The sequence below is a fragment of the Ruegeria sp. D6 genome (assembly GCF_056534365.1).
Window position 1 is genome coordinate 1 of record NZ_JBQFPH010000004.1, and the last position, 111,471, is coordinate 111,471.

Sequence of the window (111,471 nt, forward strand, 5' to 3'; positions counted from 1 at the left end):
GGCGACGGGCCCAAATTCCGATACATGGAATCGGCGCAGCCGATTCCATGTATCGGGTGCGGGAGTATTCGCCCACCCGCAGTGCTTAGACCTGACGGACGGCCCCTTTTGCGGCACTGGTCGTCAATTTGGCATAGGCTTTTAGCGCGGTGGACACTTTACGCTTACGTGGTGCAACGGGCTGCCAGCCCTTCTCGTCCTGCTCTTCGCGCCGCGCGGCCAGGTCTTCGTCGGAGACCGCCAGATGGATGCTGCGGTTGGGAATGTCGATTTCGATCGTGTCGCCGGTTTTCACCAAACCGATCTCACCACCTTCCGCTGCTTCGGGCGAGACGTGGCCGATTGATAAGCCCGAGGTGCCACCCGAGAAACGACCGTCAGTCAGCAGCGCGCAGGCTTTGCCCAGCCCCTTGGATTTCAGATACGAAGTCGGATACAGCATTTCCTGCATTCCCGGCCCACCACGCGGGCCTTCGTAGCGGATCACCACCACGTCACCTTCCTTGACCTTGCCGGTCAGGATGTCATTGACAGCCTGGTCCTGGCTTTCGCAGACATAAGCTGAGCCCGTGAATTTCAGGATGTTCTCATCCACACCCGCAGTTTTCACGATACAGCCGTCGCGCGCGATATTGCCGAACAATACTGCCAGACCGCCATCCTGGCTGAATGCGTGCTCTTTCGAGCGGATCACGCCGCCTTCGCGGTCAGTGTCCAGCTCCTTGTAGCGGTTCGACTGGCTGAAGGCTTGTGTAGTACGCACGCCGCCGGGCGCCGCTTTGAACAGGTCCTGAGCCTTCGGGTTGTTGGCGACTTTGATGTCCCAGTTGGCAATTGCTTCGCCCATGGTGCCCGAATGCACTGTATGGCAATCCTCATGCAGCAAGCCTGCGCGGTTGAGTTCACCGAGGATCGAGAAGATGCCACCAGCGCGGTGGACGTCTTCCATGTGCACGTTTTCGATGTTGGGCGCGACTTTGCACAAACAGGGCACTTGGCGGCTCAGGCGGTCCATGTCGGACATGGTGAAATGCACTTCACCTTCGTGCGCGATGGCCAGCAAATGAAGCACCGTATTGGTCGATCCACCCATTGCGATATCCAAGCTCATGGCATTTTCGAACGCGTCGAACGTGGCGATTTCACGCGGCAGGAAGCCTTTCTCGTCCAGATCATAGTGGCGCTTGGTGATCTCGACGATGCGGCGACCAGCTTCCAAGAACAACTCTTTACGGTCGGCATGTGTGGCCAGGGTCGAGCCATTGCCCGGCAGCGCCAGACCCAGTGCCTCGGCCAGACAATTCATCGAGTTCGCGGTGAACATGCCCGAGCATGAACCACAGGTTGGACAGGCGTTTTCTTCAATGTGTTGCACCTGCTCATCGGTAAATCGATCATCCGCTGCGGCAACCATGGCGTCGACAAGGTCGATCTTCTTGGCGTCCAGATCGGCGATGTCGATCTTGCCCGCCTCCATAGGTCCACCCGAGACAAAGATCGCAGGGATGTTCAGACGCATGGCCGCCATCAACATGCCGGGCGTGATCTTGTCGCAGTTCGAGATACAGACCATAGCGTCCGCGCAGTGGGCGTTAACCATGTATTCAACAGAATCCGCAATCACCTCACGCGAGGGCAGCGAATACAGCATCCCGTCATGGCCCATGGCGATGCCGTCATCGACCGCAATGGTGTTGAACTCTTTGGCGACACCGCCAGCGGCCTCAACCTCACGCGCAACCATCTGTCCCAGGTCCTTCAGGTGGACGTGACCGGGTACAAACTGGGTGAACGAGTTGACGATGGCGATGATCGGTTTGCCGAAATCGTCGTCTCCCATACCGGTGGCGCGCCACAGGCCGCGAGCACCGGCCATGTTGCGGCCATGGGTGGAGGTTCTGGATCGGTACATTGGCATGATGCTGTATCCCTATTGCCCAAACTGCGATATTCGGTGTGTACGTTATAGCGCACGTATCATATGTACGTTATAACGCACAAGACAAATCGCAGGGCGCGGCTATGGAATCGGACGAACTAACGCTGAAACTAAGGGATGTGCGGGCGGCATCCGGGCTGAGCCTGTCAAAAGTCGCGGAACTCACCGGGGTCAGCAAAGCTATGCTGGGCCAGATCGAGCGTGGCGAATCAAGCCCGACCATCGCGACCCTGTGGAAGATCGCGAAGGGTTTCCAGCTCCCGCTGAGTGCTTTGATTGGTACTGCTGCAATGCGTGACACGACAGATGCCGATGTGTTCAGTACCGTGAGATTTCCAGGAAGCATCGAAGTCAAGATTGTCTTTCCCTTTGATCCCGCATTGGGGGCCGAAACATTTCATGTCGAGTTGTCACCCAATCAAAGCCACGAATCTCCGGCCCATGCAGCAGGCGTAACCGAAGAGGTTTTTGTTCTGAGCGGAGCTTTGGACGTGCTGCGAAATGGAAACTGGGTTCCGCTGCAATCCGGTCAAGGATTGCGATTTTCTGCGGATGTGCCGCATGGATACCGCGCTGGTGATCAGGGAGCTGCTTTTCTAAATATGCACCACTATTCGCAACCAGCGGAAGTTTCAGAATAGGAAAGCCCCATACAATGACCGCACTACTGGACAGTTTGACCGTCGTCGATGCCATCGGCTCATTCGGGGCTTTGATCGTTGTTGCGGCATATTTTGCGACCCAGATGCGAGTGATGAACTCGGAGGATCTGGCCTTTCCGCTGGTGAATCTTATCGGTTCGGTGCTGATCGTGTTCTCACTGCTGCAGAACTTCAATCTTGCGTCCATGCTGATCGAAGGCTTCTGGATCATCATCAGCGTTATTGGGATCATCCAGTATTATCGCCTGCGTCGTTTGCGATAAATCCAGTGTGGTCGGGACGCTAGCGCTATCCAGCCTTGAACCTGCATCCTGCCAAGTATAGGGAAAACCCAAGCTCGCTTAGGGGAGGCATAGATGCAGGACGATCCAAAAACCCTCGTTTCTACCGAATGGCTTGCCGCACATCTCAAGGATCCGGATCTAAGGATTCTGGATGGGTCGTGGTACCTGCCGCAGCAAGCGCGAGACGCCAAGGCAGAGTATGACTCTGCCCACATCCCTGGTGCGCGGTTCTTTGATATTGATGAGATATCCGACCATCGTTCCGACTTGCCGCATATGGCACCTCCGGTCGAGAAGTTCATGTCGCGCCTGCGCGCGATGGGCGTTGGCGATGGCCATCAGGTCGTGGTCTATGACGGTGCGGGGCTGATGTCGGCGGCGCGGGTCTGGTGGTTGTTCCGTCTGATGGGACAGGACAATATTGCCGTTCTGGATGGTGGACTGCCAAAATGGCAGTCCGAAGGGCGCGAGATCGAAGACCTGCCCCCCATTATTCGCGACCGTCACATGACGGTGCGGGTTCAGAACCACCTTGTCCGCGATGTGACGCAAGTTTCATCAGCCGCGAAGCTTGCGGATCACGAGATCATCGATGCCCGCTCGGCGGCCCGTTTCGTCGGGACCGAAGCAGAACCGCGCGAGGGGTTGCGCTCGGGTCATATCCCAGGCTCGCGCAACGTGCCTTTTGGAATGCTGTTGAACAAGAATGGCACGATGAAGTCGCCCGAAGACTGCCGCGCGGTTTTCGAAGATGCCGGCGTCGACTTATCGAAACCCGCGATCACATCCTGTGGCTCTGGTGTGACTGCCGCAATTCTCAGCCTTGCATTGGAACGCATGGGCAAGAAAGACCACGCGCTATATGACGGCTCCTGGGCTGAATGGGGTGCCTTCCCAACCCTGCCCGTCGCAACCGGAGAGAACTGATGTTCGAGAACCTTAAACCGCAGCCAGCAGACAAGATTCTGGCATTGATGCAGATGTACCGCGACGACCCACGTGATCACAAGATCGATCTGGGCGTTGGCGTCTACAAGAATGCCGAGGGGGTCACTCCGGTGATGCGCGCGGTGAAAGCAGCTGAAAAGCGTATTCTCGAAGAGCAGGAGAGCAAGGCTTATACCGGTCTGGCTGGTGATCCAGCCTTTGCGGACGCGATGATCGACTTGATCCTCGGAAATTCTGTCCCGCGTGGCAACATTGCAGCCGTAGCCACCCCCGGTGGTACCGGAGCCTGTCGTCAGGCGTTTGAGATGATCCGTATGGCCAACCCCACCGCGCGTGTTTTCGTGTCGAACCCCACATGGCCAAACCATTTGTCGATCCTGAACTATCTGGGGATCGAGACAGTCCAATACCGTTATTTCGACGGAGAATCGCGTGGCGTCGATTTCGACGGTATGATCGAGGACCTGAAAACTGCCAATGCAGGCGACGTGGTTCTTCTGCACGGCTGTTGCCACAACCCAACGGGTGCCAACTTAAATATGGTGCAATGGCAAGAGGTCGTGAACCTGATCAACGCGCGTGGCCTCGTCGCAATGATCGACATCGCCTATCAGGGCTTTGGCGACGGTCTGGAAGAAGATGCGCAGGCAACCCGTCTGGTCGCATCGTCAGTGAAGCGCTGCCTGATCGCGGCGTCTTGTTCGAAGAACTTCGGCGTCTACCGTGAACGCACCGGCCTGCTGATGGCGATCAGTGACGATCCGGCACAGACTGCACTGAACCAGTCTACGCTGGCATTTCTGAACCGCCAGAACTACTCATTCCCGCCTGATCACGGCGCGCGGGTGGTGACGACGATCCTGAATGACGATGCTCTGCGGGCAGATTGGGCGACCGAATTGGAAGATGTCCGCCTTTCCATGCTGGGCCTGCGTCAGCAACTGGCTGATGAGCTGCAGAGCCTTAGTGGATCGGATCGATTTGGATTTATCGCCCAGCATCGCGGCATGTTCTCGCGACTGGGGGCCGCGCCAGAACTGGTTGAAAAGCTGCGTGCCGATCACGGCATTTACATGGTCGGTGACAGCCGTCTGAACATCGCTGGTTTGAACGCCAATACTGTGCCCATTTTGGCGCAGGCGATTGTCGATGTCGGCGTCTGAGCGATATCTTTGAATGAAGGAAAACCCGGGCGCGAACGCCCGGGTTTTTTTGTTTTACTTGGTTGGCTATTAGCCCTTGGAGAATTCCGGATACGCTTCCATACCCAGTTCAGCCATGTCGAGGCCGTTGATCTCGTCCTCTTCGCTAACACGGATACCTACGGTGGCCTTCAGGATCGACCAAAGGATAAGAGCAGCACCAAAGGTGAAGACACCATAAGCAATGATCCCGGTCAGCTGAGTGATCAGGCTGGCTTCGCCATAGAAGATCACGGCGATGGTGCCCCAGATGCCAGCGAACAGGTGGACCGGGATGGCGCCGACTACGTCGTCGATCTTGAACTTGTCCAGCATCGGAACCGCGAAGACCACGATGATACCGCCCACAGCACCGATCCACAGAGCGCCGAACAGGGTTGGGGCCAGCGGCTCAGCAGTGATCGACACCAGTCCCGCCAGCGCGCCGTTCAGCACCATGGTCAGGTCGGGCTTTTTGTACAGCAGCTGTGTCATGATAAGGGCGGCAACGGCTCCGGATGCAGCAGCCATGTTAGTGTTGGCAAAGATGCGCGATACGTCCGAGACATCTCCTACAGTGCCCATCGCCAGCTGCGAACCACCGTTGAAGCCGAACCAACCCAGCCACAGGATAAAGGTACCCAGAGTGGCCAGAGCCAGGTTCGAACCAGGCATCGGGTGCACTTTACCGTCCTTGTACTTACCGATGCGCGGCCCAAGGATGAGGGCACCTGCCAGAGCCGCCCAGCCACCGACCGAGTGCACGATGGTCGAACCAGCGAAGTCCGAGAAGCCTGCTTCGGACAGCCAACCACCACCCCACTGCCACGAGCCCGAGATCGGGTACATGATGCCGGTTAGGACAACAACGAAGGCAAGGAAGGGCCACAATTTGATCCGTTCAGCCACCGCACCGGACACGATCGAGGCGGTCGCTGCGACAAAGACAAGTTGGAAGAAGAAATCCGAACCGATTGAGGCGTAGTCAAGCGCCGCAGCATCTGCACCGACACCCACTGGGTCAAGCACGGTGGTCGAGAAGAACGGGCCCAGCCAGCCAGAAATGGTCCAGCCATCACCGGGGTACATCAGGTTGAAGCCGATCAGCCAGTACATGATCGCGGCGATTGAAAACAGCGCGATGTTTTTGGTCATCTGCATCGCGACGTTCTTTGAGCGCACCAGCCCGCCTTCGAGCATGGCAAAGCCTGCAGCCATGAAGAACACCAGGAAACCGCCCATCAGGAACAGCAGCGTGGTGAAGATATATTGGGTGTGTTGCGCGGGCTCTCCGGTAGCGGCCTCTTGCGCAAGACCCATCTGCGGCAGTGCGACGATCGCAGCGGCAGGGATGAGAGATTTCATCAGGTTCATTGTTAGTCCTCGAGTGATTGTGAGTAAGCGCGCTTAAAGCGCCTCTTCGTTGGTTTCCCCGGTCCGCACGCGCAGGGCTTGCTCGACATCGAGGACGAAAATCTTGCCGTCACCGATCTTGCCGGTCTTGGCGGTTGTGGTGATGGTTTCGACGATCTGGTCGGCCATGGTGGCGGGCACCACGATCTCAAGCTTGATCTTGGGAACGAAATTCACGGCGTATTCGGCACCGCGATAAATCTCGGTGTGACCCGATTGCGAGCCAAACCCTTTGATCTCAGTCACCATCATGCCGCGCACGCCTGCATTGGTCAGTGCTTCGCGCACCTCCTCAAGCTTGAACGGTTTGATTGTCGCAATGATCAGTTTCACGTCTTTCCCCTCTACTACTCCGGGCGGCCCGGCATTTTGCACCTGCAGAAAAATGCGCGACAGAGGTTCAGATGGAACGTTTTCGGAGGGTAAATGAGGGTAAAAAATCAGCAATTATGCACAATTTTTGCACAAAACACGCTATTTGGTGAAAATATAGGCAAACTTGTGAGGGGAAATACGGGTATTTCACACCTCTACATGGCCGTTCCGGCGGGGTATGGTGCCCCAAAAGCATAACCGGGCAGAGTTTGAGCATGACTGAGTCCAACCGTCGCAAATCGCGCCTTGTCGCGGATAAAAGGTACCCGTCCAAAGGCCGAAAGCCTGCGGCGACCAAGCGGGCAGCAAAACCTGCTGGTAAGAAGTCGACGGCCCGAAAAGCCGCTCCGCGCAAAACGGCGCGGAAGAAAACGCGGCGCAGTTCTGGTGGGAAGGGCGGTGGCATTTTCCGCCGGCTGTTCCGCTGGCTCTGGCGCATAATTTGGGGGATCACTTGGAGGGTCGGCGCAGTGGCGGGGTTGCTGTTGGCGCTGGCGGTGGGTGTTGTTTACACCTCATTGCCGGATGTCGATGCCCTGCTTGATGGGCGGGCACGTGGTTCGGTGACCTTGCTGGATCGCGACGGCAAGGTCTTTGCCTGGCGCGGCGATCAGTTTGGCGGCGTGATTACGGCGGATACAGTTTCGCCGCATCTCAAGAACGCCGTGATTGCAACCGAGGATAAACGGTTCTACCGCCATTTCGGCGTCAGCCCGCGCGGTGTCGCCAGCGCGGTACGCATCAACCTGAGCGAAGGACGTGGACCGCTGTCTGGTCACGGTGGTTCAACGATCACCCAGCAAACCGCGAAACTTCTATGCCTGGGTGTGCCTTATGAGCCCAGCGAATGGGAGTCTGAGGCTGCATATGAAGCCGATTGCCGTCAGGGTTCGCTATGGCGCAAGGCGAAAGAGGCAGTTTATGCCATTGCGATGGAGGTCAAATACTCCAAGGATGAAATTCTGACGATCTATCTGAACCGCGCCTTCCTCGGTGCGGGAGCCCGCGGCTTCGAGGCCGCCAGCCAGCGGTATTTTGGTATTTCGGCAGCCGAAGTGTCTCCGGCCGAGGCGGCAATGCTGGCAGGTCTATTGGTGGCCCCGACACGCTATGCGCCAACGAACAACCTGCAACGTTCACAAGATCGGGCACGTTTGGTGGTTGGGCTAATGGAGACTCAGGGCTATCTGAGCAGCGCGCAGGCCAGCGAGGCCCGCAGCCGTCCGGCGCAGTTGTCCGAGGCCGCTGCCGCGCGTGCTGGTGGTTACTTTGCCGATTGGGTCATGGCCAGCGGGCCTGAGTTTTTCACACGTAACACAACCGAGGACGTGGTGATCCGAACCACACTGGATCAGCGCATTCAAACGTCGGCGGAAGAGGCGCTTAAATTCATCTTCCAGGAGAAAGTGCGCGAAGGGTCCAAAGCGCAGGCCGCTATTGTGGTGATGTCAGCGGATGGCGCGGTTCGAGGTATGGTCGGTGGGCGCAAGACTCGTGTTTCGGGGGCGTTCAACCGGGCTACGCAGGCTCTGCGTCAAACGGGTTCGTCGTTCAAACCGTTTGTCTATGCGACGGCCTTGGAGTTGGGATATTCACCGCTGGACACGGTGATGGATGAACCAACGTGCTGGAACATCGCAGGTTCAGGTCAGTGGTGTCCGAAGAACTACACCAATAAGTTCTATGGCCGGGTGACATTAGCAGATGCGTTGAAGAACTCGTTGAATATTCCCGCAGTCAAAGTGGCGGATATCTCGGGGCTGGATAACGTGCGCACGGTTGCCAGTGGTTTTGGCCTTTCAAGCGATCTGGCCGAGGGCCTCGCGCTGGCGCTCGGCGCATCGGAAAGCACGCTGATAGAGATGACGGGCGCTTACGCCGGTATCCTGAACGGCGGTTCAGCGGTGGAACCCTATGGTCTGACCGAGTTGAAGCTGCTTGGTGAGACCGATCCAGTTATGATCACGACAACCGGTATCGGTGAACGCGTCATCAACGACAAGGCCGCCAAACAACTGACCTGGATGATGGAGCGTGTGGTCTCTGAAGGTACGGGTGGGCGCGCGAAGCTGCCGGGCTGGCAGGTGGCGGGCAAGACCGGCACGACCCAGGCCGCGCGGGATGCCTGGTTTATCGGATTTACCGCGGACTACGTTACGGGCGTTTGGATGGGGTATGATGATAATACGCCGTTGTCAGGTGTCACGGGTGGAGGCTTGCCGGCGGAGATATGGAAAGAGACCATGCTGCGCGTGACAGAAGGGATGACGCCCACGCCGTTGCCCATGCTGGCGCCGGACCCACCGGTCAGAACCGCGCAGCCGCAGCAACAGCGCCGTAAGAATCAAACCGGTTTGGACCGTGCGATCAACAACCTACTGAACAACATCTTCGGAAACTGACCAACAAAAAAAAGGCGGTGCGCTGGGCACCGCCTTTGATGTCTGAATGATCGTAAGATCAGACGCTTTCGTCTAGCGCTGCCAGAATTGCATCACCCATTTCGCTGGTCGAAACCGGCTCAACCCCTTCTTCAGCCAGCAGGTCAGCCGTGCGAACGCCGTCGGCCAGAACCTTCTCGATCGCGGTTTCCAGACGATCCGCTTCGTCGCCCTGGTCAAAGCTGTAGCGCAGTGCCATGGCGAAGCTGAGGATACACGCAATTGGGTTGGCCTTGCCTTGACCTGTAATGTCCGGGGCCGAGCCATGAACGGGTTCATACATGGCCTTAGGGCGGCCATTCGCCATCGGTGCGCCCAGCGAGGCAGACGGTAGCATGCCCAAAGACCCGGTCAGCATCGCTGCGCAATCGGATAGTACATCTCCAAACAGGTTGTCGGTGACGATCACGTCAAACTGTTTGGGCGCGCGCACAAGCTGCATCGCGCCGTTGTCTGCATACATGTGTGACAGCTCGACCTCGGGGTATTCCTGTCCGACACGTGTCACGACCTCGCGCCAAAGAATACCCGATTCCATCACATTGGCTTTTTCCATCGAGCACAGTTTCTTGTTCCGGCGCATCGCCAACTCAAACGCGGAACGTGCGGCGCGTTCGATCTCGGATTCGGTGTAGCGCTGGGTGTTGATGCCAACGCGCTCATTGCCTTCTTCAAAGATGCCGCGCGGTTCACCGAAATACACGCCAGATGTCAGCTCGCGCACAATCATGATGTCGAGGCCAGCGACCACATCCTTCTTCAGCGACGAGAAATCCGCCAGAGCGTCGAAGCACTGAGCTGGGCGCAGGTTGGAATACAGGTCCATTTCCTTGCGCAAACGCAGCAGTCCGCGTTCGGGTTTCAGGCTGAAATCCAGATCGTCATACTTAGGGCCGCCAACAGCCCCCAGCAGCACGGCGTCGACGTCTTGTGCCTTGGCCATGGTCTCATCCGATAGGGGCTTCCCGTGCGCATCATAGGCAGCGCCGCCGACCAGATCCTCGCTCACGTCAAATTGAAGACCGCGATTGGCGCCGAACCAATCGATGATTTTGCGCACTTCGGCCATAACTTCCGGGCCAATTCCGTCTCCGGGCAGGATGAGGAGCGAGGGGTTGGACATCGACAGTCTCCTTGCGTTTTGTCGCACAGGCCCTAGCGTTTGCGGCGCATCGGGTCAATGAGACGAACCCATCAAATCACGAGGAAACCACATGCTGACACCCGGAAATCCGGCCCCATCGCTAAAAATCGAAACAGTAAGCCATGGCACCTTTGATCTTGAGCGCGACACTGGCGAAAACGGAACGCTGGTGATTCAGTATCGCGGTCTGCATTGCCCGATCTGCGTTCGCCAAATGGGTGAGGTCGAGGCTGCGCTGGATGAATTCGCCGAGCTGGGGATTGAGGTGATCATGATCACCACGGATACCGGCGAACGTGCGGCCGAGACGGTTGAGAAGGCCGGAGTGTCGAAGCTGCGCGTAGGATACGGCCTGTCCATGGCCGACGCGCGGGATGTCTGGGGCCTGAACATCTCGGTGGCTCGTGAAGGTAGTGCCGAGCCAGCGTTGTTCGCTGAGCCAGGACATTTCTATATCAAACCTGATCAGACCCTCTATTACGTCTGGCAGCAGACAACGCCTTTTGCGCGGCCGCCGATGTCGGACATCGTCGGCGGTTTGAAATTCACCTTGGCCAATAACTATCCTGCGCGCGGCACCTATACCGGCGCGCTGTAGGCGGTTTTAAAGCCGGGCCTTCAACCCGTCGGCCAGTAAATCCCAGACTCTGCGAATGCGCGGGGTCTGTCGCATCGCCTGAGGGGCAGCCAGCCAGACCGGCAGCACCGGTATCTCGACATCAATATCTAGCACTTCGACCAGAGGATCGGACTGCGCGATGCTGAGTTGGCTGAAGCCCACCCCACACCCTGCGCGGATCAATTCCCAATAGGCAGTCTGGTTGTCGCATCGCGTGGCAAAGCTGTCCCGGCTGGCAGGCCAGCCCTTGTTCCGCATAGCGGTGATAATGTCTTCATTGGTGTCAAATCCCACAAGGTCGTGCTGCATCAGCTCTGTCGGCGTTGTTGGTCGCCCCGCACGATCCAGATAGCTTTGGGCGGCGCAGAAACATAACGGCACCTCGCCGATATGCTTTGCCACGATGTCGACCTGTTCGGGCCGATACATGCGCACGGCAATATCGGCCTCGCGGAACAGCAAGTTTTCGCTGGCATCCGAGGCGACCAGATCAAGCTGAATCGCCGGTTCTGCCTCACGGATTGCGGCAAGTATCGGCGGCAACAGGTGATGCGATACAAATACCGAAGCGGTGATCCTGACCGACCCTTCCAGCTGTTGCGCCTGACCCGCTGCCGTCAGCCCCAGGGCATTGACTGCGCTGTACATCTGCTGCGCCATTGGCAGCACTTGCTGCCCCACCTCGCTGAGCGTCAGTCCACGCGCGTGACGATCAAACAGCGAGACCCCCAATTCTTCTTCCAGCGCATGCACCTGACGACCAAGCGTCGGCTGGCTGCGACCCAGTTGCTTTGCGGCTGCGGATAGTGAGCCGGTTTCGGCAACCGCCAGAAAGCTTTGAACTAAGGACCAGTCGGATAGTTGGAGTGTTTTAGCCATTCAAAAACGAATACATAATCTGCGATTTTTCGCAATTTCCAAAACATCGTGAATGAATAGATTGATCCGGAACGGAGGGATCAATGCCACAAACGGTACTTATTCTCGGGGCCACCGGTCGATTTGGACGCAACGCTGCAAGAGCCTTTTCGGATGCGGGATGGATTGTGCAAAAGTTTGATCGACGCAGGGAGGAATTGCGCACGGCGGTACATGGAGTAGACGTCATCGTGAACGCCTGGAACCCGCTTTACCCCGACTGGGCGGAGCAGGTGCCAGAGTTGCATCGTCAGGTAATCGCCGCTGCATCAGAGCGTGACTTGACGGTCATTGTCCCGGGGAACGTTTATGTTTTCGGTGCGGATACGCCCGGCCCCTGGTCGACCAGGACACCGCATCTTGCGCGAAATCCGTTGGGACGCATTCGGATCGAGATGGAAGAGGCTTATCGTGCCTCGTCGGTTCGGACCATCATGTTGCGGGCAGGTGATTTCATAGACACCACGGCCTCTGGCAATTGGTTCGATCAGATTCTCATCAAACACTTGCGGCGCGGGCGCTTTGTGTATCCCGGCAATCCGGATATCGCGCATGCTTGGGCCTCTCTGCCCGATTTAACTCGCGCTGCTGTGGAGTTGGCAGAAATGCGCAGCCTGCTACCGCGTTTCTGCGATGTCCCCTATGCTGGATACACCTTGACCGGCAATGAAATGGCATTGGCGCTTTCGCAGGTTGTGGGGCGTGAGCTTACCCTTAAACAGATGGCGTGGTGGCCCCTGCAACTGGCCCGCCCGTTCTGGCGGATGGCACCGCATTTGCTTGAGATGAGGTATCTATGGAATACTTCTCACCGGCTGGACGGACGCCTCTTTGATGCTCTGCTACCGGAATTTGCGCAGACCGACCTAAATGATGCGTTGACGAACGCCGTGTCTGAACCTGTGCAATATGAAACCCGCCAGCGACTCGGCACAGTCATACGGTCATGATCGAAGCCTATTCGTCGAACAGATCGACCCAGACAAGCCGGTGACGGCTTGCGGCGACGGCCGCGTCACGGGATGTGGGCTCCGGCCAGTAAATGCCCGCATCGTGCACACGCCAATCCGCCGAAGGTAGGACATAATCAACTCTCATCTCGCCAACGCCCTTCCACAAAACTGTTGAAGTTGACCCCGCAGGGTCAACAGGCATCGGATCCTGCAGATGCGGATTGGCCAGAAGATCACGGATTGCCGATTTGCGACCCTCGCCTTTGTAAGGATCCTGGTTCGCATCACCTGCGATGACAAAACGGCCTGTAGGTTTCTCACCCAGATCACCGTTCAGCAAAAGCGACCAGAGCCGAATTTCATCCCGGTTGCGCAGTCCGTTCCGATCTTCAGGTCCATCAAAGACAGGCGGGCTGGCGTGAAACGTCATCAGGTTTAGGCGACCACTCGGGGTGTCGACCGGAACGACCCAATGCGATGTAGAAGACAGCCGCTGAACAGCCTGCGCTTGTGGTGATGGGAAGGGCTCTCCATCCTCGGCTGGCAGCTGGGCATCCGGCAAGTCGCGCCACCGCATCTGGGTGAATGACCGCACTTGATCAGTAGCGATAGGATAGCGGGACAGCACTGCCAGCCCATTCTGGCCGGTGAACCGCCCCCAGCCTTGTGCATCGCCCGGGCCGCCCGTCTCGCCGTCCCCATCCAGATCCAACGCGGTTTCGATCCCGGAATTGGGTTGCTCGGCGTAACTGTATCGATAATCCAAGCCGTTGCATTTCAGCGCCTCGACCAGCGCAGCAAGGGCAAGCCCGTCTAAATCCCAATCGATGCCTTGCAGCGCGACGATATCGGGACGGGTTGTCATCAGCACCTCGATCACCGCAGCGACCTGAGGGTCGTTCCGCCGAATATCACGCAGCAACAGGCCGGGACCTTCGCGACTGAGTTCTGTATTGAAACTTGCGATGCGCAATGTCTCTGCCTGTGCCGTAAACGGCAACAGCAACAGAACCAGCAGTCGGATCATGCGATCTGAGTTGACTCGGAGGTTGAGTATGCGCGGCGCTTCTCAACGATCAGGCCGGCAATGCGTAGTGTCGCCATGCCTCGCATGATCATGCTGGCAGGCAGGAATGCCCATGCGCAAAGGGTCCAGATCAATGTCTGCGGATTGCTGAGCGCGATCGGCGTGATGAAAGCAGCCATCAGTTTGATCAGGGCGGGAATCAGGAAAGGCAGCAAAGCCCCAATCGCGATGTTGAGCCGCCCGTCACGCTGCAGACGGGTGACCACATCACCACCCTTGGTTGGGTCAAACAGGGGCAGATTGGTCCAGACGTTGAACGCGCCGTTGCCTGTTGGCCATCCCCGAAGCTTCACTGCATAGGCAAAGCTGGCGATGGTAACCAAGGCCGCGACATAAGCGACGCTGGCGGAGATACGCACCAAATCTACGAGGGGCTGGCTGGCGTCGGCGGGCAGCATCAAAACCACAAGACGAACGGGGGAGTAGGGGAAATCCACCACATTCGCGACCATCAGGCCAACTGAATAAAACAGGCCAGTAAGTTCCGAGGGGGCATAGGCGTTTTTGCAGATCAGCGTCAGGAAGGTAACCATCGACATCAAACCGACAAAGCGCAGCCTGTTCACAGGTGGTGCGTCACGAAATTCGATAAAGCTTGGAAAGGCCGAGTTGTATTCCGAGAAAGTCAGGATAAACGCAAGGATCGCCAGAAAGACGACAATCTCAGTCCCATTCGACGTCGATGTAGGCAGGTACAACGCAGGGGTAAGCACCATAAGTGCTACCAATAATCCACGTATCGCCGCCCCCGTTGTGCGTGCAATCACAATCCGAACCCTTTTCCAAACCGGCGTAGTCGATTCTGTGCCGACTTATCGTCCAACTTGTGCTCACCGCTCGTTCGTTGGCGGCTACCTCATGGGTGCCAACTTTGCCGATAAGCGGTATTTCGCTCAAGCCAATGAGCAAATAACACGCAATTTCGGGCAAAATGATGGCGCAACTGGTGCGGGATTGCATCAATTTCGACGCAAATCCGACGTGTATCTCAAATTGATACCTATATGTTGTGGTGCACTGGGTTTTTGCCCCAAGAATGCGAACAGGGCCGCGCTTGCGACCCTGTTAGGTTGAGTATCAACAGATTCGTCCCCAGAATCATACCCAGGGGCGGGCCTGACTCGCATGATCTTCGAACTTGTCGATGTGATGGTCTTTTTCCATCGTCAGGCCAATATCGTCCAGACCGTTCAGCAGGCAGTGCTTGCGGTGTGGGTCAATGTCGAACTCGATGACCATACCATCCGAAGTGGTAATCTGCTGATCTTCCAGATGCACGGTCATGCGGGCGTTTTCACCCTTGTGCGCGTCATCCATAAGAATCGCGTGATGCTCTTCTTCGACTACGATTGGCAGGATGCCATTCTTGAAGCAGTTGTTGAAAAAGATGTCGGCGAAGCTGGTCGAGATCACCACCTTGATACCGAAATCCTTGATCGCCCATGGCGCATGTTCCCGCGACGAGCCGCAACCGAAATTGTCGCCAGCCACCAGAATCTCGGTGTTGCGATAAGCGGGTTTGTTCAGAACGAAATCTTCGTTCTCGCCGCCATGATCGTGATAGCGCATCTCATCAAACAGCACGACACCCAGGCCAGAGCGTTTGATGGTTTTCAGGTGCACTTTGGGAATGATCATATCGGTGTCGATATTGATCAGTGGCATTGGGGCGGCCACCCCGTGGACTTTTTCGAACTTTTCCATTTCTACACTCCTGCGGGGTAGGGCCGCGCCCGTACTCCGCGTTTAAGCTTCTTTCGCTTCTGTTGTTTCGTCCTTGGGTGCGTTTTTGACGAAGAACGCCATGAAGACCAATCCGAACCCGTTGAACAGCATCTCAATGCCCAGGAAGATCCCCAGTATACTCAGCAGAGCAGTCGGTTCCTTGCCCACATAGGTCCAGATGATGCCGGCGAGGATGATCGACAAGATGCCCGAGATCATCGTGGGCCAGAAAAACTGCGTTCCTTTCATCTGGAACGACAGAATGACCCGCGCGATGCCGCCTGCCATAAACAGGATCAGCATCACAGTTGCCAGCGTCAGCGTGCCCTGCAGCGGGTGATCCAGAAAGGACCAGCCCAGAAACAGCATGACCGCACCCATGATGAGTGACAGGATCTTGTTGCCAGTGCCTTCAACCGTGAAGCCACCAACGATCTGCATTCCGCCCGCAATCAATAGCAACACACCAGTTACTACTGTTACGGCAACGGACGCCACGACCGGTGCGCCCAATACGAACACCCCGAATGCTATGGACAAAAGTCCAAGCAGTAGCCATTTGACCCAATCACTCATGTTAGTCTCTCCATCAAATATCTAGATATGAGAGACTCTTACATCAATTCACGGACGTCTGTCAGCCGTCCTGTGATTGCCGCAGCGGCAGCCATTGCGGGGCTCAGCAGATGGGTACGCCCACCGCGACCCTGACGGCCTTCGAAGTTGCGGTTCGAAGTCGCGGCACAGCGCTCGCCCGGTTGCAGCTGGTCGGGGTTCATCGCCAGACACATTGAACAGCCCGCGAGACGCCACTCGAAACCGGCATCTTTGAAGATCTCGGCCAAACCTTCTTCTTCGGCCTGTGCACGCACCAAGCCCGAGCCTGGTACGACCATGGCGCGCATGCCGTCCTTGATCTTCTTGCCCTTCAGGATTTCCGCCGCAGCGCGCAGGTCTTCGATCCGACCGTTGGTGCAAGAACCGATGAAAACAGTGTCGATTTCAACATCGCTCAGCTTTTGACCGGCTTCCAAGCCCATATACTCGATCGAACGGCGGGCCGCGTCGACTTTACCGCCTTCGAAATCTTCGGGATGCGGTACGGATGCGGTGATCGGCAGCACATCTTCGGGACTGGTGCCCCAAGTGACGACCGGCGCGATATCTTCACCACGCAGCGTGATGACTTTATCGAAATGCGCATCTTCGTCGGTGTAAAGCGTCTTCCACCAGTCCATCGCGGCTTCCCACTGCGCGCCTTTGGGGGCATGCGGGCGGCCTTTGACATATTCAAAGGTGGTCTCATCCGGCGCGATCAGGCCAGCGCGGGCGCCGCCTTCGATGGCCATGTTACAGACGGTCATGCGCCCTTCCATCGAAAGATCGCGGATCGCTTCGCCGCAATACTCGATGACATAACCTGTACCGCCAGCAGTACCGGTCTCGCCGATCACAGCCAGAGTGATATCTTTGGCGGTCACACCCGGCTGCAGTTTGCCGGTGATTTCGACCTTCATATTCTTGGACTTCTTCTGGATCAGAGTCTGGGTGGCCAGAACGTGTTCAACCTCGGATGTGCCGATGCCGTGCGCCAGAGCGCCGAATGCACCATGAGTCGCCGTGTGGCTGTCGCCGCAAACAACGGTCATGCCGGGCAGGGTCCAGCCCTGTTCGGGGCCGACGATATGCACAATGCCCTGACGGACGTCGTGCACAGGGTAATAGTGAATGCCGAAATCTTTGGCGTTCTTGTCCAGTGCCTCGACCTGAATGCGTGATTCCGGGTTTTCGATACCATTCACACGGTCCGGCGTGGTCGGAACGTTGTGATCCGGCACGGCGATGGTTTTTTCTGGCGCGCGCACCTTGCGGCCCGCCATGCGCAGGCCTTCGAATGCCTGTGGGCTGGTCACTTCGTGCACCAGATGGCGGTCGATATACAGCAGGCAGGTGCCATCATCGGCCTCGTGGGCGACATGGGCATCCCAGATCTTGTCATAGAGTGTTTTGGGGGACATCGGTCCTCTCCCGTATGTAATGAGAAATAGCTGGCGAGTTGGCTTAGGCCGCCGATAGGCGGGCCAAGACCGTGCGGGCAGCCCCAAAGAACCGTTCACGCAGACGCGCGCGATCTTCCAGATTCTGTTCTTGGGCCACATTGAGTCTCATACGCACCAGATATAACGGGCATACGTGTCAATCAAGGTTCAATCCCAACCGTCTCACTGCGGGCTTGCATCATCCAGCATCGCTGTCCAAGCTGACCTGCAGGAGAGGTGAATGAACCAGGATTTACTACCGGAGACGCTCTCGGAGCTTTACGCCAACATGACGGCGGCGTTTTCCTCGCAAATTGAAGGTCTGGTCGAGTTGATCGTCACCCCAGGATGGCGGCAGTATCAACTCATCATCATCCTGTTTCTCTGGGCAATCTCATTCTTGCTGAAACTGCTGACGCAGGGCCGATGGGAAACCTGGGCGAGGGCTCGGGTGGGATGGCCGAAATGGCGTCTGCGGATATTGATACAACTGATGCGCCGTCTGACGTTGGTCTATTTTGTGTTGCTGTCTGGTGGGCTTTATCTGGTGATGCAACAGGTCACATGGCCGTCGCGGAGCTATATACTTGGTGTCTTCGCAACGCTGGCTGTTGCATGGCTGGCCATCGCGTTGGTTTCGCGATTGGTGAGAAACCGAACGCTGCGACAAATATTTAAATGGTCTATGTGGGTCTATGCCACGCTGATTGCTTTGAACCTGACGGATGATGTAGCCGGTTTCCTGGATGGCGTCGCCATTTCAATCGGTGATCTTCATATCTCGGCGCTGGGCATCATCAAGGCTGTACTGCTGATTGGCGTCCTGCTGACTTTGGCGCGTGTCGGCACACGCGCGGCTGAGCGCGGCCTAACGAACAATCAAGACATAACACCATCGATGCAGGTTCTTCTGGCCAAGGGTATTCAGGTGCTGCTCTACGGGGCGGTGTTCATGGCGGCGATCCGCACCCTCGGGTTTGATCTGACTGGCATAGCGTTGCTGTCCGGGGCCATTGGCGTCGGGATCGGGTTTGGCCTGCAAAAGGTGGTCTCGAATCTGATCTCGGGCATCATCATCCTGATGGACCGGTCGATAAAGCCCGGAGACGTGATATCACTGGGGGATACATTCGGTTGGATCAACGCGCTGGGCGCGCGCTATGTCTCGGTGGTTACGCGGGATGGCCGGGAATACCTGATTCCGAACGAAGATCTGATTACCAATCAGGTGGTGAACTGGTCGCATTCCGACCGTTTCGTGCGGTTGGATCTTGATTTCGGCACCAGCTACGACGACGACCCGCACAAAGTCCGCGCGACAGCGATCCGTGCCGTCAAGACGGTTGGTCGAGTGCTGAGTGGAGGCAAACATGAACCTGTCTGCCATATCACTGGTTTCGGTGACAGCAGCGTGGACTATGTGTTGCGCTTCTGGATCAGTGATCCGAACAAGGGTCTGACAAACATTCGGGGCAATGTCTTCCTGGCGCTGTGGGATGCGTTCAAGGTCGAAGACATCTCGCTTCCGTTCCCGCAGCGTGAAATCCGCGTATTGGGCGGCCCGGAGGCCGACGCCGAGGTGCAACATCTCGCCAAAGAGTGACTGGATGTGGGGCGCAGCGTCGGCCCTTTCATTGAAATGTTGCAATCCCCTTGTTACCTTATTAGTACCCCGGCGCCGGGGTTTGGCGGCGCGCAGCAAAGGAGGACTATGTCCTGTCTCTACATACACAGGCGGGTTTGCCCGCCGATGATGGGGCCGGTGTAATGGCCCACTCTCAGTCAATCAGCGACAAGCTGCTTGAACGTATCCTTTCCTCACTTTCCGATGACAAGGCCGAAGACGTCGTGCAGATCAACCTGCAAGGTAAGTCTTCTGTTGCGGATCACATGGTGATTGCCTCGGGTCGGTCGACCCGTCAGGTCTCGGCCATGGCGGAAAAGCTGACGGATCGCATCAAGCAGGAATTCGGTTTCACCTCGAAGGTCGAAGGCAAGGATGCCGGCGACTGGGTGCTGATCGATACGGGCGACGTGGTCGTTCATATCTTCCGCCCCGAAGTGCGTGAATTCTATCAGCTGGAAAAGATGTGGCTGCCTCAGGGCGGCAGCGCCTCGGCGAATTGAGGCGCCATCCCGGCCTGTATTGAGGGGCCGGAGGCGAGAGAGACATGCGTATCAGCATCGTTGCGGTTGGGCGATTGCGCGCCGGACCGGAGAAATCCCTGCTTGACGACTACCTGACCCGATTTGACAGGACCGGCCGCGCGCTGGGCCTTGGTCCTGCGAAGGTGATCGAGGTCGAAGACAAGAAAAACGCAGGCATGGGGGCCGAGGCGGCCCTGCTGCGCAAGGCGCTGCCCAAGGGTGTGGTGATCTGTACGCTAGATGAGCGCGGACGGGTGTTGTCCTCGCCTGATTTTGCAAAAAAGCTGGGTGGATGGCGCGACGCGGGCCGACAGGATCTGGCGCTGATCATCGGCGGAGCGGACGGAATAGACCCTAATCTGCGGGCGGAGGCTGATTTTTCCCTATCCTTTGGGTCAATGGTCTGGCCCCATATGTTGGTCCGTGTGATGCTGGCCGAGCAACTTTACCGGGCCGCGACCATCCTTTCAGGCGGCCCTTATCACCGGGTCTGACATGGCGCAGCTATTGATCGTCTACCACTCGCGCACCGGCGGCACCCGGCAAATGGCTGAAGCCGCAGCCGAAGCAGCGCGGGATGAAGCGAACACCATCCTGAAAACCGCCGATCAGGCCGGTCCGAACGACTTGCTGGCCTCCGATGGCTATATCTTCTGCGCGCCCGAGAACCTGGCCGCGATCTCTGGGCTGATGAAAGAGTTCTTTGACCGCTGCTATTATCCGGTGCTGGGTCAGATCGAAGGTCGACCATATGCGCAGATGGTCTGCGCCGGATCAGATGGTGAGAATGCCGCGCGACAGATGGCACGGATCGCAACGGGGTGGCGGTTGAAAGAGGTGCAACCGCCCCTGATCATCTGCACTCATGCGCAAACACCCAAGGCGATCTTGGCCGAAAAGATCATTCCCGAAGAACAACTTGAAAACTGTCGTGAGGTTGGAGCGGCCTTGGCCGCAGGTCTCAGCCTCGGGGTGTTCTGAGGGTCAGTTCAGATCGACCACGGTCGTGTCTTCGCTCCAACCACCGACATTGTCGCGCGCCTGAATTTGCACCTGCGTGGTCCCGTCCGGGAGAACCACCCCGCCAAGTGACCGTGTAAAGGGCTGCTCATCGACATGAGGGTGATGCAGCACACGCATCCCCAGCTCGTTCCCCTGCATATCCAGAACACGCCAGCCGTCGGCATAGTCATCCCATCCGGTGTCGGAGTGGCGGATCGTGACGTCGAACCGCCAGGTATCCCCATTTGATTGGGCTGAAACCTGTTCGACCGTCGGAGGGTCGGCGAATGCGGGGCTGGCCAGTAAGGCGCTGAGAATCAGATATCGCATGGGGTCAAACTATGCTCTCGCGCATGGCATTGCGATCACGACTCTGTGTTTGGTGGCGCAGTCATGATTACGGTGCGTGAATGCGAGGCGAATTCGCGACGATAGAGCACACCGAATGTGACGATTGAGCTTAGGAACAAGGCTACCGGTCCAAGTATCCATGCAATTGAAGCCAACGCAAAATATGTCGCCCGCAACGCGCGATTGAAACTACGAGCCGCCGTGATGCAGATATCAGCGGATTGTGTGGCGCGTGGATAGGCCTGTGGATCATCGGGATCATTTGGAACAGCGGCCATCAGGATTGCGCAATACCCAAACAGGCGATGCGACCAGACAAATTTCAGAAAAGCGTTCGACAGAAAAAGCAGAATAATCAGTATCTTGATTTCCCAAACCATGGCAGGCGCACGGCCGATGGCAAGATCTTCAGCAACCCCAGCAAGGCGTTCGGTATTGCCAAGCAATGCCAAGCCGCCGCCTATTGCAATCATGATTGTCGAAGCGAAGAACGTGCTGCCCTGACGCATGGCCGAGATCACTTGTGCATCGAACACACGCGGCTGGCGCGTCACCATTTCACGCATCCAGACCTTGCGAAAATCATCCATCATCAATGAAACCGATGGTTTCTGAGAGGACGGATTTTCGATCCTCCACCCAATCCCCAGCCATGTCGCGAACAATAGCAAAACGGCTGCATAGTCCAGCGAGGAAAACAGTAATGTGCGGTCGATCCAGGTCATGCCGCGACACTATTGTTGGATTCGGCAACTTGCCAGTCGATAAAATTGGTAATATAATTTTACCAAATGGAGGATCAGCGATGGAAATGCCCAAGCCAAATCCGGATGTCTTAGCACGCAAGCAGGCATTGGTTGCGCGACTACAGCAAGTGCTGCCGAAGGATGCTGTTATCCATGAAGAGGCCGAGACCAGGGCTTATGAATGTGATGCGCTGACCGCCTATAAATGCCCGCCAATGCTGGCTGTACTGCCTTCGACCACGCAGCAGGTTTCAGATGTCTTGCGCATTTGCCATGAACTGGGTGTGCCGGTTGTACCGCGCGGCGCGGGCACGTCATTGGCGGGTGGTGCCCTGCCGACGGCAGATTGTGTGATTCTAGGCGTTGCACGGATGAACGAAGTTCTGGAAATCGATTACGACAACAGGTTTATCAAGGTGCAATCCGGCCGAACCAACCTGAGTGTAACCGGTGCCGTTGAAGAAGAGGATTTCTTTTACGCCCCCGATCCCTCATCCCAGCTTGCCTGCGCCATTGCCGGAAATATCGCGATGAATTCGGGCGGGGCGCATTGCCTGAAATACGGGGTGACGACCAACAATCTGATGGGTGTGACTATGGTCATGATGGATGGCAGCGTGGTCGAAATTGGAGGTGCTTATCTGGATGCAGGCGGGTTGGACCTGTTGGGTGTTATCTGCGGATCCGAAGGGCAATTGGGTGTCGTAACTGAAGCAACGTTGCGCATCCTGCGCAAACCTGAGGGCGCGCGGCCCGTTCTGATGGGCTTTGACGATAATGAAGTGGCCGGTCAATGCGTCTCTGACATAATCAAATCGGGCATATTGCCTGTCGCGATCGAGTTCATGGACCGCCTTTGTATTCGAGCCTGCGAGAATTTCGCCCAAGCGGGTTATCCTGATTGCGAGGCGTTGCTGATCGTCGAAGTTGAAGGATCAGAGGCAGAGATCGATAGCCAGTTGTCGAAGATTATCGAGATCGCCAAGCGGCATAATCCGGTTGAGCTGCGAGAAAGCCAATCGGCTGATGAAAGCGCCCGTATCTGGCTGGGGCGGAAATCGGCCTTTGGCGCGATGGGGCAAATCAACGATTATATGTGTCTGGATGGGACGATCCCGGTCTCATCGCTACCCTTCGTCCTGCGCCGGATCGGGGAGCTGAGCAAAGACTATGGCCTGCCAGTCGGCAATGTGTTCCATGCCGGTGACGGCAACATGCACCCCTTGATCCTGTTTGACGCCAACAAACCCGGCGATCTTGAGAAATGTGAAGCGTTCGGGGCGGACATCCTGAAGCTTTGCGTTGATGCGGGAGGCTGCCTGACTGGTGAGCATGGGGTCGGCATCGAAAAGCGTGATCTGATGACACACCAATATGAACCACAGGATCTTGAGGCGCAGATGGCGGTGAAAGATGTGTTTGATCCGAATTGGCTGTTGAACCCAGCCAAGGTGTTTCCGCTAAAGGCGTCTGCCACGCGCAGGATGGCCGCGGAATAGATGAGCCTTCCCCATCAATACCCAGAGTATATTCGAAAAGATGAAGTGCCATGACACCTGAAACCGAGGCTGAACTTGCGGACATCGTTGCCGGCCTGGATGGCCCAGTGCATATTGCCGGAGGCGGCACACGCGGCCTTGATGGGCCCGAGCCTGTGCTGAACCTATCGGGACTGCACGGAATCACACAGTATGAGCCGGGCGCATTGACTCTGGTCGCACATGCCGGGACTCCAGTGACTGAGATCGAGGCGGCTTTGGAGGCCGAGGGTCAGCAACTGGCGTTCGAACCGATGGATCATCGCGGTTTGCTGGGCACCACGGGGGAACCGACAATCGGCGGTGTTGTCGCGGCCAACATCTCGGGGCCGCGTCGAATTCAGGCGGGCGCGTGCCGGGATTTCCTGTTGGGCGTACGTTATGTCGACGGGTTGGGGCAGGTGATCAAGAATGGCGGGCGGGTGATGAAGAACGTCACCGGTTACGATCTGGTCAAGCTCATGGCGGGTTCCTGGGGCACGCTAGGGGTGCTGTCAGAGGTCTCGCTGAAAGTGCTGCCTAGACCTGAGATCGAGACCACTCTGGCAGTCGGGGCCGCTGATGTAGGAACCGCAGTTGATCTCATGTCCACTGCCCTGAAATCCCCCTTCGAGGTGAGCAGCGCAGCCTATGATCCACTGGATGGGCAGGCGCTGTTGCGGATCGAAGGATTTGCCGACTCTGTTGCCTATCGGGTAGGTCGATTGCGCGAAATCCTTGGGGGCGAATGCACCGAGTTAGAGAATTCGAGGAACCGCTGGGTCGATCTGCGTGATCTGCGTGCGTTTCAGGATCTGGAAGGTGATGTCTGGCGCTTATCGGTGAAACCCGGCGATGCAGCCAGCCTTGCAGAACGGATCGACGCGGATCGAACCCTATTTGACTGGGGCGGGGGCTTGATCTGGGTATTGGTGCCAAAGGGCACCGATCTGCGTGCACGACTGGGTCACTTTGAAGGACATGCAACGCTGGTACGTGCAGAGGCTGACACCATCGTTGAATTTGGGCGGTTCCAACCAGAGAGCACGCAGATTCGGGCTCTAACAAAGGCAATTCGGAAGAGATTTGACCCTCGGAACGTGTTCAATCCGGGTCTGATGGGGTAGGCGATGCAGACGAAATTTACCGAAAAGCAGTTGCAAGACCCAGCGATTCAGCGATCCAACGAGATACTCCGAAATTGTGTTCACTGTGGTTTCTGTACAGCAACCTGCCCGACTTATCAGGTGCTAGGCGATGAGTTAGACAGCCCACGCGGGCGCATCTATCTGATCAAGGACATGTTGGAGAATGAGCGTGTTCCGGACGAAAAGACTGTCAAGCATATCGATCGCTGCCTATCCTGCCTCGCCTGCATGACCACGTGCCCCTCGGGCGTGCATTACATGCACCTCGTGGACCACGCACGGGAATATATCGAAGACAACTACAAGCGCCCGTTCTCGGATCAGGCTCTGCGCTGGATATTGGCCAGAATTCTGCCCTATCCGACACGCTTTCGCTGGGCTCTGATCGGGGCAAAGCTGGGTCGTCCGTTCCGGTTTCTGATGCCGGATGCCCGGCTGAAGGCGATGCTGGACATGGCGCCGAGATATATTCCGCCAGTTAGTCGCAATGATGACCCTCAGAGCTTTGCAGCAAAAGGCGCTAAGAAAAAACGCGTAGCCCTGATGACGGGCTGTGCGCAAAAAGCGCTCAACACTGACATCAACGACGCGACGATTCGCCTGCTGACCCGATTGGGCTGCGAGGTCGTTGTCGCCGAAGGTGCCAGCTGTTGTGGCGCGTTGACCCATCACATGGGTAAAACCGGTGAAAGCCATGCGTCTGCTGCAGCCAATATCCGGGCCTGGACACGCGAAATGGATGGTGATGGTCTGGACGCGATCGTGATCAACACCTCGGGGTGTGGGACCACGGTCAAAGATTATGGGCACATGTTCCGCAGTGATCCGCTGGCGGCGGATGCGGGGCGTGTATCCGCCCTGGCGATGGATATCAGTGAGCTTTTGGTGCAGCTGGAGATGCCGGACAGCGACAAGAAAGAACTGGTTGTTGCCTACCACGCGGCGTGTTCATTGCAGCATGGGCAAAAGGTTACCTCTTATCCCAAGAACCTGCTGAAATCTGCTGGATTCACAGTGTTAGAGCCTAAAGATAGTCATTTGTGCTGTGGCAGTGCAGGAACCTACAACCTGATGCAGCCTGAGATTTCGGGTCAGTTGAAACAACGAAAAGTGCGCACGCTTGAGGCCAGGAATCCTGATGTTATCGCGGCAGGTAACATCGGATGCATGATGCAGATCGGCTCTGGGACTGACACGCCCGTTGTCCACACAGTCGAGCTGCTGGACTGGGCCACCGGAGGGCCGGAACCGCGCGCATTGCGCGACGGCATGGCTGGGGTACCCCAACTGCGCTGATCGATTGCTGCACCCGCGCATCAGGTCCGGTTGAATTTCATCCAAGTGGCAATTGCCCTATTTTCGCCGCACCAACGGCATACGAATCTTGGTCGGACCCCATGACCGGAGACCCGCGTGCGCAACTGGATCACGGCTATTGTCTTCAGCTTGCTGCCCTTGGCAGGACAGGCGCAGGATACTGGGCTTAGGAGCCTGGAAACCACCGATGCTGGGCGCGAGTGGATGGCGGTTGGTCGGCTGGATATCGACGGCACCGGGTTTTGTACCGGATCGCTGATATCTCCGACTCTGGTACTGACGGCTGCGCATTGTCTGTACGACAAGACCACTAAACAGCGAATTAATCCGGCCCGGATCGAGTTTCTTGCCGGTTGGCGCCTTGGTTCCGCCTCGGCTTATCGCCCGGCGCGTCGAACAGTGGTTCACCCCGACTATGTTTATGAAGGCAATGTTTCTGCAACGCGGGTGCGTCATGATATTGCGCTGATCGAGCTGTGGCAGCCGATCCGCAACACCTCGGTCATTCCTTTCGAAACCGGACGTCGTCCTGCCCGCGGTCAAGAGGTGGGGGTTGTCTCGTACGCGCATGACCGCGCCGAAGCGCCAGCACTGCAGGAAGTCTGTTCCGTCATTGGGCGACAGGCTGGAATTCTGGTTATGTCCTGCAACGTGGATTTCGGGGCATCCGGTGCGCCGATCTTTTCGTTTGACGGCGAGCGGCCACGCATTGTGTCGGTGGTTGCAGCGAAGGCCGAATTGCAGGGTCAACGCGTTGCGCTGGGCACCGCCTTGGATGAATCGCTGGAATTGTTGCGGGCCGAGCTTTCGCAGGGGCGGGGTATGAACGCCACATTGGACAACAACACCAAAAACCTCGGAGCAAAGTTCATTAAGCCATGATGCGTGTTTTTCTAAGTATCACCTTGCTTGTTTCTATTCTCGTAACTGCCGCGCAGGCCCAGACCAGCGGCAAGCGCCGACTGACGGATCGCGATGATCTGTATGGGTGGGAGGCGGTCGGACGTCTGGATATCGGCGATCAGGGCTTTTGCACCGGTACTTTGATCGCAAAGGACATTGTGCTGACAGCGGCGCATTGCGCTGTGAGCAAGGCCACCGGAAAACCCTATGCCCCCGGTGAATTGACCTTTCGCGCCGGTTTGAGCGACGGTCAGGCGCTTGCGGATCGCAAGGTCATCCAGATTGCGACCCATCCCGATTTTGTTGCCAATGCGCCGGTATCGGCGTCACGTGTTCGAATTGATGTGGCTCTAATGCGGCTGGAACAGCCGATTCCCTATTCGATTGCTGATCCGTTCGCGTTGCACAGCGGTCGCGTCAGCGACAGCGAAATCAGCGTCGCCTCGTATGGTCGCGGTCGGGCCGAGGCGATCACGCGCCAACGCTCTTGCCGCATCCTGCAACGCGGGCAGGGGCTGATCAGCTTTGATTGCGATATTACATTCGGCTCGTCGGGCTCCGCTATTTTAGCAAAAAAAGGCCCGCGTTGGCAGATCCTGTCGGTTGTTTCGGCGGGCGCATCGGATGGTCAACGCAAGATCGGCTACGGGATGGAGCTGTCGGGGATTGTCTCGGAACTCAAGGCGATTTTACGTCGCGAAGCGCCCCGACCAACGGCAACAATCCGCAGATTGCAGCCGGGTTCAGCCAAGTCCAGTTCGGGTGCTAAATTCCTCAGCGCGGGCGGGTCTTGAACCCGGTCCTTTTACTTCCCATCTGAGTTCTACCGGATCGCCAAAGCTGGGGTCCGGCATAAATCACCGCCCGTCCATTTCGGAGGGCAATTTAGTGAATCGCTCAAAGATGAGGATACGACATGCGTACATTTGACTTCGCACCACTTCACCGCGCAACCATCGGTTTCGACCAGATTGCAGACATGATGGACCGGGTTTTGACCAATGACGTGGCTCAGCCCAGCTATCCCCCTTACAACATCGAAAAGACCGATGCTGATACCTACCGCATTTCGGTCGCTGTTGCCGGGTTTTCCGAGGCCGATCTGTCGGTTGAGGTAAAGGAAAATTCTCTGGTGGTTTCCGGCAAGAAAGCTTCGGACGAAAAAGAGCGCAGCTACCTGCACCGTGGCATCGCCACCCGCGCGTTCGAGCGCCGCTTTGCTCTGGCCGACCACGTTCGCGTTACCGGCGCGAGCCATGAGAACGGCATGCTGAACATCGATCTGAAGCGCGAAGTGCCAGAAGCCCTGAAGCCGCGCCGGATCGAAATTTCGTCTGGCAAGGCCATTGAAAAGGACGTGGTTGACGCCAAAGCCGTGAACTGAGGCCGTTGATCACTTAGCGACAGTCCCGCCTCTCTGGATTGTCGCACCACACGCCCCGCGTTCCTCCAGGCGCGGGGCGAAGTTGTATCCATCGCAACACGGACATGGTGGGCAACACGTTTTCACGAAAATCTGGCAATAGTTTAGGTCGTCAGGCTAGTCTCTTCTGGAACACTTCAATGAACTGAATTTTGTTCACTGCCTACAGAGGGAGACGAAATAGATGCGAATGAAATCCGTTTTTGCCGCTATAGTCTGTGCCGTTGTTGCATCGACCACACTGACCGCGACATCAACCCGTGCCAATGATACAGGAGCGCTTATCGCTGGGGTCGCGTTGGGTGTGCTGGGAGCGTCGATCGCCAAACACCATCACAAGCACGGATCAAAATACCAGAAGCACCCGCACGTTTCGCCCGAGGAGAATGCGATCGGGCTTTGTATGCATCGGACCCACACCGCCATGAGCAATCAAGGCTACTATGCCGTCGATTTTGAGCGGACGCTTTCCTATACGACAAATTCTGATGGCATCGATCTGATTGATTTGGAGGTCGCGCGCTCAAAGGACAGCAATGATGCTCGGAGCCACATAAAAGCCCATTGCGCTATTCAAGATGATGCTGTGGTCAATTTCCGGTATTCGAACTACTGAGCTTACCCATCGGCAGCTTCAACTTAAGAAATCCAAGAGCTTCTATTTTCCCTTCTGAAAACCAGCGGGCAATGTGTCTCGGCCTTGTCTCTGCGTCTATCTTTTTAGCGTCGAGTTTGTCACAGTCTTGGTGATTTGGAGACCCAAGGGGATGTAAATTGCCATAACATTCCCTATGTCATTGGATGATAAAAAGAATAGGGATAGCAGATGTCGAACCAGCAATTCGAAGCATTGATTCAAGAGACGCAACAGAAAGTCCGCGAAAGCCAGTCGCAGATTGAAGGCTTGACCTCACGGATCGAAGCGGCGCGTGCCAAGATCGGAACCGCAGAGGCAGATATCGACATTGAAAATGCCACTTTGGAAGATGTGCACGCCCATACCGAGGTGATGAACGCCAACATCGCTGAGCTGATCATGGGGCTCGACGACGTGACCAACGCGTTTTCCAAGGATTTCGACGAAATGCGTTCGAAAACCGGGTGGGAGTCGTTTGTCGGCATCTTCGCCAAGGCCAAATCCGAGTCCATGCGGCAGGAACGCATGCGCACCGCCAATATCGACGACAAGCTACAGGACCTGATCGCTAAATCGGATGTGATCGTCAAACTGCTTGAAGGGCAGTTGGCCGTGCTGGAAGAACAGCGCGTCAAGGTCGAGGACAACCTGACCGTCACGCTGGACGACCGCGAGGCGACCGTGGCCGAACTGGAGGCTTTGCGGGCAGAGATTCAGGGCATGGACCCGGCGATCATCACGCTGGAAAACAAGATCAGCGTCGAACAGGATGCCGCCGCGCGGACTCAGTTGGAAACCGAACTGGCTGACCTGAATAAGCAATACAACGCCAAGGTTCAGGAAGAGCAGGTCAAGCTGGCCAAATCCCAGACGCTGGAACGCTATATCGAAAAGGGTAAAACCTGGGTCGATTCACTCCAGAACCAGGCGGCGACGCAGATGGTGCTGATCAACAAGCTGCAGACAGATACGCAACAGCGCGTGGTGCTGTATGATGCCCTGACCAAATCGCTGAAAACCGCGCAGCAGCAGGACGTGGCCCACCGCATCAACGAGATTGGCGTACAGACGGACCAAGAGGCGCAGACGGCGATGGCCGCTATCGGCACCGCGACCAACCAGAAAATGGCCGACATGCTTGAGGCGCATGAGGACCACATGGTCTTCGCCCGCGACGTGCTGGAGAAAAAAGCCAAGGCCGATGAGCGTTTTGCCCGCCGGTTCGCCTCGATTGTCGAGAAGCATGATAAGAATTTGTATGGGGGTTGAGGAAAGGGTCGGGAGTTACCATGAAAACAACGACTCTTTTGCTTGCGACGGTCCTGTTTCTGACGGTGCTAACATGCCTGGTAATAGGTTCCGTGACTTATCAATCTGCAGGTTCCCCCAACTGGCAACTTGTTCAGATAGTTTCGGCTATTGGGTTGGGACTGCCGATATTCGCATGGCTTTGGGTTAGGATGTTCAACGTATTCTTCCCGCTACTTCTTTGGGTATCTTGGAAATACTTCTGCCTGATCGAATGGGCCTTCGGAATTCGAATTGGGGCTTGGTTCGGCAAGCAACTCATTGGCGATCCAATGATCCAAGGTAACGAAAGAGGATTCTGGCCTTTTTTGCATCGAGAAGTAGCGGGACCATTTGAGCCAAAAGAATCGCATGACTGACCCCACCCAAGACCATGTCGGCCTGACCGACACTTTCGCCTCACGCCGCTATTTCCGCAAATTCGAGGTGATCACCGTCCACCTCCTGCGCGTGGCCGCGACGATGGAGGCTGAGGGTGAGATCAGCAAGCAAGAGGTGCGGATCGTGTCACGCTACCTCTCGGGGCTGCTCTACACCTTCCGGGCGCTCAGTATGAAATACCTGCTGGTCGGGCGCGATACGGGGCGGTTCTTTGGCAGCCTCGCCATGGACAAGCGCGATAGCGGGTTTCCGGTGGCGGCTGAGCTGCTGACCATGGCCAATGACGCGCAGCAGGCGCAGGTGCATCTGGCGAATATGCCGTCCGAGGATGACCTAAAAACTGACATGGTGCGTACGATCATTGGCGATCAGGAAATCCCCACCAAGCTGCAATTCGCGCTGTCACAAAGGCTCTACTATGAGGAATTGCTGAAAGGTCAGCTGTTCTGGGCCCGCAACGATCCCGAGTGCCACTGGATCGGGAATGAGGGCGAACGGCGGAAGTTCATGATCCACTGGGCGGTCTATGACAGCCAGATCAACCTGCCAGTGATCTACCTGATGCAACTGGAGGACAGCGGCAAAACCGCCCTTCCCAAAGACCAACGCCGCTGGCCCGAAGTGCAGGCGCATCTGATGGCGCAGTCTCTGGGCGGGTTGAAACTGGTGACCATAGCCAAAGGGTTCGATCAGGATTTCGACGACCTGCACCCCAAACACCTGCGCCGCATTCATGTGGGGCCAATGTATTCCTCAGCCTATACCGAACAATCCGGCCCCCTGCGGCAGGTGCTGGAGGATGCGCAATCTCCGCAAGGTCAGGACTGGGCGCTGGCCTGGACCACGGAAGAGCTGGAAAGCGAAGATGTGATCGAAGAGCGGGCCGGATGGTTCTCGACCGTCGAACGCGAGGTTTTTGCCTTGGATCCGTTCGGAGGGCAGGGGGCCGAAACCGGTGCCACGCGCACCCAGCGATCGATCATCCTGCCCCAGCGTCCGTTTCAGGTGCTAGCAGAACGCAACCCTCCGGGCTTTGCCGATGTGCGCAAGTTCGTGGTCAGCAAGGCCGGACAGGTGTTGAGGTATTAGTTTCGCCTTCGGCGAGAGTATTTTTGAAAAAGATGAAGCAAGGGCGGTTTTTGAGATGAGTTTGACGTCAGATCAGATGGAATTGCGCGAGGCGGATATTCGCAAGCATTACCCGGCAGCGACCGCCTTGCTGAATGGGTTCGAACACGCGCCGCGGATTGCCAAGGCGGTGGAGACGTCGACGGAACGGTCGCCGGGGGTGTCGACCGGACGGAGGTTTCGGTCCACCACGCCGGGTTTGGTGACACGGCGCACAGTGCGCGCAGACGGGGTGCATTTGGTCGAACGGATCGAGGCCTCGGATGATGGCGATGCGCTGGTCTCGCCACCACAGGCCACAACGCAGCAGGCAATCCGCCGTGCGGTTGCCATCGCTCTGGCGGTGAGCGAGGCCTACGCCGAACAGACACCGTTGGCAGACTTGAAACGCGCGAACCTTGCGGGCGATTTGCCCGCCGCGCGAAAGACCGAATTCTCGGAACTGCTGACTGCCGAGGCGCTGATCACCTCGCACACCTTCGGCAATGCGCTGGCGTACTTGATGTCCTCGCATCTGGGAGAGACCACTGTCGATATCGGTGAGATCGAAGAGGTCCTGACCGACAACGGCCAACTCGCCTTGCACGGCGCGCTGTGGGAGTTGGACCAGACCCTTGCCAAACACGCCCCCGATGATGCCCACCTGATCGCGGCCACCAGCGCCTATGCCGAGCAACTGTTGGAAAAGGTAGCTCTACGCGCCCAGTCCGCAGGCCATCTGGCACCGTTCCAGAGTGCCGCTTGGCATATCGAGGCAGATGATCTGACCATCCGGGGCTTCGAACCGGCATCAAAGGCCAAATCCACCACCCTGACCATGACGTTCAAGAAACCGAACGAGGTGGTCGGCAACCATATCGCCAAATATCAGGCCATGAAGCTGGCCAAGATGGTGATGGCCTATGATTTCGACCGCCGCCTGAACCCGTTTGCGGAACTTGGCGGGTTCATCTTTACCTTCATGGGCGACGGCAAACCGGGCACCGGCAAAACCACCCTGATCCAGATGATGGCCGGGTTGATCAACGACTATTGCCAGAACGCGGGCTATCCGTTCCGCTATCAGAACCTGAGTACCGACAATATCGACAGCTATCAGGGCAAGTCCGGCCAGAACGCCAAGGCGTTTATCAATACGATCATCGACCCCTCGGTCATCGGGTTCGGCACCATCGACGATATCGACCAACTGGCAGGCAAGCGCGGCGACCGGCAGTCCTCGGCTGGGCAACTGGAAATCACCGCCGTGCTGATGGAGAGCTTTGCGGGGGCCAACACCGTCGTGCGCGGCAACTGCACCTTTGGCATGTTCTCGAACTACCCCGAGAATGTGGACGACGCCCTGCGCCAGCGGGCAGGCGCGCGGTTCCTGGTGGACGGGCCGCAAACGCGCGAGGATTACATCGACATCCTGCACCTGCTGATGGGCCGCAACCACGACATTCCGCTGGGCGAACACGAAGCCTATGCCGCGCAGGAGATCAAAAAGGCCGTCGCCGCCAGTTTCGAAGGCCATTCCCGCCCTCGTGAGGACGCCTTGCTGCAGGTCTACGACCGGGTCTCTGGCGATATCGGCCAGATGGACACCATCGCCAAACTGGGCACCTACCTCAAGGCGATTCAGCAAGCGGATGAGCGGTTTACCGGTCGTGCGATCAAGAACATCACCGACGCGGTCAAGGTCCGCGCGATGGATTTCGAACTGCCCGACGAATGGATGGAAAACCCCGACCTGTTCCTGTTCCGCGACTACGACACCAAGAAGGCCATGATCGAGGACCTGCGCCAGCCGATCACGGTTGAGATGGTGATGCAGGAAATCAACCGCTACGCCGACAGCGAGTTCCGCTATGCCGACAAGAGCGACGAGGTCGCCATCGAGAACGCGGTGCGTGAGATGGGTCGGATGGAGGAGGCTAAGCGGCGGTATCTGGAGGGGAAGGGGTGAATTATTTGATCGCTATAGGTCTGCCTCTTCTACTGAGCACTGTGGTTGCTATTCCAATAGGGTTCCGAGCCTATCGAACATCTCGTGCGGCTAAAGAAAGCGGAAAGAAATGTTTTCTTCCTTTCTTCGTATATGGCGCGGTTTGCGCTGTTCTGGCAATTCTTACCAGCTACACTTTGATGGATTTTTTTGTCGACCGATTTGCCGTGGACGTTGGCAACGCAAATCCCGCAGATGTAATGGTCTATTTTCAGCTACAGTTCTGGTTGATTGCAGTACCCCTTGGTTTCGCGATCATTTTTGCATTTGCAAAAGGACTGCGAGCATGAGTTTCGAATTCTTGGAGCACAGGTTTCTGTTTGAGAGTGATATCGCGGCGCAGCCGCGACGCGCCCGACCCGGCCCCCAGGGCGGGCGCGTTCCGCACCCACCCTCAGGCCGGGCGCATCGCTACCGTTGCGCGGGAAGGCAATTGTTATGATCCGCCTCATCGAAAAAGGCCTGATGTTCGGCAATCTCATCCACATCTCCAGCCCGGCTCTGGTCGAGCGGTATAACCGCGCGCTGCAGCATCTGACGGGCAAGACTACGGCGTTAACGGATTTCCATGTCGATATCTCGGGCTATTCGCCAGAGGTGGGGATTGAGCTGGAGGATGAGCTCTACCTCAACCCCAACGGGGTAAACCGGCAGTTCATCCTGCTGACGACCGAGCAGAAACGCGCGCCTTTGCTGAGCGTCAAATTCTCGACCTCGCGCGATATCCTGCGCGAATTCATCGATATGAACGAGGCGCAACTGTTTGCCTTGACCGCCGCCGATGCGGTGGCCGGAGAGCTGGTGAACTCGGTCATCAAACTCAGCACGCCGCGCGACCTGTTGAACCTGAGCAAGATCGAGATCGAGGCCGACACCGCAGGCGGCACCCTACGCAAGGCCCAGCAGCTAGCGGGCATGGTCGAACGTTTCAAAACCGAAGAGGATGCATGGTTCGACGATGTGCTGATCGCCAAGATGATCGAAACGGCCAAGGAAACCGGCGACGTCACTCGCAATCCCGTTCGCCTGCGCCACACCGCATTCGAGCAGCGTAATTTCTGGACGGCACACTTTGGCGGGCTCTACCTGTTCCCGGATATGGATCACCCGGCGGCGATTTGCATGGGCGAAAAGCCTGACGATATGCCGATCAAATATGTCTTTGGCCCGTCGCAGCGGAACCAGATCGCAAAGTTTCTGGACTACAACGATCTGGTTGAACCGATTGTCAAAGCGCGCGGCGTGGATGCTGCTGCGATACTGCAGCAGAAAATGGACTTTCTGACCATTGCTGCCGCAGCAGATGCCGATGTCGATCTGACCGGGTTGGATCGCAGCGATATGCGCCGCCTCGCCCGCAACCACTCGGACCGGCTGCCCGAAGCCTATCACGGCCTCGCGCAACTGTTGCGCTGGGCGACGGATGGCGGGCGCTGGCCACGCATCACCTCGGATCATCCCGCTTATTTCTACACATTGCGCGCAGCCGATACGCCGAACCGCGATCTGGTGAATATGCTGTTGACCGAATTGGCTCCGCTGGATCCGCGGCAGATGTTCATCTGCCACAAGGAATTGTTTTATAGTACTTACAGGACCTGGCCCGAGACCAAGAAAGCCTATGTTGCCGACTTCCTTGCCCGCGAGTATCAGGTGGACAAGGCTGGTGCGCGGGCGGCTCTATTTGGTCATGAACCGGATATGACCGGCAATGACCGGGTCAGCGAAACAGTGATCGCACGGGTCGGCCCTTGGGGCGCGGTCAGGAGAGATTAAGATGTTCGGAGCGATGCGCCTGTTTCTGATCCTGCTGGTGATCCAGACGATTGCCTATTTCGCGCTGTCCTTTTATTCGCGAGGAGTTAGGCGGCGAAAGTTGGAGACGTGGTGGGACGAAAAGGGCAAAACCGGTAACAAAGAAGCGTTTGTTGCGCGTGGTTTGCACGTCTACGACAACTCATTCCGGCGCAAACTGATTTTGGGTGTCTATATTGTACCTTGGGTGGCGATTGGCGCGCTGATCTACATCGTGAATTACATGTGAGGGTTAAGGCATGGCCTATGTGAAATGGGCGTTCATTATCATCTTCTGGGGCACGATCGCCGTGATCTTGCAGTATTCCCTACCGCAGCACGATGTGGTGCGGATCGTCAACACCTATGAGGAACGTCAGGACCTGACGGACTGGACGCGAATCTTCTGGTCCGAGCCTGAAGATCAATCCACCAGCCTGTCAAACCGCGATGTACAGTTCATTCAGGCCGTACGCGCCAACGGGAAGCCGATTGTCTATCGCAACGAAGACACCGGTTGGGGCTGGCCGCCTTATTTCAAGTTCGACACTGCGAACCTTTACACCGAGGCCAACGATGCCAAGTCGACCAAAGATAACCCCGATTGGGTGGTCGTAACGCACTACGGCTGGCGGAATGAATTCATGTCGATTTTTCCCAACGCAATTTTCATCCGGCATGTCGAGGGGCCGGATGTCCGCATCATCCCGTGGTTCAATATTGTTTTCCTGACTGTGTTTGCTGCGCTGGTTTGGGCCATCTGGGTTCGATGGCGGCGGTTTCGGCAAAAGAAGATCGATCCTGTTTTGGAGAACATGGAAGATGGTCTTTACGCCGCTGGTGATGCAATAGATGAAAAGCGCAAGGGCTTTCGCCGCTGGCTGGACAGTTGGAAATCCAAGTAAAACCGTACACCAAAAGGCGCACGCTGTGGTCTGACTGCTCATCTCACGATGAACTCAGCATGAAGCGCCCCGGCAGCCTTGATGGTTTTCAGGATGTCGATCATATCGCGTGGCGACACGCCCAAGGCGTTCAACCCGGCGACCACTTCGGACAAGGTGGTAGCCTCGGGGATTTCTGCAAGCCCCGTTCCTTCTTTCTCTTCGATCCCAGCGTAGGTGCGCGGAACAACGACTGTTTCGCCTCGCGCAAACGGATTTGGCTGAACAGCAATCGGGGCTTCCTCGACTGTGAGGGTCAAGTTGCCCTGCGATACCGCCACGCGTGAAATCCTGACGTCCCGACCCATGACAATTGTGCCCGATCTTTGATCCACCACGACGCGGGCTTTGCTTTCGGGTTCGACCAGAATGTTTTCAATACGTCCAATGGCATGCGCGGTTGATACGGCCCGCGTCGCCTCAATGCTCAACTCCACAGTGCCGGAATCGCGCATGAGTGCGACCGCTCGGTTGAATTCCTTATTGATGGCGGCCTCTATGCGGCTTGCAGTCGTGAAATCCGGTTCTCTCAACGCCAGTCTGAATTGAGTCAAATCAGCAAGCTGGAAATCGATCTCGCGCTCCACACGCGCGCCCGAGGGTATGACGCCCGATGTCGGCACCCCGCTTACAACCGACGCTGCTTCGCCTTCAACCGCAGCGCCTCCGGCTAGCACTGTCCCTTGCGCCACGGCATAAATCTGACCATCTGCTGCATTCAGGGGTGTCATGATCAATGTCCCCCCAAGAAGTCCTTTGGAATCTCCGATGGCAGAGACGGTGACGTCAATCTGACCGCCGACGCGCGCGAAGGGTGGTAGGGTGGCGGTGACCAATACGGCGGCGACGTTTTTGGGGCGAAAATCTTCGCCATTCACGTTTACGCCCAGCCGTTCGAGAATGTTGGACATAATCTCTTCGGTGAACGGAGAATTGCGCAAGCCGTCACCGGTGCCATTCAGGCCAACCACAAGGCCGTAGCCAACCAGATCATTGCCGCGGACCCCGTCGAAATCCACCAGATCTTTCAGGCGTATAGCCCCGGCATTGGCAATGCACGGTAAGACTATCAAAAGGAATGCGAGTATCTTCATCTCAGGAAATTCACCAGTGACAGGTTGGCGTTGCGAACGGTCACGGAATACAGACTCTCCAGTTGGAACTGCACGGTTTGCAACTGTGCCGCAGTCTCATAGGGATCTGCAGCGATCAACGCATTGCGCGCATGCTCAGCGCTGGTCTTTGCGGCGGCGTTGCGCGTTGCGGCTTGCTCCACACGCGCCTCAGCCGCGCCGACCTGGGCGCGCAAATTGACCGTCGCATCCTGTGTATTGGCCAGCTCAACACCAAGCTGCGTGAACATTGCGGTTCGTAGATCAGGCGTCCATCCAAGCGCATCATTTGTGGCCAGAGCCGCAACCGCAACATCGCGCAAAGCGTCCTTGAGCGCGGGGTCTGTCGCAATGATCGGAAGCGTGATCCGCTCGTTCTCGGAAATCTGCATCGGAGCCAAGGTGCCCGTACCACCTTGATATATCACCGCATCAAATCCGGCGGGGTCGTTGAACCAATCCTCAGCGGCCTGTTGGATATCTGTTAGGGAGGTCAGCCCTATCAATTCGGCCTGCAGCGCTGTCAATAATGTTTCAGCGGAGGGCAGAGGTGAGACGTCAGTCGACGTTCCGGAATACAGGCTGCGCCCTCCCGCCCGCGTATTCAGGGCTGAGATCATTGTGTCGAGCTCATTTCGTGCCTGAACCGATGCTTGTTCATGTGTCACGGTCTGGTTCGCCGTGCCGAATGATAGCAGCGACGCTGACATCTCGGCGACCGAGCCGCTTAGCGTTGTCAGGCTCAATTGCATTGCGTCCGTGAATAGCCGCGCCTCGGCGGTGGCGATGGAAAGCGCGTCCAACCGTTCCAGGCTGCGATCTAGATCCAGTAGGTGCGAGTAATCACCACCCAGACGGCCCGAGACATCCTGCACCTTGCCGGTGGACATCTCATACGACAGTGTTTCGATTTGTGATTTGATCTCGGCGCTGCGAGTTCTGAGGGTAAGGCCGCGGGCCAGATCCCCGATCGAATTCAGTGTCATGTTCATAACCTCAACAGGGTATCCATCAGTTCATCCACGACAGCGACGATGCGTGCGTTTGCGGCATAGGCTTGCTCGATCTGCATCAAGCGCTGCAGTTCCGCGTCACTGTCAACACCTTGCTCCGCGACGACTTTTTGCATCTCCAGCTGCGCGTTTGCTGCAAAACTGCTGCGCTGGTCAGCTGTGTGTGCGTTTGCCCCGGCTTTGGAAAGCAACGCCTCGGCGATCTCCGCCGCGCGCATCGTGCCTGTCCCAAACCCCACGCTGGGGGCCGGGCGCGAGTCGGTCAGAACGGCCCCAAAAGCTTGCAACTGGCTGGCATCACCCGGCGCACCGGGGGTCAATGCCCCCAGACCCGCGCGTAATCTCCAGCTGTCACCCCCTGCATCCGGGTCGACCACAACATTTAGTGAGATGCGCGACGCAAGACCGGTTTCAGAAACCGGATCAAAGCGGCTGCCGTCATCCGTGAAGACGCCCGGATCGGTCGCGGCAGCGGTCGGGTCCAACCCGGTGGTTTCAAACCGCTCGATCAGGTCGCGGGCGACGGCGTCCAGATCGGCTTGCGCTTCGACGGTCAGTTCGTCGCGGACCGAGAACTGGGCCATCAATGCGCCGCCTCGGATTTGGGCGAACTCTCCGCTCACGCGAACGGGTCGGCCGTTGATCTCAAGCCCGGACAGCAACCCGTTGCCAACGGTCATATGCGGCATGGTATCGCCTGTGGTCGAGAACGAAAACTCGGCCGCGGTTCCTTCCAGCAGGATCAACCCGCCATCGGAATAAAGGGAAATCTGATCATTATCGCGCGCGATCGCGTTGACAGGCACCAACTCGTTGACTTGATCGACCAGAATCTGACGATGATCCAACAGCGCGCCAATATCACCGCCCGAATTGCGGACAGCGGGGATACGAGCATTCAGTTTCTCGATGTCTTTCAGAGTCTGATTCAGCGTATCGACCTGTTTGCCTATCGTGCGATCCGCATCGGATCGCATTTGCCGCACCCCTTCGGACGCTGTATTGAGCGCTGTGCTCAATGTACCGCCTGCACGGGCGGCCTGATCCAACCGTTGGGCTGAGCCGGGCAGGCTTGCAGCTGTAATCAGGCTGCTTTCGAATTGGGCCAGTCTGGCCGAGATCGAAGTGGCATCGTCGGCTGCCCCCAACAGTTTCTCGTAACCTGAATGAAATTGCGCCACGGTTTTGGCTGCCATCAGGTCTGCATCGGTCGCACGGCGGTTTGCGATCAGTACCGGATCCTGGTGCCGAGTGATACCAACGACACGAACGCCATTACCGGAAACTGTGCTGGTCGCCAATTCAAGCGATCTGCGGGCATATCCTGGGGTCAACGCGTTGGCGATGTTTCCTGAAACCACCGCCGCACCACGGCTGGCTGCGCTCAGCCCGCCCAGAGCGTTGTTCAGTGCTGTCGACATATTCATCGGACGCATCCCTTTCGTTGATCAATCATCAGATCAGCGTTTGATATTGGTGGTTTCCTGCAGCATCTCATCCACAGTCTGAATGACCTTGGCGCTTGAGGAATAGGCCCGCTGGGTCTGGATCATTGAGGTCAACTCGGTGGCGACATCGGTGGTCGATTCCTCGCGTGCAAAAGAAACAAGATCTCCTGTCGGACCTTCACCCGCGTTCCATAAGAAAAAGGTGCCGCTGTCGCGCGAGGGGGCATAGGTCTGACTGTCCAACGCCGTCAGACCGTTTGGATTCGGCACATCGGCCAGTGGAATCTGGAACATCCGGCGGCTGACCCCAGTATCATAGAAAGCATAGACATAGCCGTTCTCATCAACCTGTACGCTTGTCATCGTGCCAACGGCCGAACCATCGCGTGTGATCGAAACCGGAGCAAAGGTATCGGAAAGCTGTGTAATGCCGTCCGCATCGCCGATCTGGCCGATGTTGATCTCCATCGGTCCGCCGGCGACGTTGACGACAACGCTGCCGTTTGCCGGGTCATAGGCACCGCCGGTCACGGCGGTGACGCTGGCTAGTGTTCCACCGGCTGTACGGCTATCGGTGAAGGTCAGGGTATATTCTCCGATGACAGCGCCGCCCGAGGCCGAATCGCGCAAGGTCATGGTCCATTCATTGCTGCTGCCGGTTGCAGGAACGGTGGGGACCAATTCGATATCGACGCTTTCAGACTTGCCCAAATTGTCAAAATACTCGACCGACAAGGGCTGCGTGTCACCCGGAGCACCAGCGTCGGTCGCTGTTGCAGGCAGGTTCATCCGCAGGTTCATGGATGTTGTGGGGGCGCCCGAAAGCTGATTGACGCTTAGCTGAATGGGTTCCAGAGCGGCGGGCGTATCCCTCGGGACGCTGGGGATCGAGCCATCTGGATTGGCACGCCAGCCAAGAAGTACAAGGCCGGATTGTGTGACCAGATACCCCTCCTCATTGGTGCGGAATGAGCCTGTCGTGGTCAGCAGCATCTCATTTGAACCTGACGCGATCTGCGAACTGGGACGGACAGGCAGCATGCCTCTACCGCGCACGGCCAGATCGGTTGAATTGTTGGTGGTTACCAACGATCCGCGCTGATCTATCAGGCGTTGGCTGGTGGTTCTGACCCCGCCTGCCGAATAGCTGCCGCCCTGACCAGACGTGACCATGGAGTGAAAGTCGGTCTCGACCCTTTTATAGCCAAATGTCGATGAATTGGCGATGTTGTCGGAGATCGTGGCCAGCCTGTTGGCGTTGGCCTTCAACGCTGCCACACCGGCATTCAGCGAAGAGGATATGGTCATCGGTACGCCCTTTCGTTGCGTCATTCGTTGATGCAACACGTACCGCACTGGCCCTTAACAGCCGGCTAACAGCTAAAATGCTGTCTATCCTTTACCCCTTAAGGGTTGCGTAAAAAGATGATCTCAATCCGATTATTGCGTATCGCCATGGGGTTTTTATCCGAAAGCTCTCGGTCCGCGTGCCCAGTCACGCGGTCCAACCGCTGTGGCTGGATGCCTTTGTTCTGCAGCAGTTGGCGGGTGCTTTGCGCCCGCGCGGTCGACAGATCCCAGACCGGGTTATTCGCCAACACGACGGGCGCAGACCGCACATGCCCTTCTACCGCGATTGCGTTTGTCACCAGATCAGAAGACCGCGCTACCAAAAGTGCCAGCGCGCGCATCATTTGGGTTGGCGTGTCTGTCCCCGATTCGAACAACGGTTGATCCTCAGTGGCGAACAGCTCGACCACCAGCCCTTCGTCGGTGACGCGGGTCACGATGTGCTTGCGCATCTTATCGGACACAAGGCTTTCCCCAGCGCGCCCCAACAACTGCGCCTCGAGCGACGAGAAATCTTCGAACGCACCCTTACCGCCGCCTTTCGCATCCACGCCGGTTGATCCGCGCGCCTGTTTCGCCTCGGTGGGGTTCCGATTGCTGGCACCTGATCCATCCATAACCATGGTTTTTTCCGAAAACATGTTGTCACCGCCGAAGGCACCATCGCCACCGCCCGAGACCGGATTGACCGGAATCGTGGGCGAAAAATAATCCGCCAGACCCTTGCGTTGCGTCTCGGTCGTTGCATTCAGCAGCCACATCAACATGAAGAACGCCATCATGGCAGTGACAAAGTCCGCATACGCGACCTTCCACGCACCACCGTGGTGAGCATCGCCACCCGATACACGTTTCTTCTTGATGATGATTGGCGCCGCATTGGATTGCGCACCCATCTCCACCACCTTCTATTCACCCGCTTACTGGCCTAGCAGGGCAGGTGTTAAGGTGGTCCTAACACTTAAAACTGTTCTGAATTCTAAGACTGCGACACCGGGTTTACACCAGCGCGCCTTAAAATCAGAGATAATCGATTAAAGCTGTTTTCGATACCATCGGGATCGGCCTTCGCAAAAAAGCTATCTAGCTCTTCGTGGAATCGGACGGCGCGATCCAACAAAGGATCTGTTCCTTCGGCATAGAGACCGGCTTTGATCATCACCTCAGATTGCTCATAACTGCCGACCAGCTTGCGGGTTTCTGTAATCAACTGGTTCTCATCTGCGGTCGCCGCACCTGGTAGGCTGCGTGATACGGATCGGCTGAGGTCAATCGCTGGGAAGCGCCCGCGTTCGGCGATGTCCCGGCTCAGCACGACATGTCCGTCCAAGACGCCGCGCAGAATGTCCGCAATGGGTTCGTCCATGTCAGAACCAGCGACAAGTACACTGAAGACTGCGGTGATGTCACCTTGATCGGCAGTTCCGGGACCCGCGCGTTCGCACAGGTTTGCAATCAGCGGCGTGACCGATGGCGGGTAGCCACGTAGCGATGGGGCCTCACCCATTGCGGCGGCAATCTCGCGGTGCGCTTCGGCAAAGCGGGTAACTGAATCGGCCAGAAACAGAACGTTTAACCCTTGATCCCGCAGGTATTCCGCCACCGACATGGCCGACCATGCGCACCGTCTGCGTATCAGGGCCGATTGATCCGAGGTTGCGGCCACGACGACCGATCGTTTCAGACCTTCGGCACCCAGGGCGTTCTCGACAAACTCATTCACTTCGCGCCCGCGTTCGCCCACTAATGTAACGACCACCGCATCCGCCTGGACGGAGCGGGCAAGCGTCGCCAGAAGTGTCGATTTGCCAACGCCTGAACCAGCGAACAGGCCGATTCGCTGACCCTGGACAATGGGCAGCATCGTGTTGAGGATGGCCAACCCGGTTTCCATACGACCACCCAGCGGCTTGCGCGATACCGCGGTTGGCGGGGCCTGTATAAGGTCACGTTCAAGCGTGCCAGGCAGTAGGGGCTTGCCGTCCAGAGGTTTGCCAAACGGATCGATCACCCGCCCAAGCCAATGCATTCCGGGCGCAAAGGCAGGCATCTGGTCGAGAGAGACCTGATCCCCCAGGCTTACGCCATCGGGTGCGGAGGCTGGCAGCATATGGATCGCGCCTGATTCGACATGCAGGACCTCGCCCGGCAGGTCCGGGCCTTTTTGTCGGCGCAGCGTCAGATGATCCCCGATCCGGGCTTGGGTGGTCAGACCATCGATTTCAACCACGCCGCGCGCAACACCGGTCACACGCCCGATATGGTGTACCGCCGACATCCTATCGAATTCGCATTTCAGACGCATCGGATCGAGATCGGCCATCGCAGGTCCTCCAAATAGATTTGTTGAAAACGGTTTCTAAAGGAATCGGGGTTAAGCCTTGATTGAAATTGATCGAGGGAGAAGCCCCGATGTTCAATGACCTGAACGTCTTTAAGACTGCGTACGCAATGGCAACCCATGCCGGACAACGGCAAGCGGTTGTCGCGCGCAACATGGCCAATGCGGATACGCCGGGATACAAGCCCCGCGATATTGAAGCCTTCCAGACAGCGTTTGAAAACACGAGCCGAGAGGTCGCGATGACCGCGACTCGGACGGGTCATCTGAATGGTGATGTGCGCGCTCAGCCTTGGGCTGAATTCACGGTCGCGGCTTCGAGCGATCCGAATGGCAATGGTGTTTCATTGGAAGAAGAGATGCTGAAAGCTGTCGAGGTCAAGCGACAACATGACCGGGCATTAGCGATCTACAAGTCTTCAATCGGTGTGCTGCGCACGAGTCTGGGCCGGGCATAGGGGGTTTCACGATGAGCGATTTTTCCTACTCGTTGGACGCGTCGGCTAGCGCACTGCGTGCGCAAGCAGCGCGGTTGCGTCATGTGTCCGAGAACATCTCGAACGCCGATACGCCCGGATACCGGCGTAAGACAGTCCCGTTTGAGACAGTCGAACGGGACGGAATAGAGATGGTCCAGGCGGGGCGCGTCAAACTCGATCGTCGCGACTTGAGCCGAATTTATGATCCTGGCCACCCTATGGCTGATGAGACTGGCCATTACAGAGGATCAAACGTCGATCTGATGATCGAAATAGCAGACGCCCGAGAGGCGCAGCGCAGCTATGAAGCCAACCTCAAGATGTTCGACCAGACCCGGCAGATGTCATCAAGTCTGATGGATCTACTCCGAAAATAAAGGAATACCAGAATGGATGTTCGCTCACTTACCGCCGCACAGAATTATACGGGTGCGCGCCCAGCAACGCAGGCCGCCCCCGAACATCAGGGGACAGCGCAAGGGCTGCGATCCTCGTTTCAGGATTTCGTGGCGACGCTGAAACAAAGCGAGCAAGTCACGCAATCTTCGATGGTTGGGCAGGCCGACCCGCACGCTTTGGTTCAGGCACTGGCGCAGACTGAGTTGGCAGTGGAAACGGCTGTGATTGTTCGGAACAAAGTCGTTGAAGCCTATCAGGAAATCTTGCGGATGCCGGTCTGAACGATGCTGAGCGAAGGTCTGTTCTACGACATCGTGCGCCAGGCGCTTTGGGTTGCAGTCATCACGTCGGTTCCGATCCTGGCGGTGGCGCTGATCTCGGGCCTTACAGTTGGTTTGTTTCAGGCCTTGACCTCGGTTCAGGAGATGACCCTGACCTTCGTGCCTAAGCTGATTGCAATCGTGGTCGTGTTCTGGATGTCGATGGGCTTCATGACCCAGACCCTTGTTACGTTTTTTACCGGGACATTGGTCCCGCTTATTGCCGGAGGTCGCTAATGGACACCGCTTATGTCACCTTGTCCCGCCAATCCGGTCTCATGGATGAGATGCGAATGGTGGCCAACAATATCGCCAATGCCAACACGACCGGGTATCGTCAGCAGGGGCTGGTGTTCTCCGAATTCGTCCGGGATATGCCGGGCAATCCTTCACTATCGCTCAGCCGTGCGCAGGTTCGAAACACTTCTCTGCAACAAGGTGTGCTGACCGAGACAGGCGGGTCCTTCGACTTTGCCATCGAAGGGGACGGGTTCTTTATGATCGAAACGCCCGCAGGGAACCGCCTGACGCGTTCCGGCAGTTTCTCACCCAATGCTGAGGGCGATCTGGTGACGATGGACGGGCACCGGGTTCTGGACAGCAATGGCGCGCCGGTCTTTGTCCCGCCCGACGCCGCAACGATCGATGTTGGCAGCGACGGCACGATGAGCGTCGATGGACAACTTCTGAGCCAGATCGGTGTCTACAACGTCGCCGATCCCGAAAACCTGGTGCGCGAAGGAAGCACACATTTTCGTGCAGGCGGGCAGGTGGAACCGGTGGGCGAGCCGGTCGTGCTGCATCGGTTCCTCGAAGGATCGAATGTCAATGCCATTGGTCAGGTGACCCGGATGATTGAAATTCAGCGGGCCTACGAGCTCGGGCAGAGTTTTCTTGAGGCCGAAGACGAACGGGTTCGCGGGGCGCTTAAGGCATTGATGCGCTGATTACCGGAAGGAGAATACGACATGCGAGCATTGAAGATCGCGGCTACGGGCATGACCGCACAGCAGATGCGGGTTGAGACAATTTCAAACAACCTCGCGAATATGAATACAACCGGCTACAACACCCGCCGGGCCGAGTTTGCCGATCTGCACTATCAACAGATGGTGCGCGCCGGGGCGGTCAATGCCTCGGATGGAACGGTCCTTCCGACAGGTATACAGCTGGGGTTGGGCGTGCGCCCTGCCGCCGTCACCGTACAGCTGCAACAGGGTGGGCTCTCGGCAACGGGCAGTGATCTGGATATCGCCATCGAAGGGCGAGGTTACCTTGAAGTCACCATGCCGAATGGCCAATCCGCCTTTACCCGAGACGGAAGCCTGAAACGTTCGGCCGAAGGTCTGATCGTAACTTCTGATGGCTTTGCCGTTGCCCCTGAAATTACCATTCCAGACGATGCCAGATCGATCTCGATCAATGCGGCGGGTGAGGTCTATGCCTATTTCGATGATACGGCCGAGGGGCAGTTGCTGGGCGAGTTTACGCTGGCCAGCTTCTCGAACGCCAAGGGTCTTGAGGCCATTGGTAGCAACCTCTTCAAGGAAACCGAAGCCTCGGGCGCTCCGGTTGTCGGCACCCCGGGCGAAGATGGGCTGGGCACATTGCGGCAGGGCTATCTTGAGGACAGCTCAGTCGATGCGGTGCGCGAGGTCACGGAACTGATCGAAGCGCAGCGTGGCTATGAAATGAACGCCAAAGTTATTTCCGCCGTCGACCAGATGATGGGCGCGACCACGCAGGTGCGGTGATGCGTCTGTTAACCCTCATACTATGCCTGACGCCGATGCCAAGCTTGGCCGAGATCGTTGTGCCGACCCGCACGATCCGCGCCAAAGAGGTCATTGTCTCATCCGACCTCGAAGTCAAAACCTCTGAGGTCAATGGGGCGGTTCGTAGGCCAGAGGATCTTATCGGTCAGGAGGCACGTGTTGCGCTTTATCCAGATCAGCCAATCCGCCCTGCCGATGTCGGTCCGCCTGCGATCGTGGACCGAAACGATCTGGTGACGCTGGTGTTCGATCACGTCGCGCTATCGATCACTGCCGAAGGCCGCGCGTTGGGGCGGGGCGCAGCAGGCGAGCGTATCCGTGTCATGAATCTGGCGTCTCGCACAACAGTGACGGGCGTAATCCGTCCCGATGGACAAGTTGAGGTTAAATGATGCCGAGCCTTTCGAAACCCCTGCTATTTGTCGTTCTGAGTGTTGCGGCGTGTGGACGATTGGACCACCTTGGCAAGCCGCCCAGCCTGACACCAAACACGGAATCGCCTGAGCATGTTGCGATGCTGTGGCCCGGACTACCTTTGCACAGCCAGCCTCAGCGAACCGTTGATCAGTCATCTTTGTGGAGTGGCGGTCAGCATTCCTTGCTTGGTGATCAACGGGCGATGAAAAAAGGGGATATTCTGACAGTCGTGATCGAGCTGGATGAAAAGGCGGAAATATCCAACGACACCAACCGGTCGCGGGCTGGGTCAGAAAGTCTTGCGGTGCCGGAACTCTTCGGCCTTCCTCAGCGCGCAGGTGAACGACTACCTGAAGGGGCCTCACTTGATGATGCCGTTTCAATTGACTCGGCTTCGGTCAGCAAAGGCAAGGGATCGGTCAAACGCAAAGAAAAATTGACCTTGCGCGTGGCGGCAACGGTCGTCGACGTGTTGCCAAACGGTGTGCTTTCGATTTCTGGATCGCAAGAACTGCGGGTGAATTTCGAACTTCGGGAACTGCTGGTCTCGGGCTATGTCCGCCCCGAAGATATCTCGCGCCAGAATGAAATCACTTATGACAAGATCGCGTCAGCGCGGGTGTCTTATGGTGGCCGCGGGCAGATCACGGATGTGCAGCAACCACGCTATGGACAACAGATACTTGATACCTTGCTACCTTTCTGAGGGCCGCGCTGATGGGAAAACTACTACCGATCGTTTTTCTGGTTTTCGGCCTGGCTGCCGGTGCGGGCGCCCGGATCCTATTGTCCCCTTCCGGGGAAGCTGAAGATCTTGCGGAGGCTGGGCAAAAACCCAATGAAGACAAGAAAAACAAAACTAAGCCCGGCAAAGATGATCAATCAGAAACACATGAGTATCTGAAACTCACCAAACAGTTCGTGGTCCCCGTGGTTTCCGAGGACGAGATATCGGCGCTCGTCACCATGTCCCTCAGCCTTGAGGTGAGGCCGGGGATTGCCGAAGCGTTTTATGAGATCGAGCCAAAATTAAGGGACCGGTTTCTGCAAGTTCTGTTTGACCACGCCAATATCGGCGGGTTCGACGGCGCATTCACGCGGTCAGACAACCTGACGGCATTGCGCAATGCGTTGCTGGAGGTTGCGAGAAAGGATCTGGGCGAAGATGTCTCGCAAGTTCTGATCATGAGTGTCAGCCGACAGGATACCTGAACGGGTTCCGGTTACGATTCGTGAGCCTTAGATTGTCGCACGCGTCGCTTGTGTTCTTGCAGGCGGCGCGACAGATCGGCAACGGCCAGTTTGCGCCCAAATGCCCCACGCAATTCTTCCATTGCCGCAAGCTTTTGTGATCGCAGGCGCGCCAACTCGGTGTTCAGGTTGCGCCGTGTCAAAGATTCCCAGCCGTGCCACAACAGGTCTGCGCCGGTGACCTGATAGCCATCCGACTGTGAACTCGTCGATTTTACTTCGGCTAATTGAGAATCCAGACGCGTCAATTGCTGAAGCAACTGGGCTTCGCGCTGCAACAAAGGGTGCAATTTTTGGTGTTCCCGTTGATAAACAGCTTCGGCGACGGTCAAAAGGTTGTCCATGCGATCTTGCGTCATCCGACCTGGCCCTTCGCTCGTTTGCGCATGGCTTCGGCAAACCGAATAGCTGCTGCAACGGGTCGGTAGTATTCTTCGGTAATTTCCTGTCCGATCCCGACGGTCGCGTGCAATGCGCGTGCTGTTGGTGGATCGGAATGAATAGGAATGCCTGCGTCTCCGGCCGTGGCCCTGATTGTTGCCGCGATTTCATCTACCCCTTTGGCGACGCAAACCGGAGCGCTGCCACTTGCTCGCGACCATTTCAGCGCAACCGCATAATGCGTCGGGTTGACGATCACCACATCGGCCTTGGGCACATCCGCCATCATCTGCTTGGTTGCTATGTCCTGCGCGCGTTGGCGAAGCTGCTGTTTGACGTGCGGATCACCCTCGGAATCCTTGGTTTCATCCTGAATTTCTTTGCGTGACATTCTGTTTTTGCGAAGGTGTTCGGCATGTTGCCACAGATAGTCTATCACGCCGATCGCCAGCGCGATCATTATGACGATAAACAGAAATTGGCTGAGTAAGTTCATCATCAACAGAATTGAGGATCTCGGGGCGGCTGCACTGGCTGTCAGAATCTCGGGCAGGTGGGCGTGTAAAAATAGGGTCAGGCATGTTCCATAGATCAACAATTTAACAAAGCTCTTGGCGAATTCGAACAACCCGCCCCGGCCAAACTTGTTCTTTGCGTTTGAGACGATCGAGATGCGTGAACCGCGTAGTTTCAGCTTTTCCGGCGCGAAGATCAGTGCGCGCTGGGCGATCAGGCTGAGCAACACCGCGACTGCCGGAACGATAAACAACGCGGCGATTGGTGCCATAGTTGATCTCAGAATCCCGGCGACGGTGGATGTCGCGGGTCCGACGGTCAGCAAGATTGCGAATTGATCTGATTGGTCGATCAAGACCACGAACAGAGTCCCCAGATGCTCTGCCGTGAATTGACCCGTGAGCAAAAATGCGACGAGCAGTCCCATGTATGCAGCCACCACCGACAGATCATTGGACTTCGCCACCTCGCCTTTTTTGCGGGCTTTTTCCAGCTTTTGCGGGGTCGCCTCAAATGACTTATCACTGTCGTCGTCTGATGTGCTCATCTCAGCCCTCCCAGAGGATTTTGGAGAAAGGTAAACAAAGCGTCAGACCAGGTTGCCAGGATCAATGGTGCCCCGGCGAAAAGCAGGAAAAGGCCTGCGAAAGTGATTGCTGGGGCACCGACAAAAGCGACCATGAGCTGCGGCATGGCGCGGTTAATTACGCCCAGTGCGAGGTTGTAGATCAGCGATGCGATGACAAAGGGCGTCGCCAGCGCAAAGGCCAGTCCAAAGCTGCGGACGACTTGCGCAACGCCCCATTGCGACAGATCAGGCGCAGTTGGAAGCGCGCCCATCGGAAACAGCATATAGCTGTGGATCATGAACTGCGCTGCACGGATATGAAGGCCAAGCAATACCGCCAGCGCCAAGCCGGCCAGCGTCAGCAGATACCCCATCGCCGGGACAGGTTCTGCGGCCGCTCCGCCCAGGATCTGAGACAAGGATGTCGCTTGCGCCGCGATTGAACCTGCAGTTTGTAATGCAAGGACAAAAAGGCGCAACCCGATGCCGAGCATAAGACCGATCAAGACTTCGATGGTGATTAATCCAATCATTTTGTGAAAGCCCGGCATAACACCCGATGCGGGTATGGCGGGAATGACAATCATTGTGAAAGCAACTGCCACGCCCAGTTTGACCCGCACAGGGACGCTGCGTTCACCAAAGGCCGGTAGCAGCGAAACCAATGCGGACACACGAAGAAATACGGCGAACAGATGCCACAGGTTTTGCCCCAGATGTGGCAAAAGCTCTGACGGGACTGAGATCACGCGGGCACCGTTCCGACCAAGGCGGGGCGCGCCTCAAGCCCGATCTCTTCAAAAGACAGGACGGGGTTGGCGACGCCGCGCGCGTGCATAATGGTCCTGAGCAATCTGCGTCGGCGGGTCGTGGTTACGACCGCCGGGAACAACCCGTGATCTGCTGATTTTGCGACGCTATCGACAACCCCATCGGCCAGCTTATTGAACAGGTTGGGCGGTAGTGCCACGTCGATACCTGCGTTCGCGGCGTCGATCTGGTAGGTGGCAAATGTGTCCTCCCATTCCGGCGCGAGTTGGATCAGAGGGATCGAGCCGTCCTCGCGCTTCATGTCGGCAACCAGTTGAAAGCCCAGCCGCTGGCGGACCAGTTCGCAGATCCCTTCGGGCTGGGTGGTGGTCAATCGTGCTTCAGCCACGCTTTCAAGGATCAGCGCCATGTTCCGGATCGAGACCCGTTCGTCTAGCAACAGCCGCAGAACAGCATGCAGTGTGTCGATCGGCACCTTGTCTGGGATCAATTCGTCCAGCATTTTGCGGTTGGCTTCAGCTCGGGTCGGATCGCTAAGCCGCGTCATCTCGGACAGCAGGCGGCGAAGGGATTTCAGGGTCAAAAGGCGCGAGAAATTCTGTTTGATGATCTCAAGCAGATGGGTCGCCAGAATTTCAGGAGGGGTGACGATGGTGGCCCCATTCAGTGCGGCGACCTCCTGGTCCTTGGGCAATATCCAGCGCGCCGGGGCACCGTAGACGGGTTCGATCACATCGGTGCCATCAGGTAGAAAGTCGTGCCCGTCCTGTACCAGTGCGAGCACAAGTTCAGAATTCAGAACACCACGCGCCTGTTCGACCCCTTGTACTTTGATCACATAAGTTCCGGTCGGAAGATCGGCGCGGTCAGTCAATCGAATTTCGGGCAGGATAAGCCCAAAGCTTGAGGCGACATAGGTCCGCATGTTGGCGATCCGCGCGTCAAGGCCGGTACCGGGATTCAGCACCATGCTGACCAGATCGGGGGCGAATTCTAAGTGAACGTCGTCGAGGTCAAGGATATCACCGATGGCCTGTGAAACCGGAGTGTCAGACTCGGCCTCGGGCGTCTGTGCCTCTGCCTCGCTGGCGTTGCGTTTTCTGAGGCCTGAATAAGCCGCATAGCCCAGTACCCCGGCCCCAAGAATGAACGGTAAGAACGGCAATCCAGGCACCAGGGCGAACAGCACCATCAGAACCGCTACGGTGCCCAACGCCGCCGGGTGGCGTCCAAGCTGCGAGAAGATCGCATTGTCGGTTGCACCCTGCGTACCGCCACGCGCCAACAGCAAGGCGGACGCAATCGAGATTATCACTGCTGGTATCTGCGACACCAACCCGTCCCCAACGGTCAGGATTGCATAGGTTTCGAAGGCGGACGATACCGGCATCCCATGCACGATGACCCCCATGACCAATCCCATCACGAGGTTGAGAAGTGTGATCAGCAACCCGGCAATCGCATCGCCTTTGACGAATTTCGACGCGCCGTCGAGCGAACCAAAAAAGGTGGTTTCCTGCTGCTCGCGCTCGCGCCGTTCTTTGGCTTGCTGGTGATCGATGGCTCCAGCCGACATATCACTGTCGATGGCCAACTGTTTGCCTGGCATCCCGTCCAGCGCGAACCGGGCACCCACTTCGGCCATGCGGGCCGCACCCTTTGTGATGACCATGAAGTTCACGATCAGCAGAACGCCAAACACCACAAGGCCCAGAAAGATGCTGCCGCCCATGACAAACTGGGCGAAACCTTCGATCACGTCACCAGCGGCGTTGGTGCCGGTGTGCCCCTGACCGATGATCAGCTTGGTTGAGGACACGTTCAGCGACAAGCGCAACATCAGTGAGGCCAGCAGGATCGTCGGGAAGGATGAGAAATCCAGTGGCCGTTCGATGAACAGCGTCAATGTGAAGATCAGTATCGCCAGCGCAAAGGATGCCGCCAGCCCCACGTCCAGTACCCAGGCTGGCATGGGCAGGATCATCATCACGATGACCGCCATCAGCGCCAGCGCCAGCAATATGGTCGGGGAGAACAAGGTGCGGGGATCGATACGGGGCACTATCTGCTCCTAATTGAAGGCGATAAAGGCGGTGGCTGTAGAGGTTTCGGGAACCAGTGAACCCAGCGCGTTCTGGCCGACCGGATGAGCGTTCAGCGGGATGAGTGGGCTGGCAGATGCGGTGAATGGATCGCGTTCGTGGGCTGTGCCCGAGCCATCCAGCTGCGCCAGGACCGTCTGAAAACGGTCAGAATATGAGGCCGCGAGGTGCTGCGTGCGCGAGTGGTAAGCCCCGGCAGCGGCGGGCCATGATCCAAGTTCCGCATAAAGCTGGGCCAGAAACCGTGCTGCATAGGTTGCGTTTTCATCCGGATCGAACATCGCGTCGATCGAGCGAAAAGCCTTACCATGCCAACGATAATTGATCTGAAAGCAACCGACATCAAAGCTGCGTACACCGGATTTGAAGATGTCGAACACGTAAGACTTTGCCTCAACCTCGGAGGCAAACCAATATCCCTGTCCTTCACGATTGATGGTCCAGGGCCAGGGTTCCAGTACCCCGTCCAGCGTGCGGCCTGTTTCAATGCGGGCAATTGCCTTTAGGACATCGAGCGGAACGCCCTCGGCCAGCGCAGCCCGTTGCGCTGCGCGATCACAAAGAGCTGCCGTTGTTGCCGCGTCTGCGGCCTGCGCCAAAAACATAAGCGCCGCAATCAGGAGGTTTTGAATTGGCATTCTGCCGGTCCGGGATTCTGATCAGTCCGGGCCAAGCTATCCAGTTACCTGTTTACAGAGAGTTAGCGTGCCTTAGTTTCGATCAATCTTTCGACCGAAGACCACGCTGGTGTTGGTGCGCGACACGCCAGGGATGCGCGCAAGTTCGTCGACCAGAATATCAAGATCATCGATCCGTGGCGCTTCGGCGGAAAGCAGCAGGTCAAATTCGCCATTGATTGACAAACACAGTTTGACCTCGGGATAAGCTTCAAGCCGCTTGATGATCCGTGTGGTTTCTTTCTGCTGCACTTCAAGCAGAACGATGATCTGAACGCGTGGCGTATCTTCGGTTTCGCGCAAGACAACCGAGTACCCTACTATAACGCCTCGCTCCTCCATGCGATTGATGCGTTCATGCACCGTTGTTCGGGCGACGCCAAGCTTAGAGGCGATGAGGGTCGTCGAATCGCGTGCATTGTGTTGCAAAGCGGCGATGATGCGTCGGTCAAGCTGGTCCATTGCGGCTCCGGGTTCAGGCAACTTCGCCTCGGTTTAGGGTAGTTTGGTGTTCGGGCTCAAGGCTGGTGCGGATAACGGGGATGCAGTTCATCAATGATGATCGGATGCGCATGAGGTTTTGGCCCAGACAGGTGGGGGTGATCCTGTGGAAGGTCAGGATGGTTATGGACCACTGCATTGTCTTCGCGCCGTGGCCAGGCAATGAGCACAAGAACCAGACCCAGAATCGCGGCAGTTACCATTCCGGCCATCGCCACAGTTGCGCCAAATCGGGTCATCAGCCACCCGGCCAGGGGATAAAGCACCAGCCAGCAAGCATGAGACAGAGTGAACTGTGCGGCAAACACAGCGGGTCGATCTTCGGGGTGGGCGGATCGGGTCAGCAGGCGGCCCGAGGGCGTCAACGTGCTGGAGTATCCAAAGCCGACCAATAGCCAGGTCGTTGTCAGTAAGCCCAGCGTCATCGGTAGGGTGGCAGATAGCAGCGCCGCTGCTGCCATGGTGCCCGTCGCCAATGATGCACCACCCAGCATGACGCGACGCTCTGGAATGTGATCCAGAAGGCGTGGCAGTGCAAATGCCGCGAGCATCGAACCGCCACCGAACCCGGCCAGCGCGATGGCAACGGCGCTTTCAGAAAGACCAAGATCGCCGCGCACGATCACGACCGTGTTGACGATGACCATCGAACTGAGCGCGGCCGCGCTCCAACTCAGCGTCAGCAGGCCCCGCAGGCGCGGGGTTTTAAGGTAAATTCGAATGCCGCGCGTTGTGCGGTCATAGATGCCACGCGGCTGGGATGGTTTGGGTGAGGGCAAAGTTGCAGACACCACAAGCAGGGCCGAGGCGACAAAACCGACACAGGTGCCCAGAAACAGGCTGTCGAAACTGACGAACAGCAGCAAGGTGGCGGCCAGCATCGGGCTCAGCAGGCTTTCCAGATCGTAAGCCAGCCGCGACAGGGACAGGGCTTTGGTATAGTCCTGTTCGTTGGTCAGCACATCCGGGATGGTGGCCTGAAACGCGGGTGTAAATCCGGCTGAGGCGGATTGCAGCACAAAGATCAGCACGTAGACCTGCCAGATTTCGGACACGAAAGGCAGGCAGAGCGCGACCACAGCGCGCACCAGATCCAGTGCGACCAGCATCCGGCGACGATCCAGCCGCTCGGCAAAGGCAGCAGCAAGCGGGGCAACGGTGACATAGGCGATCATTTTGATCGTCAGAGCGATACCAAGAACCAACCCTGCGGACTCTCCGGCCAGATCAAAAGCCAAGAGCCCAAGGGCCACCGTCGCCAACCCGGTTCCGGTCAGTGCCACGACCTGCGCGGCCAACAGGTGTCTGTAGGTACGGTTATTCAGGATGCTGAGCATTGTCGGAATTTCTCAATCGCGGTGTCGCCGATCCATAGTTCAAGTGTTGGCCACAAGGTCAAGGGTGCCGCTTTTCCAAGGACGGCGTTGAGTTTGCGGGCCAAACCGCCTATCTCGGGGCCGAAAGCGCACAAAGGACATTTCCGTGGCGAACCACTTGTATAAAAATGACCTGCCGGACGGGCTGGATCTGGGCCCGGTTGTGGCCATTGACTGTGAAACCATGGGGTTGAACCCGCATCGAGATCGCCTGTGCGTGATCCAGATGTCAGGAGGGGACGGCAACAGCCATATCGTTCAGGTTGAGATTGGGCAGACGCAGGCGCCGAACCTGTGCGCGATGCTGGAAAATCCGAATGTTTTGAAGCTGTTCCACTTTGGCCGCTTCGATATTGCTGCGATGTATCACACCTTTGGCGCTTTGGCCGCCCCGGTCTATTGCACCAAGATCGCCAGCCGGTTGGTGCGCACCTATACTGATCGTCATGGTCTTAAGAACCTGTGTCAGGAACTGATCGGCGTCGATATCTCGAAGCAACAGCAGATGAGCGATTGGGGCGCTGAAACGCTGACTGATGCCCAGTTGGACTATGCGGCATCGGATGTTTTGTACCTGCACCAACTGCGGGATGCACTGGACGGACGTCTGGCCCGCGAAGGCCGCACCGAAATGGCGCAGGCGTGTTTTGATTTCCTGCCGATGCGTGCGAAGCTTGACCTCGCAGGCTGGCCCGAAACCGATATTTTTGCGCACTCATGACTGACACCGAAGCATTCCTCAGAACCGCCCGGCAGGTCGTTACCGACGAAGCCCGCGCATTGGAGGTCCTTGCCGAAAGCTTGGACGAGCATTTCGCCGAAGCCGTGCAACTGATCCTGCAGGCCACTGGCCGCATTATTATCAGTGGTATCGGCAAATCCGGCCATATTGGCCACAAGATCGCGGCGACTCTGGCCAGCACTGGTACACCCGCCTATTTTGTCCATCCCGCCGAAGCCAGCCATGGTGATTTGGGCATGGTCTCGAAAGGCGATGTGGTCCTTGCGATCTCGAACTCAGGTGAAGCGCCGGAACTGGCGAACTTACTGGCCTTTACGCGTCGCTTTGGAATTCCGCTGATCGGGTTGTCGAGCAAGCCGGAAAGCACCTTGATGAAACAGGCGGATGTGCATCTGCTTATCCCGTCACTGGGAGAGGCCTGTGGTTTTGGGATGGTGCCCTCAATCTCGACGACGCTGACACTGGCGATGGGCGACGCGCTGGCGATTGCGCTGATGAAGTACCGGGATTTCAAACCCGAAGATTTCCGCGCTTACCACCCCGGTGGAAAGTTGGGGGCGCAACTGTCTACTGTGCGTGATCTGATGCATGAAGATTTGCCCTTGGTGACCGCTGGCACCCCGATGAGCGAGGCGCTGCTGGTCATGAGTCAGAAGAGCTTTGGTGTTGTGGGAGTCACTGATCATGCAGGTCGTTTGCTGGGTATTGTGACCGATGGCGACCTGCGCAGGAACATGGACGGACTATTGAGCAAAAACACCGAAGAGGTGATGACCGAAAACCCAATGACCATTGCGCCAAGTGCCATGGCGGAGGAGGCGGTTGCAATCATGAACGATCGCAAGATCACGTCACTCTTTGTGGTTGATCCTGACACAAATGGCCCAGCCTTGGGTCTGCTGCACATACATGACTGTCTGCGTGTAGGATTGGGTTAGGAAGATGGCTGAAGTTGATCGCCATTCCCGATGGGTGCAGTTCCTGAAGGTACTGCTACCGCTTGTGGCGATTTTGTTGCTGTCTTCTGTCTTTCTTCTTTCTCGCAGCGTCGACACCAATGTCTCGGTGCCGTTCAGTGATCAGGATATTGACGACCGGCTGACAGATCAGGTGGTCACGCGGCCCGACTATAAAGGTGTCACCCGCAAGGGTGAGGAAATCCGCGTCGAAGCCCGAAGGGCCAGTCAGGGTGGCGATGGCGACACACCGACGGCAGCCGAAGTGCAGGGCCGCTTTGGACTAAGCAATGGGGGCGAGATCACACTCGAATCCAACACAGGCATCATCAGGCCAGACAAGGGTACTGCAACGTTTGCAGGGGATGTGGTCATCACCACCAGAGACGGCATCCAGGTCACCACCGACCTGTTGAATACGTCGCTGGATGAAATACGTGGTGATAGCCCGGGACAGATTGACGGGACCGGTCCGATTGGCGACTTTACTGCCGGAAGAATGGTGTTTGGGACCGAAAAAAAGGACGGTCCGGTTCATATTCTTTTTACAGGCGGCGTGAAGTTGATATATGAGCCGCAAAAAGCAGAAAGATAACTTGTGTTCGATTTACGTGTCGCCTTTTTGTGTCTAGCCGTGGCTGTCGGAGCCACACCTGTTTCTGCACAAGAGGCTCAGGTGGCGTTCGGCTCTGTCAATGCCGACCCGACGCTGCCAGTCGAGGTGACGTCCGAGACATTGAACGTGAATCAGGAAGATGGATCGGCCGAGTTTATCGGCAACGTCATTGTCATCCAGGGTGAGATGCGCCTGACGGCAGACCGGGTTCTTGTCATCTATAACGAAGAACGCTCGGCCATCGAACGGATGGAGGCCACCGAAAACGTGGTTCTGGTCAGTCCGCCCGACGCAGCCGAGGGCGATTGGGCAGAATACACCATCGATTCCGGCGTGATTGAGATGAAGGGCAACGTGTTGCTGACGCAGGGCCCAAGTATCATCAGCGGCGACGAGATGATTGCAAATCTGACGACGGGAACTGCGACGATGTCAGGGCGTGTCAAAACCATTCTGCAACAAGGTGGCAACTGATGAACCAGCCCGAACTCTCCATCGCTGAAGGTTCTTCCGGTCTGAAGATCGAAAAGCTACGAAAGTCTTATCGCAAGAAGACCGTCATTCGCGATGTGTCCATGGAATTGAACCGCTCCGAGGTCGTGGCGTTGCTAGGCCCGAACGGATCGGGCAAGACCACCACTTTTTATTCTGTCGCGGGTCTGGTTTTCCCCGAAGCAGGCACGGTCACGATTGATGGGCAGAGCGTCACGACCCTGCCGATGTATCGTCGTGCCCGGATGGGGATCGGATATCTGCCGCAGGAGATGTCGATTTTCCGCGGGATGAGCGTTGAAGACAACATCGCTTCGGTTCTAGATATCACGGTTAAACATGCCCATCGCCGCAAGGAGCGGCTGGAAGAGCTGCTATCGGACTTTTCCATCGAACACCTGCGCCGAGCGCCTGCATTGGCATTGTCCGGCGGGGAACGCCGAAGGGTCGAAATTGCGCGCTGTCTGGCCGCCGATCCGAAATATCTGCTGTTGGACGAACCATTTGCGGGTGTCGATCCGATCAGTGTCGGTGATATCCGGCATCTGGTGGCCGATCTGAAAAAGCGTGGCATCGGAGTACTGATCACGGATCATAACGTCCGGGAAACGCTGGAGATTGTGGATCGGGCTTATATCTTGCATGACGGCCAGGTTTTGATGTCAGGCACGCCCGATGAAGTTGTCGAAAACGAAAATGTTCGCCGGGTCTATCTGGGTGAAAACTTCCGTATTTCATAAGGTTGTGCGGAGATGCGCCTGATGCATGACGGAAATCACGTATATACACACCTGTTTTGATTGACTCTTCCCTCACCTCTTGGCTCAATTGGCATATGGCATTTCTTCGGTTCCAAACTGGATCTCGATCTCCCTTCGTTGAAGGGCCGGGCCAACGGCAACCGCAGAACATGCCGATACCCCCCACCCGATAAAAACAAGTCAGTCGCGTTACGCGACGTCAGAATGGGTGTGAATTGTGAAGGAGATCACATGCGTTACCAAATCAGCGGAAAACAGATCGACATCGGTGCGGCCCTGCAGACCCATGTGCAGACCGAACTGGGCGAGGTCGTGGGCAAATATGCCCAGCGGCCTACAGACGCCAATGTCGTCTTTTCCCGTTCGGCGCATGAATATGTATGCGAAACCACCGTGCATCTGTCGACCGGCCTGACCGCACAGGCCAAGGCGCACGCGACCGAGATTTACGCGGCATTCGAAGGCTGCTGCGACAAGATGGAGACACAACTGCGACGCTATAAGCGCCGCCTGAAAGACCACCATAAGGATCGGTCCGAGCCGGTTGAACTCTTTGGCGCGTCCTCTTATATCCTCGCCTCTGACGAATCGGAGACGGCAGACGAACCCGAATCGCTGCAGCCTATGATCGTGGCTGAGATGGAAACCAAGATCCCATCGCTCAGTGTTGGTGAAGCCGTCATGCAGATGGAACTCGCTGGTGCTCCGGTACTGGTGTTCCGAAATGAGAACAAGGACGGATTGAATGTCGTTTATCGCCGCGAGGACGGCAATATCGGTTGGATCGATCCGTAACAGGCAAGACAAATCGGCCTGCCCCCGAATAGCCGGGGGCACGGCTTAGGAGCAAAATGATGGAGCTTTCGAGCATTCTAAAGCCAGAAGCGGTGCGTGTACTGTCCGCTGCTTCCAGCAAGAAGCGTTTGTTTCAGGAAATTGGCGATGTGGGCGCCGCGACGCTTGGGCTGGATGCTCAGACGATCGTAGACAGCCTGCTTGAGAGGGAGAGCCTTGGCCCAACTGGTGTTGGACATGGTGTTGCACTTCCGCACGCACGGCTTTCCGAACTGGAATCGGTTTCGGGCGTGTTTGTCATGCTGGAAAAGCCCATCGACTTCGGGTCGGTCGACCGTCAGCCGGTCGATTTGGCGTTTTCCCTGTTTGCGCCAGAAGAGGCGGGGGTTGAACACCTTAAGGCGCTGGCGTTGGTCTCGCGCACGCTGCGCGAGCAATCGGTCTGCGCCAAGCTGCGGGCCAACCCTGACCCGGTAAAGCTATATGCCATTCTGACTGAAGCGCAATCGATGCAAGCTGCCTGATTGGCCCATTTATCAACAAAAAAAGCCCCCGATTTGTCGGGGGCATTTTTTTTGTTTCTTTAGCTGGCGTGATCAGCCGCCGGATCCCATTTCCAGCGTCCACCAGATCTTGCCACCGCCTTCTTGGTGCCAGGCGAACCCCATCTGGGTGGCGCGCGGGTCCATGATCACAGCACGAGGACCGGGTTCCTGCATCCATGCGGCCAGCGTTTCGGTCTCGGTCTCAAAGGTTTCCGAGATCGCTTCACCCAGGAATGTACCGAAGTAACCGGCGCGCGCCGCGCGATCCAACGGAGACGAACCGTCCGAACCGAAATGCCATGGCCGATTCTGTCGCGCCATGTCTTTCGCATGAGTGGCGGCAGCTGCATTCAGTTGCGAGTTCAATTGGACCTGTTGCAGGCCAGATGCTTGCCGCAAGGCATTCACCGAATCCAGCATTCTGAACTGCAGCTTTTCAGGGTTGCCACGAATTTTGTACACAGATGGCAGCGGCCTGCCATCGGCGCCAATAGCGGATGTGCCCGAATCGGTACATGCCGCAAGTGCGACAAAACAAATCGCTAGTAGAGAAAGAATACGTGTCATGATCGGCCTAAATATTGTGTCGAGAAGGGAAATAGCCTGCTTGACCGCCCGGAGCAAACCTACAATGCCCCAACCTTGCGTGATTCTGCCGGTTTGATTTGCGACTGAAGCATTCTGGCCATAAAATGCCTTAGATTTTGCATTTGCTGTTAGCAGAGGACCGATCTCCATGGTCAAGAAACATATTCTTACATCGACGCGCCGGGGATTCCTGGCCGGTGCAACCGCTAGCTTGGCCTCGCCTGCGTTGGCTCAGTATATTCCGGGCGACCCGCTACGCCCCGCCCCGGAACCCGAAGCTCCGGTACGCCGCAATGTGTCGGGATTCCGTGCGCTGGACTGGCAGCCCTATTTTTCGAACACAAGAAACGGTGCCATTCTGGTGGATACCGTATCCAGAGCGCTGCATTATTGGTCAGATGATCAATCCGTATACAAACTGTACCCTTCTTCGGTGCCTCTGACCGAGGAATTGACCCGTCGCGGACGCACCAGTGTCATTCGCAAGGTGGAAGGCCCAAGCTGGTCACCGACGCCATCGATGAAGAAGCGCAACCCTGAATGGCCGGATTATATTCCGCCGGGTCCTGATAACCCGCTGGGAACACACGCTTTATATCTGAGCTGGAAGTATTATCGCATCCATGGCACCCACGATACGCGTAAAATTGGACGCCGGTCGTCGAACGGGTGCATTGGCTTGTTCAACGATGACATCGCCGAACTGTTTTCTATGGCCAAGGTCGGCACGCAAGTGTTGCTAATTTGACGACATTTTCGCGCACGAACCCGCTTGCGAGACAAGTTGCAATTGCAATCCGCCTGCATTGCTGATTAGAAAAACTCACGAGGTAAGTCTTAGATGCGTGGTTTCGCTATTGGGAATCGCGCAAATTCTGGAGGTTAATATGAAGAAACTCGTTCTCGCTGCTGCTCTGACTGCTGCTGCTTCGACCGCATATGCTGGCAACCTGGAAGAGCCGGTTGTTGAAGCACCTGTTGTTGTCGAAGAGACCCAAGGTTCGTCGCAGGGCATCATCCTGCCGCTGATCCTGCTGGTTGTTGTTGCCGCAGCTGTTGCAGCAAGCTAAGTCGACGAGACTTTATGCACTTAAAAGGCGGTGGTGCAAACCACCGCCTTTTTTCGTGTCTGGTGAAAGCGCGATTAGTCTAACCAACCACGCAGATTGTCTTCGATCACCTTACTCAGCGCGGCGATATGCGAATCATCGTCGTTAAGGCAAGGGATATAGGTGAACGATTCACCACCTGCCTCTTCGAAGCTCTCTTTGATCTCTTCGTTGATCTCTTCCAGCGTCTCAATGCAATCGGCAGAGAAGGCAGGTGCGATGACGGCGATGTTCTTCTTACCCTGACGCGCCAGATCAGCCACGTGATCAACGGTGTAGGGCTTCAGCCATTCTTCTGGTCCAAAGCGCGATTGAAAGGTCGAGATCAGCTGATCATCCGTCCATCCCAGACGCTCTTTCAGTAGCCTTGATGTTTTCACGCAGTGGCAGTGATAGGGGTCCCCTTGCTGCAAATAGCGCTGGGGCATCCCGTGATACGAGCAGACCAGGACATCCGGTTTTGTCTCCATATCTGCATAGGCGCGCTCGACAGAGCTCGCCAACGCATCGATATAGGCAGGTTCGTCGAAATAGGCCGGAACAGTTCGGCTGGCAGGCTGCCATGTCTCTTTCATCAACGCGCGGAAGAACTGATCATTTGCTGTAGCAGTCGTGGCACCGGCATATTGCGGGTAGAGCGGGAAGAACAGGATGCGATCACAGCCTTCTTCTACCATCTCTCGGACCTTCGACGGAGTTGAAGGATTGCCGTAGCGCATGCAAAAATCCAGCATCACCCGATCGCCATACCGCTGCTGCATCGCTGCGCGCAGCTTGGCAGTCTGATCTTTGGTGATCGTCATCAACGGGCTTTCGCCCTTATCGTGATTCCAGATTGACTTGTACGCCTCACCCGAACTGAAAGGCCGCTTGGTCAGAATGATGCTTTGCAGAATCGGCTGCCACTTCCACGCCGGGTAGTCGATCACGCGCTTGTCCGACAGGAACTCGTTCAGATACCGCCGCATAGGCCAATAACTGTAGTCATCTGGAGTTCCCAGATTAGCCAGCAGGATGCCGACGCGGCCCATCTTGACCTTGGGATGGTCTGCAGGGGCATGGGTTGGACGAGTGGCATCAAACATTGAAAGCTTCCTGATTTGTGGTGTCTGGCCTGAGATATAGGGAAAAGGTCGGTCGTCAATCGGGCAGTTTGCCCTCATCCGTACCTAGCGCATCAGCCAGCCGCATCTTGGCGGATCCCGGACGCAAAGGTTTGGGTTGGCTGTCATCGGGGGTCCAGCCCGTCAGACAGATCAGTTCAAAGGTTGCCGTCAGGCGGCCCTGTGGCGATGCGTAATGCCCGGCGTAGATGTCCTGCGCTTTGTCAAAAACAGCGCGTCGGGTCGGGTGTTTCAGGCGATCCGCCAAAGCGTTGGTTTCCCCCATCGCACGCAGATCACGCATCAGATGCACCAGATCGCGATATTCTGCGGACAGCGTCGCCTTGTCGGCGACCGGCAAAGCCAGCCCGGCCCGTTGTAGCAGCCCCCCCAGATCACGAAGCTCGGCCATGGGGGCGATGCGGGGGCTGAGACCGCCGGTCTCCTCTATCTCGGCCTGACCCAGAGCGGCGCGCAATTCCTGAAGGGTGTCACCCCCCAAACATACCGCCAGTAGCAATCCATCGGGTTTCATGGCGCGATGGCATTGGATCAGTTGGCCGACCGGGTCGTTTGCCCAATGCAGCGCCATCGCATGTATCACGAGGTCATGCGCACCTGGCGTCAAGTCGAGAACATCTTCATCCCCAATCACCCGAGCCTCGGGCCACAACCCCTCCCAGATATGGGGGAAGGGGGTCACGACGGCGGGCGCCTTAAAGGTTTTGTTAACCATGGGCAGACGATCCTGCACTTCGTCAACGGCGGCACGGTGCAGGAAAAGCGCCTCGTCCCGCACGCGGCTGCGGTGAAGCGCAAGGACGGCGCGGTCAAACAGAGAGGGTGTAGTGTCGGACGGAAGCTTCATAAGCCGCAAGTATCGCATTCGTCAGGGGATTCAAACCGCTGTCGAGATGATCTACCCACCGCGTTGCCTGTCCTGCGGAGCACTGACCGAATCCGATTTCGGCCTCTGCGGCGCATGCTGGCGCGACACGCCGTTCATCGGTGGCACCGTCTGCGAAAGCTGCGGCATGCCACTTCCCGGCGCGCAGGACGGACACCGGATTGAATGTGATGACTGCCTCAGGGCACCGCGCGCGTGGCAGCATGGTCGGGCAGCGTTGCTGTATCAGGGGGGCGCGAAGGCACTTATACTTGCCTTTAAGCACGGGGATCGGCCTGAGCTGGCCCGCCCTGCCGCCCGCTGGATGGCCCAAGCCGGGCAAGAGCTGTTGCACCCGAACATGCTGATCGCGCCGGTTCCGCTGCACTGGACCCGGCTGATCAAGCGTCGCTACAATCAATCGGCGCTGCTGGCGGGGCATCTGGGCCGGGAAGCGGAGTTGAGTGTCTGCCCCGATCTTCTGGTACGCACGGTACGCACCCCTGTTCTGGATGGAAAAACTGCTGTTGAGCGATCCCTCGCGCTGTCCAACGCCATATCCCTGCACCGAAAACGTGCTCCCATGATCAGAGGCCGGGATATTCTTCTGGTCGATGATGTTATGACCTCGGGTGCGACGTTGGACGCCTGCGCGCGTGTCTGTCGCGCGTCAGGGGCAAATCATATTTTCGTGTTGGTACTGGCGCGCGTTGCCAAGGATGCCTAATTCGCCCAAGAATGTGCGAAACCCAAAGGGACGGAATATGAAGCCGGTAGAAATCTACACCTCGCCGCTGTGCGGCTTTTGTCATGCGGCCAAGCGGTTGTTGAAACAGAAAGGCGTCGAATTCAAGGAAATCGACGTGCTGATGCATCCGAAACGCAAACCTGAAATGATCCAGCGCGCGGCAGGAAAACGCACTGTGCCGCAGATTTTTGTGGGCACCACCCATGTTGGTGGGTGCGACGATCTTTACGAGCTTGAACGTCAGGGCAAGCTGGACCGCCTGCTGGCGGCTTGATGAAAACCGCTTTGCTGCAGATCACCGCGTCGGATGATCCGACCGAGAATCTGGACATGGTGCGAACCATGATGGCCGATGCGGCTGCGCAAGGTGCGCAGTTCATTCTGACGCCTGAAGTCACGAATTGCGTCTCAACCAGCACCACTCGGCAGCGCGAGGTTTTGCAGCATGAAGAGGACGATATCACTCTGGCGGGCCTTGGCGAACAGGCCGCCAATTTGGGTGTTTGGCTGCTGATCGGGTCACTAGCGATCAAAACGCATGATACCGATGGCCGCTTTGCCAACCGTAGCTTCATGATCGACCCGCAGGGGCAGATCGTGGCGCAGTATGACAAGATTCATATGTTCGACGTGCAGGTCACGGAATCCGAGACCTTCCGCGAATCGAAGAACTACCGCCCCGGCCAGAAAGCAGTGATTGCTGACACCGATTTCGGCAAGGTTGGTTTGACCATCTGCTATGATATTCGATTTCCCTACCTGTATGCCGCTTTGGCGCAGGCAGGCGCGCGGATTCTCACTGTCCCGGCGGCGTTTTCGCCGGTCACTGGTGCGGCCCATTGGGAAGCGCTGCTACGCGCGCGGGCCATTGAGACCGGCTGCTGGGTGCTGGCTCCGGCACAAACGGGTGAGCACCCTAAAACTCGTGGCAAGACGCGATATACACACGGCCACAGCATGGTTGTCGCCCCGTGGGGAGAGGTGCTGATCGACGCAGGCACCGATCCGGGCATTCACTTTTTTGATTTGGATGATAGGTCTGTTACAGAGGCGCGACGACGCGTGCCTTCACTAACACATGTCCGCCCCTTTGACGGACCCTGATCCAGAACCGGACCATGACTGACGAAAAAAATGCCCTTGCGGTCACGCTGTTCAGCGAGATCCTGACCGCCGATCAGCTATTGCGCAACCGGCTGAGCCGGGTGCTGCCCAAGGGCATGGAAATCTCGCATTTCTCGGTGCTGAACCATCTGGTGTTTGTCGGCGACGAGCGCACCCCGGCGCAACTTGCCAACACGTTCCATGTGACGCGCGGGGCGATGACCAACACTTTGGCCAAGCTGGAATGGGCCGGTTATATCCACATCCGCCCCGACTGGGACGACGCCCGCCGCAAGATGGTCGCCATCAGCCCCGCAGGCCGACGCGCACGCGATCAGGCGATTTCCTCGATTGCCCCGCTGATCAACCGCGTGGTCGGAGAGCTGGGGCTGGAGCGGGTGCGCAGCACGCTGCCCGTGCTTCGGGATTTGCGGTTGCAGTTGGAGGGGGAGTAGGGGCTTTACGCCAACTGCGCCAAAGGATCGTAAAAGATGACGGACGAAATTTGGGTTTCAGACATTACCGTCGGGATGGACCTGCAGAGGCCATTCCGAGCGCTTGTCCCCGATGATTTTCCTGAAGAACCAAGTGAACGCTTCAAGGCCTTCAGGTGGCAACCCGGATCAGGTTATCATGCGAATCTGTATCGTTGGCAGCGCCACGGGGAGCCGCTGGAGCAGCAGGATATCTTGCCGGATTTCTTTCAAGAGGTTGCTCCTGAAGATCATGATTTTGAGCCTCACTACGGGGAGTATTCTCCTGTAATCACTTTGTTTGGAATTCTGGCGATCCGATCAGATGTGGCTGATATCCTCAAAAATCTCGAATTAGGGCAAGGGGGACTTTATCCCGTCAACCTGTTCGAAAGAGACAAGATCACACCGATTGAGCAGGACTACTCGATCCTGTGGATCGCAAACAAATCCGGCACGCTGAACATTGCTGAGTCAAAAAGTCTTCGACGAGCCCGACCCGACCGGGATGACCTTTTTCGACTTCCTGAATGGAAGGATGCCAAGCCCGGGGACGTTGTCTGCAATGCAGATGCGGCGTCCGGGATCGACATTTGGCGCGACCCGGGCGTACCACATCGCGTTTTTCTAAATGGGCGTCTCAAACACTCGTTGGACGAAGCTGGTTTTGCCTCAGCGTTTTACCTTCACCGTTTAGCCGTAAAATAATCAAGCGTAGGATGGGTTTTAACCCATCGCTTAAGATCGAAAACGCTTGCAAGATGGGTTGAAAACCCATCCTACCTAGGCTTCACACTCGCCGTCACGTAATTCACGCTCAAATCCCGGTCCGAGATCGACCAGCTCCACAGGATCGGGTTGAAGACGAACCCCTTGCGGTCCACCGGATCCAGCCCGGCCTGGCGCAGCAGGTCGAACAGCTCATCCGGGGTGATGAACTTGTTCCACTCGTGCGTGCCGCGCGGCAGCCAACGCATGACGACCTCGGCCCCGATGATGGCCATCGCGTAGGATTTTGGGTTGCGATTGATGGTTGAGCAGATCAGTAACCCGCCCGGTTTCAGCAATTGCTGCGATGCGGTCAGGAAACCCAACGGATCAGCGACGTGTTCGACCACTTCCATATTCAGCACCACATCGAACTGTTCGCCTGCGGCGGCCATGTCTTCGGCGGTAGTGTGGCGGTAGTCGATCTGCAGCCCCGATTGCTCGGCATGGATGCGAGCGACAGGCAGGTTGCCTTCGGCGGCGTCGGCGCCCACGACCGTGGCGCCCAAACGCGCCATCGGTTCGCTCAATAACCCGCCGCCGCAGCCGATATCCAGCAGGCGCAAGCCTTCGAAGGGACGCGGAGCTTTCAGATCACGGTCGAACTCGCCTGCGATCTGCTGTGTGATATAATCCAGGCGACACGGATTCAGCATGTGCAGAGGTTTGAATTTCCCATGCGGGTCCCACCATTCCGCAGCCATCGCCTCGAATTTTGCGATCTCGGACGGGTCAACCGTGTTCGGATGCGCTTGCATTCCTGTCTCCGTGTGCTCTTTTACGCTTAAGGACTATATAGGGCCGTAATGGATAAGTACCCGGACCAAAAGCGCGCAGTTCAATATCTTTACCCGCCGATCGATCCGTTCGATCAGCGCGTGGTCGATATGGGCGATGGGCACCGTATTTATGTGGAACAATGCGGTAATCCCAATGGGATACCAGTGGTGATCCTGCATGGCGGGCCGGGCGGCGGCTGCAGTCCGGCGATGCGACGGTATTTCAACCCGGATGCCTATCGGGTGATTCTCTTTGATCAGCGCGGATGTGGTCGGTCGCGGCCAACCGCGTCGGTCGAAAACAACACGACATGGCATCTGGTGGCGGATATCGAGCGTCTGCGCAAATTGTTCGACATCGAAGATTGGATCGTCTTTGGCGGCAGCTGGGGCGCGACACTGGCGTTGATCTATGCCCAAACACATCCAGATCGGGTAAATCGGCTGGTATTGCGCGGCGTGTTTCTGGCCACACAGGCCGAGCTGGACTGGTTTTATGGCGGTGGTGCGGGCAAATTCTGGCCTGAACAATGGGCCAAGTTCACCTCTCTCTTGCCCGAGCATGAAGTAAATGACGCAATTGCGGCCTACAACAAGCGCCTGTTTTCGGGCGACCGCGCGACCGAGATCCTCTATGCCCGCGCGTGGTCGCATTGGGAAAACGCTTTGGCTTCGATCCACACCAACGGATCGGTCGGGGAAAGCCCCGGCGAATACGCGCGAACTTTTGCGCGGCTTGAGAATCACTATTTCACGAACAAGGCGTTTCTAGAGTATGACGGGCAAATTCTGGATCAGATGGACCGGATTGCCCATATTCCCGGTCAAATCGTTCAGGGACGCTATGACATGATCTGCCCACCGCAGGCTGCATGGAACCTGTCCGAGCGCTGGCCCAATGCCGAACTGAAGATGGTGCGGCAAGCCGGTCACGCCCTGTCAGAACCGGGCATCAGCGCGGAACTGGTTCGGATCATGGATCGCGTGTCGGAGGAAACGGTATGACTCGCATCGACCGTCGCGCATTATTTGCCTCGGGCGCCGCCGCCGCTTTGCTGGCGGCGACAGGAGCGTCTCTGGCCGATACGCCGAAACAGGGTGGCACCTTGCGGCTGGCGGTGCCACGCGACAACAGTCTGGAACAGGTGGCTCGGGGCGCAGTCTTTGACAGCCTGACCGAGATCGCGCCGGATGGTACCCTGCGCGGAGAGCTGGCTACAAATTGGCAGACCGATGCTTATGCGCGGGTCTGGAACTTTGACCTGCGCGATGATGCTGTGTTCCACGATGGCACCAAGCTGGACGTGAACGATGTTCTAGCTGTTCTGGAAGATATTGGTCAGGCCGAGGCCATTGCACCTGATCGTGTGCAGTTGCAATTGGCTGAGGGCAACCCGGGACTACCATTCTTGCTGGCTGGGTCACGGTTTGTCATTGCGCGAGGGGGCGTGACGCCACTGGCTCAGGCCAACGGCACAGGATGCTACCGGGTTGAGCGGGCCGAGGATGAACGTCATTTCCGCGCACACAGGGTGTCCAATCACTACAAAAGCGGAACGGCAGGATGGGTTGATACGCTTGAGATTATCGTGATCCCGGACGCCGGGGTGCGGGCCGAAGCATTGCGCGATGGATATGTAGATATCGCAGCGCTCCCGGCTGGTGAGGAGCTAACCGCGCAACGCGGGCTGCGATATCATCCGTCTGAGGCCGAGATGGCGTTGGCGATGGCCTCTCATGTCGGTATGCCGCGCCAGATCAGCCGGGCTGCGCTGGATGATGGGCGCATCGCCGAACGGTGGTGGCTGGCGTAAATTTGATCACGATTTGCGCCGGGGGTTGCAGACTCAGGAACTCCTGCGTATATGCAGTTGCAACAGCGGCGCGTTGGACTTCTGGTCCGGGGCTCCACCGGAAAATTCGACGGGCCGCGCGCCCGTTTTTTTGTGCCCGATAGCAGGGTAGAGAACCTGAATGACAAACGACCTGATAGCCAAAGCTGCCATCGACCGGCGACTGGCCGAGATCATCACCCCTGTGATCGAGGATCTGGGGTATGAGCTTGTCCGCATTCGGCTGATGAGCGGCAAGACCACCACGATGCAGATTATGGCAGACAAGCCCGATGGCGGCATCGAAGTGGATGACTGCGCCGAGATTTCCAATGCGGTCAGCGCCACTCTGGATGTCGAAGACCCCATTTTGGACGCCTACACGCTTGAAGTTTCCAGCCCCGGAATTGACCGTCCTCTGACCCGTCTCAAAGATTTTGAGACGTTCGAAGGGTATGAGGCCAAGATCGAAACCGCAGAACTGATCGACGGTCGCCGCCGCTTCAAGGGCGAATTGGCCGGGATCGAAGGGGATGAGGTTCTGATCAACATCCCCGAGGGAGACGAGACGATCACCATCGGTTTGCAATTCGACTGGCTGAGCGATGCCAAGCTGGTCCTGACCGATGATCTGATCAAGGAAATGCTGCGCCAGCGCAAAGACGCCGGTGCCCTGAACGAAAACGCTTTCGACGAGATTGAGACCGAAGGGTCCGAAGAGGAGACGAACTGATGGCAATCACCTCAGCCAACCAGCTGGAGCTGCTGCAGACCGCCGAGGCCGTGGCCCGCGAAAAGATGATCGACCCCGGTCTGGTTGTCGAAGCGATGGAAGAATCGCTCGCCCGTGCCGCCAAGAGCCGTTACGGCGCCGAGATGGACATCCGCGTCAGCATCGACCGCAAGACCGGCAAGGCGACCTTTACCCGTGTCCGCACCGTGGTCGAGGATGAAGAGCTTGAGAACTATCAGGCCGAGATGACCGTCGAGCAGGCCAAGCAGTACATGGAGGCGCCAGAGGTTGGTGACGTCTTCGTTGAAGAAGTCCCGCCCGTGGAAATGGGCCGTATCGCTGCTCAGTCCGCCAAGCAGGTCATCTTGCAAAAGGTTCGCGAAGCCGAGCGTGATCGTCAGTACGAAGAATTCAAGGATCGTGCAGGCACCATCATCAACGGTGCGGTCAAGCGTGAAGAGTTCGGCAATGTGATCGTCGATCTGGGCGGTGCCGAGGCTGTTCTGCGCCGCAATGACAAGATCGGTCGCGAAAGCTATCGCCCGAATGACCGCGTGAGGGCGTACATCAAAGAGGTTCGTCGTGAGGTCCGCGGCCACCAGATTTTCCTGTCGCGCACCGCGCCGGAATTCATGGCCGAGCTGTTCAAGATGGAAGTGCCGGAAATCTATGACGGCATCATCGAGGTCAAGGCCGTTGCTCGTGATCCCGGCTCGCGCGCCAAGATTGCCGTGATTTCTTATGACGGCTCGATTGACCCCGTCGGCGCTTGTGTTGGTATGCGCGGCAGCCGCGTGCAGGCCGTGGTAAACGAGCTGCAGGGAGAGAAAATCGACATCATCCCGTGGAACGAAGATCAGCCGACTTTCCTTGTCAACGCTCTGCAGCCCGCCGAAGTTTCAAAGGTGGTTCTGGACGAAGAAGCTGGCAAGATCGAAGTTGTGGTTCCCGAGGAGCAACTGAGCCTCGCCATTGGCCGTCGTGGTCAGAACGTGCGTCTGGCCAGCCAGCTGACCAATCTGGACATCGACATCATGACCGAAGCCGAAGAATCGGCGCGCCGTCAGAAAGAATTCGAGGCTCGTACCCAGTTGTTCATGGAAACGCTGGATCTGGACGAATTCTTCGCTCAGCTGCTGGTTTCTGAAGGCTTCACCAACCTCGAAGAAGTGGCATACGTTGAAATCGACGAACTGCTGGTCATCGACGGTGTGGATGAAGGTACCGCGCAAGAACTTCAGACACGTGCACGCGAATTCCTGGAAGCTCAGGCCAAGGCGGCGCTGGATGCAGCCCGTGCGCTGGGTGCCGAGGACAGTCTTATTGAATTCGAGGGCCTGACACCCCAGATGGTAGAGGCGCTGGCCAAGGATGATGTGAAGACTCTGGAAGACTTCGCAACCTGCGCCGACTGGGAACTGGCCGGTGGCTGGACCACGGTCGATGGCGAACGCATCAAGGATGATGGTGTACTGGAGCCCTTCGGCGTGACGCTGGAAGAAGCGCAGGATCTGGTCATGACCGCGCGCATCATGCTGGGCTGGGTTGATCCGGCCGAGCTGGAGCAGGCCGAAGAAGACGGCGAAGCAACCGATGAGGAGGTCGAGGCCTGATCTCAGGCCTCGGGTGGCTGACATGGGTCGCGGTGGCGTCCATAAGGATCGGTCGGAAGGCCCTGAACGCAAGTGCATCGCCACGGGCGAGGTTCAGCCCAAATATGGCTTGATCCGCTTTGTGACGGGGCCGGATGGTCAGGTTTTTCCCGATGTCGCGGCGAAATTGCCGGGGCGTGGGGTTTACGTGGCGGCGGATCGTGCGGCGCTGGACAAGGCGGTGAACAAGAAACTGTTCTCGCGCGGGTTTAAGGCACAGGTGAGTGCCGCCAAGGACCTGACCGATGAGGTCGAGAAACAGGTGGCGCGTCGTGTGATCGAGCTGATCAGTCTGGCGCGCAAGTCCGGTGACGCGGTCGCCGGGTATGAAAAGGTCAAGTCGTGGCTGGACCGGGAAGAGGCCCAGGTGCTGATTCAGGCCTCAGATGGATCGGGGCGCGGCAAGTCGAAACTCAGCACGCCGCACTTCGGGAAATACATCGGCTGGCTGACCGCAGACGAGCTTGGGGCGGCATTTGGGCGCCAAACCGTGATTCATGCGGCCTTGGCCTCTGGCGGACTCGCCAAACGTGTTGTAGAGGAAGCGCAGCGCCTGCGTGGCTTGCGCGAAAAGGATGACGGCGGCAAGGGCCGCTCGGAAGGGTAAGAAGCTTTATGAGCGATAGTGACGGCAAAAAGACATTGGGTCTTCGTGGCGGGGCACGCCCCGGAAATGTGAAACAGAGTTTCAGCCACGGACGCACCAAGAATGTCGTGGTGGAGACCAAACGCAAACGCGTGGTCGTACCCAAGCCGGGCGCGACCAAACCAAGTGGTGGTGCGACACCTTCGGGTGATCCTTCGCGTCGCCCAGCGGGTATTTCCGATGCGGAAATGGCGCGTCGTATGAAGGCGTTGCAAGCCGCCAAAGCGCGCGAGGCTGAAGAGGCCGCTGCCCGTGAGGCGCAGGAAAAGGCGCGCGAAGAAGAACGCGCACGCCGCCGGGCCGAACAAGAGGCCAAGGAACGCGAGCAGCGTGAAGCTGAAGAGCGTGCCCGTGCCAAGGCCGAAGAGGAAGAACGCAAGCGTAAAGAGGCCGAGGAAGCAGCCCAGCGTGCTGCCGCAGCCCCGGCACCCGCCGAGCCCAAGGCCGCACGCAGCCCATCCAGCAAGCCTGCACCTGCTGCGGCACCGCGCAAGCAGGATCGCGAGCGTGAGCAGCGTGGCCGTGGCAAGGGCCGTGACGACAACCGCCGCTCGGGCAAGCTGACACTTGGTCAGGCCACTGGCGGCGAAGGCAATCGCCAACGCTCGATGGCCGCGATGAAGCGCAAGCAGGAGCGTGCGCGCCAGAAGGCCATGGGCGGCACGGTCGAGCGGGAAAAGGTGATCCGCGACGTTCAGCTGCCCGAGGCGATCATGGTCTCGGAACTGGCCAACCGTATGGCCGAGCGTGTCGCTGACGTTGTCAAATCGCTGATGCAGATGGGCATGATGGTCACGCAGAACCAGACCATCGATGCTGACACCGCTGAACTGATCATCGAAGAATTTGGCCACAAGGTCACGCGTGTGTCCGATTCGGACGTTGAAGACGTCATCAAAGAGGTCGAAGACAGCGATGACGATCTGCAGCCGCGTCCGCCGGTCATCACCATCATGGGTCACGTTGACCACGGCAAAACCTCGTTGCTGGATGCGATCCGCGACGCGCGTGTTGTTGCCGGCGAAGCTGGTGGCATCACCCAGCATATCGGCGCCTATCAGGTGAAAACCGATGGTGGCACCACGCTGACCTTCCTGGATACACCGGGACACGCGGCCTTTACCTCAATGCGCTCGCGCGGGGCTCAGGTCACGGATATCGTGGTTCTGGTTGTCGCCGCTGATGACGCGGTGATGCCGCAGACGATTGAGGCGATCAACCACGCCAAAGCGGCCGAAGTGCCAATGATCGTGGCGATCAACAAGATCGACAAGCCCGACGCGAACCCCGACAAAGTCCGCACTGACTTGTTGCAGCACGAAGTGATCGTCGAGAAGATGTCGGGTGAGGTTCAGGACGTTGAGGTCTCGGCCATGACTGGTCAGGGTCTGGACGAATTGCTGGAAGCCATTGCACTGCAGGCCGAGATTCTGGAACTGAAAGCCAACCCAGATCGCGCCGCCCAAGGTGCCGTGATCGAGGCGCAGCTGGATGTGGGCCGTGGTCCCGTCGCCACCGTTCTGGTTCAGAACGGCACGCTGCGTCAGGGCGATATCTTCGTTGTGGGTGAGCAGTACGGTAAGGTCCGTGCGCTGATCAACGACAAGGGCGACCGTGTCAAAGAAGCTGGCCCCTCAGTTCCGGTCGAGGTTCTGGGTCTCAACGGTACGCCCGAAGCAGGTGACGTTCTGAACGTGACCGAGACCGAAGCGCAGGCCCGTGAGATCGCTGCTTATCGTGAGCAAGCCGCCAAGGACAAACGCGCCGCCGCCGGTGCCGCGACCACCCTTGAACAGCTGATGCAGAAGGCGAAGGAAGACGAAAACGTCACCGAGCTGCCTATTCTGATGAAAGCGGATGTGCAGGGCTCTGCCGAAGCCATCGTTCAGGCGATGGAGAAGATCGGCAACGACGAAGTGCGCGTACGCGTTCTGCACTCGGGTGTTGGTGCGATCACCGAGACGGATGTCGGCCTGGCCGAAGCCTCTGGTGCACCGATCTTTGGCTTCAACGTGCGTGCGAACGCATCGGCGCGGAACACTGCGAACCAGAAGGGCGTCGAGATCCGCTATTACTCGGTGATCTACGATCTGGTGGATGACGTGAAAGCGGCCGCATCCGGCCTGTTGAGCGCCGAGATTCGCGAAAAGTTCATCGGTTACGCCGAGATCAAAGAGGTCTTCAAGGTTACCGGCGTCGGCAAAGTTGCTGGCTGTCTGGTCACCGAAGGTGTTGCCCGCCGCTCGGCTGGCGTACGCCTGCTGCGCGACAACGTGGTGATCCACGAAGGCACGCTGAAGACCCTCAAGCGCTTCAAGGATGAAGTGGCCGAAGTTCAGTCGGGTCAGGAATGCGGTATGGCGTTCGAGAATTACGACGATATTCGCGCCGGCGACGTGATCGAGATTTTCGAACGCGAAGAGGTCACGCGTACGTTGGACTGATCCGGATCTAGAAAAAAACTTAAAACAGCGGCCCCACTAGGCCGCTGTTTTCATTTAGGTTAGTCCGTGCGCGACGACAGAAACGTGCCCGAAGGCATGATGATGTCAAAATGATGCTTGCCCTTCTGCAGATCGAAACTGACCGAATGTCCGGCCTTGCGCAGTAGTTCAGCATAGTCACGGCTTTGGCGGATAAACTCGGGCGTATCCCGCTCGGCGACTGTCACCCTGTAACGGGGTCCTGGCGCGGGCAGGTTGAGGCAGGGTGAGAGATCGTGAACCTCGACCTTGGTCAGTTGCAGCGGATCATTCACCGAGGTCAGGCTTATCGGAACAAGGTCATAGACCCCGCTGATCAGGATCACATTGCGCACCCGCAGACCGGCCTGTGCAAACGCCTTCGAAGACGTCGCCATCACCATCGCAACCAGATGGGCACCTGCACTGTGACCCGATAGCGTGATGTTTGATGGATCAAAACCCAGTGTTTCGGCCTGTGACGCAAGCCACAACAAGGCGGTACGGCATTCTTCGACCATCTGCCCCAATCTGGCATCGGGGGCGAGCGTATAATTCAGCGTGGCAAAGGCTTGCCCGTTCTCATGCAATACCGGTGCCATAGGGGCCGACTCACGCTGGCTAAGCGCCTGCCAATAGCCACCATGAATAAAGACATGCAAAGGCGCGTTGGCGCCAGGTGCGGGGAAGAAATCCAGAACTTGCGTCGGGCTGTCGCCATAGGAACGGTTTTCCTGCATCCTAATTTCAGACCGTGCCTGTGCGCTGAGGGCTGAATAGCTGGCTAGATATGGCGTCAGATCGCCTCCGATCATTGAGCTTGGAGAATACTCCTGCTCAAGCTCTTCTTGGGTGAATCCGCGATACAGCATGGCCTATTCCCCAGTATACATCAGTTCGGTTCGCACGTCGTAGAGGTCGTGGAAAAACCGCAACTCCAGCGCTTTGCGCAGGAAGGCCACGCCGCTAGATCCACCCGTTCCGGGCTGCATTCCGATCACGCGCTCAACCGCGGTTGCATGATCGAATCGCCACCTCTGGAACAGAGATTCCACATCCATCAGTTTTTCGGCCAGCGCGTAAAGATCCCAGTATTGCTCCGTGTTGCGGAACACTTCGACCCAGATTTTGACGATACGCGGATCGCCGGAATAGGGCTTTGCGTAATCCCGCTCGATCAGATCATGCGGCACGTCAAACCCTTGCCGGGCCAGCATCCGCAGCACTTCGTCATAGAGCGAGGGTTTGGTAAGAGCCGCGTTCAGCATCTCCATCACTTCTGGGTCATGCGCATGCACTTTCAGGGTCGCGGGATCTTTGTTGCCCAGAATGAACTCGATTTGGCGATAGCCATAGCTTTGAAAGCCTGACGAACTGCCTAATGCGTCCCGAAACGTCATGTAGTCCGCGGGAGTCATAGTCAGTAGCGTCTCCCACGCGGCGATCAACTGCCGTTGGATCGCCTTGATCCGGTCGAGGTTCTTCATCGCCGGACCGAAATCGTCCTGCTGCAAGAACCGGCGGACTTCGACAAGTTGATGGTGCATCAGTTTCAGCCACAGTTCGCTGACCTGATGAATGATGATGAACAACATCTCATCAGGTTGGGCCGGGTCCTGAAAGGTCTTTTGCAGGTTCAGCAGAGTCTTAAGTTGCAGAAAATCCCCATAGCTTTTGCGGTGAGTTTCTGTGAAATCGGTGACCAGAGACTCTTCGATTCCCCGTTCTGTATACCTGTCTTTGTCGCCCATGTGCTCCTCCAGACGCGCGGGTTTATCCCTGTTTAGGGACAAAACCCGCACGGTTCCAGAGCGTTAGGTCCAGTCCAGAACCACCTTGCCTGATTGACCGGATTTCATGGCCTTGAATCCCTGAGTAAAGTCATCGACTGCGAACTGGTGGGTGATTACGCGGCTGACATCCAGCCCGTTCTGCAACATGGCGATCATTTTGTACCAGGTCTCGAACATCTCGCGCCCATAGACACCCTTGATGGTGATAGCTTTGAACACGATGCGCGACCAGTCCACCGGAGATTTTCCGGGCGGAATCCCCAACAGTGCGATCTTGCCGCCCATCACCAGCGCTTCGACCATCTGGTCCAGCGCGGCTTGCGAGCCCGACATTTCAAGCCCGACATCAAAGCCCTGAGTCATGCCCAGTTCCGCGATGACATCCTGCAGATCCTCTTTGGACACATCAACTGTGCGTACCGTTGGTACCACGTGTTCGGCCAGTTTCAGGCGGTCGGGGTTGATATCGGTGATCACTACATGCCGGGCACCGGCATGACGGGCAACGGCGGCGGCCATGATGCCGATAGGGCCTGCGCCAGTAATCAATACGTCCTCGCCCAGCAGATCGAAGCTGAGTGCAGTGTGCACGGCATTGCCCAGCGGGTCGAGGATCGCCCCGATCTCATCCGGTACGTCGTCAGGCAGGGGCACCACGTTAAAGGCAGGCAGTTTCAGGTATTGCGCAAAGGCACCCTGTTCATTCACACCGATACCGCGCGTGCCGGGATCAAGGTGGAACTTGCCCGCACGGCTCTGGCGGCTGTCAGGGGTGATCAGATGCCCCTCGCCTGAACAGCGCTGGCCGACCGTCATCCCTGTCACGTTGCGACCCAATTCAACAATTTCACCCGCGAACTCGTGGCCGGTGATCATCGGGATCGGCACGGTGGCCGCAGCCCATTCATCCCAGTTCCAGATATGAATATCCGTGCCGCAAATCCCGGTCTTGTTGATGCGGATCAGAACCTCGTCGGGGCCGATCTCGGGTACTGGGGCCTGCACCATCCACAGACCTTCCTCGGGCTTGGATTTCTCAAGGGCTTTCATCGTGTTGGGCCGCATCAGATTATCCCCAATTCTTTGCCGACCCTGCCAAATGCCGCGAGCGCCCGGTCTAATTCGTCGCGTGTTAGAGCCGCATTCATCTGCGTTCTGATTCGGGCCTGACCACGCGGCACGACAGGGAAGAAAAAGCCCGAAACATAGACGCCTTCGTCAAACAATCGCGATGCCATATCCTGCGCCAGGGTCGCTTCACCCAGCATGACCGGGATGATCGGGTGTTCGCCCGGAAGTAGGTCGAAGCCCAGATTCTCTAACCCGGCGCGCCAGTACTTGGCATTGCCGAACAATTGGGCGCGCAGCATGTCACCTTCTTCAACCAGACGGATTGCCTCAAGCCCTGCGGCAACGATGGACGGCGGCAGCGAGTTTGAGAACAGATAGGGCCGCGCCCGCTGCCGCAGCAGGTCGATCACTGGCTGCGGCCCGGCGATATAACCGCCGATTGCCCCCCCAAGTGCCTTGCCCAGAGTTCCCGTCAGAATATCCACGTCGACGCCGAAGTGGTCCGGTGTGCCCGCTCCGTTTGGCCCCATAAAGCCGGTGGCGTGGCAGTCATCGACCATCACGATGGCGTCGTATTCGTCGGCCAGCTCGCGAATCTTCGGCAGATTGGCCAGATAGCCATCCATTGAGAACACGCCATCGGTTGCGATCATGATATGCCGCGCCCCGTCCTCGCGCGCTTGTTTCAGCCACGCTTCGAGGTCGTTCATGTCGTTGTTCATGTAGCGATAGCGTTTTGCCTTGCACAGCCGTACCCCGTCGATGATCGAGGCATGATTTAGACTGTCAGAGATGATGGCGTCTTCGGGCCCTAACAATGGCTCAAACAACCCGCCATTGGCGTCGAAGCAGGCAGCGAACAGAATTGAATCGTCCTTGTTCAGGAACTTTGCCAGCTTCTGCTCAAGTTCGCGATGAATGTCCTGCGTACCGCAGATGAACCGGACCGAGGCCATGCCGAACCCCTTGGGCTCCATGACGCCTTTGGCGGCGTTGATCAGCGCGGGGTGATCGGCCAAACCCAGATAGTTGTTGGCGCACAAGTTGATCACCTGCTTGTCGCCCACCGTAATCTCACCGCCCTGAGGCGAGGTGATCATCCGTTCGCGCTTGTACAGACCCTCTGCCTCAATCTGCGCGAGTGTATCCGAAATATGGGACAGGAATGCTTCAGCCATGGCGACCTCCGTTAATCTGAGTCGCACGTCTAACATAGCGGATGAAATTCCCAAATAGGAGAATTACAGTATTTGGGAAAAATATCCGTGAAGGCGGAATCTTGCCCGTTCAGGCGTTTTTTACGATCAGGAAAACGCGGGCCGGGTTTTCAGCGCTTATCGAATGCGTAATATCGGCGGCATACCGGGCGGTATCCCCTTGTTTCAGATCGCTGGATGCCGTTCCCGAAGTGACACGGACGGCGCCTTCCAGCACAGTCAGTTGCTCTCGTGCGCCGCGCGCATGAGGCTGGCTGTTCAGGCTCCCATTGGCCTGAAACTGAATATCATAGACCTCGTGTCCTCCGGCCTCTTCGGGGGGAGAGAGGATGCGAATCCGGCATTTCTCGCCCATATTGTCGATACTGGGCACTTCTGCTTGACGCAGCACTTCGATCTGGTCGGTCGTTTTGGCGTCTTCCAAAAGTCCGGCGAAATCCACCTGCAGAGCGCGTGTCAGGTTCCACAGGGTAGAAATTGTGGGGCTGCTTTCGCCACGCTCGATCTGGCTGACCATAGAACGGGAGACGCCGCTGAGGTTGGCGACCGCCTCAAGCGACAGGCCTTTGGCGCGGCGCGCCTCTTTCAATCGGGCGGGCAGGCGCGTCAGAATATCGTCTGTGTTTTCCGTCATGACGGAATCCATGGGTGTTGCGCAACGTAATGTCAATTCCGGCGTGACAGTGAGTCTAATATGAAGATCATGCTGCAGGTGCATAATGGGCGCGAGACTTGGAGGAGAAAACATGACGGACATAGTAATACTGGACGGTGCGCGCACAGCCATCGGGACCTTTGGCGGTGCGTTGGCCTCGACCGCTCCGATCGATCTGGCGACCGTGGCGACCGAGGCGGCAATGGAGCGTTCGGGCGTTGAAGGCGCGCAGATTGATCATGTTGTCTTTGGTCATGTGATCAACACCGAACCGCGCGACATGTATCTGTCGCGAGTCGCCGCAATGCAGGCAGGTATTCCGAACGGGACTCCGGCGATGAACGTGAACCGGCTGTGCGGTTCGGGGGCGCAGGCAGTAGTGTCGGCGGTGCAGGCGCTGATGCTAGGCGATGCCGAGTTTGCCGTGGCGGGCGGTGCCGAAAGCATGTCGCGCAGCCCTTATGTCGTACCGCAGGCCCGTTGGGGGGCGAAGATGGGCGATGTCAAATCGCTCGACATGATGCTGGGCGCGCTGAACTGCCCATTCGGCACCGGGCATATGGGGGTGACCGCCGAGAATGTGGCGGATGAACACCAGATCAGCCGCGAACAGATGGACGCGTTTGCGCTGACCAGCCAGACCCGTGCGGCTGCGGCGATTGAGGCCGGGTATTTCGACAGCCAAATCGCGCCGGTGCAGGTCAAGGTCAAGCGCGACAAGGTCGACTTCAAGGTCGATGAACATCCCAAGGCCACCACTGCCGAGGCGCTGGCCGGATTGCGCCCGGTATTCCAGAAAGATGGGCGGGTGACGGCAGGCAACGCCTCGGGCATCAATGACGGCGCGGCGGCGATGGTATTGGCGACAGTGGATGCTGCAGAAAAGGCGGGCTTGAAACCCAAAGCGCGCGTGATTGGCTATGCCCATGCCGGCGTGCGACCCGAGGTGATGGGTATCGGCCCGGTTCCAGCTGTGCAGAACCTGTTCGCAAAAACGGGTTTGTCTGCGGGTGATTTCGACGTGATCGAAAGCAACGAGGCGTTTGCGGCGCAAGCTCTGGCCGTCAATCAGGAATTGGGTCTGGACGCTGCAAAGGTGAATCCGAACGGTGGGGCTATTGCACTGGGCCATCCGGTGGGCGCCACAGGGGCGATTATCACGCTTAAGGCATTGTATGAGTTGGAGCGTATTGGCGGATCGAAAGGTCTGATCACCATGTGCATCGGCGGAGGTCAGGGGATTGCCCTCGCCATCGAGCGGCTCTGAGTTGGACCGGGGCAAGGGGGGGCTGTCTGCCCCCCATCGCGCCGGGGCGCGATTCCCCCCGAAGGTATTTTTGGCCAGATGAAGCGGTCGGGTTGGTTTAGCTGAGTGCGAAGATGACAAGCGTCGCGGCTATGCCTGCGGCCGCGCCGATCGCTGCTGGCAGAAGGTTTGCGATGAAACCCGGTGTCTTTGGGTCGTCTTTTTGGGTCTGGGCAATCAGGGCATTTTCCACCAGACCGGGCAAGCGGGGACCGAAACGGGCAAGCACCAGGGCGGTTTTACCGAAATCGCGCAGGGCGGCGCGGGGGCCGATGGATTGTTTGATGTAATCCTCGACCACCGGTCGGGCGACCTCCCAGATGTTCATGTGATCATCAAGCGAGCGGGCGACGCCTTCGACCACCACCATGGTGCGTTGCAGCAGGATCAGCTCGGTGCGGGTTTCCATGCCAAAGCGTTCAGTGACTTCGAACAGGTAGCTCAGCAGCCGACCCATCGAGATATGGGTGGCGTCCATGCCGAAGATCGGCTCACCTACCGCGCGCAAGGCGCGGGCGAATTCGTCGACGTCCTGATTGGCAGGCACATAGCCTGCTTCGAAATGGACTTCAGCCACGCGTTTATAGTCGCGGCGGATGAAACCAAAGAGAATCTCGGCATAGACCCGGCGAGTGTATTCATCGATATGGCCCATGATGCCGTAGTCATAGGCGATAATGTCCCCGTTCGCAGCGACCTTGAGGTTGCCTTGGTGCATGTCGGCGTGAAAATAGCCGTCGCGAAGCGCGTGCAACAGGAACAGGCGGAGCACGCGCTCAGCCAGATCGCGGCGATTATGTCCGGCAGCGTCCAGCGCGTTGTTATCTCCCAAGGGAATGCCATCAGCCCAGCTGAGCGTCATGACGCGGCGGGCGGATAGCGACCAGACCACCGGGGGCAGCCAGAATCCAGCATCATCCTTGGTATTGGCAGCGTATTCCGAGGCGGCGGCGCTTTCCAGACGCAGGTCCAACTCGCCGCGTACTACGCCGTCGAAATGCTCGATCACTTCCATCGGGCGTAGTCGGCGCGCTCCGGGGGCGCAAAGTTGTACCATACGCGCGGCGAAATAGAACGCGTCTACATCCTTGCGGAAGGCGCGCTCGATACCCGGTCTCAGGACTTTGACAGCAACGTCTTCGCCTGTGCTGGTCAGCTTGGCCTTGTGAACCTGAGCAATCGAGGCAGCGGCGATGGGTTCACTGAACTCACTGAATATCTCTGACGTCGGTTGGCCTAACTCTTTCTCGACCTCTGCCATTGCTTCAGCTTTGGAAAAGGGCGGCAGCTTGTCTTGCAGAACACGCAATTGCTCGGCCAGCTCATTTCCCACCACGTCGGGGCGGGTCGAAAGCACCTGCCCGAATTTGATGTAAGCCGGACCTAATGCGGTCAGGGCACGGGTGGCGGGCGGCATCTCGGGGTCGCCCTTGTAGCCCAGCCATTGGAACGGTTTGCCCAGCGTATGCGCCAGAATACGTACGGCGCGCGGTGCCTCGAATGCATCCAATACGACGTTCATGGCACCGGTACGTTCCAGTGTGGCGCCTGTGCGGATCAGGCGGATGATGTTGTGAGGGCCGCGCATCTAGATCTTCCAGCCAGAATGCAGTGCGGCAATGCCCATGCTCAGGTTGCGGTATTTGGCGTTTTCGAACCCGGCGGTGCGGACCATGTTCAGGAATGTCTCCTGATCCGGGAACTTGCGGATCGACTCCACCAGATACTGGTAGCTGTCGTAGTCATTGGCGATCAGCTTGCCCATGCGCGGGATGACGTTGAAGCTGTAGAGATCATAGAGCTTTTGCAGCCCGTCATTGGGTAGTTGGCTGAATTCCAGTACCATCAGGCGTCCACCGGGTTTCAACACGCGGAAGGCTTCGTTCAGCGCCTCTTGCGGGCGGGTGACGTTCCGGATGCCGAAGGAGATGGTGTAGACGTCGAAGGTGTTATCCTCAAAGGGCAGCGCCATCGCATCGCCCACCACCCAATTCAGGCTGTCGGACATCTGGTCGGCCTCGGCGCGCTGGCGGCCCTCGACCAGCATCGGCTCGGTCAGGTCCAGCACGGTAGCATGGCCGTGGCCTGCGCGCTTCAGAAAGCGGAACGAGATATCGCCGGTGCCGCCCGCCACATCCAGAAGCCGCTGACCGGCGCGCGGGGCAAGCCAGTCCATCATCGCGTCTTTCCAGACCCGGTGGATGCCCATCGACATCACGTCGTTCATCACGTCGTATTTCGAGGCGACCGAATTGAACACGCCCTGTACGCGGCCGGCTTTTTCAGCCTCGCGCACGGTTTCGAACCCGAAATGGGTGGTCTTGTCGTTTGTGTCGGGCATTTGCCTTGCCGTTTGTCGAATTTCGCCTCTGTTATAGGGCGATAAGAGGCGGGCACAATGCGGCCCTTTGGAATAGGAGCCCTGTAATGCCCGAATTGCCCGAGGTCGAGACAGTAAGACGCGGCCTGAGCCCTGCAATGGAGGGCGCAGTGATCGAAAGGGCGGATGTGAATCGCCCCGATTTGCGTTGGCCTTTCCCGGCTCGCATGGCCGAGCGGCTGACGGGGCAACGGGTGGATCGGCTGCGGCGACGGTCGAAGTACATTCTGGCGGATCTCAGCAGTGCCGAGACGTTGTTGATCCATCTGGGCATGTCGGGGCGGATGACGGTCTCTGGCGATCCGCTCGGACAGTATGCGCATGAGCATCCGATGGCGCAGAAACATGATCACGTGGTGTTTCATATGGCTAATGGCGCACGCATCACCTTCAACGATCCGCGCCGGTTCGGGGCAATGGACCTGCTGCCGACGGCAACGGCGGAGCAGCACAAGCTGCTATCGGTTCTGGGTCCTGAACCGTTGGGTAATGATTTTCACGAACAGCACCTGATAGACGCCTTCAAAGGCAAGAACAGCCCGGTCAAATCAGCGTTGTTGGATCAGGGAATCGTTGCCGGTTTGGGTAATATTTACGTCTGCGAAGCGCTTTATCGCGGCAAGGTGTCGCCACGTCGCAAAGCCGGACAGATTTCTGCGCCACGCGTTGCGGCCCTTGTGCCGATCATCAGAAAAGTGTTGCAGGACGCGATTGAAGCGGGTGGGTCATCGCTGCGTGATTTCCGCCAAGCCGATGGAGAACTTGGATATTTTCAACACAGTTTCGACGTCTACGGCCGCGAAGGAGAGCCTTGTCGAACCGAGGGTTGTGGCGCTGAAATCAAGAGAATCACCCAGTCCGGTCGCTCATCCTTCTATTGCGCGCAATGCCAAAGATAACTTGATCCAGCGAAATCGCGTGATAAGGAATCGTACCTGAACGGAACAACCGGAAGCTTACACCTCATGGCTTTTGAGACGATCATCGTCGAAATCGAAGACCACGTCGCCCTTATCAAGCTCAACCGCCCCGATGCGATGAACGCGCTGAACACCCAGTTGCTGGGTGAGCTGTGCGAGGCGCTGGAAGATGCGGATAGCAATGACAAAGTGCGCTGCATCGTCATCACCGGCTCGGACAAGGCCTTTGCCGCCGGTGCGGACATTAAGGAAATGTCCGAGATGAGTTTTGTCGATGTATTCGACGTCAATCTGTTTGCAGACGCCAACGATAGGGTTTCCGCGATCCGTAAACCTATCATCGCTGCCGTTGCCGGTTACGCGCTGGGCGGCGGCTGTGAACTGGCGATGCTGTGCGATTTCATCATCGCTGCCGACACCGCCAAGTTCGGCCAGCCCGAGATCAATCTGGGCGTCATCGCGGGGCTTGGTGGCAGTCAGCGTCTGACCCGCTTCGTTGGTAAGTCCAAATCGATGGACATGAACCTGACAGGCCGCTTCATGGACGCGGAAGAGGCCGAGCGCGCCGGATTGGTAAGTCGGGTTGTGCCCGCCAAAAAGCTGATCGAAGAGGCAACCGGTGCGGCGCAGAAGATTGCAGAGAAATCGCAGATCACGGCCATCGCGGCCAAAGAGGCTGTGAACCGCAGCTATGAGCTGCCGCTGAGCGAAGGCATGCTGTTTGAGCGTCGGGTGTTCCATTCGATGTTCGCGACAGAGGACCAGAAAGAAGGCATGGCCGCGTTTCTGGAAAAACGTGCGGCTCAGTTCCGCGACAAGTGATCATAATCGTCGCTTAGTGATATTAGGCGGGCAGACCCCGCCTTTTTCCCTCATCACATACTGGAAGAATCAGCTTGGCAAACCTGCCAAACTTGGATAGAGACCGCCGTCATACATGCGCGTGCGGCCCGCTTGGCCCGACTCACACTCGTGATTTCTGATCCGGTGCGGATATGTCCGTGGCGCACAACCCAAGATAACCGTACCGAACAAAAGGTCAGAGACACATGGCAAATTCGCCCCAGGCAAAGAAACGCGCCCGTCAGAACGAAAAGCGCTTCGCCGTCAACAAAGCGCGTCGTTCGCGCATCCGTACCCACCTGCGCAAAGTTGAAGAAGCGATCGCATCCGGCGACAAGGACGCGGCTACCGCAGCCCTGCGCGCCGCTCAGCCCGAGTTGATGCGTGGCGTCACCAAAGGCGTCTTCCACAAGAACACCGCTGCCCGCAAAATGTCGCGCCTGTCGGCGCGCGTCAAAGCGCTGGGCTGATTCTTTGGGAAAACGCGTCAAGCGTTGATTTGCGAAAAAGGCGTCGCTGATTGCGACGCCTTTTTCATTGTTGCCGGAAAGCCGCGTCTTCACGAAGCCGAGAGATTCTTTCGCCCAGAACCCCGAGTCAATATCAGAGTTTCGTTGCCCGGACCCTTGGGCTCTTGCTACGACTTAATCAGCGATTCACTCGCTTGGGGGGACAGGCTGTTCCAAGGATCTGACCGACGGGCATCGGAAAGATTTAGGAACGAATGTTCGAAAGCTGGCTTCGGTCAGTTGGACGATCTGCTCTGGGTCTCGGGTTAGCCGAAGATCCTGGCCCTGTCGATAAATTGGAATATCATGCGCATCCCGGATTCCGGGTGTGCCCCCATTTTGGGGCCGTGCTGTATTGGACTGCGATGATATTCGAGCGTACCCGCCAGACCATCAGGTTTGGCGAAACGTTCCCTTGTGTGTGAGCGCCATAAAGGCCCGTAATTCGGGACACATTAAAAAAGGCCTTAAGGCCAATAATGAATGGGATGCGTGAGGCGCCGAATGACACAAGAGAAATGGGGACAACTGCGTAGCAAATTGATGAAGGCGGTTGGGAAGAACAATTTTACCACCTGGATTGAACCCTTGGAGTTTCAGGAGTTGCAGGATGGTGTAGCGGTGTTCTCGGTGCCGACCAACTTCATGGGCAACTATGTCAGTCAGAATTTTGCGGACCTTATTCTCTATGAGCTGAACACATCGGGCGAAAAGGTTCAGCGCTTGGCGTTTCGCACAGCGGCCAATTCGTCAGCCCGTCCCACATTGGTGGAAGAGCCCAAGCCATCTCCCGCGCCAGAAACCCGGCCCGCTGTTACAGATACAGCCAACGATGCGCTTGAAGCACTACAGGCTGCGCCACTGGATGCACGGTTTACCTTTGATAGCTTTGTTGTTGGCAAACCCAACGAACTTGCACATGCCGCAGCTCGCCGCGTATCCGAGGGCGGACCGGTAACTTTCAATCCGCTTGTTCTTTACGGTGGTGTTGGACTGGGTAAAACCCACCTGATGCACGCGATTGCGTGGGAGTTGAAAACCAAGCACCCCGAGTTGAATGTGCTTTATCTGTCAGCAGAACAGTTCATGTATCGCTTTGTGCAGGCTTTGCGTGAACGCCGCATGATGGATTTCAAGCACTTGTTCCGTTCGGTCGATGTGCTGATGGTCGATGACGTGCAGTTCATCGCTGGCAAGGATTCGACGCAGGAAGAGTTTTTCCACACGTTCAACGCGCTGGTGGATCAGAACAAGCAGATCATCATCTCGGCCGACCGCGCGCCGGGCGAGATCAAGGACCTTGAAGACCGCGTAAAGTCACGCCTGCAATGTGGCCTTGTCGTCGATCTTCATCCCACAGACTACGAATTGCGTCTGGGAATCCTGCAGAACAAAGTGCAGCAGTACAGCAGCACCTATCCCGATCTGACCATTGCTGATGGTGTATTGGAATTCCTTGCACACCGCATCTCGACCAATGTGCGCGTGCTGGAAGGGGCGCTGACCCGCTTGTTCGCCTTTGCCTCGCTGGTCGGGCGCGAGATCGATATGGAGCTGACGCAGGATTGTCTGGCCGATGTACTGCGCGCCTCCGAGCGTAAGATCACGGTCGAAGAGATTCAGCGCAAGGTCTCGGATTATTACAACATCCGCCTCAGCGATATCATCGGCCCTAAACGCCTGCGGTCCTATGCGCGTCCGCGTCAGGTGGCGATGTATCTGTGCAAGCAACTGACCAGTCGGTCGCTGCCTGAGATTGGCCGTCGATTTGGCGGGCGCGACCACACCACGGTCATGCATGGCGTGAAGCGCATCGAAGAGCTGAAGTTGACCGATGGCCAGATTGCCGAAGATGTTGAGATGCTGCGCCGGGCCTTGGAAGCCTAAACCGCACTGAATCCTTGAAAAACACCCCGGACTATTGCGTTCGGGGTGTTTTCTTGTGCGCTATTGTCCACGGTTGAGAATGATCTGGAGTGTTTCACGCGCGCTGCTCTTGACCACCGAGGCAATCCGACCCAGAAATCCGTAAAAAATCCTTGTGCCTCAGGGCTGAGACGCTAACGTGCCAGTCCCGCCTATTTCGGCACGCAAGTCAAAGGAACAGAGGGTATGAAGATCAGCATCGAACGCGGCACCCTTCTCAAGGCCGTTTCGCAGGCCCAGTCAGTTGTCGAACGTCGCAACACGATTCCCATACTTGCCAACGTGCTGATCGAGGCCGAAGGCGATCAGGCGCTGTTTCGTGCCACCGATCTGGACATCGAAGTGGTCGACAAGGCCCCCGCGCAAGTCGAGAAAGCGGGCGCTACGACTGTTGCGGCCACAACGCTACATGAGATCGTACGCAAGCTGCCCGATGGGGCGCTGGTGACCCTGACCGCAGATAGTGCAGCTGGGCGGTTGACCGTGGAAGCGGGGCGCTCGAATTTTTCTCTGGCGACGCTGCCGAAAGAAGATTTCCCGGTTATGGCGTCTTCAGAATACCAATCGAACTTTACGGCGTCGGCGGCATTGTTGCGCCGGCTGTTCGATAAATCGAAGTTTGCCATTTCCACGGAAGAGACGAGATATTATTTGAACGGCGTTTACATGCACGTTGCGGATGGTTCCGAGGGCGGCAAGGTATTGCGTTGCGTGGCGACTGATGGTCACCGCTTGGCACGGATCGATGCGGATCTGCCGGATGGTGCAGCGGATATGCCGGGCGTGATCGTGCCCCGCAAAACCGTGGGCGAACTGCGCAAGCTGCTGGATGATGACGAGATGGACATCGCCGTCTCGGTCAGTGAAACCAAGGTGCGGTTTGCAACGCCTGACATCACGCTCACCTCGAAAGTGATCGACGGAACGTTCCCGGATTACACACGTGTCATCCCGCAAGGTAACACGCGCAAGTTAGAAGTGGACGCGGCTGAATTCGCGCAGGCCGTGGATCGTGTGGCGACAGTTTCGTCCGAGCGGTCGCGGGCCGTCAAACTGCAGTTGGATGCGGATAAGCTGATTCTGTCAGTGAATGCACCCGACAGTGGTGCGGCTGAGGAAGAGCTGGCAGTTGCTTACGGGGATGAGCGCCTGGAGATCGGGTTCAACGCTAAATACCTGCTCGAAATCGCGTCTCAGGTGGATCGTGAAAATGCGGTGTTTATGTTCAACTCGGCGGGTGATCCGACACTGATGCGCGAAGGCAACGACCAAAGCGCAGTATACGTCGTAATGCCGATGCGCGTCTGATTGCCTCGACTGGGTGATCTCTAACGAAAGAGAGGGGTCATGGGATTGGCCCTGACCGAGCTTACGGTCTCGCATTTTCGGTCTCATAAGCTGGCGCGCCTGTCGTTGGACGGGCGGCCAGTGGCGATCCATGGGCCGAACGGTGCCGGTAAGACCAACATCCTGGAAGCGGTTTCTCTGTTTTCACCCGGGCGCGGGATGCGGCGGGCAAGCGCCGCTGAGATGACACGGCGCCCCGAGGCGCTGGGGTGGAAGCTGATTGGGCTATTGAATGCGCAAGGACAGAATTTCGAGATTGAAACCTGGTCCGAAGGTGGTGCGGCGCGGCAAGTGCGGATTGATGAGAAAACATCAAGCCAGATTGAATTGGGAAAGCTGGCGCGGGTAGTTTGGTTAATCCCATCGATGGACCGTCTCTGGATCGAAGGGGCTGAAGGGCGGCGGCGGTTCCTCGACCGGATTGCGCTGAGTTTTGATCCGGCACATGCCGAGGCATCTCTGACCTATGAAAAAGCGATGCGCGAGCGGAACCGGTTGCTGAAAGAACAAGTTCGCGATGCCCATTGGTACGCGGCGCTGGAAGGGCAGATGGCCGAGATGGGGCATCGCATCCACGCCGCGCGGTTGAGTGCGTTGGAGTATCTGCGCTCAGCACAGGATAAAGCTGAGACGGCCTTTCCGTCAGCGGATCTTGAATTGGTTCAAACCGAAGGTGCAATGCCTGAGACGGCGGAAGACTTGCGAGAAGCTTTGGATGAAAGCCGGTTTCGCGATCTGGCCGCCGGGCGGACTTTGGTCGGCCCGCATCGATCAGACCTGTATGGTGTATATTCCGCCAAGGGCGTTCCAGCCAAAGATTGCTCGACCGGTGAACAGAAAGCACTGCTGGTGTCGTTGATCCTATCAAACGCGCGAGCGTTGGCGGAGATGGTTGGAGCACCTCCTATTGTATTGCTGGATGAGGTGGCCGCGCATCTGGATGCGGGTCGGCGCGCTGCGTTGTATGATGAGATTTGTGCGCTGGGTGCACAGGCCTGGATGACGGGCACCGGGCCTGAGCTATTTGCGGAATTGGGGGATCGAGCCCAAACACTGGTCGTTACCGAAGGCGACGAGGGCTCGGTCGTCAGCGTTTAGGCAGGCTCGCCGACTTTGCGTTCCCAAAGGAAGCCGCGCATCACTTCGTCGACCGGGGTTTTGGCCATGTGGTTGACGTAGTTCGACATGGTTTTTTGTGCCAGACCCAGTACGACATCCAGGACCGCACGGTGGGAATAGCCAGCGTCAAAGAAGGCCTGCAGCTGTTCCTCAGTCGGGTTTCCACGGGTTTCCATCACTTGCAGGGTAAAGGTGCGTAGCGCTTCCAGCTTGGCCGTGGGCAGCGGAGTTTCGTTGCGCAGCGCCTCGGTGATCTCGTCAGAGACTTTCATCATCTTTGCGATGCCGGTATGCGCAGGCACACAGTAATGGCATTCGTTTTCGACATTGATGGTTTGCCAGACAACGGTTTTTTCGTCGTTGTTGAAATCGGTCTGCAGAAACAGGCCGTGCAGAACCTGATAGCCTTCCAGATGCTGGGGGCTTTCGGCCATTACTTTATGAAGACCGGGCAGGCGGCCGAATGCAGCCTGAGATTTCTCAAGCAGCGGCTTGGACCCTTCCGGGGCGGTTTCTAGGTCGTGAGACGGGAAATTGGCCATGTCAAAACTCCTGTTTCTGGCGCGATGAGTCGTATTTAGGGTTTCTTGAGCGATCACTCAAGTATATATTTGAGCGAACGTTCAAGAATTGGTGAAACGATGCCCCGCAAACCCTCATATGACCGAGACGCGCTTATCGCGCAGGCGCGAGATATTTTCTGGCGTCACGGCTGGGCGGGGACGTCGCTTAAGGATCTCGAGCGAGAGCTGAAGCTGAAACCGGGCAGCTTCTACGCGGCATTCGGGTCGAAAGATGCGCTCTACGCCCTGGCGTTAGAGCGGTATACTCAGGAAGGGGTTGCCAATATGAAGGCTTTGGCGCAGGAATTGGGCCCGCTTGGTGCTCTTAAGGTGCAACCTCGTCGTGTGATCGAGGCGTCGGAACTGCCAACAAAAGCCTGCATGTTGGCGAAGACTTATGCGGAATTGCAAGCCAAAGACCATGATTTGGCTGATCAGGCGCAAACCCACATGGCTGACATGAAAGCTTGTTTTGCGGACCTCTTTCGCAGCGCGCAGAAGGCCGGAGAAATCGCGCCAAGTCATGACCCGGATCGCTTGGCGGCGCGCTATCAATCCGACCTTCTGGGGTTGCGATTGTCAGCCGAACGGGACGATGTGAACGCGGCAGAAATCGCCGAGGATATTGCAGCAGACCTTGATCGGCTTTGATCCGCAAATTAAGCGGATCAGAACCACAAAATATGGGGGGAGCGCGTGACAATCCCCACCAGAAAACGTATAAGTTACCAAAATAATATAGGTACTAACGGCATGTCCGAAGACGCACAGGCACCCCAAGAATACGGCGCTGATTCCATCAAAGTTCTCAAAGGCTTAGAGGCAGTTCGCAAACGTCCCGGTATGTATATCGGGGATACGGATGATGGTTCGGGTCTGCACCATATGGTGTACGAGGTTGTCGATAACGGAATTGACGAGGCACTGGCCGGTCATGCCGACCATGTGACTGTAAAAATTCACGCGGATTCCAGCGTTTCGGTCAGCGACAATGGACGTGGAATCCCGGTGGATATCCACCCCGAGGAAGGCGTTTCAGCGGCTGAAGTCATCATGACCCAACTGCACGCTGGCGGTAAGTTCGACAGCAACTCGTACAAGGTGTCAGGCGGTCTGCATGGAGTGGGCGTCTCGGTGGTGAATGCGCTATCCGATTGGCTGGAACTGCGCATTTGGCGGGCCGGCAAAGAACATGTGGCACGTTTTGAGGGCGGTGAGACGGCGGAACATCTGAAAGTCGTCGGCGAGTGCGGTGATCGCACGGGAACCGAGGTACGGTTTCTGGCCTCGACCAACACGTTCTCGAATCTCGAATACTCGTTTGAGACGCTGGAAAAGCGCTTGCGCGAGCTGGCTTTCCTGAACTCAGGCGTGCGGATTATTCTGATCGACGAACGCCCTGCTGAGCGGCTGGAAACCGAACTGTTCTACGAGGGTGGCGTCAAAGAGTTTGTCAAATATCTCGACCGGTCCAAGACCCCGGCGATGCCCGAACCGATTTATATCAAGGGCGAGCGTGACGATATCGGCGTGGAAATCGCGATGTGGTGGAACGACAGTTATCATGAGACCGTGCTGCCCTTCACCAATAACATCCCGCAGCGCGATGGCGGCACCCATGTGGCTGGCTTCCGTGGTGCACTGACCCGGACGATCAACAACTATGCTCAGTCCAGCGGGATCGCGAAGAAGGAAAAGGTCAGCTTTACCGGTGACGATGCACGCGAAGGACTGACCTGCGTGCTATCGGTGAAAGTGCCCGACCCGAAATTCTCGTCCCAGACCAAGGACAAGCTGGTCAGCTCTGAGGTTCGCCCGGCGGTCGAAGGTCTGATGAACGAGAAGCTGGCTGAATGGTTCGAAGAGAACCCGAATGAGGCTAAGGGGATTGTCGGTAAGATCATCGAGGCGGCTTTAGCGCGCGAGGCCGCCCGTAAAGCTCGCGAATTGACCCGCCGCAAGACTGCGATGGATGTGAACTATCTGGCTGGTAAGCTGAAGGATTGCTCTGAAAAAGATCCGTCCAAGACTGAAGTTTTCCTGGTCGAGGGGGACTCGGCTGGTGGTTCTGCCCAGACCGGTCGGGATCGGCTGACTCAGGCTGTTCTGCCTTTGCGTGGCAAAATCTTGAACGTGGAACGGGCGCGGTTTGACCGGATGTTGTCGAGCCAAGAGATCGGTAACCTCGTGATGGCGTTGGGCACCGGCATTGGCCGCGACGAATTCAACATCGAAAAACTGCGTTACCACAAAATCGTCATTATGACGGACGCAGATGTTGACGGCGCGCATATCCGCACCCTCTTGTTGACCTTCTTCTACCGGCAAATGCCAGAGTTGATCGAGGGCGGGTATCTCTACATCGCTCAACCACCGCTATACAAGGTTTCTAGAGGTAAATCAGAGGTTTATTTGAAGGACCAGGCTGCGCTGGATGATTATTTGATCAATCAGGGCGTCGAAGGCGCAGTACTTAAATTAGGCTCGGGCGAGGAAATCATCGGCCAGGACCTGACCCGCGTAGTGGATGAAGCGCGCCAGCTGAAGCGTGTGCTGGACGCCTTCCCAACGCATTATCCACGCCATATTCTGGAGCAGGCGGCTGTAGCCGGTGCTTTCGTGCCCGGCGCTGTTGATGCCGATTTGCAGGGCGTGGCCGACAAGGTCGCGGCGCGCCTTGACTTGATTGCACTGGAATACGAACGCGGCTGGCAAGGCCGCATCACACAGGATCACGGCATCCGCCTCGCGCGCATCCTGCGCGGTGTGGAAGAAGTGCGCACACTGGACGGCCCCATGTTGCGCTCGGGTGAGGCCCGTAAAACCGGCAGTTTCACCCAGAGCCTGCAAGAGGTCTACAACACCCCCGCAACGTTGGTGCGTCGTGATCGGGGTCAAGTCATACACGGCCCGCTCGACCTGCTGCGCGCGATTCTGGAAGAAGGCGAAAAGGGCTTGTCGCTGCAACGCTACAAAGGTTTGGGAGAGATGAACCCCGATCAACTCTGGGAAACAACGCTGGACCCGGACGCGCGGACCCTGTTGCAGGTACGCGTGGATGATATGGTCGAGGCCGATGATCTGTTCACCAAACTCATGGGTGATGTGGTGGAGCCGCGTCGTGAATTCATTCAAAAGAATGCTCTGAGCGTGGAGAATTTGGATTTTTGAGCGGTTGTAGTTAGGTCCAATACAATAGGCGATGCCCCAGTGCGCCATTGCGCAATTTGGATCGGCAGCCACGGCATTCTGAAAGCATACAATCGCTTCTTCGTGGTTGTACGCGTAAGTCCAAGCCAAACCACGATCAAACCAAAGCTGGGCTTCGTCCGACGAGGTTGTGATCCTTCGGCTGTAGCTACCTAGATCATAGTATTCCATCACAATAACCCCCTAATTAAAGGTAGGAGATTACCACAATGGGCTGTTTCTCGATACTAGCGACATCAAAGCCGATCCAAGGCATAGACCCATCTTATATGAACTCCATTTGATCGAAGCACTCTTCTTGGCGACTGATCAACTTGTTGGCCGCGTGAGTGACGCGCCGTCCAATCCCTCCACAGTAGCTCACTGACAAGACCACAAACACCGCTCGCACAATCCTAAGACGGGCTTTTGAGAAAGCTGATGTTAGCAGTCAGATTGGTCTTTTCCGCCAACTATCACTTTTGGGGCTTGGTAACGTCGTGCGGCAGCCTCCGTTCTAAGTGGCGTTGAAAACGTGAAATTTGCGCTCATTGCGGGCGTCAAAAATGCGGGCACCCTATCCTTCTAGCGTGGCAACTGCATGGTCGTGAGAGGTATGCGGTCGATGCATGTTGAGAATGCGTCGAGCTTCATTCGATTGTCCCGAAATTGCCAGCGCATGCGCCAATGAAAACTCAATAATGTCGCGTTGCGCCCGGCTGCCGCCAAGGCGTTCGTGCTCAGACATGACACTTACGAATTTCTCAATCGCTTCATCCGCATTTCCATCCGCCAACGCACGGAATGCGCCTGCGACAGAAGCAACGGTGGGGCCTGCGGGTCCCTTTGCGCCGTCAATGGTTGATTCCAGACGCTCTCTGTTTCCAGCCATCGCATGCGCAAGAGCAGCGTGAACATCCGCAAAAGCCAAGCCAGGTGAAGGAAAGAACTGAACAGCATAGTCACTGAGTTGTTGCCAACGCTCCTGGGGAATTTGCTCGCCAGCCAAAAAGGCGCGGTGAACAATTGCCACACTATCAGTCAGAACGTTCAGTGGTGGCGCAGGAGGTCGGTCGGGGGAAACATAATCATCGAACAGCTTCCACATACCCGCCACATCGCCGCTCTCAAGCGCCCACAGAGCGACGTGCCAACTGAGATGGCAGTGCAGATACGCTGTGAAGGGATAGTCTTGCCAGAATTCGCGTAGATAAGCGTAGCCAGCGTCCGTTTCCCCGTTCTCATAGTAGAGATGGGCCCTGACATGTGCACTGTGTGCGCTGTCTGGCTTCAACTCAAGCGCGCGCTCGATGTTTTCCGCGGCCGGGCCAATCTGTCCGGCCTCCATCTGGGCAAACGCATGCTGGCAGAGAAACCACCAGTCGTCGCCATAGTGAGGCGTTAACATGGTTGTGTACGCAAGCTGCTCCGCCTCGCGTCCAGCCTGACCTGAAAACCCTATTAAGCCAAATACGCTGGTACATGTCTGTGCCAGCAAAATATCTCGTGGATGGTCTGCGACGTGATCTCGGATGCGTCTATAGGCCTGCGGTACACGCCCCTCAATGAGATCGCTGATAATGTCGATCTGGGCGGCTTCGCGCGGGCTGACGCCATGCGAAAGTTCTTTTGCGACGGCTATTTCACGCTTTGCATCTTGTCCACGCCCGACAGTAACAAGGTAGCGCGCAAGCCCAACATGAGGCATAGCAAAGCCATCATCTGCCCGCATTGCAGAACGGTAAGCTTCTTCAACATCATCAAAAGCACCCAGAAAACGGTCGATGCCTTTAACATAAGCGTCTCGCGCAGTTTGTGATGTGGTCGTTAGCGGGCTTCCGTACCGATCTTCAAGCATCCAAACCTTCCACTGTCTTTACCAAACCAGTCCGTCAGTGAGCTATATGAGCATGCTTAGACTTAAACGAGTCAAAGGAAATCGACATTACGAGGTGCCATGATTTCTGCATCCGTTCTTTTCGCAAGTCTCATGAAATCATCAAAATGCCGTTCAAACATTGTTGCTTCATCAAATCCCGATTTCCCAAAATTGGACTCCGAAAGCAATTTTGGGGATTATTGCATACGGCTCGACCCGCGTCCGGTTAGAGGAGAACGTAGGTATGACAACCCAAACTCGCCCACTCATTGATACGGCTTGGTTGGCATATAACCTGACTGAACCGAAACTACGCCTCATTGATGTTCGCTGGAAGTTTAGGGAGGAAAACGGCAAGGGCGTGGCCTATGACGATAGGAGCGAGTTCCAAGCCGAGCACATTCCTGGCGCAGTGTATGTCGGTATGTCGACAGAGCTTGCAGACAGCACTCAGAACACTCCCGATATGTTGCTCGAGCCAGCGGATTTTGGGAAAAAGATGTGCGAGTTGGGTGTTTCCAACGACAGTCATGTCGTGGTCTACGATGACTCCGGGCTTCCATTGGCGTCTGCGCGTCTTTGGTGGGCACTCTCGCACTATGGCCATAAAAACGTGCAGGTCTTGGACGGCGGCTTGCAGCAATGGAAACTCGAAGGTCGGCCCACTGAAACTGGCGATCTAACCGTTGAGCATGGTGACTTTGAACCAACAGTGCAGAGCAATTGGATTGCCCGCAAAGCTGATGTCTTGGATGCGATGGATAAGCCCGGAGTCAGAATTGTGGACTTTCTACCAAACGACCTCTTCCGAGGCGACGGAGTTCACACATGGGGAGGTCGCTCGGGACACATCCCAAGTGCCGTCAACATACCGGCGATATCGAACATCGATCCGGATTTGGCACACATACCCATTGCCGAACGTGCAGCTAAACTAAAGGAACGTGGTTCATTCAAGTTGGCGGATCATTCCAAGCTTCTCAAGCACTATCAGGACAAGGGAATTCAAACTGACGATGAGGTCATCGCCTATTGCGGCCGTGGCATAGCTGCTTCTTGTGGGCTCCTTGCGCTGCGCCAAATGGGGTTCGAAAAGTCCCGCCTGTACGATGGTTCATGGGCTGAGTGGAGCGCCGATGAGAGCCTTCCGGTTGAAACCTCGTGAGACTACGATTTTGGGTCACTTTGGGTGGTCCAATTATTGACGCGTCGCTAGGAGGATATTTTGATGACGGACAATTTCCGGCTGACCAAAGAGGCTGCGCAGAAGTACAACAACCATAGTGTGCCTGCGATGTTCGGCCCATTGGCTGAAGCAACAATGCAGAAGGTTCGGCTTCGAAGCGGCACTTGTGTTATCGACATCGCATGCGGCACCGGGGCTTTGACGCGAGAGATTGCAAGGAAACTGACGGGCGAAGGCCGGGTTGTTGGCGTAGATCTGAACGAAACCATGATTGAGGTCGCGCAGTCCAATCAGCCGGATTGTCGTCATGTGCTCGAGTGGTATGCAGCAGATGTAACCGAGTTACCTTTCGGAGATGCTACGTTTGACTATGCCTTCATACAACAGGGGCTTCAGTTCTTCCCCGACAAACCCGCCGCGTTGCAGGAAGTTCATCGGATCTTGCGCAATCACGGTCAGCTATTTTTGACATGTTGGCGTGCAGTGTCGCCCTTCAATGGAGCGCTTGCAAAAGCTCTCGAACGGCATGTTGGAACAGATGCCGCAACAAAGGCCAGAGCGCCTTTTTCGTTTCGAGATGGGGACATCATTTCGAACTTATTGGTCGATGCAGGCTTCGAGATAGCTCGTTACGAGCCGTTGGTACTAGAGCGAAGATTTATTGATCTTCGTGCGCAAATCATGGCGCTGCCAATCGAAACTGATCTTAGGGATGCAGGTGCTGACGTCACCAACAAGGTCGTGGAAGAGGTTGCAGACGCTTTGTCTAAATATGACAAAGAAAGCGTATTGCACGTACCTCAAGAAGCGCACCTTTTTGTCGCCGCGGCATAGGTGAACGACCATTGGCTCAGTTCTCAATTACGATCTTTACCATGGTCGAATGACAATGCGGCATTAGTGGCTGCCGAGCGTGGCTCCGCGTTGACGGTTGAGAGTGCATCAAACTATACTTTTGCCATGGCCAGCGGAAAATACATCGACGATTTGTCGGTTGGCGAAACCTTCGAAACCGGTGGCGTTACGCTGACCGAGGGAGCGATTATTGACTTCGCACTGGTTCATGACCCGCAGCCCTTCCACGTTAACAAAGTGGCTGCCGCAGAGTCGATTTTCGGTGGTCTCATCGCCAGTGGATTTCAGACAATAGCGCTTACTTTCAGGTTGTTCCGCGACACTGGTGTACTTACCGGCACCAACCTGGGTGGACATGGTATGGACGATGTACGGTGGCTGGCTCCAGTGTATGCTGGTGACACGATCAGCGTGTGCGTCACGGTTGAGGCAATTACACCATCACGTTCGAAGCCAGACCGGGGAACGGTCAAATTCCGATACCAGACATTTAACCAGAACGATGTTGAAGTTCTTAACCTGGTCATGCACCACGTGATGGCATATCGGAGTTAAGGCAGTTTGCAGCGACTTGGGCGCGGCGATCAGTTTGACATCCCGTTGTCATCTTCAAGAGTATCTTTGGGCTCGCCACATAAGGTTTCTATTGCTGCGGTCGTTCGAACGTCTGATCAATGCCTGCACGTCTGGCACTTCCTTGGGGCTTCACCGACGACAATTAAGTACGGACAAAAGAATTGCAGAACCAATTAGGGCGATTGTTACACCAGTCGTGGTCTCTTGAACCGCGACTTTAAAGAAGCCCGTGGAAGAAACTAGGCCGAGTTACTTCGCTTGATCACCCCTTTCTACGCACCACGACGATAAATTGGGTCATCGAAAAAAAGAAGCGTCCAACTTTTGCAAGGCTGAGCTGCTCGTCGAACCACGATTGCGCTATGTTGGGATCAACATGGTCATTTGCGACAGCGTATTGCTTCATGAGGTGCATCATCATGATTGCGAGACCATCAGGCCTTAGCTGGTGATCTGTCATTGTGAACGACAAGACATCTTCCACGTGGTCACCGTGGGCCTTTATTAGTGCAGGCAGTCTTTCCGGAACGGAACCACTCACAAAGTGCTGGTTCCAGGATGTCAGCATCTTTTGCATTCTGTCAGGCTCGCCGCTGAACCAAATCAAGCTACCAAAGTGTAGATCGCTGATGACGAGGCGCCCGTCGGGTTTGACGCACCGCAGCATGTCAGCCAATGCACCGTCTACGTCTTCGATGTACTCAAAGACCTGTACCGAGACGGCCTTGTCAGCACTCTCATCTTCAATAGGTAAGCTATTTGCGGCACCAGCACGAAACTCCACGTTTGCGTAGTTGCTGCATCGTTCTCTTGCGGCTGCTGTCATATCCTCGCTTGGGTCGATCCCGATGACATAGCCATCCGAGCCAACTGCGCGGGCCAACTCCGCTGTTAACATCCCGTTGCCACAACCGATGTCCAAAATAGTTTCACCGGGAGCCGGGCACAGCGCATCAAATGAAGCTTGTCTTCGCCGCGTCAATTCAGCTCCTTGATAGGCGATTTCAAGTAATCTCGTTGTCTCCGCGTCAAACTTAAGCAACTCTCCCCCCTTACAAAGCCCACAAGTCTCCAAACCTTATCAGAAAATGGGTTATCTACGAAAAGCAGAGCGGATCATTAAGGCTTGAACATGGATCTACCAAAATAACTGAAGGTGCCGACTGGTATCGACGAATTGGTTAACCTCGGGACGTAAGGACGCTTCTGCCGCTTTATTGTCCCAGCTTTTCGCGGCGGCTCGAACTTTAGAACAACATCAATTCAAGGGATGTCGAGGCCATTCTCCCGGCCGAAATCGATATAGAAGGTGTCGCTGCGGCATCGGTTTAAAGTGGCCTCGTCCGCTTGTCTTGGGTCGTTGCCAGGACTTTGAACACCTGTTCCTTCTATGAAGCGGTTCACGAGATTAAAGACACCGCACACTTGGATAGCATCAAACAACGCACTCTCCGACCAGCCTGCGGCGTAGACCGCTTTTGCATCGGCTTCCGTCATTCGTGATGGCGAGACGGTGAGCTTTTCAATGTATGCTAGTAACGGTTTAAGATGATCCTCGATGGGCGCCGTATCGCGGTCTTCCATCAGTGCCTCGATTGTCTCGACCTCAACGCCATAGGCTTTGGCGAAAACGATGTGTGCGCCATGGCAATAGGCACAAGCATTCAAGCCCGAGACATAGGCTGCAATCAATTCACGTTGGGCGACCGATAGGTCGCTCTCTCCCCTCATCACCAAGCTTTCGTACGCACAAAGCGGAGAAAGCTTGTCCGGAAAGGCTTGATAAACACTTCCCAGTGTTGCGTTCTCGGGCAGAGATGGAAACAGGCGTTTCATTCAATTCACTTTCAATCTTGTTTTGGATAACTTCGTCTCACGTGAGGAACCAACGGTGTTTACGCAACCTTAAAGCAATTCCAGGTTCCGCACAGAGATTCTGTTGGAAACCTGCGAACGGCAGGTTTGCCTGATTGTGTGGCAGCGTGTTCGTCACTTCGTGAAAGGTAATTTCGTGCGGTTCTCATAAAATATGCAAAGTCCGCTTTCTGCGCATTTCTGTCGTTGGGACATCGTGCAACATCGGTCAATTTGGGCTCAGTGCGGTCGCTCAGAAAAATTCAGTGAACGACCGGTGTGCGGGACAAAGCAGTCATTCGTAGAATCTCTAAAGACGAAGATGCAAATGCGTGATAGCTCCAGGTTATGGCCACGACATCTGCGCGAAATCGAACGCCCATACCTTACGCATTTGCGGTTATTGGTGTTCTTTTTGCTTCAATCTGTTTCGGGCTGGTTCCCTACTTCAGCCGCAGCCTGACCGATCAGGGCGTTGCACCCTATGCGGTCGCATTCTACCGATACATTGTTGCGGCTCTTCTTCTGCTTCCTGTTCTCATTGTGCATCGAAAAGAATGGCGAGAGATCACTTGGGGTCTTTCAGCCGGAGCCGTAATGGGGCTTGGTTGGATCGGATATGTAACGGCGCTGGAGAAGCTGCCCGCATCGACAGTGGGTGTGCTTTACATGACCTATCCGGTGTTCACCTTAGTTGTCGCTTGGGCTGTGTTTGGCGATGCACCCACGCGACGCGCCATGTTGGCCGCTAGTCTGATTGTGGTGGCAGCTGTCTTTGCTGGCTCGCCTGCGTCAGTGGCTGGGGAACATCTACCAACGCTGCTGCTATCCCTTGCTGCCCCTTTTGGGTTTGGCTTCGGAATCTGCGTCCTAGTACACAGGTTGTCACGGATTGCGCCGTTGGCACGTATCGCGTCAGTTTCTCTGGGGTCTGTTCTTGGCCTCGCCCCGCTCATCCTTGGTGCTGAGGTTGGAGAGCTTCTCCCAAGCGAACAATCCGATTGGCTATTCATTGTTGGTATTGGTCTGGTGACCGCTTTCGTGCCTCAGCTCATCTACACGATTTGCTCGCCTGTTATTGGAGCGTCCCAAACTGCGGTCGTCGGAAGTATCGAATTACCCACGATGTTTGCCGTTGGATATCTTGCTTTTGGCGAAGCCATCTCTTTTCCTCAAGCTTTTGCATGTGCCTTAGTGCTGGGCGCAATTGCGATCACAAGAAGTAAAAAGACGCGCACCGTATCGACCGTGCTTACAAAATTACCGAGGCGGTAGCATTGGGCTCGCCGCTGCTGTTCTCTGAGGTAAGCATCACTGGTTACTTGCTGCCCGAAGCGGGTAGCGAACGTTATGTGTTAAAGGACCGACGTTGACCGGCGGAAGATGTCGGTCCATTTTTGTTGTAGTGTACTCTCGTTTAGCAAAGGACCTCCGGATTATGAGGTACTTTATGATCGTTGCAAGCATGGGCATTTCTTCGGTTGCAACGATATCTGTGGCCGATGAGTTTTCGAACCTTGGCAAAGACCTCTTTGTTGAGCATTGCGCCAGATGTCACGGAATCGATGCATCTGGAAAAGGACCTGACGCAGCTGATTTGAAAACAGTGCCTGCTGATTTAACAAAGATTTCCGAACGCAGAGGGGGTGTGTGGCCCATGTTGGAGGTCATGTCGATCTTGGACGGTTATTTGAAAGTTCAAGAACCTCGCGATGACATGCCTATAATCACCGAATTGAATGACGGCCCTACTGTCGAATTCGATACGGGGAATGGTTTGGTTACGCGTATTCCTTCCAGACTTATCGATATTGCTGAGTATTTGGAGAGTATTCAGTCTCCGAAGCCGGAACGATATGTTCCGTGAAGGTCTGCTCCGCATTTGTGTACGCTAAAGAGTGCTGCGTTGGGCGGTTTCCGTAGTCGCCAAGAAGCAACGAATATGAGGATCGCGTTGTGGACGATGCCGTCGCGGTTTTGCCTAGCTTGCTTCAATATCAGGACTCGCGCTTCACAGCGGTCTAATCCAAGACTTCTTGTAACACTTCACCGCTCGCACCATTAGGACGTGCCGTGCTCAATAATGCAGACAGAGTGGATGCGAGAGCAGTCGTGCAAACACGGCGTGCGACCCGTTGCGGTTTTAAGTTCGTTCCAGCAAAGATAATCGGCACATGTGTGTCACCGCGCCACGGTGACCCGTGGGTGGATGTGACGGACAGACCATCGAAGTCTGCGATGAACCAGCCGGGTTTGAAGACTACGTATATGTTCCCGGATCGGGTGGGGAGGTAGTTGTTGCGGACCAAGCGCATGATGTCGGTATCGGGTAGGAGGTTTGCTTCGATAGCCGTACTGGGGACGGCGAATGCCACATCGGGAAAGGATAGAAGCTCTTCTGCAATAGCTGACTCCAGCGTGGGTAAATCAATATCACTGCGAGCCAATACTTCGGGGGCGATATTGAGATAGGGGTGATTATAACCTTCAAGCAATTTCCCGGTGATCCCAAACCGCTCCTTAAGCTTGGCTATCTGTTCCGTCGGGTCCCATGTGTCCGGAGCAACAAGGCCAGTTCGGATGCCAACACTCTCCAAATAGCCCGGCGCATCGGTGGTGCCGTGGTCCGCCGATAGAACGATCAAAACGTTTTCCAGCCCAATCCGTTCGTCGATAAACGCGAAGAGATTCATGAGAGTCTGATCGAGGCGGTATATCGTATCCTCGGCTTCAAGACTGGAAGGGCCAAACACATGGTTGACGTAATCCACGGACGAGAAGCTAACCGCCAGATAATCCGTTACCGCGTCTTGCCCGATACCCTCGGCATCAATCAATCGTTTGGCAAATTGCGCCGTCAGATCGTCGCCAGCGGGACTAAGTGTCAAAAAGGTCGTAAAGTAGGGATTTTCCAGCGGGTCAAACCCATTTTGCGTCGAAGAGTAGCGATGAGGAAAGGTTGTGCCGAACCCGGCGACATCCGTCTCCCATGGTTGGTTGTCGCGGTCGCCAAAGAGATAGGTTTCCTTTGGGTGCATCAACTCCCAAGAGGTTCCTTCAAAGGAGGCGCTCGGCGATGCGTCATTCCATGCGGAAACCCAATCCGGGTATTTGTCGTAGTAATAGGAGCTTGTGACAAAACGATTTGCGGCTTTTGAGAACCAGAAGGCTTTGCCGCTTTGTCCCGCCATTGTAATAGCCCCACGATCTTTGATTGAAACTCCAAAGACTTTGGCCGCACCAGCAGTGGAGGCGCTTAATTCGTCCGAAAGCGTCGTAACAAGCATAGCGCGTGGTGACCGCCCATCTGTGCCAGCTGCCGCCTGTGTCGGGTCAATTTCAATATCGTCATTGACGCCAGCGCCATCTCCAAGAAGCGGAGCGGTGCTGTCTTCAACGTTGTAGACAACGCGGTCCAAGGTTCTGTCGAACCATATGTTTCCGATCATCCCATGCACTGCCGGTGTTGCCCCGGTCGCCAAAGTGGCGTGCCCGACAACGGTCTCTGTATTGGCATGGCAATGATGGGCGTCCACATAGTGTACACCGTTTTCTAGTAAGTACTTAAGGCCACCCTCTCCAAGATTCTCAAAGTAGCGTGTCGGCAGATCGCCCCGAAACGCGTCAACGGTCAGCTGCAAAACGAGGCGAGGAGGTTCTTGCGCATACGCAGGAGCGACTGCAACCAACCACAAAGACAAACAAGCTCTCAGTGTTTTGGTCATAATGCTTCCTTTCGCTGTAGTGCGCAGCAGGTCAGTCGCGACTGCAATTGCGTGCTAGAAAAACCCTCTTCAATACCAAACTGATAGCAAAAACGCTTCACGTCTACTTCTTCCGACCTACCGCGAAAGAGCCTGCAACACCCAAACCAGTGTTCATACAAACAATTGCTTGGAATTGAGATGCCCGGATCGGTTTTGATCCAAAACAAGGCTTTGAGTCTCTTAAGATACTAAACTCTGCGCCAGAAACCCTGTTTCAGGTGAAACGCTATGACCAAAAACCTATCGGTTTTTCTTATTTTGGCTGGTTTAGTAATTGCTGGTGCGTTGCTGTATGTCGTTGTTGCCGAGGATGGCGATGAATTGCCGGTCGGATTTGTGCAAGGAAACGGGCGGGTTGAAGCGGAACAAGTCGAAATAGCACCAACTAATGCAGGTCGGGTTGCGAAGGTAACGGCAACAGAGGGCAGTATGGTTGCAGCCGGTCAAATCCTGGCCGAAATGGACATAGATGAGCTATCTGCCGCCCTGGACCGGGCTAGAGCCGAAGTAGCCTTGGCAAATCAGACAAGGGCCGAAGCAGAAGCGCTCGTAGTGCAACGCGAAAGCGAACAGCGTAGGGCCGAGCAAGAGCTTGATCGTGCCACGGCGTTGCTGGCAGGACAAAACATCTCCAAAACTATTTTTGAAGATCGCGATACCACTCATAAGGTTGCAACAGCAGTATTGGGCGCCGCCAAAGCCCGAGTTGCAACCGCAGAAAGCCGTATTGCTGCCGCTGAGGCGGAAGTGCGCAGAATTGAGGCACAGATTGAAGACAGCGCTCTAGTGGCACCTTTGCCCGGACGCGTGCTTTACCGGCTTGCAGAACCCGGAGAGGTGGTTGGCGCGGGCGAACCGATCCTGACTATTCTTGGCCTTGAGAATGTTTACATGGAAGTTTTTCTTCCGGCGCGTGAAGCCGGACTTTTGCCCATTGGAGCTGAGGCTCGCATCGTGCTCGACGCTTTGCCGGAATATGCGATACCTGCATACGTGAGCTTTGTTTCTCCCGAGGCACAATTCACCCCCAAACAGGTCGAAACCCTGGATGAGCGAGAGCAACTGGTTTTTCGCGTTCGCGTCCGTATCCCAATAGACTTGATTGAAAGTCGGATTGAGCACGTCAAAACCGGTCTGCGCGGTGTCGCGGTGATCCGGCTGAACCCAGCCGCTGCTTGGCCTGAGGCGCTTGAACAACGCATCCCAGAAGAGCTGTTCGAATGAGAGTAGAGGATGACGCCTGCGATATTCACATTTCAGGTGTTACGCACCGTTATCGCAAGCATGTCGCATTGGATTCTGTTTCGTTAGAACTGCCAGGCGGCCAGCTTGTTGGCTTTGTCGGGCCGGATGGGGTGGGAAAGTCTACACTACTTGGTTTGATCACCGGCGCAAAGAAACTGCAATCCGGCAGTATCGACGTTTTAGGCGGCCCGATTGGCGATTCTGGTCATCGACACAGCATTTGCCCAGCCATCGCGTTCATGCCGCAAGGGCTGGGTCGAAACCTGTATACGGAGCTGTCTGTACGCGAGAACCTTGAGTTCTTCTCAGGTCTCTTTGCTCAAGGGCATTCAGAGCGGGACGAACGTATCGCAGCGCTATTGGCTGCGACAGGGCTTGCGCAGTTTGAAGACCGTCTGATGGGCAAGCTCTCGGGTGGGATGAAGCAAAAACTAGGCCTTTGCTGTGCTTTAATCCATGACCCCAAACTATTGGTTTTGGATGAGCCAACGACCGGGGTCGACCCGTTGTCGCGTCGGCAGTTCTGGGCTTTGATTGACGCAATCCGAGAAAGAAACCCTGAACTGTCGGTGTTAGTGTCGACGGCGTACATGGAAGAAGCCGACGGTTTTGACCGGATTGTCGCAATGGACGCGGGTCAAGTCATCTTTCAGGGGAAGCCCGCTGAATTGAAAGGGAGTGATGTCGACCTCGAAGTAGCATATCGGCGTCTGAGAGCACGGAAGTTGCCCGTCGAACCGGCGGGGAAAAAAGAGAAGAATGAACAGATAGAATCTAGCCCAGTGATAGTTGCGCGTGGACTTACACGACGCTTTGGTGATTTCACGGCCGTAGACAACGTCGACTTCACAATCAATCGCGGAGAGATATTCGGGTTTCTAGGATCAAACGGTTGCGGCAAGTCCACGACAATGAAGATGTTGACTGGTTTGTTACCTTCCAGCTCAGGTGAAGCACTGTTATTTGGCAATCCTGTCGATGCGTATGATCGCAAAATGAGGCGTGAAATAGGCTACATGAGTCAGGCCTTTTCCTTATATGGCGAGTTGTCGGTACATCAGAACTTACAATTGCATGCGCGGATATTTGCAATTGCCGACCGTGAACAACGCGTTTCGGAACTCACTGAGCGCTTTGGGCTCGAGGAGCACCGGAATACGTTGGCGACGGCACTGCCCCTAGGGATCAAACAGCGACTGTCGCTAGCCGTAGCAGTGATCCACCGTCCGCGGGTGCTAATACTCGACGAACCAACTTCCGGTGTGGATCCAGAGGCACGCGATTCCTTCTGGGACTTGCTGATTGAGCTCTCTAGAAACGAGTCGGTTACAATCTTTGTGTCCACTCATTTCATGGGTGAGGCGGAACGCTGTGATCGCGTTTCTTTTATGCATGCTGGTAGAGTTCTAGCGGAAGGTACTCCGGCTGAACTGATCGCTGTTGAAGGGGCGGAAAACCTTGAAGACGCCTTCATTTCGATATTGGAAGCAGCAGAAAAACCAGTCTCTGTTGTCTCGCCAAAGGTGGGTTTTAGAACCAAATCCCACGCCGGGGGGGGAGCGTTTTCTCGTATATTGGCATATGCGCGGCGCGAAACCGTTGAAGTAGCTCGCGACCCGGTGCGTCTGGCTTTCGCGTTTCTGGGCTCTGCTATTCTAATGTTAGTTTTTTGCTTTGGAATTACGCTGGATATCGATGAGCTTGAATTCGCTGTACTTGACCTTTCTCAAGGGCCGGAGAGTCGTGCTTATTCGGCTGAATTCGCCGGATCGTCCTACTTTAAAGCCACATCGCCGCTGCAAAGCGCCAGCGAAGGGCGCGACCGTCTAGTGGCAGGTGAGGTCTCTCTGGTTGTTGAGTTGCCACCTGACTTTGACCGAAAGATGAGTACGGGTGAACCGACCCAGATACTTGCGACTGTAGACGGTGCTATCCCATTTAAGGGTGAGACGGTTGAAGGCTATGTTTCCGGACTGCACCAATCATTTCTCGCGGAATTTGCCCTTAACAACGGCAAAAGCCAGATAGGTATCGCCAGGATCGAACCCCGGTTTCGCTACAATCAGAGCTTTGAAAGCATCGCCGCGATGGCTCCGGCAATGCCTGCTATCCTACTGATTATGCTGCCAGCTGTTTTGACTGCCGTAAGCGTAGCAAGGGAACGAGAGCTGGGGTCAGTTGTCAATTTCTACGTGACACCAACCACGCGGCTTGAATTTCTAATCGGCAAACAAATTCCGTACATTTTGATCGCCTACGCAAATTTTCTGCTTTTGGCCGGAATGACCGTTCTTCTTTTCGGGGTGCCGTTAAAAGGAAATCCTTTCCCCTTGGCTGTTGGTGCCTTTCTTTACGTTTGGGCAACGACATCCTACGGGCTGTTGATCGCTACAATGACATCCAGTCAGGTGGCCGCAACATTTGCAACTGCCATCGCCTCAGTTGTCCCAACAATCCAGTTCTCAGGTCTGTTGCAACCTGTTTCAACGCTTGAAGGGGGCGCACAAGTGGTGGGCTCTCTTTGGCCTTCCTCATATTTCCTACACCTAAACGTTGGTGCCTTCACTAAAGGTTTGGGTTGGGAAGCCCTTGCGCCAGACATTCTGGCCCTAGCCTGCTTCGGACCCGTTCTGACACTGATCGCAGCCCTCTGTCTTCGGGCTCAGGAGAAGTGAATGCGGCGCTTCTACTGCATATTCTGGCTAGGCTTGAAGGAAGTGATGAGCCTGCGCCGTGATTGGGTGATGATGGCATTGTTGGTTTGGTCTTTCACGCTGGCCCCGATCATGGAAGCAACGGGAGTGGCAAGTTCTGTAAACAACGCCTCGATAGCGTTTGCGGATGAAGACGACTCGCCACTTTCTCGAGCACTTGCCACAGCGTTTTTTCCACCAGAGTTCCAACCGGTCGTCCAAATCGAACCCGGAAAAGGACCTGCTTACATGGATGCCGGGCGCTTTATTTTCGTTGTGGCTGTGCCCCCCGGATTCGAAAAGGATCTGCGCGCAGGGCGCAGTCCGGAGATTCAAGTTCTTATTGACGCAACCGCTATGGAACAGGCCGGTATTGGTGCAAACTACATCACCAGTATCTTGAGCGCTGAAATACATCGCTATGCAATAGGTATCGATCTAGTAGATGCTCCCTCAATCAGTGTCATTCTAAGAAGCGCCTTCAACCCAAACAGAGACACCGTACGTTTTGCTGGTATCGTTGCTTTGATCGGCCAGATCATGTGGCTCACAACTATATTGACCGGAGCGGCAATGATTAGAGAGCGAGAGCACGGGACCATTGAACATCTCCTTGCCATGCCGCTTGCTCCATTTGACATTGCCATTGCCAAAATTTGGGCGAATGCAGCAGTGGTTTTGGTCGCGGCTGGTCTTTCACTAACCTTTGTGATGCAGGGTTCTTTGGGCATCAGTATCGCTGGATCCAAGATGTTGTTTTTGGTTGGCACGGCGTTGTTTCTTTTTACTGCGACGGCGCTTGGGGTGTTTCTGGCAACCATTGCACGCTCTATGGCGCAGTTCGCGCTTCTGGTCATGTTGATTGTGCTGCCAATGCTAATGCTGTCAGGTGGAGAGACCCCAATTGAAGGTCAGCCAGCGTGGTTGCAGGCAGGTACTTTGGTTTTGCCGTCACGCCACTACATGTCAGCAAGTCAGGCTATTGTTTTCAAAGGCGCTGGTATTGAGACTGTCTGGCCGGAATTCGTTTGGATGACGTTGTTGGGAATTGCTTTGTTACTAATGAGCCTACGGCTTTTTCGGCGTTCTCTTACGCAGATCAGCTAACGCTCCAATCTGTTGGCTTTGACAGATTGGAGCGTTAGCTGATCTGCCTCTGAGGAAAGTTTGGATATCTGCTGGGCAGAAGTCAGGGCATCAGCGACTGTATGAGCGTTAGCCAAAAAATCTCTAGTCATGTTCGTACTATACGCCCCGACGGCTGGATTGCGATGCAATCGAGGTTTTCAAGGGCTATAGTCGCAAACTCAAAGGTTTGTAATGAAAGTGTGGATACCTTCTGCATCAAATGGGCAAGTCCAAGGCCTTCAAGCGACAAAAATCTCCGCCCGTTTCTGCACCCGACAAACTATGCATCCCAACTGGCACTAACGTTTCGATTGCAATTTAGAGCGACGAGATGGCCTTGATCACTGCTTTTCGGCTCTGAACAGCGCCGGTTTGTAGATACTCCATTGCTTTGAGAGCAGCTTCATGGGCTTGGACAGATGACCCGCCAACGCAATCTTCTACTACGCGGCAGAAGTAGTCTGATTGGTGGCCATCGACGAATGTGTAGTGCACACAAACATCTGTCAGCCCGCCGCACAACAAAAGTGTGTCTACCTTTAAACCGCGCAGCAGGATTTCGAAATCGGTGCCAAAAAATGCAGAATACCGTCGCTTCGGTACGATGTAGTCACCTTTGCGATATCCCATCTCATCTTTTGCAACTTCCGTTCTTGGATCACCTTCGAGACAGTGTATGTCTTCGTCACCATCCAGCTCACGGCCGAAGTCTATCCTATCGGGACGATGGACTTCTTGGATGAAAATGACTGGCACTTTGCTCTCATGCGCGGCGTCAACCAAATCACGTGCAGCGATCATGCGATCTTTGTAGCCCGGCATGTTGTCGATGGAGCGTACTTCGCTGTCATCAATAAATGTGCTCTTTTGAATGTCGATTACGATTAGGGCAGGTCTACCCTCGATCAGTTTCCTGGCTTGTTTGGTTTTAGTTGTCATGTTCGACCTCTAATTTGCCAGGTCGTCCTGAAAAAAACGCCCTTGCTTGGCCGGGTCGTCCCAGCGGGCAGATCAAACTTGACTAAATGTGCAACTGATTACGGTCAAGGGTGTGCTGCGTTGTTGTGGAATGAAAAGCATGTGTCCGCGCCTAGGGCAACATTGCCCGCAAAGCCGCCGCCAGGGGTAGGTGCAGAGAGTGTCTGCGCCGAGCGCAGATTGAGCAATGGTGCTAGCAATACCGACGGCGGCTATACAACTTGACCCATCGTTCTTAGTGTAAATGCATGAACAGATTTCGAAACGCTCAACCCTCTGATGCAATTCGATGCTTTGAGATCGAGACTGATGCCTATGAAGGCGGCGAAGCGGCTACCCTCGAAAAGATAGCAAAGAGAATCGAGGTCTATCCCGATGGTTTCCTTGTTCTTGAGGTCGAAGGCGAGATCGTCGGCTTTGTGAATTGCGGATGTGCATACGACGTCGAAATGTCTGACGAGGAATTCAAAGAACTTGTAGGGCATGACCCCGGCGCGCCAAATGTCGTTATTTTGTCTCTCGTCGTGGATCCGGCGCATCAAGGACAAGGCCTATCGCGGGCATTGATGACAGAATTCGTCGGCCGCATGAGAAAAATGAGCAAATCCGCGATCTACCTTATGTGCAAAGAGCATCACGTCCCGCTTTATCAGAGATTTGGGTACAACTATCTGCGTCCATCAACCTCTGATCATGGAGGAATGACTTGGCACGAAATGTCTATGCAACTTTGAACCGTTGTTTGGTTGAGCCACGGTGAGTGGAAATTCAACCTAGCGGTAGGATTTCCCCTTCGTCCGTATAGCAATCGCTCGCGATATTCAGGCGAACGTCAGCGTCAAGCCCAAAGCAATCATAGTTCCTAGTGGAGCAGTCGCTTCGTTTGGACTAAGCCTCGCTTATGACCTTCGAGGCAGTCGCTTCATTGATAGCCAGAACAGTGTTGTACAGCGTAGCCAGTCGAAGAAGTGATTTTACGTCGACGTCGTGTGGCAACGCTGATAGTGGATCAATGAAAAAGATCAGTGTGTCGAGCTTCCCTTCGGCAATCATAGCGCCGATTTGAGCGTCGCCTCCCAGCGGACCACTTTTGAGACGCTTGATAGGTACGCCGACTTCATCTGCAATTCGCCCGCCGGTCGTGCCAGTCCCAAAAAGCTCCATCTTGCTCAATGCGGTTTTGTGGGATTTGGCCCACTCGACCATTGTGTCTTTCATCTGATCATGCGCCACAAGCGCGACTCGGTTGCGGCCGTTTGGACCGTCGCTCCCATTGCTCATGATGTTGCTTTCCTCGGTGTTGAAGTGTCCGTAGCCCAACTCCATGCCAGCGGAGACTTACGCTTAAGTGCGCCACTCAAATGTTGCCGCATTCTGTAGGAGGCATCCACGGTGTTACCGGATTCCAGGAGTGTAAGGATTT

At 56.5% G+C, this 111,471-nt stretch carries 118 protein-coding genes and 1 pseudogene (1 of these 119 only partly in view); 73 read left to right on the top strand and 46 right to left on the bottom strand.

Annotated features, from left to right (window positions below):
- Positions 1-85: 85 nt before the first annotated feature.
- Positions 86-1,918: a dihydroxy-acid dehydratase gene (ilvD, locus tag ACR0A1_RS14045; protein WP_480868036.1), complete on the bottom strand. Its 1,833-nt coding sequence runs from the start codon at positions 1,916-1,918 to the stop codon at positions 86-88.
- Between the two features lie 104 nt (positions 1,919-2,022).
- On the opposite strand from ilvD, the gene ACR0A1_RS14050 reads away from it, so the two are divergent.
- The 4 genes from ACR0A1_RS14050 to ACR0A1_RS14065 all read left to right on the top strand — a co-directional run bounded on the left by ACR0A1_RS14050 (position 2,023) and on the right by ACR0A1_RS14065 (position 4,996).
- Positions 2,023-2,580 (top strand): XRE family transcriptional regulator, encoded by a 558-nt coding sequence (locus ACR0A1_RS14050; RefSeq protein ID WP_170395136.1) that lies wholly within the window; start codon positions 2,023-2,025, stop codon positions 2,578-2,580.
- A gap of 14 nt (positions 2,581-2,594) precedes the next feature.
- Entirely contained in the window at positions 2,595-2,864 is a 270-nt protein-coding gene (locus ACR0A1_RS14055; protein ID WP_170395139.1) for a CBU_0592 family membrane protein, read from the top strand.
- A gap of 93 nt (positions 2,865-2,957) precedes the next feature.
- Positions 2,958-3,812, top strand: a complete 855-nt coding sequence (gene sseA / locus ACR0A1_RS14060; protein WP_480615135.1) for a 3-mercaptopyruvate sulfurtransferase — start codon at positions 2,958-2,960, stop codon at positions 3,810-3,812.
- Complete coding sequence (locus tag ACR0A1_RS14065) at positions 3,812-4,996, top strand: amino acid aminotransferase (protein ID WP_170515810.1); 1,185 nt, start codon at positions 3,812-3,814, stop codon at positions 4,994-4,996. The genes sseA and ACR0A1_RS14065 overlap by 1 nt, the downstream gene beginning before the upstream one ends.
- Positions 4,997-5,065: 69 nt before the next feature.
- Here the strand turns inward: ACR0A1_RS14065 and ACR0A1_RS14070 are convergent, their stop codons facing one another.
- Complete coding sequence (locus ACR0A1_RS14070; RefSeq protein WP_170395150.1) at positions 5,066-6,388, bottom strand: ammonium transporter; 1,323 nt, start codon at positions 6,386-6,388, stop codon at positions 5,066-5,068.
- A gap of 33 nt (positions 6,389-6,421) precedes the next feature.
- Positions 6,422-6,760, bottom strand: a complete 339-nt coding sequence (locus tag ACR0A1_RS14075) for a P-II family nitrogen regulator (RefSeq protein WP_039541190.1) — start codon at positions 6,758-6,760, stop codon at positions 6,422-6,424.
- A 257-nt stretch (positions 6,761-7,017) separates the two neighbouring features.
- On the opposite strand from ACR0A1_RS14075, the gene ACR0A1_RS14080 reads away from it, so the two are divergent.
- A complete protein-coding gene (locus tag ACR0A1_RS14080) occupies positions 7,018-9,204 on the top strand; it encodes a PBP1A family penicillin-binding protein (RefSeq protein ID WP_170647320.1) in 2,187 nt (728 codons plus the stop codon).
- Between the two features lie 58 nt (positions 9,205-9,262).
- Here the strand turns inward: ACR0A1_RS14080 and leuB are convergent, their stop codons facing one another.
- Complete coding sequence (leuB, locus tag ACR0A1_RS14085; protein WP_170395155.1) at positions 9,263-10,366, bottom strand: 3-isopropylmalate dehydrogenase; 1,104 nt, start codon at positions 10,364-10,366, stop codon at positions 9,263-9,265.
- Between the two features lie 91 nt (positions 10,367-10,457).
- Here leuB and ACR0A1_RS14090 point away from each other — a divergent pair, with 91 nt between their 5' ends.
- The gene (locus tag ACR0A1_RS14090) at positions 10,458-10,985 is read left to right on the top strand and encodes a redoxin domain-containing protein (protein WP_170395157.1); all 528 of its coding nucleotides are present in this window, start codon (positions 10,458-10,460) and stop codon (positions 10,983-10,985) included.
- A 6-nt stretch (positions 10,986-10,991) separates the two neighbouring features.
- On the opposite strand, the gene ACR0A1_RS14095 is transcribed toward ACR0A1_RS14090, so the two are convergent.
- On the bottom strand, positions 10,992-11,885 hold the full coding sequence (locus ACR0A1_RS14095; protein WP_170395159.1) for a LysR family transcriptional regulator: 894 nt from the start codon (positions 11,883-11,885) through the stop codon (positions 10,992-10,994).
- A gap of 83 nt (positions 11,886-11,968) precedes the next feature.
- Here ACR0A1_RS14095 and ACR0A1_RS14100 point away from each other — a divergent pair, with 83 nt between their 5' ends.
- Positions 11,969-12,874: a sugar nucleotide-binding protein gene (locus ACR0A1_RS14100; protein ID WP_480868039.1), complete on the top strand. Its 906-nt coding sequence runs from the start codon at positions 11,969-11,971 to the stop codon at positions 12,872-12,874.
- A 7-nt stretch (positions 12,875-12,881) separates the two neighbouring features.
- Here ACR0A1_RS14100 and ACR0A1_RS14105 read toward each other — a convergent pair whose 3' ends face one another.
- From ACR0A1_RS14105 to ACR0A1_RS14130, 6 genes are all read right to left on the bottom strand, one after another.
- The gene (locus ACR0A1_RS14105; RefSeq protein ID WP_480868041.1) at positions 12,882-13,904 is read right to left on the bottom strand and encodes an endonuclease/exonuclease/phosphatase family protein; all 1,023 of its coding nucleotides are present in this window, start codon (positions 13,902-13,904) and stop codon (positions 12,882-12,884) included.
- Positions 13,901-14,731 (bottom strand): hypothetical protein, encoded by an 831-nt coding sequence (locus tag ACR0A1_RS14110; RefSeq protein ID WP_170395166.1) that lies wholly within the window; start codon positions 14,729-14,731, stop codon positions 13,901-13,903. The genes ACR0A1_RS14105 and ACR0A1_RS14110 overlap by 4 nt, the downstream gene beginning before the upstream one ends.
- 331 nt (positions 14,732-15,062) lie before the next feature.
- Positions 15,063-15,668 (bottom strand): 3-isopropylmalate dehydratase small subunit, encoded by a 606-nt coding sequence (gene leuD / locus ACR0A1_RS14115; RefSeq protein ID WP_170395169.1) that lies wholly within the window; start codon positions 15,666-15,668, stop codon positions 15,063-15,065.
- 42 nt (positions 15,669-15,710) lie between these two features.
- Positions 15,711-16,265, bottom strand: coding sequence for an HdeD family acid-resistance protein (locus ACR0A1_RS14120; RefSeq protein ID WP_480868043.1), 555 nt, complete (start codon positions 16,263-16,265; stop codon positions 15,711-15,713).
- A 38-nt stretch (positions 16,266-16,303) separates the two neighbouring features.
- Positions 16,304-17,707, bottom strand: coding sequence for a 3-isopropylmalate dehydratase large subunit (gene leuC, locus ACR0A1_RS14125; RefSeq protein ID WP_170395174.1), 1,404 nt, complete (start codon positions 17,705-17,707; stop codon positions 16,304-16,306).
- Between the two features lie 43 nt (positions 17,708-17,750).
- Positions 17,751-17,846, bottom strand: a complete 96-nt coding sequence (locus ACR0A1_RS14130; protein WP_260023663.1) for an isopropylmalate isomerase — start codon at positions 17,844-17,846, stop codon at positions 17,751-17,753.
- Between the two features lie 123 nt (positions 17,847-17,969).
- Here ACR0A1_RS14130 and ACR0A1_RS14135 point away from each other — a divergent pair, with 123 nt between their 5' ends.
- From ACR0A1_RS14135 to ACR0A1_RS14150, 4 genes are all read left to right on the top strand, one after another.
- On the top strand, positions 17,970-19,331 hold the full coding sequence (locus ACR0A1_RS14135) for a mechanosensitive ion channel domain-containing protein (protein ID WP_170408707.1): 1,362 nt from the start codon (positions 17,970-17,972) through the stop codon (positions 19,329-19,331).
- Positions 19,332-19,495: 164 nt separating this feature from the next.
- Complete coding sequence (rsfS, locus tag ACR0A1_RS14140) at positions 19,496-19,855, top strand: ribosome silencing factor (RefSeq protein ID WP_039541351.1); 360 nt, start codon at positions 19,496-19,498, stop codon at positions 19,853-19,855.
- Between the two features lie 44 nt (positions 19,856-19,899).
- Positions 19,900-20,370: a 23S rRNA (pseudouridine(1915)-N(3))-methyltransferase RlmH gene (gene rlmH, locus ACR0A1_RS14145; RefSeq protein WP_170515483.1), complete on the top strand. Its 471-nt coding sequence runs from the start codon at positions 19,900-19,902 to the stop codon at positions 20,368-20,370.
- 1 nt (position 20,371) lies between these two features.
- Complete coding sequence (locus ACR0A1_RS14150; RefSeq protein ID WP_170664335.1) at positions 20,372-20,857, top strand: NAD(P)H-dependent oxidoreductase; 486 nt, start codon at positions 20,372-20,374, stop codon at positions 20,855-20,857.
- Positions 20,858-20,860: 3 nt separating this feature from the next.
- On the opposite strand, the gene ACR0A1_RS14155 is transcribed toward ACR0A1_RS14150, so the two are convergent.
- Positions 20,861-21,208, bottom strand: a complete 348-nt coding sequence (locus ACR0A1_RS14155; RefSeq protein WP_170567471.1) for a hypothetical protein — start codon at positions 21,206-21,208, stop codon at positions 20,861-20,863.
- 35 nt (positions 21,209-21,243) lie between these two features.
- Positions 21,244-21,954, bottom strand: a complete 711-nt coding sequence (locus ACR0A1_RS14160; protein WP_170818477.1) for a DUF599 domain-containing protein — start codon at positions 21,952-21,954, stop codon at positions 21,244-21,246.
- A gap of 80 nt (positions 21,955-22,034) precedes the next feature.
- On the opposite strand from ACR0A1_RS14160, the gene ACR0A1_RS14165 reads away from it, so the two are divergent.
- The 15 genes from ACR0A1_RS14165 (at position 22,035) to ACR0A1_RS14235 (ending at position 36,423) form a co-directional block, all read left to right on the top strand.
- The gene (locus tag ACR0A1_RS14165; RefSeq protein WP_170423285.1) at positions 22,035-23,474 is read left to right on the top strand and encodes an FAD-linked oxidase C-terminal domain-containing protein; all 1,440 of its coding nucleotides are present in this window, start codon (positions 22,035-22,037) and stop codon (positions 23,472-23,474) included.
- Positions 23,475-23,524: 50 nt separating this feature from the next.
- A complete protein-coding gene (locus ACR0A1_RS14170) occupies positions 23,525-24,619 on the top strand; it encodes an FAD-binding protein (protein WP_170423287.1) in 1,095 nt (364 codons plus the stop codon).
- A 3-nt stretch (positions 24,620-24,622) separates the two neighbouring features.
- Complete coding sequence (gene glcF / locus ACR0A1_RS14175; protein ID WP_480868047.1) at positions 24,623-25,936, top strand: glycolate oxidase subunit GlcF; 1,314 nt, start codon at positions 24,623-24,625, stop codon at positions 25,934-25,936.
- A 117-nt stretch (positions 25,937-26,053) separates the two neighbouring features.
- Positions 26,054-26,839, top strand: coding sequence for a trypsin-like serine protease (locus ACR0A1_RS14180; protein WP_170395202.1), 786 nt, complete (start codon positions 26,054-26,056; stop codon positions 26,837-26,839).
- Positions 26,836-27,654 carry a trypsin-like serine peptidase gene (locus tag ACR0A1_RS14185; protein WP_480868050.1) on the top strand — a complete coding sequence of 273 codons (819 nt, stop codon included), beginning with the start codon at positions 26,836-26,838 and terminating at the stop codon, positions 27,652-27,654. Before ACR0A1_RS14180 ends, ACR0A1_RS14185 begins: the two co-directional genes overlap by 4 nt.
- Before the next feature lie 122 nt (positions 27,655-27,776).
- A complete protein-coding gene (locus tag ACR0A1_RS14190) occupies positions 27,777-28,244 on the top strand; it encodes an Hsp20 family protein (RefSeq protein WP_170395206.1) in 468 nt (155 codons plus the stop codon).
- A gap of 223 nt (positions 28,245-28,467) precedes the next feature.
- Entirely contained in the window at positions 28,468-28,899 is a 432-nt protein-coding gene (locus tag ACR0A1_RS14195; protein WP_170395209.1) for a hypothetical protein, read from the top strand.
- A gap of 210 nt (positions 28,900-29,109) precedes the next feature.
- The gene (locus tag ACR0A1_RS14200; RefSeq protein WP_480707558.1) at positions 29,110-30,189 is read left to right on the top strand and encodes a hypothetical protein; all 1,080 of its coding nucleotides are present in this window, start codon (positions 29,110-29,112) and stop codon (positions 30,187-30,189) included.
- A gap of 20 nt (positions 30,190-30,209) precedes the next feature.
- Complete coding sequence (locus tag ACR0A1_RS14205; RefSeq protein WP_480571188.1) at positions 30,210-30,587, top strand: hypothetical protein; 378 nt, start codon at positions 30,210-30,212, stop codon at positions 30,585-30,587.
- Positions 30,580-31,698 (top strand): hypothetical protein, encoded by a 1,119-nt coding sequence (locus ACR0A1_RS14210; protein WP_480868053.1) that lies wholly within the window; start codon positions 30,580-30,582, stop codon positions 31,696-31,698. Before ACR0A1_RS14205 ends, ACR0A1_RS14210 begins: the two co-directional genes overlap by 8 nt.
- A 55-nt stretch (positions 31,699-31,753) precedes the next feature.
- A complete protein-coding gene (locus ACR0A1_RS14215) occupies positions 31,754-33,685 on the top strand; it encodes an AAA family ATPase (RefSeq protein ID WP_480868054.1) in 1,932 nt (643 codons plus the stop codon).
- Entirely contained in the window at positions 33,682-34,014 is a 333-nt protein-coding gene (locus tag ACR0A1_RS14220) for a hypothetical protein (protein WP_170408696.1), read from the top strand. Before ACR0A1_RS14215 ends, ACR0A1_RS14220 begins: the two co-directional genes overlap by 4 nt.
- Positions 34,015-34,162: 148 nt before the next feature.
- Complete coding sequence (locus tag ACR0A1_RS14225) at positions 34,163-35,500, top strand: DUF6638 family protein (protein WP_480868056.1); 1,338 nt, start codon at positions 34,163-34,165, stop codon at positions 35,498-35,500.
- Between the two features lies 1 nt (position 35,501).
- Positions 35,502-35,768 (top strand): hypothetical protein, encoded by a 267-nt coding sequence (locus ACR0A1_RS14230; RefSeq protein WP_170395242.1) that lies wholly within the window; start codon positions 35,502-35,504, stop codon positions 35,766-35,768.
- Between the two features lie 10 nt (positions 35,769-35,778).
- Positions 35,779-36,423: a DUF1523 family protein gene (locus ACR0A1_RS14235; protein ID WP_170395244.1), complete on the top strand. Its 645-nt coding sequence runs from the start codon at positions 35,779-35,781 to the stop codon at positions 36,421-36,423.
- A 38-nt stretch (positions 36,424-36,461) separates the two neighbouring features.
- Here ACR0A1_RS14235 and ACR0A1_RS14240 read toward each other — a convergent pair whose 3' ends face one another.
- The 6 genes from ACR0A1_RS14240 to ACR0A1_RS14265 all read right to left on the bottom strand — a co-directional run bounded on the left by ACR0A1_RS14240 (position 36,462) and on the right by ACR0A1_RS14265 (position 43,690).
- Positions 36,462-37,556, bottom strand: a complete 1,095-nt coding sequence (locus tag ACR0A1_RS14240; RefSeq protein ID WP_480868059.1) for a flagellar basal body P-ring protein FlgI — start codon at positions 37,554-37,556, stop codon at positions 36,462-36,464.
- Positions 37,553-38,560 carry a flagellin gene (locus ACR0A1_RS14245; protein ID WP_480753863.1) on the bottom strand — a complete coding sequence of 336 codons (1,008 nt, stop codon included), beginning with the start codon at positions 38,558-38,560 and terminating at the stop codon, positions 37,553-37,555. The genes ACR0A1_RS14240 and ACR0A1_RS14245 overlap by 4 nt, the downstream gene beginning before the upstream one ends.
- A 2-nt stretch (positions 38,561-38,562) precedes the next feature.
- On the bottom strand, positions 38,563-40,014 hold the full coding sequence (gene flgK, locus ACR0A1_RS14250) for a flagellar hook-associated protein FlgK (RefSeq protein WP_480753865.1): 1,452 nt from the start codon (positions 40,012-40,014) through the stop codon (positions 38,563-38,565).
- 33 nt (positions 40,015-40,047) lie between these two features.
- Complete coding sequence (locus ACR0A1_RS14255; protein ID WP_255611994.1) at positions 40,048-41,343, bottom strand: flagellar hook protein FlgE; 1,296 nt, start codon at positions 41,341-41,343, stop codon at positions 40,048-40,050.
- A gap of 98 nt (positions 41,344-41,441) precedes the next feature.
- Positions 41,442-42,281, bottom strand: a complete 840-nt coding sequence (locus ACR0A1_RS14260) for a flagellar motor protein MotB (protein WP_170636512.1) — start codon at positions 42,279-42,281, stop codon at positions 41,442-41,444.
- An 83-nt stretch (positions 42,282-42,364) separates the two neighbouring features.
- Entirely contained in the window at positions 42,365-43,690 is a 1,326-nt protein-coding gene (locus tag ACR0A1_RS14265; RefSeq protein ID WP_480868329.1) for a FliI/YscN family ATPase, read from the bottom strand.
- A gap of 107 nt (positions 43,691-43,797) precedes the next feature.
- Between ACR0A1_RS14265 and ACR0A1_RS14270 the strand changes: the two genes are divergently transcribed.
- The 9 genes from ACR0A1_RS14270 to ACR0A1_RS14310 are packed head-to-tail and all read left to right on the top strand — an operon-like array spanning position 43,798 to position 48,328.
- Positions 43,798-44,184, top strand: coding sequence for a FlgB family protein (locus ACR0A1_RS14270; RefSeq protein WP_170567490.1), 387 nt, complete (start codon positions 43,798-43,800; stop codon positions 44,182-44,184).
- Positions 44,185-44,195: 11 nt separating this feature from the next.
- A complete protein-coding gene (gene flgC / locus ACR0A1_RS14275; protein ID WP_480753873.1) occupies positions 44,196-44,582 on the top strand; it encodes a flagellar basal body rod protein FlgC in 387 nt (128 codons plus the stop codon).
- Between the two features lie 12 nt (positions 44,583-44,594).
- Positions 44,595-44,885 (top strand): flagellar hook-basal body complex protein FliE, encoded by a 291-nt coding sequence (gene fliE, locus ACR0A1_RS14280; RefSeq protein ID WP_170408685.1) that lies wholly within the window; start codon positions 44,595-44,597, stop codon positions 44,883-44,885.
- A gap of 3 nt (positions 44,886-44,888) precedes the next feature.
- Positions 44,889-45,161, top strand: coding sequence for a flagellar biosynthetic protein FliQ (locus tag ACR0A1_RS14285; RefSeq protein WP_170395271.1), 273 nt, complete (start codon positions 44,889-44,891; stop codon positions 45,159-45,161).
- The gene (locus tag ACR0A1_RS14290; RefSeq protein ID WP_480868063.1) at positions 45,161-45,871 is read left to right on the top strand and encodes a flagellar hook-basal body complex protein; all 711 of its coding nucleotides are present in this window, start codon (positions 45,161-45,163) and stop codon (positions 45,869-45,871) included. The genes ACR0A1_RS14285 and ACR0A1_RS14290 overlap by 1 nt, the downstream gene beginning before the upstream one ends.
- Before the next feature lie 21 nt (positions 45,872-45,892).
- Positions 45,893-46,678 carry a flagellar basal-body rod protein FlgG gene (gene flgG, locus ACR0A1_RS14295; protein WP_170626328.1) on the top strand — a complete coding sequence of 262 codons (786 nt, stop codon included), beginning with the start codon at positions 45,893-45,895 and terminating at the stop codon, positions 46,676-46,678.
- Entirely contained in the window at positions 46,678-47,091 is a 414-nt protein-coding gene (gene flgA / locus ACR0A1_RS14300; protein ID WP_480868065.1) for a flagellar basal body P-ring formation chaperone FlgA, read from the top strand. Before flgG ends, flgA begins: the two co-directional genes overlap by 1 nt.
- Positions 47,091-47,822: a flagellar basal body L-ring protein FlgH gene (flgH, locus tag ACR0A1_RS14305; RefSeq protein ID WP_170395282.1), complete on the top strand. Its 732-nt coding sequence runs from the start codon at positions 47,091-47,093 to the stop codon at positions 47,820-47,822. Before flgA ends, flgH begins: the two co-directional genes overlap by 1 nt.
- A gap of 11 nt (positions 47,823-47,833) precedes the next feature.
- Entirely contained in the window at positions 47,834-48,328 is a 495-nt protein-coding gene (locus ACR0A1_RS14310; RefSeq protein WP_170408681.1) for a flagellar basal body-associated FliL family protein, read from the top strand.
- An 11-nt stretch (positions 48,329-48,339) separates the two neighbouring features.
- Here ACR0A1_RS14310 and ACR0A1_RS14315 read toward each other — a convergent pair whose 3' ends face one another.
- The 7 genes from ACR0A1_RS14315 to ACR0A1_RS14345 all read right to left on the bottom strand — a co-directional run bounded on the left by ACR0A1_RS14315 (position 48,340) and on the right by ACR0A1_RS14345 (position 55,220).
- Positions 48,340-48,726 carry a hypothetical protein gene (locus ACR0A1_RS14315; RefSeq protein ID WP_480868067.1) on the bottom strand — a complete coding sequence of 129 codons (387 nt, stop codon included), beginning with the start codon at positions 48,724-48,726 and terminating at the stop codon, positions 48,340-48,342.
- Entirely contained in the window at positions 48,723-49,811 is a 1,089-nt protein-coding gene (gene flhB / locus ACR0A1_RS14320) for a flagellar type III secretion system protein FlhB (RefSeq protein WP_480868069.1), read from the bottom strand. The genes ACR0A1_RS14315 and flhB overlap by 4 nt, the downstream gene beginning before the upstream one ends.
- A complete protein-coding gene (locus tag ACR0A1_RS14325) occupies positions 49,808-50,581 on the bottom strand; it encodes a flagellar biosynthetic protein FliR (RefSeq protein WP_480868071.1) in 774 nt (257 codons plus the stop codon). Before ACR0A1_RS14325 ends, flhB begins: the two co-directional genes overlap by 4 nt.
- The gene (flhA, locus tag ACR0A1_RS14330; RefSeq protein ID WP_480868073.1) at positions 50,578-52,665 is read right to left on the bottom strand and encodes a flagellar biosynthesis protein FlhA; all 2,088 of its coding nucleotides are present in this window, start codon (positions 52,663-52,665) and stop codon (positions 50,578-50,580) included. Before flhA ends, ACR0A1_RS14325 begins: the two co-directional genes overlap by 4 nt.
- Positions 52,666-52,674: 9 nt before the next feature.
- Positions 52,675-53,343 (bottom strand): transglycosylase SLT domain-containing protein, encoded by a 669-nt coding sequence (locus ACR0A1_RS14335; RefSeq protein WP_480868075.1) that lies wholly within the window; start codon positions 53,341-53,343, stop codon positions 52,675-52,677.
- Between the two features lie 72 nt (positions 53,344-53,415).
- Positions 53,416-53,844 (bottom strand): Lrp/AsnC family transcriptional regulator, encoded by a 429-nt coding sequence (locus ACR0A1_RS14340; protein WP_480868076.1) that lies wholly within the window; start codon positions 53,842-53,844, stop codon positions 53,416-53,418.
- Between the two features lie 56 nt (positions 53,845-53,900).
- The gene (locus ACR0A1_RS14345; protein ID WP_480868077.1) at positions 53,901-55,220 is read right to left on the bottom strand and encodes an MFS transporter; all 1,320 of its coding nucleotides are present in this window, start codon (positions 55,218-55,220) and stop codon (positions 53,901-53,903) included.
- A gap of 145 nt (positions 55,221-55,365) precedes the next feature.
- Between ACR0A1_RS14345 and ACR0A1_RS14350 the strand changes: the two genes are divergently transcribed.
- The 7 genes from ACR0A1_RS14350 (at position 55,366) to ACR0A1_RS14380 (ending at position 60,145) form a co-directional block, all read left to right on the top strand.
- Complete coding sequence (locus ACR0A1_RS14350; protein WP_170597160.1) at positions 55,366-55,980, top strand: ribonuclease D; 615 nt, start codon at positions 55,366-55,368, stop codon at positions 55,978-55,980.
- Positions 55,977-56,939 (top strand): KpsF/GutQ family sugar-phosphate isomerase, encoded by a 963-nt coding sequence (locus ACR0A1_RS14355; RefSeq protein ID WP_170597161.1) that lies wholly within the window; start codon positions 55,977-55,979, stop codon positions 56,937-56,939. Before ACR0A1_RS14350 ends, ACR0A1_RS14355 begins: the two co-directional genes overlap by 4 nt.
- A 4-nt stretch (positions 56,940-56,943) precedes the next feature.
- Positions 56,944-57,552, top strand: a complete 609-nt coding sequence (locus ACR0A1_RS14360; RefSeq protein WP_170408672.1) for an LPS export ABC transporter periplasmic protein LptC — start codon at positions 56,944-56,946, stop codon at positions 57,550-57,552.
- A 3-nt stretch (positions 57,553-57,555) separates the two neighbouring features.
- A complete protein-coding gene (locus ACR0A1_RS14365; RefSeq protein WP_255611996.1) occupies positions 57,556-58,047 on the top strand; it encodes an LptA/OstA family protein in 492 nt (163 codons plus the stop codon).
- Positions 58,047-58,805, top strand: a complete 759-nt coding sequence (lptB, locus tag ACR0A1_RS14370) for an LPS export ABC transporter ATP-binding protein (protein WP_170423341.1) — start codon at positions 58,047-58,049, stop codon at positions 58,803-58,805. Before ACR0A1_RS14365 ends, lptB begins: the two co-directional genes overlap by 1 nt.
- Before the next feature lie 252 nt (positions 58,806-59,057).
- Entirely contained in the window at positions 59,058-59,621 is a 564-nt protein-coding gene (hpf, locus tag ACR0A1_RS14375; protein ID WP_039541074.1) for a ribosome hibernation-promoting factor, HPF/YfiA family, read from the top strand.
- 59 nt (positions 59,622-59,680) lie between these two features.
- Complete coding sequence (locus tag ACR0A1_RS14380) at positions 59,681-60,145, top strand: PTS sugar transporter subunit IIA (protein WP_170395318.1); 465 nt, start codon at positions 59,681-59,683, stop codon at positions 60,143-60,145.
- Between the two features lie 72 nt (positions 60,146-60,217).
- Here ACR0A1_RS14380 and dalA read toward each other — a convergent pair whose 3' ends face one another.
- Positions 60,218-60,733, bottom strand: a complete 516-nt coding sequence (dalA, locus tag ACR0A1_RS14385) for a divisome-associated lipoprotein DalA (protein WP_255611997.1) — start codon at positions 60,731-60,733, stop codon at positions 60,218-60,220.
- A gap of 169 nt (positions 60,734-60,902) precedes the next feature.
- On the opposite strand from dalA, the gene ACR0A1_RS14390 reads away from it, so the two are divergent.
- Both ACR0A1_RS14390 and ACR0A1_RS14395 read left to right on the top strand, forming a co-directional pair.
- On the top strand, positions 60,903-61,502 hold the full coding sequence (locus tag ACR0A1_RS14390) for a L,D-transpeptidase (RefSeq protein WP_170395325.1): 600 nt from the start codon (positions 60,903-60,905) through the stop codon (positions 61,500-61,502).
- A 139-nt stretch (positions 61,503-61,641) separates the two neighbouring features.
- On the top strand, positions 61,642-61,824 hold the full coding sequence (locus ACR0A1_RS14395; protein WP_010442520.1) for a hypothetical protein: 183 nt from the start codon (positions 61,642-61,644) through the stop codon (positions 61,822-61,824).
- 74 nt (positions 61,825-61,898) lie between these two features.
- Here the strand turns inward: ACR0A1_RS14395 and hemH are convergent, their stop codons facing one another.
- Together hemH and ACR0A1_RS14405 are read right to left on the bottom strand one after the other, a co-directional pair.
- Positions 61,899-62,948, bottom strand: a complete 1,050-nt coding sequence (hemH, locus tag ACR0A1_RS14400; RefSeq protein WP_480868080.1) for a ferrochelatase — start codon at positions 62,946-62,948, stop codon at positions 61,899-61,901.
- A gap of 55 nt (positions 62,949-63,003) precedes the next feature.
- Positions 63,004-63,834, bottom strand: a complete 831-nt coding sequence (locus ACR0A1_RS14405; RefSeq protein WP_480868082.1) for a methyltransferase domain-containing protein — start codon at positions 63,832-63,834, stop codon at positions 63,004-63,006.
- Here ACR0A1_RS14405 and ACR0A1_RS14410 point away from each other — a divergent pair.
- Genes ACR0A1_RS14410 through ACR0A1_RS14430 form a run of 5 tightly spaced genes read left to right on the top strand, consistent with a single transcriptional unit; the run spans position 63,815 to position 66,885 of the window.
- On the top strand, positions 63,815-64,579 hold the full coding sequence (locus ACR0A1_RS14410) for a double zinc ribbon domain-containing protein (RefSeq protein WP_480562711.1): 765 nt from the start codon (positions 63,815-63,817) through the stop codon (positions 64,577-64,579). The two genes, ACR0A1_RS14405 and ACR0A1_RS14410, sit on opposite strands and share 20 nt — an antisense overlap.
- Before the next feature lie 37 nt (positions 64,580-64,616).
- A complete protein-coding gene (gene grxC / locus ACR0A1_RS14415) occupies positions 64,617-64,874 on the top strand; it encodes a glutaredoxin 3 (RefSeq protein WP_170395334.1) in 258 nt (85 codons plus the stop codon).
- The gene (locus ACR0A1_RS14420; RefSeq protein ID WP_480868084.1) at positions 64,874-65,704 is read left to right on the top strand and encodes a carbon-nitrogen hydrolase family protein; all 831 of its coding nucleotides are present in this window, start codon (positions 64,874-64,876) and stop codon (positions 65,702-65,704) included. Before grxC ends, ACR0A1_RS14420 begins: the two co-directional genes overlap by 1 nt.
- Positions 65,705-65,718: 14 nt before the next feature.
- Positions 65,719-66,159, top strand: a complete 441-nt coding sequence (locus ACR0A1_RS14425) for a MarR family winged helix-turn-helix transcriptional regulator (protein WP_170395340.1) — start codon at positions 65,719-65,721, stop codon at positions 66,157-66,159.
- Positions 66,160-66,195: 36 nt separating this feature from the next.
- A complete protein-coding gene (locus ACR0A1_RS14430) occupies positions 66,196-66,885 on the top strand; it encodes a hypothetical protein (RefSeq protein WP_223117458.1) in 690 nt (229 codons plus the stop codon).
- A 71-nt stretch (positions 66,886-66,956) separates the two neighbouring features.
- Here the strand turns inward: ACR0A1_RS14430 and ubiG are convergent, their stop codons facing one another.
- Positions 66,957-67,703: a bifunctional 2-polyprenyl-6-hydroxyphenol methylase/3-demethylubiquinol 3-O-methyltransferase UbiG gene (gene ubiG, locus ACR0A1_RS14435; protein WP_170664356.1), complete on the bottom strand. Its 747-nt coding sequence runs from the start codon at positions 67,701-67,703 to the stop codon at positions 66,957-66,959.
- A gap of 48 nt (positions 67,704-67,751) precedes the next feature.
- Between ubiG and pip the strand changes: the two genes are divergently transcribed.
- From pip to infB, 6 genes are all read left to right on the top strand, one after another.
- Complete coding sequence (pip, locus tag ACR0A1_RS14440; RefSeq protein ID WP_480868086.1) at positions 67,752-68,729, top strand: prolyl aminopeptidase; 978 nt, start codon at positions 67,752-67,754, stop codon at positions 68,727-68,729.
- The gene (locus ACR0A1_RS14445) at positions 68,726-69,538 is read left to right on the top strand and encodes an ABC transporter substrate-binding protein (protein WP_480868088.1); all 813 of its coding nucleotides are present in this window, start codon (positions 68,726-68,728) and stop codon (positions 69,536-69,538) included. The genes pip and ACR0A1_RS14445 overlap by 4 nt, the downstream gene beginning before the upstream one ends.
- Positions 69,539-69,698: 160 nt before the next feature.
- Entirely contained in the window at positions 69,699-70,289 is a 591-nt protein-coding gene (gene rimP / locus ACR0A1_RS14450; protein ID WP_010442531.1) for a ribosome maturation factor RimP, read from the top strand.
- The gene (gene nusA, locus ACR0A1_RS14455) at positions 70,289-71,902 is read left to right on the top strand and encodes a transcription termination factor NusA (protein ID WP_170423355.1); all 1,614 of its coding nucleotides are present in this window, start codon (positions 70,289-70,291) and stop codon (positions 71,900-71,902) included. Before rimP ends, nusA begins: the two co-directional genes overlap by 1 nt.
- 22 nt (positions 71,903-71,924) lie before the next feature.
- Positions 71,925-72,548, top strand: a complete 624-nt coding sequence (locus ACR0A1_RS14460; protein ID WP_170395356.1) for an RNA-binding protein — start codon at positions 71,925-71,927, stop codon at positions 72,546-72,548.
- An 8-nt stretch (positions 72,549-72,556) separates the two neighbouring features.
- On the top strand, positions 72,557-75,031 hold the full coding sequence (infB, locus tag ACR0A1_RS14465) for a translation initiation factor IF-2 (protein ID WP_170395359.1): 2,475 nt from the start codon (positions 72,557-72,559) through the stop codon (positions 75,029-75,031).
- Positions 75,032-75,090: 59 nt separating this feature from the next.
- On the opposite strand, the gene ACR0A1_RS14470 is transcribed toward infB, so the two are convergent.
- From ACR0A1_RS14470 to ACR0A1_RS14490, 5 genes are all read right to left on the bottom strand, one after another.
- Positions 75,091-75,921, bottom strand: coding sequence for an alpha/beta hydrolase (locus tag ACR0A1_RS14470; RefSeq protein ID WP_480868090.1), 831 nt, complete (start codon positions 75,919-75,921; stop codon positions 75,091-75,093).
- A gap of 3 nt (positions 75,922-75,924) precedes the next feature.
- Positions 75,925-76,800 (bottom strand): tryptophan 2,3-dioxygenase, encoded by an 876-nt coding sequence (locus ACR0A1_RS14475; RefSeq protein WP_170515673.1) that lies wholly within the window; start codon positions 76,798-76,800, stop codon positions 75,925-75,927.
- A gap of 63 nt (positions 76,801-76,863) precedes the next feature.
- Entirely contained in the window at positions 76,864-77,892 is a 1,029-nt protein-coding gene (gene tdh / locus ACR0A1_RS14480) for an L-threonine 3-dehydrogenase (protein WP_170515826.1), read from the bottom strand.
- Positions 77,893-77,906: 14 nt separating this feature from the next.
- Positions 77,907-79,091, bottom strand: coding sequence for a glycine C-acetyltransferase (locus tag ACR0A1_RS14485; RefSeq protein ID WP_480868092.1), 1,185 nt, complete (start codon positions 79,089-79,091; stop codon positions 77,907-77,909).
- 109 nt (positions 79,092-79,200) lie between these two features.
- Positions 79,201-79,764, bottom strand: coding sequence for a helix-turn-helix domain-containing protein (locus ACR0A1_RS14490; protein WP_170395365.1), 564 nt, complete (start codon positions 79,762-79,764; stop codon positions 79,201-79,203).
- Positions 79,765-79,876: 112 nt separating this feature from the next.
- Between ACR0A1_RS14490 and ACR0A1_RS14495 the strand changes: the two genes are divergently transcribed.
- Positions 79,877-81,052, top strand: coding sequence for an acetyl-CoA C-acyltransferase family protein (locus ACR0A1_RS14495; protein WP_480562717.1), 1,176 nt, complete (start codon positions 79,877-79,879; stop codon positions 81,050-81,052).
- Between the two features lie 97 nt (positions 81,053-81,149).
- On the opposite strand, the gene ubiB is transcribed toward ACR0A1_RS14495, so the two are convergent.
- A complete protein-coding gene (gene ubiB, locus ACR0A1_RS14500; protein ID WP_170515664.1) occupies positions 81,150-82,679 on the bottom strand; it encodes a 2-polyprenylphenol 6-hydroxylase in 1,530 nt (509 codons plus the stop codon).
- On the bottom strand, positions 82,680-83,432 hold the full coding sequence (ubiE, locus tag ACR0A1_RS14505; RefSeq protein ID WP_480868095.1) for a bifunctional demethylmenaquinone methyltransferase/2-methoxy-6-polyprenyl-1,4-benzoquinol methylase UbiE: 753 nt from the start codon (positions 83,430-83,432) through the stop codon (positions 82,680-82,682). It abuts the gene before it with no gap.
- Between the two features lie 86 nt (positions 83,433-83,518).
- Between ubiE and mutM the strand changes: the two genes are divergently transcribed.
- From mutM to recF, 6 genes are all read left to right on the top strand, one after another.
- Positions 83,519-84,370 carry a bifunctional DNA-formamidopyrimidine glycosylase/DNA-(apurinic or apyrimidinic site) lyase gene (mutM, locus tag ACR0A1_RS14510; protein WP_170408657.1) on the top strand — a complete coding sequence of 284 codons (852 nt, stop codon included), beginning with the start codon at positions 83,519-83,521 and terminating at the stop codon, positions 84,368-84,370.
- A gap of 66 nt (positions 84,371-84,436) precedes the next feature.
- A complete protein-coding gene (locus ACR0A1_RS14515; protein WP_170395375.1) occupies positions 84,437-85,213 on the top strand; it encodes an enoyl-CoA hydratase in 777 nt (258 codons plus the stop codon).
- A 227-nt stretch (positions 85,214-85,440) separates the two neighbouring features.
- A complete protein-coding gene (rpsT, locus tag ACR0A1_RS14520; protein ID WP_010442545.1) occupies positions 85,441-85,704 on the top strand; it encodes a 30S ribosomal protein S20 in 264 nt (87 codons plus the stop codon).
- 543 nt (positions 85,705-86,247) lie between these two features.
- Positions 86,248-87,630: a chromosomal replication initiator protein DnaA gene (gene dnaA, locus ACR0A1_RS14525; RefSeq protein WP_170408656.1), complete on the top strand. Its 1,383-nt coding sequence runs from the start codon at positions 86,248-86,250 to the stop codon at positions 87,628-87,630.
- Positions 87,631-87,855: 225 nt separating this feature from the next.
- Positions 87,856-88,977 (top strand): DNA polymerase III subunit beta, encoded by a 1,122-nt coding sequence (gene dnaN / locus ACR0A1_RS14530; RefSeq protein WP_170515339.1) that lies wholly within the window; start codon positions 87,856-87,858, stop codon positions 88,975-88,977.
- Positions 88,978-89,016: 39 nt separating this feature from the next.
- Positions 89,017-90,114 (top strand): DNA replication/repair protein RecF, encoded by a 1,098-nt coding sequence (gene recF / locus ACR0A1_RS14535; RefSeq protein ID WP_170515653.1) that lies wholly within the window; start codon positions 89,017-89,019, stop codon positions 90,112-90,114.
- Here recF and ACR0A1_RS14540 read toward each other — a convergent pair.
- Complete coding sequence (locus tag ACR0A1_RS14540; RefSeq protein WP_170423365.1) at positions 90,111-90,677, bottom strand: carboxymuconolactone decarboxylase family protein; 567 nt, start codon at positions 90,675-90,677, stop codon at positions 90,111-90,113. The genes recF and ACR0A1_RS14540 overlap by 4 nt on opposite strands.
- A gap of 99 nt (positions 90,678-90,776) precedes the next feature.
- Here ACR0A1_RS14540 and ACR0A1_RS14545 point away from each other — a divergent pair, with 99 nt between their 5' ends.
- Positions 90,777-91,349: a TetR/AcrR family transcriptional regulator gene (locus ACR0A1_RS14545; protein ID WP_170395383.1), complete on the top strand. Its 573-nt coding sequence runs from the start codon at positions 90,777-90,779 to the stop codon at positions 91,347-91,349.
- A gap of 102 nt (positions 91,350-91,451) precedes the next feature.
- Entirely contained in the window at positions 91,452-93,869 is a 2,418-nt protein-coding gene (gyrB, locus tag ACR0A1_RS14550; protein WP_170395385.1) for a DNA topoisomerase (ATP-hydrolyzing) subunit B, read from the top strand.
- 3 nt (positions 93,870-93,872) lie between these two features.
- Here the strand turns inward: gyrB and ACR0A1_RS14555 are convergent.
- Positions 93,873-94,079: pseudogene (locus tag ACR0A1_RS14555) on the bottom strand (hypothetical protein); the annotation flags it as partial.
- 385 nt (positions 94,080-94,464) lie between these two features.
- Positions 94,465-95,745 carry a tetratricopeptide repeat protein gene (locus ACR0A1_RS14560; protein WP_480868099.1) on the bottom strand — a complete coding sequence of 427 codons (1,281 nt, stop codon included), beginning with the start codon at positions 95,743-95,745 and terminating at the stop codon, positions 94,465-94,467.
- Positions 95,746-96,010: 265 nt separating this feature from the next.
- Between ACR0A1_RS14560 and ACR0A1_RS14565 the strand changes: the two genes are divergently transcribed.
- From ACR0A1_RS14565 to ACR0A1_RS14575, 3 genes are all read left to right on the top strand, one after another.
- Positions 96,011-96,931 carry a sulfurtransferase gene (locus ACR0A1_RS14565; RefSeq protein ID WP_480868101.1) on the top strand — a complete coding sequence of 307 codons (921 nt, stop codon included), beginning with the start codon at positions 96,011-96,013 and terminating at the stop codon, positions 96,929-96,931.
- A gap of 129 nt (positions 96,932-97,060) precedes the next feature.
- On the top strand, positions 97,061-97,786 hold the full coding sequence (locus ACR0A1_RS14570; RefSeq protein ID WP_480868103.1) for a class I SAM-dependent methyltransferase: 726 nt from the start codon (positions 97,061-97,063) through the stop codon (positions 97,784-97,786).
- Positions 97,787-98,362, top strand: coding sequence for a MaoC family dehydratase (locus tag ACR0A1_RS14575; RefSeq protein ID WP_480868105.1), 576 nt, complete (start codon positions 97,787-97,789; stop codon positions 98,360-98,362).
- 283 nt (positions 98,363-98,645) lie between these two features.
- On the opposite strand, the gene ACR0A1_RS14580 is transcribed toward ACR0A1_RS14575, so the two are convergent.
- Positions 98,646-99,425: a methyltransferase domain-containing protein gene (locus ACR0A1_RS14580; RefSeq protein ID WP_480868107.1), complete on the bottom strand. Its 780-nt coding sequence runs from the start codon at positions 99,423-99,425 to the stop codon at positions 98,646-98,648.
- A gap of 221 nt (positions 99,426-99,646) precedes the next feature.
- Entirely contained in the window at positions 99,647-100,219 is a 573-nt protein-coding gene (locus tag ACR0A1_RS14585) for a carboxymuconolactone decarboxylase family protein (protein WP_480868109.1), read from the bottom strand.
- Between the two features lie 366 nt (positions 100,220-100,585).
- Here ACR0A1_RS14585 and ACR0A1_RS14590 point away from each other — a divergent pair, with 366 nt between their 5' ends.
- Complete coding sequence (locus ACR0A1_RS14590; RefSeq protein ID WP_480868110.1) at positions 100,586-101,512, top strand: DMT family transporter; 927 nt, start codon at positions 100,586-100,588, stop codon at positions 101,510-101,512.
- A gap of 175 nt (positions 101,513-101,687) precedes the next feature.
- A complete protein-coding gene (locus ACR0A1_RS14595; protein WP_170515595.1) occupies positions 101,688-102,104 on the top strand; it encodes a c-type cytochrome in 417 nt (138 codons plus the stop codon).
- Positions 102,105-102,258: 154 nt separating this feature from the next.
- Here the strand turns inward: ACR0A1_RS14595 and ACR0A1_RS14600 are convergent, their stop codons facing one another.
- The gene (locus ACR0A1_RS14600; protein WP_480772288.1) at positions 102,259-103,962 is read right to left on the bottom strand and encodes an alkaline phosphatase family protein; all 1,704 of its coding nucleotides are present in this window, start codon (positions 103,960-103,962) and stop codon (positions 102,259-102,261) included.
- 270 nt (positions 103,963-104,232) lie between these two features.
- Here ACR0A1_RS14600 and ACR0A1_RS14605 point away from each other — a divergent pair, with 270 nt between their 5' ends.
- From ACR0A1_RS14605 to ACR0A1_RS14615, 3 genes are read left to right on the top strand one after another with little or no spacing between them, the layout of a single operon-like run.
- Positions 104,233-105,228, top strand: a complete 996-nt coding sequence (locus tag ACR0A1_RS14605; RefSeq protein ID WP_480707592.1) for an HlyD family secretion protein — start codon at positions 104,233-104,235, stop codon at positions 105,226-105,228.
- The gene (gene rbbA, locus ACR0A1_RS14610) at positions 105,225-107,924 is read left to right on the top strand and encodes a ribosome-associated ATPase/putative transporter RbbA (protein WP_480868112.1); all 2,700 of its coding nucleotides are present in this window, start codon (positions 105,225-105,227) and stop codon (positions 107,922-107,924) included. Before ACR0A1_RS14605 ends, rbbA begins: the two co-directional genes overlap by 4 nt.
- On the top strand, positions 107,925-109,049 hold the full coding sequence (locus ACR0A1_RS14615; RefSeq protein WP_480868114.1) for an ABC transporter permease: 1,125 nt from the start codon (positions 107,925-107,927) through the stop codon (positions 109,047-109,049).
- A 339-nt stretch (positions 109,050-109,388) separates the two neighbouring features.
- Here the strand turns inward: ACR0A1_RS14615 and ACR0A1_RS14620 are convergent, their stop codons facing one another.
- Entirely contained in the window at positions 109,389-110,009 is a 621-nt protein-coding gene (locus tag ACR0A1_RS14620; protein ID WP_480868116.1) for a cysteine hydrolase family protein, read from the bottom strand.
- A gap of 287 nt (positions 110,010-110,296) precedes the next feature.
- On the opposite strand from ACR0A1_RS14620, the gene ACR0A1_RS14625 reads away from it, so the two are divergent.
- Complete coding sequence (locus tag ACR0A1_RS14625; protein ID WP_480868117.1) at positions 110,297-110,782, top strand: GNAT family N-acetyltransferase; 486 nt, start codon at positions 110,297-110,299, stop codon at positions 110,780-110,782.
- Positions 110,783-110,936: 154 nt separating this feature from the next.
- Here the strand turns inward: ACR0A1_RS14625 and ACR0A1_RS14630 are convergent, their stop codons facing one another.
- Positions 110,937-111,329, bottom strand: a complete 393-nt coding sequence (locus ACR0A1_RS14630; RefSeq protein ID WP_170594450.1) for a methylglyoxal synthase — start codon at positions 111,327-111,329, stop codon at positions 110,937-110,939.
- Positions 111,326-111,471, bottom strand: the 3' portion of a protein-coding gene (locus ACR0A1_RS14635; protein ID WP_480707736.1) for a GntR family transcriptional regulator. The gene runs 778 nt beyond the window's last position; only the last 146 of its 924 coding nucleotides appear in the window; the start codon falls outside the window, past its right edge; its stop codon occupies positions 111,326-111,328. The genes ACR0A1_RS14630 and ACR0A1_RS14635 overlap by 4 nt, the downstream gene beginning before the upstream one ends.

Bases quoted from the DNA above. Each gene is read 5' to 3' on its own strand.
- ACR0A1_RS14355 (WP_170597161.1), top strand. From the start codon at position 55,977: ATGACTGACACCGAAGCATTCCTCAGAACCGCCCGGCAGGTCGTTACC.
- ACR0A1_RS14430 (WP_223117458.1), top strand. From the start codon at position 66,196: ATGACGGACGAAATTTGGGTTTCAGACATTACCGTCGGGATGGACCTG.
- ACR0A1_RS14135 (WP_170408707.1), top strand. From the start codon at position 17,970: ATGAACCAGGATTTACTACCGGAGACGCTCTCGGAGCTTTACGCCAAC.
- ACR0A1_RS14475 (WP_170515673.1), bottom strand. From the start codon at position 76,800: ATGGGCGACAAAGACAGGTATACAGAACGGGGAATCGAAGAGTCTCTG.
- flgH (WP_170395282.1), top strand. From the start codon at position 47,091: ATGCCGAGCCTTTCGAAACCCCTGCTATTTGTCGTTCTGAGTGTTGCG.
- nusA (WP_170423355.1), top strand. From the start codon at position 70,289: ATGGCAATCACCTCAGCCAACCAGCTGGAGCTGCTGCAGACCGCCGAG.
- ACR0A1_RS14490 (WP_170395365.1), bottom strand. From the start codon at position 79,764: ATGACGGAAAACACAGACGATATTCTGACGCGCCTGCCCGCCCGATTG.
- ACR0A1_RS14540 (WP_170423365.1), bottom strand. From the start codon at position 90,677: ATGGCCAATTTCCCGTCTCACGACCTAGAAACCGCCCCGGAAGGGTCC.
- rsfS (WP_039541351.1), top strand. From the start codon at position 19,496: ATGGCCCACTCTCAGTCAATCAGCGACAAGCTGCTTGAACGTATCCTT.
- ACR0A1_RS14625 (WP_480868117.1), top strand. From the start codon at position 110,297: ATGAACAGATTTCGAAACGCTCAACCCTCTGATGCAATTCGATGCTTT.
- ACR0A1_RS14215 (WP_480868054.1), top strand. From the start codon at position 31,754: ATGAGTTTGACGTCAGATCAGATGGAATTGCGCGAGGCGGATATTCGC.
- ACR0A1_RS14195 (WP_170395209.1), top strand. From the start codon at position 28,468: ATGCGAATGAAATCCGTTTTTGCCGCTATAGTCTGTGCCGTTGTTGCA.
- ACR0A1_RS14630 (WP_170594450.1), bottom strand. From the start codon at position 111,329: ATGAGCAATGGGAGCGACGGTCCAAACGGCCGCAACCGAGTCGCGCTT.
- ACR0A1_RS14595 (WP_170515595.1), top strand. From the start codon at position 101,688: ATGATCGTTGCAAGCATGGGCATTTCTTCGGTTGCAACGATATCTGTG.
- ACR0A1_RS14080 (WP_170647320.1), top strand. From the start codon at position 7,018: ATGACTGAGTCCAACCGTCGCAAATCGCGCCTTGTCGCGGATAAAAGG.
- ACR0A1_RS14495 (WP_480562717.1), top strand. From the start codon at position 79,877: ATGACGGACATAGTAATACTGGACGGTGCGCGCACAGCCATCGGGACC.
- flgG (WP_170626328.1), top strand. From the start codon at position 45,893: ATGCGAGCATTGAAGATCGCGGCTACGGGCATGACCGCACAGCAGATG.
- ACR0A1_RS14485 (WP_480868092.1), bottom strand. From the start codon at position 79,091: ATGGCTGAAGCATTCCTGTCCCATATTTCGGATACACTCGCGCAGATT.
- tdh (WP_170515826.1), bottom strand. From the start codon at position 77,892: ATGAAAGCCCTTGAGAAATCCAAGCCCGAGGAAGGTCTGTGGATGGTG.
- sseA (WP_480615135.1), top strand. From the start codon at position 2,958: ATGCAGGACGATCCAAAAACCCTCGTTTCTACCGAATGGCTTGCCGCA.
- hemH (WP_480868080.1), bottom strand. From the start codon at position 62,948: ATGTTTGATGCCACTCGTCCAACCCATGCCCCTGCAGACCATCCCAAG.
- ubiE (WP_480868095.1), bottom strand. From the start codon at position 83,432: ATGCCCGACACAAACGACAAGACCACCCATTTCGGGTTCGAAACCGTG.
- flhB (WP_480868069.1), bottom strand. From the start codon at position 49,811: ATGAGCACATCAGACGACGACAGTGATAAGTCATTTGAGGCGACCCCG.
- flgC (WP_480753873.1), top strand. From the start codon at position 44,196: ATGAGCGATTTTTCCTACTCGTTGGACGCGTCGGCTAGCGCACTGCGT.
- ACR0A1_RS14230 (WP_170395242.1), top strand. From the start codon at position 35,502: ATGTTCGGAGCGATGCGCCTGTTTCTGATCCTGCTGGTGATCCAGACG.
- leuC (WP_170395174.1), bottom strand. From the start codon at position 17,707: ATGTCCCCCAAAACACTCTATGACAAGATCTGGGATGCCCATGTCGCC.
- rpsT (WP_010442545.1), top strand. From the start codon at position 85,441: ATGGCAAATTCGCCCCAGGCAAAGAAACGCGCCCGTCAGAACGAAAAG.
- rbbA (WP_480868112.1), top strand. From the start codon at position 105,225: ATGAGAGTAGAGGATGACGCCTGCGATATTCACATTTCAGGTGTTACG.
- ACR0A1_RS14425 (WP_170395340.1), top strand. From the start codon at position 65,719: ATGACTGACGAAAAAAATGCCCTTGCGGTCACGCTGTTCAGCGAGATC.
- ubiB (WP_170515664.1), bottom strand. From the start codon at position 82,679: ATGCGCGGCCCTCACAACATCATCCGCCTGATCCGCACAGGCGCCACA.
- ACR0A1_RS14065 (WP_170515810.1), top strand. From the start codon at position 3,812: ATGTTCGAGAACCTTAAACCGCAGCCAGCAGACAAGATTCTGGCATTG.
- ACR0A1_RS14105 (WP_480868041.1), bottom strand. From the start codon at position 13,904: ATGATCCGACTGCTGGTTCTGTTGCTGTTGCCGTTTACGGCACAGGCA.
- ACR0A1_RS14405 (WP_480868082.1), bottom strand. From the start codon at position 63,834: ATGAAGCTTCCGTCCGACACTACACCCTCTCTGTTTGACCGCGCCGTC.
- ACR0A1_RS14460 (WP_170395356.1), top strand. From the start codon at position 71,925: ATGGGTCGCGGTGGCGTCCATAAGGATCGGTCGGAAGGCCCTGAACGC.
- ACR0A1_RS14160 (WP_170818477.1), bottom strand. From the start codon at position 21,954: ATGACCTGGATCGACCGCACATTACTGTTTTCCTCGCTGGACTATGCA.
- dnaA (WP_170408656.1), top strand. From the start codon at position 86,248: ATGACACAAGAGAAATGGGGACAACTGCGTAGCAAATTGATGAAGGCG.
- dalA (WP_255611997.1), bottom strand. From the start codon at position 60,733: ATGACACGTATTCTTTCTCTACTAGCGATTTGTTTTGTCGCACTTGCG.
- ACR0A1_RS14470 (WP_480868090.1), bottom strand. From the start codon at position 75,921: ATGCTGTATCGCGGATTCACCCAAGAAGAGCTTGAGCAGGAGTATTCT.
- ACR0A1_RS14315 (WP_480868067.1), bottom strand. From the start codon at position 48,726: ATGACGCAAGATCGCATGGACAACCTTTTGACCGTCGCCGAAGCTGTT.
- glcF (WP_480868047.1), top strand. From the start codon at position 24,623: ATGCAGACGAAATTTACCGAAAAGCAGTTGCAAGACCCAGCGATTCAG.
- ACR0A1_RS14235 (WP_170395244.1), top strand. From the start codon at position 35,779: ATGGCCTATGTGAAATGGGCGTTCATTATCATCTTCTGGGGCACGATC.
- ACR0A1_RS14185 (WP_480868050.1), top strand. From the start codon at position 26,836: ATGATGCGTGTTTTTCTAAGTATCACCTTGCTTGTTTCTATTCTCGTA.
- ACR0A1_RS14170 (WP_170423287.1), top strand. From the start codon at position 23,525: ATGACACCTGAAACCGAGGCTGAACTTGCGGACATCGTTGCCGGCCTG.
- ACR0A1_RS14240 (WP_480868059.1), bottom strand. From the start codon at position 37,556: ATGAAGATACTCGCATTCCTTTTGATAGTCTTACCGTGCATTGCCAAT.
- ACR0A1_RS14590 (WP_480868110.1), top strand. From the start codon at position 100,586: ATGGCCACGACATCTGCGCGAAATCGAACGCCCATACCTTACGCATTT.
- ACR0A1_RS14260 (WP_170636512.1), bottom strand. From the start codon at position 42,281: ATGGGTGCGCAATCCAATGCGGCGCCAATCATCATCAAGAAGAAACGT.
- ACR0A1_RS14515 (WP_170395375.1), top strand. From the start codon at position 84,437: ATGGCTTTTGAGACGATCATCGTCGAAATCGAAGACCACGTCGCCCTT.
- ACR0A1_RS14265 (WP_480868329.1), bottom strand. From the start codon at position 43,690: ATGCGTCTGAAATGCGAATTCGATAGGATGTCGGCGGTACACCATATC.
- ACR0A1_RS14395 (WP_010442520.1), top strand. From the start codon at position 61,642: ATGAAGAAACTCGTTCTCGCTGCTGCTCTGACTGCTGCTGCTTCGACC.
- leuB (WP_170395155.1), bottom strand. From the start codon at position 10,366: ATGTCCAACCCCTCGCTCCTCATCCTGCCCGGAGACGGAATTGGCCCG.
- grxC (WP_170395334.1), top strand. From the start codon at position 64,617: ATGAAGCCGGTAGAAATCTACACCTCGCCGCTGTGCGGCTTTTGTCAT.
- ACR0A1_RS14090 (WP_170395157.1), top strand. From the start codon at position 10,458: ATGCTGACACCCGGAAATCCGGCCCCATCGCTAAAAATCGAAACAGTA.
- hpf (WP_039541074.1), top strand. From the start codon at position 59,058: ATGCGTTACCAAATCAGCGGAAAACAGATCGACATCGGTGCGGCCCTG.
- ubiG (WP_170664356.1), bottom strand. From the start codon at position 67,703: ATGCAAGCGCATCCGAACACGGTTGACCCGTCCGAGATCGCAAAATTC.
- recF (WP_170515653.1), top strand. From the start codon at position 89,017: ATGGGATTGGCCCTGACCGAGCTTACGGTCTCGCATTTTCGGTCTCAT.
- ACR0A1_RS14310 (WP_170408681.1), top strand. From the start codon at position 47,834: ATGGGAAAACTACTACCGATCGTTTTTCTGGTTTTCGGCCTGGCTGCC.
- gyrB (WP_170395385.1), top strand. From the start codon at position 91,452: ATGTCCGAAGACGCACAGGCACCCCAAGAATACGGCGCTGATTCCATC.
- ACR0A1_RS14585 (WP_480868109.1), bottom strand. From the start codon at position 100,219: ATGAAACGCCTGTTTCCATCTCTGCCCGAGAACGCAACACTGGGAAGT.
- ACR0A1_RS14095 (WP_170395159.1), bottom strand. From the start codon at position 11,885: ATGGCTAAAACACTCCAACTATCCGACTGGTCCTTAGTTCAAAGCTTT.
- ACR0A1_RS14255 (WP_255611994.1), bottom strand. From the start codon at position 41,343: ATGACCATATCCTCTTCGCTGAATGCCGGTGTGGCAGCGTTGAAGGCC.
- ACR0A1_RS14420 (WP_480868084.1), top strand. From the start codon at position 64,874: ATGAAAACCGCTTTGCTGCAGATCACCGCGTCGGATGATCCGACCGAG.
- leuD (WP_170395169.1), bottom strand. From the start codon at position 15,668: ATGGAAAAGTTCGAAAAAGTCCACGGGGTGGCCGCCCCAATGCCACTG.
- pip (WP_480868086.1), top strand. From the start codon at position 67,752: ATGGATAAGTACCCGGACCAAAAGCGCGCAGTTCAATATCTTTACCCG.
- ACR0A1_RS14560 (WP_480868099.1), bottom strand. From the start codon at position 95,745: ATGCTTGAAGATCGGTACGGAAGCCCGCTAACGACCACATCACAAACT.
- ACR0A1_RS14120 (WP_480868043.1), bottom strand. From the start codon at position 16,265: ATGAGTGATTGGGTCAAATGGCTACTGCTTGGACTTTTGTCCATAGCA.
- ACR0A1_RS14155 (WP_170567471.1), bottom strand. From the start codon at position 21,208: ATGCGATATCTGATTCTCAGCGCCTTACTGGCCAGCCCCGCATTCGCC.
- ACR0A1_RS14360 (WP_170408672.1), top strand. From the start codon at position 56,944: ATGGCTGAAGTTGATCGCCATTCCCGATGGGTGCAGTTCCTGAAGGTA.
- ACR0A1_RS14200 (WP_480707558.1), top strand. From the start codon at position 29,110: ATGTCGAACCAGCAATTCGAAGCATTGATTCAAGAGACGCAACAGAAA.
- ilvD (WP_480868036.1), bottom strand. From the start codon at position 1,918: ATGCCAATGTACCGATCCAGAACCTCCACCCATGGCCGCAACATGGCC.
- dnaN (WP_170515339.1), top strand. From the start codon at position 87,856: ATGAAGATCAGCATCGAACGCGGCACCCTTCTCAAGGCCGTTTCGCAG.
- ACR0A1_RS14380 (WP_170395318.1), top strand. From the start codon at position 59,681: ATGGAGCTTTCGAGCATTCTAAAGCCAGAAGCGGTGCGTGTACTGTCC.
- ACR0A1_RS14335 (WP_480868075.1), bottom strand. From the start codon at position 53,343: ATGCCAATTCAAAACCTCCTGATTGCGGCGCTTATGTTTTTGGCGCAG.
- ACR0A1_RS14600 (WP_480772288.1), bottom strand. From the start codon at position 103,962: ATGACCAAAACACTGAGAGCTTGTTTGTCTTTGTGGTTGGTTGCAGTC.
- ACR0A1_RS14565 (WP_480868101.1), top strand. From the start codon at position 96,011: ATGACAACCCAAACTCGCCCACTCATTGATACGGCTTGGTTGGCATAT.
- ACR0A1_RS14245 (WP_480753863.1), bottom strand. From the start codon at position 38,560: ATGACACTGAATTCGATCGGGGATCTGGCCCGCGGCCTTACCCTCAGA.
- ACR0A1_RS14570 (WP_480868103.1), top strand. From the start codon at position 97,061: ATGTTCGGCCCATTGGCTGAAGCAACAATGCAGAAGGTTCGGCTTCGA.
- ACR0A1_RS14615 (WP_480868114.1), top strand. From the start codon at position 107,925: ATGCGGCGCTTCTACTGCATATTCTGGCTAGGCTTGAAGGAAGTGATG.
- mutM (WP_170408657.1), top strand. From the start codon at position 83,519: ATGCCCGAATTGCCCGAGGTCGAGACAGTAAGACGCGGCCTGAGCCCT.
- fliE (WP_170408685.1), top strand. From the start codon at position 44,595: ATGGATGTTCGCTCACTTACCGCCGCACAGAATTATACGGGTGCGCGC.
- ACR0A1_RS14165 (WP_170423285.1), top strand. From the start codon at position 22,035: ATGGAAATGCCCAAGCCAAATCCGGATGTCTTAGCACGCAAGCAGGCA.
- lptB (WP_170423341.1), top strand. From the start codon at position 58,047: ATGAACCAGCCCGAACTCTCCATCGCTGAAGGTTCTTCCGGTCTGAAG.
- ACR0A1_RS14445 (WP_480868088.1), top strand. From the start codon at position 68,726: ATGACTCGCATCGACCGTCGCGCATTATTTGCCTCGGGCGCCGCCGCC.
- ACR0A1_RS14270 (WP_170567490.1), top strand. From the start codon at position 43,798: ATGTTCAATGACCTGAACGTCTTTAAGACTGCGTACGCAATGGCAACC.
- ACR0A1_RS14055 (WP_170395139.1), top strand. From the start codon at position 2,595: ATGACCGCACTACTGGACAGTTTGACCGTCGTCGATGCCATCGGCTCA.
- ACR0A1_RS14150 (WP_170664335.1), top strand. From the start codon at position 20,372: ATGGCGCAGCTATTGATCGTCTACCACTCGCGCACCGGCGGCACCCGG.
- rimP (WP_010442531.1), top strand. From the start codon at position 69,699: ATGACAAACGACCTGATAGCCAAAGCTGCCATCGACCGGCGACTGGCC.
- ACR0A1_RS14545 (WP_170395383.1), top strand. From the start codon at position 90,777: ATGCCCCGCAAACCCTCATATGACCGAGACGCGCTTATCGCGCAGGCG.
- ACR0A1_RS14190 (WP_170395206.1), top strand. From the start codon at position 27,777: ATGCGTACATTTGACTTCGCACCACTTCACCGCGCAACCATCGGTTTC.
- flgK (WP_480753865.1), bottom strand. From the start codon at position 40,014: ATGAATATGTCGACAGCACTGAACAACGCTCTGGGCGGGCTGAGCGCA.
- rlmH (WP_170515483.1), top strand. From the start codon at position 19,900: ATGCGTATCAGCATCGTTGCGGTTGGGCGATTGCGCGCCGGACCGGAG.
- ACR0A1_RS14225 (WP_480868056.1), top strand. From the start codon at position 34,163: ATGATCCGCCTCATCGAAAAAGGCCTGATGTTCGGCAATCTCATCCAC.
- ACR0A1_RS14345 (WP_480868077.1), bottom strand. From the start codon at position 55,220: ATGCTCAGCATCCTGAATAACCGTACCTACAGACACCTGTTGGCCGCG.
- ACR0A1_RS14100 (WP_480868039.1), top strand. From the start codon at position 11,969: ATGCCACAAACGGTACTTATTCTCGGGGCCACCGGTCGATTTGGACGC.
- ACR0A1_RS14050 (WP_170395136.1), top strand. From the start codon at position 2,023: ATGGAATCGGACGAACTAACGCTGAAACTAAGGGATGTGCGGGCGGCA.
- ACR0A1_RS14285 (WP_170395271.1), top strand. From the start codon at position 44,889: ATGCTGAGCGAAGGTCTGTTCTACGACATCGTGCGCCAGGCGCTTTGG.
- flgA (WP_480868065.1), top strand. From the start codon at position 46,678: ATGCGTCTGTTAACCCTCATACTATGCCTGACGCCGATGCCAAGCTTG.
- ACR0A1_RS14210 (WP_480868053.1), top strand. From the start codon at position 30,580: ATGACTGACCCCACCCAAGACCATGTCGGCCTGACCGACACTTTCGCC.
- ACR0A1_RS14605 (WP_480707592.1), top strand. From the start codon at position 104,233: ATGACCAAAAACCTATCGGTTTTTCTTATTTTGGCTGGTTTAGTAATT.
- ACR0A1_RS14340 (WP_480868076.1), bottom strand. From the start codon at position 53,844: ATGGACCAGCTTGACCGACGCATCATCGCCGCTTTGCAACACAATGCA.
- ACR0A1_RS14070 (WP_170395150.1), bottom strand. From the start codon at position 6,388: ATGAACCTGATGAAATCTCTCATCCCTGCCGCTGCGATCGTCGCACTG.
- ACR0A1_RS14205 (WP_480571188.1), top strand. From the start codon at position 30,210: ATGAAAACAACGACTCTTTTGCTTGCGACGGTCCTGTTTCTGACGGTG.
- ACR0A1_RS14290 (WP_480868063.1), top strand. From the start codon at position 45,161: ATGGACACCGCTTATGTCACCTTGTCCCGCCAATCCGGTCTCATGGAT.
- ACR0A1_RS14620 (WP_480868116.1), bottom strand. From the start codon at position 110,009: ATGACAACTAAAACCAAACAAGCCAGGAAACTGATCGAGGGTAGACCT.
- ACR0A1_RS14390 (WP_170395325.1), top strand. From the start codon at position 60,903: ATGGTCAAGAAACATATTCTTACATCGACGCGCCGGGGATTCCTGGCC.
- infB (WP_170395359.1), top strand. From the start codon at position 72,557: ATGAGCGATAGTGACGGCAAAAAGACATTGGGTCTTCGTGGCGGGGCA.